The organism is Kitasatospora sp. NPDC101183 (assembly GCF_044767945.1).
Lineage (GTDB): Bacteria > Actinomycetota > Actinomycetes > Streptomycetales > Streptomycetaceae > Kitasatospora.
In genome coordinates this window covers 1-110050 of the sequence record NZ_JBIWOW010000023.1, presented here as the reverse complement: position 1 = coordinate 110050, position 110050 = coordinate 1, and the positions used below count along the sequence as shown (strand labels likewise).

The following is a 110050-nucleotide window of genomic DNA, read 5'->3' as shown; positions in this document are numbered from 1 at the left end:
GAGGAACTCGCGGACGAGCAGCGCCGGTTGAGCCTGCTCAACGTGGAGGACACCAGCCTGGCCGCGACCCTCGGCCTCACCGTCGAGCACCTCGCCGAGCCCGCCCGCCGGATGTTCCACCGCCTGGGCGCCCACACCGGCACCACCCTGGACAGCCGCACCGCCGCGGCGATCGCCGGATGCCGGCTGGACCGCGCCGTCGAGGCCCTGGACCAGCTCGCCGCCGCGCACCTGATCACCGAGACCGGCCAGGACGCGTACACCCTGCACGACCTCGTCCGGCTGTACGCCCGCAGTCTGCCGGCCGAGGGCGACACCGACGCCCTGCCCCGGCTGCTCGACCACCTGCTCGGCACCCTGCTCGCCGCCAGCGCCGCCGCCGAACCGGGCAGCGAGCCCTGCTGCGGGCCGCCCCCGGGCGCCCGACGGCCCGCCGAGGTCCGCCCGTTCCCGGACCGCGCCGCCGCGCTGGCCTGGTACGCCGCCGAGCGCGACACCCTGCGCGGCGCGGTGGAGGCGGCCGTCGCGGTCGGGCTCAACGACCGGGCCTGGCGGCTCGTCCTGCTCCAGTGGCCGCTGATCGTCTGGCAGGTCCGGGACGGCTGGGCGCCGCTGCTCGAACAGGGCCTGGCTGCCGCCGAGGCCGACCACGACCACGGCGCGCAGTCCCGCGCCCGGGCCCTGCTCGGCTGGGTGCTCACCGAGGAGGGCCGGCACGAGGAGGCCCTCGCCCAGCTGGAGCGCGCCCCCGACCTCGCCGCCCGCGCCGGCGACATCACCGGCGAGGCCGTCGCCCTGATCAACCTGGCCGTGGCCCTCGTCCGCGGCGACCGGCTGGCCCGCATCCACGGCCTGCTCACCCGGGCCCTGGCCCTCACCGAGCGCGGCGGGCGGCGCGACCTCACCGCCCTGGCCCGCCAGCACCTCGCCGAGCACTGCCTCACCGTCGGCGCCCACGTCGAGGCCGCGTACCACGCCTCGCGCGGCCTCGCCCTCGCCGAGCCGCCCTTCCCGGCGCTGCGCCACGTCGTGCTGCACACCCTCTACGGGCGCGCCCTGGCCGCCACCGGCCAGCCCGAACAGGCGCAGCACCACCTCGCGGAGGCGCTGCGCACCGCCCGCACGCACGACTACGCCGACGGCGAGTCCGCCGCCCTGGCGGCACTGGCCACCCTGCCGGCGACGGCGCGGGCGTCCTGAGGTTCAGGACGCTAGCCCGCGCGGTGGATCGTGGTCACCCGCTCGGTGGCCTCGAAGCCGAGCACCGGGTCCGGCCGGCCCGACAGCAGGCTCGCGTAGAGCGGCCGGTAGTGGGCCACCTTGCGGTCCGTCCGCCCGTCGTTGCCGAAGGCGGCGAGCAACTCGCCCTCGTGGACGGCGAATCCGGTCATCGCGGTGTGATCGAGGAACAGCTCCACGCCGGAGCGCCCGAGCGCCAGGCTGCTCTCCTTGCTGCTGGCGCCCGTCAGCCAGCTGCTGCGCAGCCGGGCCGTGCCCGTCTCGCCGCGGGAGCGGAAGGCGACGGTGCACCAGGCGCTCATGCCGCCGTCCAGCTGCTGGGCGGAGAGGAGCCCGGTGAGCTCGACGAAGCGGGTGAGCATGCTGAGCTGGTTGACCCCGGAGTCCGTCCAGCTGCTGCCGTACGAGGCGCGGGCCTGCTCGCCGCGCTGGACGTACGGGTCGTGGAAGGCCGAGGTGATGGTGGTGACCGGCCCCCACGCGGGGTGCGAGGCGAGCTGTTCGGCGGCCCAGTCCACCTCGGGGGAGAACGCGAAGTGGTGGGCGGTGAACAGCCGTCCGCGCAGGTCGGTCTGCTCGCCCAGGGCGCGCAGCCGGTCGAGGGAGGCGAGGTCGTGGACGAGGGGCTTCTCGGCCAGGACGGTGGCGGTGGAGCGCAGCAGGGCCAGGGTGACGAGGTCGGCGTGCGTGTCCGTCGGGGTGGCGAGGACGATCAGGTCGGGCCGGTGGGCGTCGAGTGCTTCGGCGAGCCCGGTGTAGTGGGGCGGGGTCCCGCCCCGGAAGTCGACCGGCCCGGCCTTCGGGTCGACGGTGAACTCCAGTGCCACGTCCGCCCGTTCGGCCAGGACGGCGAGGTGGGTCCGGGCGATGATGCCCACCCCGACCAGCCCGACGCGTACCTCGTTGCTCATCTGCTCTCCTCCCTGATCGTCCCCACCCTAGAGCCGGTGCCGGGCACGGCGTCGGCCCCGGCGCCGTGGGGCACGGTGCCGGGGCCGTCGTTCGCGCGGGTGCTCAGCTCTCGCGGGCCGAGGTGTCGTCGATCAGGAAGGCGGTGGTCGGGTTGGCGCCGGTCTCGTGGGAGACGAGCTTGAGGCCGATCGTGGTCCCCCAGCCGACCTGGCCGATCACCGGGGAGAGGTCGACCGACTGGTACTGGTAGCCGCCGGCCGCGTTCTGGCTGCTCCACGTCTTCAGCGTGCCGATCGGCTGCCCCGTGTACTGGTTGATCGCCACCAGGGACAGCGTGTCGGGCGCGGAGGCGGAGGTGTTGGTGGACTCGACGTCCAGCCAGAAGGAGAAGGTGGCCTGCCCGTAGCCCGGGTAGGTGTTCAGGTACGCGGTGATGGAGTCGTCCGTCCCGGTGTTCTGGCCGAGCCAGGCGTACCAGGAGCCGGAGTGCGGCGCGTGCAGGCTGGACGGGGTGATGATGTTGTACCCCGACGGGCCCCAGGCGTCCGTCATCACGGTGTGGTTGACGTCGGCCGAGCCGTTCTCGAATCCGGCGTCGGTGAGCTGCTCGATGGAGCCGCAGCCCGGTCCGCCGGAGGTGCTGACGTTCTCCCAGAAGCCGGTGGACGCCGCCTTGCCCGCGCTGTCCGTGGCCGTCACGGTGACCCGCTGGTAGCCGGTGGTCGCCGAGGCGGTGCCGGAGATCACGCCGCTGGTCGCGTCGACGGCCAGCCCCTGCGGCAGCCCGGTGGCGCTGTAGGTGAGGGCCGAGCCGGTGCTGGACACGCCCACCGCCGGGATCGACAGCGGCTGCCCGGCCTTGTCGTTCCGGTCGCACATGGTGCTCACCGAGACCGGCGGGCTGGTCACGATCGGGTCGGAGTCCGTGCACAGGTGGTCGGAGTTGGACCACAGGGTCTGGAGCGGGAAGCTGCCCGTCGACAGGTTCTCGAAGAACAGTCCGCCGTTGGAGCCCTTCGGGATCCAGGCGCACTTGTCGCCGATCTCCTGGCCGGTGGCGTCGGTCCAGCCGCCCGGGGTGTTCGGGTCGGACACCGTCTCCGCGTACTCGTGGCCGCCGATGATGCCGTAGCCGTCCAGCCGGCCCCGCGGGGTGTTCTCGCCGAACCAGTTGGTGCCGCAGCCGGCGACGTCCGTCAGGTACGGCATGTTGGTGTAGGCGAGTTGACCGTACGGAGAGCGCTGGAAGTCGTGCCAGGCGCAGTAGCCCAGCTCCTTCCACTTGTCCGGGTCGGTGCCCTGCGGCGAGTCGATGATGTACTGGACGTTGCGGTTCTGCGCCTCGGTCAGGTTGCCGAAGTGCTTGGCGGCGGCCAGCGCCTCGGCGCCGATCTGCGGTTCGGTGGCGGACTGCGGCGCGGCGGCGGCGTTGTCCACCCAGACGCCCGCGAGCACGCTCCCCTGCTGCGGGTACGGGATGTGCGCGGACCCGGCCGGGCACTGGACGGAGCCGGCGGCGATGCCCTCGCAGTACTGGGTCAGGACGGCGCTCCAGCCGTCGCCCTTGCTGCCGAGGCCCTTGAAGAAGTCCTGCTGGTACGGGGCGGCCTGGTCCGGGTCGCCGGTCGTCGCGACGTCACCGGCCGGGTTGGTCGACGGGGTGCCCCACTGGGAGCCCCAGAGCACCAGGTAGACCTTGGGCGCGCCGATCACCACACCGGTCGACTCCTGGCCGCCCTTGTAGGTGACCTGGAGGTCGTACTCGTTGGCGACGTTGCCGTCGCCGTTCTTGCCGGAGCCGGGGTCGGCGCCGTCCACCAGCTGGGGAGCCTTCTTGGTCCCGGTGTTCGCAGCGGCGACCGGGCCGGTCCTGGCCGCCTTGGCCCGGCGCGGGCCGGACTTCTGCGGGGCGGCGGCCGTCTTCGGGGTGCCCGGCTGGGCCACCACGGTGACGGCCGGCGCGTGGGAGTCGGCGGTCGCGGACAGCGGGCTGCTCAGCGCGGCTCCGGCCAGCGCGGCCGCGAGGGCCACGGCCGCTGTTCGCGGGCCGCGCCGGGCGCGTTCGGGCAGGCGGGATCGGAATCTGATCACAGGTCGGGTTCCGTCTCTCGTGACGTGGGGGGGGGGGGGGAGGCAACGCTCGATGCGGCGCCCACGCGGAGTCGACTGATCGCCAACGGGGCGCGGTGGGGGACGGGGAACCGGATCTCACCCGGGCGCCGCTGTGCAATGCGCCATATGATATTTCACTGATGGGCGCGCACAAGGGCCCGTACGCGACGCCCGAGGGCTCCGCCCGCCCCTCCGGCACGCCGCCCGACGGCGGCCCGACCGCTCCCTGGGACGGCGCCGCGCCCGCCCCGTCCGGCCCGGTCGCCCACGCACCGAAGCCGCCGACTCCGACGCGCCGACTCCCCGGCCGGGCAAGGATTTTAACCGCCCCTTACCGGAGCCGACCTCGTCTTGGTCATCCGACCCCATCCGACCCCATCCGACCCCATCCGGCCCCCAGGAGCACCGGCCGCCCCGCGCCCGACGCGCGCATGCGGCCACCGGCAGTGCCCCTGGGCCCGGTCGGCTCAGCCCCGGATGGCTCCCGTGGCCAACCCGGCCGCGATCCGCCGCTGGACGAGGAGGAAGGCGACGACCACCGGCAGGGCGGTCAGGGTGGCACCGGCCATCAGGCCGCCGTAGTCCGTGCCGAAGCTGGTCTGGAAGGAGACCAGCCAGATGGGGAGCGTGCGCTTGTCGTTGCTGGAGAGCAGGACGTACGCGAGGACGTACTCGTTCCAGGCCTGCACCAGGCCGAAGATCGAGGTGGCGACGAGACCGGGGGCGAGCAACGGCAGGGTGACGCGCCGGAACGCGCCGAGCCGGCCGCAGCCGTCCACCATCGCGGCCTCCTCCAGCTCCGGGGGGATGGCGACGATGAACCCGCGCAGCATCCAGACCGTGAAGGGCAGGGCGAAGGCGAGGTAGGTGAGGACCACCCCGGCCAGGGTGTCCGTCAGGGCGAGGTCGTTGAGCAGCAGGTAGACGGGGATGACGAGGGCGATCAGCGGAATGGTCTGGACGCACAGCAGCACGAGGACCAGCGCCCGGCGCCCGGCGAAGGCGAACCGGGCCATGGCGAAGGCGGCGAGGGTGCCGACGACGAGCGAGATCAGCACCGTCGCCACGCCGATGACCACGCTGGAGCGGACGTTCTCCCAGAAGGTGTCCGAGCCGATCGCCCGTCGGAAGTTGTCCAGGGTGAAGGGGCCGGGCCAGAACTGCGGGGGCAGGTGGAGGATCTGGCTCGCGGGGCGGAACGCCGTCAGGAGCATCCAGTAGACGGGGAAGGCCATCACGGCGGCCGCGATCAGCCCGGTGGCGTCGGCGAGGCGGCGGTTGCGGCGCCGCCTCCCGTCGGTGGTGCTCATTCGACCTCTCCCGTCCGCAGGATCTGGCGCAGGTAGAACCCGGAGCCGACGAGCAGCAGCAGGACGGTGACGATGGCGATGGCGGCCCCCGCGCTGTAGCGGTTGACGGCGAAGGACTCGATGAAGGAGTAGACGCCCAGCAGGTAGTAGTCGCGCTCGGGCTGGCCGCCGCGCATCAGCCAGATCTGGCTGAACGCGCCGAAGTCCCAGATCGCCGACAGGGCGGCGACCACCACGAACAGCGGCCTGATCATCGGGAAGGTGACGTGGCGGAACAGAGCGAACCCCCGGGCGCCGTCGACCCGCGCGGCCTCCTCCAGCTCGGCCGGCACCTGGACGAGCGCCGCGTGCAGGGTGATCGCCGCGAACGGGATCGCCCCCCAGACCACGACGGCGACGATGACGGCGTAGCCCTCCCAGGGGTTGCTGAACCAGTTGTGGCCCCGGAAGTCCGAGCCGGTCAGCTCGCCGAGCAGCCAGTTGACCACGCCGTAGTCGGCGTCGGAGAGCCAGCGGAACACCGAGGCGGCGACCATGAACGGCATCGCCCACACCGCGACGAGGACGCCGACGATCACGGCCCTGACCCAGGTGGAGACCGACCGCAGCAGCAGCGCGAAGCCCAGCCCGCCGACCATGGTGAGCGCGGCGCAGACGAAGGCGAAGGCCACCGTCCGGACGACGACCACCCAGAAGAAGCCGTCGGACAGGACGGCCTGGTACTGGTCGAGGCCGACCCAGGGCGGGGAGGTGCCCGCGAACAGCTCCTTGCGGGTCATGTCCTTGAAGGAGAGCAGCACCATGTCGAGCAGCGGGTAGCCCAGCACCAGCAGCAGGGTCCCGATCATGGGCGCGATCAGCAGGTACGGGGTGGCCCGCTTCGCCACCCGCCGCCGCCCGCCGGGGGCCCGGCCCGTGCGCACGGGGGTGCGCAGGGCCGGCCCCGCGGCCGGCTCAGTTCTTGTTGATGACGGCATCGATGCGCCCGTCCGCCGTCTTGGTGGCGTCCTCCACCGAGTGCTTGCCCGTGGCGATGTCCTCCAGCATCTCGGGGAGGATGTTGGCCTTCTCCACCGCGACCCAGCCCGGCGCCTGGGGGGTGACCCAGCCGCGGGTGGCGGCCTTGGCGGCGGGCCCGTTGACGCCGCCCGCGTCCACCTCGCCGAGCTGCGCGCTGTTGTTGGGCAGGGTGTTGGCCTTGATCAGGCGTTGCTGGGACGTCCGGTCGGTGAAGAGCTTGATCCACTCCTGGGCGAGGTCCTGGTTCTTGGACTTCACGGGGACGGCCAGTTCGGAGCCGCCGAGGAAGGGCGGCAGCGGACCGCTGCCGGAGGGGCCGGGGAAGGCGAAGGAGGCGAACTTGCCCTTGAGGTCCGGGTTCCCGCCGCCCTGCGGGTCGGCGGCGGAGTCGGCCTCCCAGGTGTTGCCGTAGAAGACGCCGACCTTGCCCTGGCCGACGACGGCCGGCTCGTCGCCGTTGTCCTTGGAGCGGTCGCCCACGTAGTACGCGTCGATCAGCGCCTTCCAGGCCTTGAGCCCCTCGACGGACTTGGGGCTGGACAGGGCGCTCTGCCACTTCCCGTCCTTCTTGACGGCGATCTCGCCCCCGGTGTCCTTGACGAAGGCCATCGCGGCGTACCAGTAGCGGCCGGGCATGTAGAACGCCGAGAAGGCCTTGTCCGCGGCGCCGAACTTCGCCTTGAGCGCGTCGAGGTCGGAGATCAGCTCGGGGTAGGTGTCGGGCGCCTTGGTCAGACCGGCCTGCTGGAAGAGGTCGGTGCGGTAGATGCCGACCCGGGCGCCGACGTAGTAGGGCACGCAGTAGGTCTTGCCGTTGTCCTCGCAGGGCTCGCGCAGGGCGGGGAGCCACTGGGCCGACTGGTCGAACTTCGCCGGGTCGACGGTCGCGAAGGCGCCGTTGACGATGTAGTTGACCGTCTCGCTGTTGCCCATCTCCACGACGTCCGGCACGTCGCGGCCGGCCAGGGCGGCGTCCAGTTTGAGGTTCTTGGTGGTCCACTGCTGGTACTCGACGGCGACGTCCGTGCCCGGATGCGCCTGCTTGAAACGGGTGTTGACGGTCTCCACCAGATCCGGCCAGCTCTCCTGGGCGTCCACCATCAACCAGACGGTGAGCTTGCCCGAGCCCTTGGACGTGCCGGAGCCGCTCGAACAACCGGCCGTGCCCGCGAGCACGGCCACGATGGAGGCCGCGGCGACGACCTCTCGCAATCTGCTTGTCATGTCTGCTCCTCTATCCCGCCGACTGCCGGTCGCAATTACCCAAGAGAGAGTCAACTCACGCTGCTGGTACCGACTTTCGGCCATCACCGGCAACACCAGTCGACTGACGACACATCAGTTCAATGGTCTAGACACGTGGGGTTATACCTCCGGCGGCATAGTTTGCCGCCGACCCCTGTCAACCTCGACAATGACGCAAAGGTCACCACCGGCAATCGAGCCACTCTTGACGGTCACCACCCCTGGCGGCACGGTGGCTTCACCAACCCCTACCGAAGGGTGCGCCACGTGACCGAGCGCAGCGCGCAGACCACGGACGCGACCGAACGGCCCCTCAGGGTCAACTCCTGGAACGGCTGGGACCCCCTACGCCATGTGATCGTCGGCCGCGCCGACGGCACCATGGTCCAGGCCCCCGAACTCGCCGTCCGCCGCGACTACCCGGACGACGGCTTCCCGCTGGGCACCTACGGGCCCATGCCCGAGGACATGACCGCGGCGGCCAACGAAGAGCTGGACAACTTCGCCGAGCTGCTGCGCAAGCGCGGCGTCCGCGTCGACCGGCCCACGCCCATCGATTTCAGCGCCCCCGTCTCCACCCCCGAGTGGACGCAGGACTCCATGTTCGGCTGCATGCCGCCCCGGGACCTCCTGCTCACCGTGGGCAACGAGGTCCTCGAAGCGACCATGTCCTACCGCAGCCGGTGGTTCGAGTACCTCTGCTACCGGCCCGTCCTGCAGAAGCTCTTCGACGCCGACGAGAAGATGCGCTGGGAGGCCGCCCCCAAGCCCCGGCTGACCGACGCCTCCTTCAACCCCGGGTTCTGGGACGTGTTCAACTCCCAGACCACGGAGGAGCAGTTGGCGAGGGTCCGCGACTACGACCTGGTACTCACCGAGGCCGAGCCGCTCTTCGACGCGGCCGACGTCGCCCGCTTCGGCAAGGACCTCTTCGTCCAGCTCTCCTTCGTCACCAACCGCAGCGGCTACGACTGGCTCAAGCGGCACTACCCCGAGCACCGCGTCCACGCGGTGACCTCCACCAACACCCACCCGCTGCACATCGACTCCACCTGGGTGCCGCTGCGCCCGGGCCTGGTGCTGCACTGCGGGGAGCGGCTCGCCGACCCTGAGCTGATGGAGTTCTTCAAGCTCAATGACTGGGAGATCGTGGAGGCGGTGCAGCCCGCGAGCTGGGACCACCCGCCGAAGCTCTCCTTCTGCAGCCCCTGGCTGGCGGCCAACATGCTCAACCTCGACCACAACACCCTGTGCATCGAGGAGAAGGAGGTCCACCTCTCCGAGCAGCTCTCGGGCTACGGCTTCGAGATCGTGCCGGTGCCGTTCCGCGCGGTCGGCCCCTTCGGCGGCGGGCTGCACTGCTCGACCGTCGACATCGAGCGCGAGGGCGGGATGGAGGACTACTTCCCGCGGCGGTACGGGAAGTACTGAGGCCGATGGCGCGCACCCGGGGCGTGATCTTCGACTTCTACGGAACGCTCGTCCGCATGGTCGCCCCCCTGCCGCCCAGCCACGCGTCGGTGTTCGACCGGCGCGGGCTGGGCGCGCAGGGCGCCCTCTGGGGCGACCAGTGGTCCGTCGGCCCGGCCGACGGGGAGGAGCACACGGCCGAGTCGGTCAGCGAACAGGCGTACCACACCTGGGAGTTGAGCCGACTCAGGACCAGGGCCGAGGGCTGCGGCGTACCCGCCGACCAGCTCGACGGCCTCGCGGCCGACCTCGACGCCGCCACCAAGGCCATGCGCCTGGAGGCGTACGGGGACGTCCGCGACACGCTCGCGGACCTTCGCCGGCGCGGGCTGACGGTGGCCCTGTGCTCCAACTGGTTCTGGGACCTGGAGGGAGCCGTCGCCGCCGTCGGGCTCTCCGACCTGGTGGACGTGGCCGTCACCTCGGCGCAGGCCGGGGTGCGCAAGCCCCATCCGCTCATCTTCCGTACGGCGCTGGAGGGTTGCGGCCTGCGCGCCGAGGAGGCGCTGTTCGTCGGCGACGCCTGGGGCCCGGACGTCGAGGGCCCGCTGGCCGTCGGCATGCGGGCCGCCCACCTGTGCCGGCCGGACGCCGCGGTGGACTTCGGACAGGCCCCGCCGCTGCTCGACGGGGCCGTCCGGATCAGCTCCCTGTCGGCGGTGGCGGACCTGCTGTGAGGCCCGTCGTCCCCGAGGTGCGGTGGCGCAGGCGGTCGAGCAGGTTGCGGGTGACCTGCTCGACCGCCGCGTCCTGTCCGCGCCCGACGACGGTGGGCCAGTCGGTGGTCCCGGCCGTGAACACCGTCCCGCCCCGGGTGTACAGGCCCATGGTGGCGGCGCGCGGGCCGGTGGCTCCGGCCTCGCGCTCCGGGCAGTTCCAGTGGCTCCACGCCATGGTGTGGAAGTCCGCGTTCACCGGGCGCAGCACGTGCAGGCCGAGGATGAGGAAGGAGTCGGGGGTGCCGTCCGCGCCGGTGGCCCGGGCCACGCCGTCGGCGTCGTAGGCGAAGGCCGCGCCGTCGCACTCGTACCCGATGAGCGGGGTGCCCGCGCCCAGCGCGTCGGCGGGGCCGCCGTCGGAACCGTCGCGCAGGCCGGTGCCCCGGTAGACCCAGTGGTCGGCGTGCTGGACGGTGTAGCCGTCCAGGGGGCGGTCGCCGGGCCATGCGCCGGGCCACATGCCGCCGTTTCGGAAACTCACGCCGGTGAGGGAATTCTCCGGTTCGCCGATTCCGTCCGGTTTATCGGCCCACCAGAGGTCGGTGGCCGGGAGGTGGGGGTAGACCCCGCCGACGTGGTGATCGGTGTCGGAGACGAATGCCGTGTCGTCGTCGGTGAGGTGAACGCGCCACCAGCAGGTGTTGGCGCTCAGGAACGCCACGTTTCCGCCGCCCCCGACGAAGGATTCCACGCGCTCGCGCATGGCGGCGCTCCAGTATTCGTCGTGGCCGACGCTCAGCAGCAGATCGTAGGAGTCCAGTAGTTCGGGATCCCGGTGCAGATCGAGGTCGGTGCAGTATTCGACCGGGTATCCGTTCCTTTCCAGCCAGGCGATGAACGGGGCGTCCCAGTACGCCAGGTCGATGATGCCGCCGGGCCGGCGCATGCTCAGCTTGTGGCCGCGCGGGCCGCCGTCCTCCCCTGTGCGGTGGACCGGGTTGTCGTAGAGGCTGGCCGCGCGCTCGGCGGCCGGGTGGTCGGCGCGGTTGTAGGCGTGCCGGGTGAAGCTCGACTTCTTGTACAGGATGCGGGAGTGCCGGCCCGGCTCCACGGGCCTGACCACGAAGTACTCCCGTTCCGGGCCCTCCAGGGTGCCGGCGTCCAGGACCGGGTCACCGCCCGCGCCCTCCTCCACGAAGACCGCCACGTAGATCCCGGGCGCCCAGTGCGCGGGGACCTCGTACGCGTACGCGGGCCAGTCCCAGTCCACCGACGGGTCGGCGTGGCCGGCGACGCCGTCCGGGTGCGGCGGCGGGGGCCGGTGGACGCCCGTCAGCCATTCCGTGCGGCCGACGAACTCCACCGCCCGGCCGAGCCGGTAGAAGCAGACCCGGAAGGCCGCCGATCCGGTCGAGACGTGAAATGCGAGCGTTTCCCCCGCGACGACGCTCTCCCTGCCGAAATATCCCTCGATCACACCGTTCCCCCAGCATGGTCCGATTTCCCGAATGAACGGACGGTCACGTTACCGTGCGTCCCGCGAGGTGCGTACCACGGACCTTTCCACGGGCCGGAGTTCGGCCAAGGAACGCGCCGTTCCGGACAAGCCTCCACGGAAACGACTGCCGCCTCCCGAGCGCGGGTAGCGGAAATCGGGCTTCACCACACCACCTCCTGCCGAGGGGAATCGGATGAACGACCGGATCGACAACCGGACGGACAGCAGGCTGCACGTCCGCGAACTGATTCTGGGGATCGAGGGATTGGCGCTCCTGCGCAACGCCGTCGACGGCGACGAGGCCTTCCTCAAGGCCCGCGTCGAGGAGATCCGCAGGTTCGCCACGCAGGACGAGGAGCCGATGCCCGACGCCGAGGCGGCGGTGGACGAGCTCGACCTCGCCGGCGGCTACGCGGAGTGGGCGCAGCGGTACGACACCCTGCCCAGCTCCTTCATCCAGGTCGAGGAGCCGGTCGTCCACGGCATCCTCGACGGCCTGCCCGCCGGGGTCGCGCTGGACGCGGCCTGCGGCACCGGCCGCCAGACCGCCGCCCTGCTCGCCCGGGGCCACCGCACCATCGGGGTGGACCAGTCGCCCGAGATGATCGCCCAGGCGCGCGGGCGCTCCCCGCAGGCCGAGTACCGGATCGGCCGGCTGGAGGCGCTGCCGCTGGAGGACGACTCGGTGGACGTGGCCGTGTGCTCGATGGCCATGACGCACCAGAGTGAACTCACCACAGCCATCGGCGAGTTGGCCCGGGTCGTCCGGCCCGGCGGCCGGATCGTCGTCTCGGACCTGCACCCGATCGTCATCGCCCTCCAGGGCCAGTGCGTCTTCGTGCGCGGCCCGGGCAGCCTCGGGTTCGTCCGCAACAACCTGCACCTGCCGGGGCAGTACCTGGCCGCCTTCGCCGCGGCCGGCCTGGACGTCCGCGCCTGCCACGAGCCGCTGTTCAACGGCAGCCTGGCGCCCGGCGGTTACGAGGAGTTCGTGGCCGACGCCGCCCGCGCCGCCTGGGCGGGCCTGCCGCTGATGGTGGTCTGGGACGCGGAGGTGCCGGCGTGAGCGGGCGGGAGGAGCACTGGATCACCGTGCGCCACAGCGAGCGCCCGGAGCTGTGGGACCGCATCCCGGCGGACTTCGCCGGCGTGGTGCCGGAGTACAACCTGCACGGGGACATCGGGGACCTCTACTGGGACCGGATGTTCGCGGAGTTCCCCGAGTACCAGTTCCTGCTGTACGACGAGAAGGCCGACGCCGTCCTCGGCACCGGCCGCTCCCTCCCCCGCGCCTGGGACGGCACGCCCGCCGGGCTCGGCGACGGGCTGGACGCGTCCATCGCGGCCGCCTTCGAGGAGCGCGCGGCCGGGACGGCGCCGACCGCCCTGTGCGCGCTCGGCGTGGAGGTCTCCCCGGTGCACCAGGGGCGGGGCCTGTCGAAGGTGCTGCTGCGGGAGCTGACGGTCCTCGCCGGCTCGGCCGGCCTGGACACCGTCATCGTCCCCGTCCGGCCGACCCACAAGGAGCTCTACCCGATCACCCCGATCGAGCGCTACGCCGCCTGGGCGCGTGAGGACGGCTCGCCCTTCGACCCCTGGGTGCGCACCCAGGTCAAGGTCGGCGGCATCCTCGGGCACGGCACGGCGCGGTCCTCGCGGATCACCGGGACGGTGGCCGAGTGGGAGTCCTGGACGGGCCTGGAGTTCCCCGAGGACGGCGACTACGTCTTCCCCCACGGCCTCGCGCCCGTCCGGATCGAACGGGCGCGGGACCTGGGGACCTACTGGGAGCCGGGGGTCTGGATCACCCACGACGCGCGGGCTCGGCCCAGCTGAGCAGGTCGCGGCCGCAGTGGATCGCGCTCCAGGCGTACTCGGTGAGCAGCGCCGCCTGGCCGGGGGTCACCCCGGGGCGCTGCTCGGCGGGCAGGCTGGCCAGGCCCAGGGTGGAGACGGCCCGCTCGCGCAGCCGCTCCAGCTCGGGCCCGGCGGCAGCGCCGTCCAGCCGCGCCTCCACCGCCCGGGCCTGGGCGCCGAGGAGCAGGGCGTGCAGCCACAGCTCCTCGGCGTACCGGGCTCCGAAGGCGTCGGCGACCTCCCGTACGGCCCCGGCCGGCCGGTGGGACGCCTCCAGCTCGCGCAGCGCCTCCTCCGTCAGCCCGGTCTGCGCCAGCGCCTCCCGCCAGGGGACGTGGGCGGAGGGCCCGGTGCCCCAGGACAGCTGGAGGAAGCCCTCGCCGTTGCGCATGTACGGCAGCCAGTCCGGCCGCTCCAGCACCGGGCCGTCGGCCAGCAGCGGCCGGGCGGTGGCCTCGTCGACGGGGCAGGCGGCCTTGCGCACGCCCTGGGAGGCGTGCCCGTTGATGCTGCTGGTGCCGGTGTGCTCGGCGACGTTCGGCACCGCCAGCAGGGCCATCCGGCCGCCGGGGCGCAGGAAGGCGGAGAGCACCTCGTCGTCGTGCCGGTCGCTGCTGCGGCCGCCGAACTCCCGGTAGCGCGCGGCCATGTCGACGGGCAGGCAGACGGCCAGGGTGGGCGTGAACTCCTGCGGCACGCCGCGCACCCAGGCCGCGCCGGCCAGGGCCGCGAGGCGGGAGAGGGCGCCGTTGCGGGCGTGCCAGTTGGTGTAGAAGACCAGCGCGTCCTCGGGGAAGCGGGCCGCGGCGCGGGTGACCAGGTCGAGCAGGGCGGCGGGGGCGGCCACGTCGTCCTGGACCATCAGGTGGTGGGTGGCGTCGGGGGCAGCCTGCCCCCAGGCCACCAGTGCCGTGCGCAGCGCGGAGGGGCCGGCGTCGGGCGCCGGGTCCACGGCGAGGTTGCCGACGCCGAGCCAGGCCGCCAGCTCCTCGGCCTGCGGCCGGCGCACCGGGTGGGTCATCACGGAGGCGCTGACGCGCGGTGCGGCGGGTGCGGCGCTCATCTCGGGTGCTCCTTCGTCGTACGGCGGGGGGCGGGGTGAGGTCGTCCGGTGATCGATGGTGGCAGATTTCGAAAGGGCGGCCCGCGTGACGAATGGGAATCGGCCGGAAAAGGGCTCCCGAAATCGGCCAAGAACACAAGGTGTCCGGAACTCGATGCCTAGTCCCGGCCTTTATGGGCAGGGTAGGAGAAGCTATGAGCCCGTACACCGAAGGAGAACCATGGGTGCCGATCGTCTCGACCTGGTCTCCAAGCTTTACCAACCGTCAAGCTGGCCGAGGATATTGGAGGTGGCCGCCGGTTCCCGTTCCAGCGCCCCGCTCGTCGTCGATCTCGACCCCACTACTTTCTGCGACCTGGCCTGCCCGGAGTGCATCAGCGGGAAACTCCTGAACCAGGGCCGTTTCACCGCGGACCGCCTGTCCGAACTCGCCGGGGAACTGGTGGAGATGTCCGTCCGCGCGGTCATCCTCATCGGTGGCGGGGAACCGCTCGCGCACTCCGGGACCAAGCGGGTGCTGCGCGTCCTCGGCGAGGCCGGGATCGCCATCGGCGTGGTCACGAACGGCACGCTGATCAGGCAGAACCTCGATGAACTGGCCGCCTACGCCTCCTGGGTGCGGGTCTCGATGGACGCCGGCACCAGTGCCACGTACGGCGTCTTCCGGCCGGACCGCAAGGGCGCCAGCGTCTTCGACAAGGTGGTCGCGAACATGCGTCTGCTCGCGGAGGCGAAGACCGGGGCGCTCGGGTACTCGTTCCTCGTGATGTCCCGTACGGAGGCCGACGGGAATACTGTCAGCAATCACCACGAGGTGCTCACCGCCGCCGAATTGGCGCACGACATCGGCTGCGATTACTTCGAGGTCAAGGCCATGTTCGACGACGACCACCACATCGTTCCGGTCGCCGATTCCCTGCTCGCCTCCGTCGAAGATCAATTGGCGCGGGCGGCCCGACTGGAGGATGACGCATTCCAGATCGTCAACTCCTCCACGCTGCATTCCCTGCGGGCGAACCGCGGGCCCGTGCAACCGAAGGACTACGAACGCTGCCGGATCGCCGAATTGCGAACCCTGGTGACGCCCTCCGGCGTGTACGCCTGTGCGTACCACCGGGGCAACGAGAAGGCGAAGATCGGTGACGCCGTCACCCAGAGCCTCGTCGAGATCTGGCGGGACTCCGACCGCGGTCTGGTGAACCCGAGCGCGGACTGCCGGTTCCACTGCGCCCGCCACGCGTCCAACCTGGAGTTGGAGAGGATCGGCGAGGGCAACGGCGCCCCCGTCCTGGACTCCGACTACGACCCGTTCATCTGACCGCCTGACCACCTGATCGCGTGCCCCTCTCCCTGCACCGGCACGCGCCCACGACAACGGCGCCGCCGGCCCTCCCGAGGACGGGAGGGCCGGCGGCGCCGGTCTCGGTCAGACCCGGGGACCCGCGGCCCGTACGGGCATCACCCGGACGTCCGGGTGGCCCTCGAAGGCCGTGCGCAGCCGGGCGGCCGTCCGCTCGGCCTCCTCGGCCGGGCAGACGCCCACCAGGGCCCCGCCGCCGCCCGCGCCGCTGAGCTTGAGCGGCTGGCCGACGCGGTCCCGGGCGAGGTCGCGCAGCGTCTCCAGGAACGGCGTGGACATCGCCTGGAAGTCCCGCATCGCCACGTGGGCCCGGCCCATGGCGGCGCCGAGGCCGTCGAGGTCGTGCGCACCGAGGGCCTTCCAGACCTCCTCGGAGGCGGCGTCGGCGGTGGCCAGGTAGTCGGCCAGTTTGGCGTCGCCGTCGGCGAGTTGGGCCCGGACGATCCGGATGTGGTCCCCGGTGGACTTGGCCGTGGCGGAGTCCACCACCAGGACCGTCCAGTCCTCGGGGAAGAGCGCCCGCTCCCGGATCACGGGCAGCCCGGTGGGGCGGCCCTCCAGCAGCAGCGCGCCGCCCCGCAGGACGGCGACCTGGTCCATGCCGCCGCCGTTGAAGACCAGGAACTCGAAGTGGTACGCCCAGTGGGTGACGGTCTCCACGTCGACCTCGCCGGTGCGGCCGAGGGCGGCGAGGTAGGCCTCGAACAGCGCGACGATCAGCGCGGTGGAGGAGGACAGGCCGCTGGCGGCCGGGGCGTCGCTGCCGACCCGGACGGCCGGGGGCCGCTCGGGCAGGCCGTGGAGGCGCTCGCGCAGGTAGTCCCACACCTGCCGCGCCCAGTCGCCGCCGTCGGAGCCGTTGCCGGAACCATTGCCGTTGCCGAAGCCGCCGTCGGAGGTGCCCCCGGGGGCCTGTGGCCCGTCCGGGAGCACCTCCACCGTGGTCGTCAGGTCGAGCGCCACGCTGACGCTGCGGCCGCCCAGCCAGTCCAGGTCCTCGCCGGACAGGCAGGCCCGGCAGGGCACGACCGCGCGCGCCCCCCTCAGGGGTCCGTCGGCGCTCACCGGGCCTGGAACCTTCCCGTGTCGACGAAGCGCCGGTACAGCTCCAGCACCGCCGCCGTCGCCCGGTAGAGCGGCTCCGGCGGGTTCCCCGGGTCGAAGAACTCGGCGCGCAGCACCTCGTCCTCCCCGGGCGCGATGCTCCCCGTCCAGCGGTGGGCGGCGAAGCACAGCGCGAAGCACTGGGCCACGTCGCCGCCCGGGTAGGTGAGCGTGTGGAGGTCGGGGTCGGAGAAGGAGGCGAACGGGACGAGATCGTCCTCCTCGACGCGCAGTCCGGTCTCCTCCTCCAACTCCCGTACGGCGGTGGCCGCGAAGGTGTCTCCCTCCTCACAGGCCCCGGCGGGAAGCTCCCACAGGCCGTTCTCCCGCCGTTTCTGGAGCAGGCAGCGCCCCTGGTCGTCCACGACGAGCACCTGGGCGCCGGGCAGCAGGAGCAGCTGGCTGCCCACCTTCTGCCGCAGCTTCCACACGTACGAGCCGACGTAACTCACGCACTCTCCCTACCTGTTGGGCCCGGTGCCGCTCAGGCGGTCCGGTCGGCCGCCGTGGCGGCGAGCCACTGGGGGACGGCCTGCGGGTTGGCCTGGAGCCAGCGTACGTACCGCTCGACGCCCTCGCGGACGCCGATCCTCGGGGTGTACCCGAGCAGGTCGCGCATCCGCTCGGTGGCGGCGTAGCCGCCGAGGGGGTCGCCCTCCGGGAGCGGGGTGACGATCTGGCGCGAGCCCGGGAAGTGCGGGGAGATCATGTCGGCCACGTCGCGCACCGAAGTCGGCCTGCCCGTACCGACGTTGATGATCTGCCCGGCCGCCCGTTCCGCGACGAGGGCGAGCACGGTCGCGGCCGCGATGTCCTCCACGTGGACGAGGTCGCGGACCTGGACCCCGCCGCCGTTGAGGTGGATCGGCAGGCCGAGGTGGGCGTGCATGGCCATCCAGGCGACCATCCAGGAGTGGCTGCCGGGCTTGGGGATCTGCGGGTCCCCGTAGACCGAGAAGTAGCGCAGCACGGTGAACTCGGCCTTGTCCGGGCCGACCAGCATCAGCCGGGCCTGGTGCTCGGCCCACAGCTTGGTGTTGGCGTACACCGAGACGGGGACGAGCGGCTGGTCCTCGTGGAACACCTGCGGGCCGGTCACGTCCGGGCGGCCGTTGCCGTAGACGGCCGCCGAGGAGATGAACACCAGCCGGCGTACCTGGGCGGCGGCGATCTCCTCCAGCACGGTCTCGGTGCCGCGCACGTTCGCCTCGAAGGCCACGTCGGGGTGGCGGGTGCAGGCGGCGACGTCGGCGTAGGCGGCGGCGTGGATCACGTAGTCCGCGTCCTTGACGACGCGTCGCACCGTGTCCCGGTCGCAGATGTCCCCCGCGACCAGATCGGCTCCGAGGCGGTCGAGTCCGAACAGCTCGCGGACGTCCTCGGGGTACGCGTCGAAGCGGTCCAGCACGGTGACGGAGGCCCCGGCCCGGCGTGCGAGCGCGACGACGCGACTGCCGACCAGACCACCTCCGCCCGTGACCACGACGTGGGCGTCCCGCAAGGCGCCGAGGCGCTGCAGTAACGATTCTTCTGATGCGGCGCCCTGGGATTCGGACCCCAGGGATGCTGCCTGCACGCTGGGCGCGTTCATCGGTTCCCCTCCGGTTCTGCGCGGGAGCGGTGGCCCCGAAAGCATGCGGTTGGTGCGCAGGAGACGACAAGAGTGCCTTTTCAGCCCTCCTGACACGTCATCAAGACGCCCTTGTTTCAAGGTCATCTCCGCCTGGTAGCGTCCCCGTGAGGCCGAACGGAGCGGAACGGGCGCTTCCGTCCCTTCCCCTCCGGCAGGCATGGGGACGATCAGACGCGGAGCGCCGGACATGCCTGGAACCAGCCCGACCCGCCACCGCACGAGCGGCTCGGTGATGACCCACCCCAAGCGGATCGAGGCGGCCCGCAGGATCGCCGCCGACGCCCCGCCCGGAGCGCTCTCCGTGGTCGTCGACCCGGACCCGACGGGCCGCCCCTCCGTGCTGCGCACCGCGCTCGCCGCCTGGTCGGCCATCGAGGAGGGCGCCACCCACCACCTCGTCGTCCAGGACGACATGATCCTCTCCGACGCCTTCTTCGAGCGCGCCCGCCTGGCCGTCGAGGCGATGCCGGACGCCGCGCTCGCCCTCTTCGCCCTCTGGGACTCCCGCAACGGCGCCGCCGTCCGCTTCGGCGCCCTCTCCGGCGCCCGCTGGGTCGGCGCCGTCGGCGAGTACTTCCCGTGCGTGGCCATCATCCTGCCGCGCGAAGTCGCCGCCGGGTACGTCGAGTTCGCGCGCCGGCACCTCTTCGCCTGGCCCGACGACATCCTGATGGACCGCTACCTGCGCGCCGCCGGCGTCCCCCGCTTCGTCGCCGTGCCCAACCTCGCCGAGCACGACGACCAGGGCAGCATCTCCGGCAACGCCTTCCGCGGCCCGCGCCGCTCCGTCTGCTTCCTCCCCGAGGACCGACCCGGCTCCGAGGAACTGCAACTGACTGACCTTCAGGTCATCCCGTACGCCAAGTACGGCGTCGCCCGCTGCGACGTCCGCCTCCCCGGCCCCGGCCGCCCGCGCTGGCTGCACATCGAGAGCGAGCAGTACCTGGAGGGCCTCGGCGTCCCCGTCGACCGCCTCCGCTCCCGACTGCCGCGCCCCACCCCGGGCGTCGACCCGCAGACCGCCTGGAGCACCTGGCTCACCGCCTACACCACCGGCCTCGTCCACCACGACCTGCCCGCCCTGCGCGAGCCCGACCCCGCCGTCCTCGCCGAGTGCCTCTCCACCCTCGGCCCCGGCGGCATCGCCCAGAACGGCACCGCCGAGGAGATCGCCGCCCTGCGCGACGGCCTCGCCGACCTCACCCGCCACGGCCTCCTCGCCGCCCGGGAGGACGGCCCCGTCCGCCCGCGCCCCCGCGCCGTGCTCCCCTCCTTCTCGCTCTCCCGCGCGGACACCCCCCTCGGCGAGCACCTCGCCCGCGGCCTCACCGACCGCGGCCACCGCCTCGCCGACCCCGCCGCCTCACCCGCCGCCCTCATCGAACTCCCCGACGGCACCGGCCCGTTGCTCGTCCACCGCCCCGGCCTGCCCACCCTCACGCTCCACCTCGGCGACCTCTACGGCCCGGGCGCCTCCCGCCACACCCCCCTCGGCCGCATGGTCTGGAGCGCCCTGCGCAGCCACCCCATCCTCGTCGAGGGCGACCCCGAGGCCCCCCGCCACCCCCTCCACGTCAACGACCTCTCCTCCGCCCTCTCCACCCTCCTGCGCACCCCGCCCGCCACCACCACCTTCACCCTCGCCCCCGACAAGCCCCTCACCACCCGCGACCTCGCCGAGACCGTCCACCGCGTCGTCCGCCCCACCCCCGTCGAACTCTCCCCGGCCCCCGCCGCCACGCCCACCACCCCTCTCACCCCGGCCCTCACCACGGCCCTCCCCCCGGGCTGGCACCCCACCGTCGACCTCGACTACGGCCTCCACTCCTTCGCCCAGTGGCTCGCCTACGAGGGCATCCACCTCCCCGACGCCGACTGACCTCACCGGAAACCGCGCCCGCCCCGCCCCGTCCGTGATCCCAAGGTTTCTGCAAGTCCCTTGCAGGGATTCGTCATCCGGCCCGGACACACCAGTCCATGGCCGGGCGGAACACCCGGCTTCGTCACAGAACCGGGGGGAAGGCTGTGAACCATCCCATCAGACTGCCGGGCCTGGGCGCGCAGGGGGACGCGCGCTGGGTGACCTTGGCGGGGTGCAAGCGAGTGCTGGTCGCCGTCCACACACTGGTCTACGCGCAGAGGCTGCGCGACATCTTCGCGCTGCTCGGGTCGGACCTGAGGATCCAGGTCGTCTTCACCGTGGCACCGCACGCCTTCAACGACGGCGTGGCCGGCTTCCTGCTGGCCCTCGGGGGAACAGTGCTTCCGTGGGAGACCGCGGTGACCATCGAGTTCGATCTGGTCCTGGCGGCCGGATCCCAGGGAGTGGACCAGTTGCGGGGGCCCGTGGTCCGGCTCCCCCACGGCGCCGGCCACCAGAAGCTGGCGCCGGTCGGCGCCGACGGCCGGCGGAGCGTCTCCGGCCTGGGGCGGGAGTTCCTCGTCTGGAAGGACCGCCTCAACTGCACCTCCTTCGCCCTCGCCCACCACGAGGACCTCGCCGAGCTGGCGGACTCCTGCCCCGAGGCGCTGGGCATCGCGGAGGTCGTCGGCGACGGGGACCACGACCGGCTGGCCGCCAGCCTCGCGCACCGCTCCGAGTACCGGCGCGCCCTCGGCATCCGGGAGGACGAGCGGCTGGTCCTGGTCTGCTCCACCTGGGGCACCGGCTCGGTGTTCGGCCAGCCGGACAGCCTGTTCCCCCGGCTCGCCACCGAGCTGCCCGCCGAGCGCTACCGCACGGCCCTGCTCGTCCACCCCAACGTCTGGTCGGGCCACGGGAGTTGGCAGGTCCGCTCCTGGGTGGAGGCCACCACCCGCGGCTCCGTCACCCTCGTCACGCCCGAGGCGGACTGGCGCCCGCTGCTGGCCGCCGCCGACTTCGTCATCGGGGACCACGGGTCCCTCACCCTGTACTCCACCGTGACCCGGGCGCCGGTCCTGCTCGCCCGCTTCCCGTCCCAGGACATCAACCACCGCTCCCCCGGGGCCGTGCTCGCCCGGACGGCCCCCGCGCTCTCGCCCGCCCGCCCGCTCGACCAGCAGCTCGCCTACGCCGAGGAGCAGTACCAGCGGTCGGACTACGCGCCCATCGCCGCCCGGATCTCCTCCGAGCCCGGCCGCTTCGGGCGCAACATGCGCAGGCTCCTGTACCGCGTGCTGGAACTGAGCCAGCCCGCTCACGAACCCGAGGGAGGACGGGTTCCGCTGCCGCGACCGCTGACGGGGGGAGAAGGGGGCGGGCGGTGGCGATGACCGTGCTGGTCGAACTCGGCAGGGCCGGGGCGCAGCGGTGGACGGCACGCATCACGCCGTCCACGGGCCCCGCCCACCTCGTACGGTTCGGCGCCCCGACCGCCGGGGAGCACGGCCCGCTGACGGACGAGCACCTCTCCACGGCGCTCTCCGCCCGGGCCGGCGCCGGGCCCCGGCAGTGCGCCGACGTGCTGTTCGAGGACCGGCCGTACGGACCGCTGGCGGACCGGTCGTACGGACCGCTCGCGGCCGAGCGGACGGCCGCCGAGGCGCTGCGCGCCTTCCCCGGATGCGCGGTGGCCGCGATCGGCGCTGGCCGCGAGATCGTCGTGCTCACCCGGACCGGCGAGTGCGTACGGCTTCCGCGCACCACCGCCTCCCACCGGCAGCCGGCCGTTCTCGGCTCCCTGGTGCACGCCTGGCTCGTCGCCGGGGGGAGGGTGACCGACCTCGTCCCGGCGGCCGCCCTCCCCGGCGGTCACGCCTTCGAGATGACGGCGATCCGGCCGGCCAGCCGATCGGCGTCCCCCGCGCCGAGCCCCTGGTAGAGGACGAGGGACTGCCCGTACCGACGCAGTGCGTCGGCCGGGCGGTCCCCCGCCTCGGCGAGCTCCCCGAGCCACTCCAGCACCCGCGCCTCCCAGTGCCGCGAACCGGCGTCGCGGAACCCTGACAGCGCCGCCTCGTAGCACTCCTGGGCGGAGTCGTTGCGGCCGGCGCCCCCGTGGGCCCTGCCGAGCCAGGCCGTCGCGCGCGCCGCCTCGTACGGGTCCGGGAGGTCGGCCAGCTCCCGGTGCGCCTGCGCGAACAGGCGCGCGGCGTCCTCGTGCCGACATCGGGCCAGCTCCGTCTCGCCGAGCGAGAGGCGCGCCAGGGCCGCGCCCCGCCGGTGCCCGGCCTCCTCCCTGATCCGCAGCGCCGCGCCGAAGGACTCGGCCGCGAGGTCGAGGCGCCCGGCGGCCTGGTGGGCGTGCCCGAGGCCGTGCCGGGCGTTGGCCTCGGCGCGGCCGTCCCCCTCCTCCCGGGCCAGCGACAGCGCCTGCGCGAACCAGTCGGCGGCCTCGGCCGGCCTGCCCGCGTTGCGCAGTCCGTGCCCACCCGACGTCAGCATGCGGTTCTCCCCCGCCCGGTCGCCCGCACGGCGGGCCGCCGCCAGCCCGAGTTCGTGCGCCTCGATCCACAGGTCGTGGGGGCGCAGCCGCAGGAACAGGGGCCACATGGCGTCGGCGAGCTGCCACACGGCGTTGTGCTCGCCCGCGGCCGCCGCCGCCCGCAGGACCGCCATCAGGTGGGCCTGCTCCGCCCCGAGCCAGGCCAGGGCCGCCGCGTCGTCCGCGAACTCCGGCAGCCCCGCCGGTGGTTCGGCGTAGTCACGGGCGAGGGTGCGGTGGCTCGGACTGATCAGGCGCTCGGCCTCCGTCGCGGCGGCGAGGTACCAGTCCAGCACCCGGCGGAAGGCGGCCCGGCCGGCCTCGGCGCTCTCGCTCTCCAGGGCCCACGTGCGGGCGTGCAGCCGGACGAGGTCGTGGAACCGGTAGCGGTTGTTGCCCAGGTCCTCCAACAGGTGCACCTCCGCGAGGTCGTCGAGCAGCCTGTCCGCCTCGGCGGGCGGCACGGCGGCGGCCGCTCCGGCGACCGGCGGCGTGATGTCCGGCAGCGGCTGCAGTCCGAGCAGCCGGTACAGCCGGGACAGGTCGTCCGCGAGCGTGCGGCAGGACGCGTCCAGCACTCCCCGCACGGCCGTGTCGCCGTCGACCCGCAGCGCGTCCAGCCGGTCGCCGTCCCGGGACAGCGCGTCGGCGGTGACGGCGAGGGCCTGCCGCGGCCGCGCCGCCATCCGCGCCCCCGCCAGGCAGACCGCCAGCGGCAGCCCCGCGCACCGGGCGATCACCTGCTCGGCCGCGGACTGCTCGGCCGCCATCCGGTCGTCCCCGATCCGGGCCGCGAGGATCGCCGCGGCGGACTCCCGGTCGAGCAGGCCCACCGGGTGGAAGCGGGCGCCGTCGACGCCGAGACCAGTCAGCCGGGCGCGGCTGGTGACCACCGCCAGCGAGCACTCCGCGCCGGAGAGCAGGGGCCGGACCTGGGCGGCGCTGAACGCGTTGTCGATCATCAGCCCGATGCGGCGCCGCGCCGCCGTCGAGCGCCACAGCGCGACGGTCTCCGCGAGCGAGGCCGGCACGGACGCGACGCCCAGCGCACGCAGGAATCCGCCGAGCACCTCGACGACGTCGGCCGGCCCGTCGGGCGCGTGGGCGCGGAGGTCCGCGTAGAGCATGCCGTCGGGAAAACGCCCGGTCAGCCCGCGCAGCCAACTCGCCGCCAGAGCGCTCTTCCCCACCCCCGCCGGGCCTGACAGGACGATCGTCAGACCACCCGACCAGCAGCCGTCGCCGAGGAACGCGACGAGCTCCTCCACGTCCTGGGAGCGCCCGGAGAGGTGCGCGGGGGCGGGTGGAAGCTGTTGGGGCACCGGAAGCTGCGCCGGAGCGGGAATCCGGAAGTGCACGCCCCCGTAGACGTCCCGCGCCTGGACCACGCCGCCCGCGATGTCGTTCGCCCCGACGATGCTGTTGCCGACGTCCCCCGACCGGTCGGAACGACCGCCTCCACCCCGGGCCAGCCACCTGACCAGGTCCGCGGCGAACCCGGGGCTGCGCACCGCCCGGTCGACGAGGAGCGCCGCCAGGTCCGCCAGGACCGGTTCGCGGTCCGGTTCCGTCAGCCCCCGCAACCACGCCTGCCGCAACTCGTCGGACTCGCCCCGCAGATGCTGCAGCCACGAGCCGACGGTGGCCAACGAGGCGGGACCGGCCCTGCGCAGAGTCGCCTCAACCTCATCCGTGTTCAGTGGTTCCATATCGCCCCCAGGCCATTACCACAAAGCACGACGACCCAAGAAGAGCACGCCGAAGCAGGCCGATCAAGGACGCCCGACGTGCTATGGCCCCCACCCGGAGCGCATGCGATGCTCTCGGGCGACGGCTGGAACCGACCGGCGACGGGGGTACCGGATGTTGTTCCATCTCCTGGGAACGGTCGAGCTCTCCGCCCGTGGAACGGTGGTGCGGCTCGAGTCCGACAAGGTGCGCTGCCTGGCCGCGGCACTCGCGATCGACGTCGGCCGGCCGGTGCCGCTGGACACCCTGATCACCCGGCTCTGGGACGACGAGCCGCCGTCCACGGCCCGTGCCACCGCCCACTCGTACATCTCCCGCCTCCGCTCCGCGCTCCGGGCGGCGCAGCAGGCCGACGCGGACGGGCCCTCGGCGGAGATCGTCCGCCAGGCGCACACCTACACGCTCAAGGTGGATCCCCAGCAGGTCGACTGGGTGCGCTACCTCCAGCTCGGGCGCCGCGCGCGGTCACTCGCCGACGCGGGCGAGGACCGTCAGGCGATCGACGTCCTGGGCCGCGCGGAGGACGGCTGGCGCGGCGACCCGCTCGCGGGGCTTCCCGGCGAGTGGGCGCAGGCCACCCGGAACACCATGCTCGATCAACGGCTCGCCACCACCCTCGTCCGCTTCGAGGTCGAGCTCAGGCTCGGACGCTTCGTCGACGTCATCCCCGAACTGCGCGCGCTGGCGCGGCAGCGCCCGACCGACGAACGGGTCGCCGGCCACCTGATCACCGCGCTCTACGGCAGCGGCAGGCAGGCCGAGGCGCTGAGCGTCTTCCAGCGGACCCGGCGGGAACTGCGCGAGTACCTCGGCACCGAACCCGGGGAGCAGCTGAGGCTCCTCCAGCACCGGGTCCTCCACCGCGTACCGCTCCACGAGGTGCTGCCCCGCCCGAGGGGCGCCGTCACCCCGCCGGGCACCGCCGCCGGGCCCCCCGCGCAGCGCAGCCACCTCCCGGCGCTGCACCGGATGGTGGGCCGGGAGGCGGAGCTGCGGCGCATCCTGTCCGCCGCGGACCAGGGCCGACGGGGCCGGTCGAACGGCGTGAACGGCACGACCGGCGCGAACGGCGGGATCGGGCACATCGGAGCGGTCTCCGGGATGGCCGGCGCGGGGAAGACCCGCCTCGTCGTCACCGCCGCGCACCTCCTCCAGGACCGCTTCCCCGAAGGCCAGCACTACGTCGACCTCCGCGCGAACGGCGGAGCTCAACAGCCGCTGGAGACCGAGGCGGTGGCGACCCTGCTGCTGAGACAGTTCGGCGTCCCCGCCACCGAGATGCCGACCGACCCGGACGCGCTCACCTCCCACTGCCGCGACCTCCTCGCGAAGCGGCGGGCCGTGGTCGTGCTCGACGACGCCCGAGGGCCCGCCCAGGTCCGCGCCCTCCTCCCGGGCACCCCGGCCTCCTTCATCCTCATCACCAGCCGCCACCGGCTCGCCGCGCTCCCCTGCATCCCGCTCTTCCTCGACGCCCTGTCGCTGGAGGACGCCGTCGAGCTGTTCACCGTTCTGGTCGGGGAGGAACGCGCCGACGACCCTGAGGGTGTCGAGGCCGTCGTCGACCTGTGCGCCAGACTCCCCCTCGCCCTGGAGCTCATCGCGAGCCGCTTCAAGGCCCACTCCTCCTGGACCCTTCAGCACCTCGCCCGTCGGCTGTCCGGAAAACGCGGGCGGCTGAACGAACTCCACCACGGATTCGAAAGCATGGCGATGGCCTTCGACGTGTCCTACCAGGGGCTTCCCGGTGTGCAGCAGGAGGCGTTCCGTCGCCTCGGGCTCCACCCCGGATCCGATTTCGGCCTCGGTTCCGCCGCCGCGCTGATCGGACGGCCGGCGCGAGAAGCGGATCACATCCTCGAGTGCCTCCACGACCTGCACATGATCCAAGAGATCTCGCCCGAGAGGTACGCGCTGCATGACCTGCTGCGCGAGTTCGCTGTCGATCTTGTGTCGGCCGAGGAACGTGATCAAGCGATTCGACGCCTCGTCAGTTTCGCTCTGCAGATGGCGAATCGAGCCGGTCGCCACCTCAATCCACGAGGCCTCCGGCTGGAGATCCCCGCACTGCCCGGTCTTTCCCCCGCGGATTCCCTGCTCGACGAGCTCGACTGGCAGAGCGACACCTCGATCAGGACGTGGCTGAAGGCCGAGCTGCCCGGCCTCGTCGCCGTGGAGAACCACGCCAGGGCCACCGGCATGCCCGAGGAGGCCGCCTGGCTCGCGCACGCCCTCGCCGACCTCCTCTACGCCGAAGGACTGTGGCGCGAGGCCACCGAGATGCACCGGGCCGCCTCCGAGCACTGGCGCACCCACGGCGTGAGCCTGCCGGAGAGCCACGCCCTCGTGGCACTCTCCGCCATCCGGATCCGCACCGCCCGGTACCCCGCCGCCGAGGAGGCCGCCGAGCGCGCCCTCGACATCGCCCGCTCGGGCGGCGACACGGCGTGCGCGGCGGAGGCGCTGAAGAAGCTCTCCGAAATCCGATGGCACCAGAGCGACCTCACCTCGGCGCTGTCGTTCCAGCGCCAGGCGCTCGATATTCACCGGAAATCGGGCGACACCTGGAACCGCACCCGCAGCCTCAACAACATCGGCGCAATCCTCCTGAACTCCGGAAATCACGAGGCCGCACTCGCGTCCTTCACCGAAGCCCTTCCCCTGGCGACGGAAATGGGCGATTCACGACTCAAGCTCCTGATCCTCGGAAACCTCGGCGGAATTCACCTGAGCACGAGAAATCCGAGCGCCGCCCGCGATGCATTCGAGCAGATCCTGGCAATCGGGGAGGACATCCTCTCCCCGAACGATTTCGCGACCGTCCGCGTGAACCTGGCGAATTCACTGCCACTTCCGGAGGAGGCGGACCGCGCCGCGGAACTGCTCACGCTCGCACTCCACACCTACCGCGAAGCGGGTAATCGCAGGAGCGAGTCCGACGCGCTCAATGGCTTGGGCACCGTACTCCGGGAGACCGGCCGGCTCGACGCCGCCCTCGACCGGCACCGGAGCGCCCTCGACCTCGCCCGATCCATCGGCGCGCAGCGCGAGGAAGCCACCGCCCTGCGCGGACTCGGTCAAACCGAGAACTCACTCGGTCACGCGTCGGCCGCGCTCGACCACCTCCACCGGGCCGTGGCCCTCTCCCGGCAGATCGGAGACATGGAGGAGGAGGCCTATGCCCGCGAGAGCTTGGCCGAACTGCAACTCGGAGCCGATCCCGGTCGCGCGGCCGAATAGGGCCCGCCCGTCATCCTAGCAAAAGCCGGCGCCCCGAACGGGCGGATTACTCGAAACTACGTGCGCCGATGCATACTCGGAGCGATAGCCAGTTCGGAACAATCGCTTGGATATGCATAAGTGAAATTTGTCCTTTTTGCGGCAATCATCCTCGCCGCCGGCCTGTCCCTCGCACCCACCCTTACCTCCGCTATACCCAGCGGTTCGGCAACGAAGCCATCCATTCAGGCCTGGACGCCGTTCTGGGCGCTCTGCAGGACATAGAGCACCGGCCGGAAGGCTTTTCCAGAAATCGTTCACGGGATTTTCACCGCACCCGCCCTCACCTCTCCCGCCCCCGAGCCTTCAGCGGCGCGGCGGGGAGTTCGGGGGCGGGGAGGCGCGGGCCCGCGTAGCCGTGGACGTCGCCGAAGCGGGTGCCGGTGGTCCGGTCCTCAGCCGAGGTGGAGCATGGAGCCGACTGACCGACGCGAAAGGCCCGCCGACCTCCTGGCCCCCAACGAGCCGTCGGATCAAGGGACTTACCGAACCGCGCCGGTTGTTCGTCCACCGCATCCTCACTCGTCGTGCGCACTTCACCCGAATGTCCGTCTGCACACGGCATATTGCGGGCTGTTCATCCGGGGCGGCGCCACGGCCATCGTGCCGTCCCCGGCTCGTGCACGCGGTGGAGGGGCGGACGGACATGCGGGACAAGCGGACTGAGGGCGGTACGGAGCACGGCGGGCTGTCGCGGCGCGGACTGTTCCGGGCGGGCGGTGGCGGGCTCGCGGCGGTGGCCGTCGTGGGGCTGAGCGAGGGCAACGCCTCGGCCACGCCCGGTGCGCCGGGTACGGGCGCGGCTGGTGCGGCGGACAAGGCGCCGATCGGCCCGCTGAAGGCCGCGGGCCCGCACGCCGCCGTCGAGCGCACCGAGGGCTTCGGGGTGCGCGGCGCGAGCGGCGGGCCGATCCGGATCCTCCCCATCGACAACGCCAAGTTCCTCGCGGGCACCCTGTTCGACCTGCGCGTCGAGGCCTCCCAGGTCGACCCAGCCACCGCGAAGATCGAGATATCGGTCGAGGGCGAGCACGGCCCCGAGGCGATCCTGCACAACGACCCGGTGCGCAGCAGCTCCGCCAAGGACAGCCTGGAGGTCACCTACCGGCAGGTGACGTTCCCCAACCCCGGCTCGTACACCGTCCGCGTGAAGGTCACCTCCGGCGGCAAGACCTCCCGGGCCGAGGTGGAGCACGAGGTCGTCTCCGCCCGCCACCACGGCCGCAAGGCCGCGAACGTCATCTTCTTCCTCGGCGACGGCATGGGCGGCGCCGCGATCACCGGCGCCCGGCTGCTCTCCAAGGGCATGACCCAGGGCAAGTACCGGGGCCTGCTGGAGATGGACCAGATGGACGCCCGCGGCATCGTGGGCACCTCCGGCGCCGACTCGATCGCCACCGACTCCGCCAACTCCATGTCCGCCTACATGACCGGCCACAAGACGTCGGTCAACGCGATGGGCGTCTACGAGTCCAACGAGCCCGACCCCAACAAGCACCCGCGCGTCGAGACGATGGCCGAACTCCTCAAGCGCGCCGCCGGCATGGCGATCGGCGTGGTCACCACCGCCGAGATCCAGGACGCCACCCCGGCCGCCGTGTGGGCGCACACCCGCCGCCGCTCCGAGTACCTGGAGATCATGGACCAGGTGCTGGACCCCGCCCGCACCCCGGACGTCCTGATGGGCGGCGGCCTTGCCTCCCTGCTGCCGAAGTCCCAGAAGGGCTCCAAGCGCAAGGACGAGCGCGACCTCGTCAACGAGTTCCGCCAGAAGGGCTTCACCGTCGCCACCACCGCCAAGGAGTTGGCCACGGCCACGGCCGGCAAGGCGCCGGAGAAGCTCCTCGGCCAGTTCCACACCGGCAACCTCAACGTCTACCTGGACCGCCAGCAGATCAGGAAGCCTGAGGTCCTGGGCGACTGGCAGGACCAGCCCACCCTGCCCGCCATGACCGCCGCCGCCCTGAAGGTACTGGAGGACAAGCCCAACGGCTTCTTCCTCATGGTCGAGGGCGCCTCGATCGACAAGCAGGAGCACCCGCTCGACGGCCCCCGCGCCCTCTACGACACCATCGAGTTCGACCAGGCCGTCGGCGTCGCGAAGCGCTGGGCCAAGGGCCGCGGCGACACCCTGATCGTCGTCACCGCCGACCACAACCACTCGATGAGCATCGTCGGCACCCACGACCGCCGCAAGAACCAGGGCCGCCCTGCCAACGGCATCTACGGCGACGCCGGCTTCCCGACCTACACGGACAGGAACGGCGACGGCTTCCCCGACGACCCGAACCCGGAGATCGGCCTCTTCTTCGGCTGGTCCAACCACCCGGACCACACCGACGGGTTCACCCACAACCCCATCCCCGTCCAGCCTTCTCTGATCGACACCGCCTCCGGCAACGCCGTCCCCAACCCCCAGCACCAGGCGGGCGCCGAACTCCAGCAGGGCAACCTCCCGCCCCACGAGACCAACTGCGTCCACACCGTCGACGACGTCTCCATCGTCGCCTCCGGCCCCGGCTCCGACGACTTCAACGGCTTCCTCGACAACACTGAGGTCCACTTCGCCATCCTCAACGCCCTTGGCCTCGAAGTCCCCACCCCCGACGGCGAGTAACCCCACCCCTACCGATCCGCCCGCCGGCGCCACCACCCCGGCGGGCGCGCCAGGGGACTTGTGCGGGGGCGGACGAACCCGTGATCATCTCCAGGAGCGGACGAGACGACGGGTGGGTGGGGTATGGGCGGGCTCCTGGCGAGGCTCCGGGAGAGCGAGGCCGGTGCGCGGTGGGTCCGGGAGCTGGCGGCCGTCGAGGTGCCGGAGGGCGGGCCCGTGCTGCCGTCCGCCGTGGAACTCCCGCAGCTGTTGCTGGATCTGACGGTCCCGCACGCGGAGGTCAACGGACTGCTCCGGCTGTGGGACGAGGTCCTCGGCGACGCCGAGTGGCGGTGGCTGCTCGAACGCTGCGCGGCGGCGGTGTTCACCGATCCGGACGTGGTCGGCGGCGGGATCCGGGTGCCCCGGCTGCCCGAGGGGCTCGGTCCGGCGGGGCGGTGGTGGGCGGCGTTGGTGTTTGTCATGGCGCTGCCGCAGGCCCGCGAGCGGCATCGCGCCCGGGGCATCCCCGAGGAGGTCTCCCGGCGAACGTTCGCCGACCTCGGCCGGCAGGTGGCGATCCACCGGCTGCGCCAGGGCACGGGCGGGGTGAACTCGCCGTCCTGGCTGGGCCTGCACCTTCGCGGGGAGATCTTCCAGCTGGGCCGCCTGCAGTTCCAGCGCTCCCGCCTCCGGGCCCCGTGGCTCCCGGTGGCCGCCGGGGAGGCGAGCCTGGCGCTCCACCTCCCCGACTTCCTCGGCCCGCTCTCCCCTGCCGCCTGCGAGGCCTCCCTCGCACAGGCCCGCGCGTTCTTCCCCCGCCACTTCCCGGAAGAGCCCTGCGCCGTCGCCCACTGCGAATCCTGGCTCCTCGACCCGCAGTTGGGCGACTACCTTCCGACTGGCTCCAACCTCCTCGCCTTCCAGAACCGCTTCCGCCTCCAGCCCCGGCCCGACCGGCCGAACGACGAGGACCCCGTCCGCTACGTCTTCAACGTCGCCGACACCGACCCGGCCGACCTCCCCCGGCGCACCTCACTGGAACGCGCGGTCGGCGACCACCTCCGTGCCGGCCACCACTGGTACGGCGGCCAGGGCTGGTTCCCCCTCCACACCCTCTGACCCGCTCACCTCTCCCGCCCCCGCGCCTTCAGCGGCGCGGCGGGGAGTTCGGGGGCGGGGAGGCGCGGGCCGGCGTAGCCGTGGACGTCGCCGAAGCGGGTGCCGGTGGTCCAGTCCTCCCGGGCCCGGTGGATCTCCTCGCCGGTGCGGCCGATGAAGTTCCACCACATGACGATGCGCTCCTCGAAGGGCTCGCCGCCCAGCAGCAGGACGGAGCCGTCGGTGTGGGCGCGCAGGGGCAGGTCGGGGCGGCCGCAGCCGAGGTAGAGCATGGAGCCGGGCTCGACGGGGACGCCGTCGACGTCGACGCGGCCGGTCATGGCGAGGACGGCGTACTCGAAGTCGCGGACGAGGGGCAGCCGCAGCGAGGTGCCCTCGGTGAGGGCGAGGTCGGCGCCGACGATCGGGGTGTGGGTGGTGCCGGGCGAGGTGGCGTCGTCGAGGGTGCCGAGGATGACGGTGGCGCGCAGGCCGGGGGCGGCGAGCACCGGCAGGTCGGGGTGGTGCTCGAACATCGGGCCGGTGTGCCGGTCCGCGTCCGGCAGGGCCACCCAGAGCTGGGCGCCGTGCAGGTAGCGGGCGTGCGAGTGTGGCGACTCCTCGGAGTGCGCGATGGCCCGTCCGGAGGTCATCAGCCCGAGTTCGTACGGCCGGACGGTCTGCAGGCTGCCGAGGCTGTCGCGGTGCAGCACCTCGCCCTGGTGCAGCCAGCTGACGGTCTGCAGCCCCATGTGCGGGTGGGGCGGGACCTGCATGCCGGGCCCGTCGGCGATGTCGTCGGGGCCGTAGTGGTCGACGAAGCACCAGGCGCCGACCATCCGGCGCCCGAGGTTGGGCAGCAGCCGGCGCACCATCGTGCTCTCGCCGAGCCGCACCTCCCGCCCGGTCAGCAGGTCCCGCACGGGGCCGGTGGCGGCCTCGCCGCCGCAGGTGGTGGGTGCGGGCTTGCGGTCGAGGTTGCTCATGGGATGGTCCACCACCGTACGGACGTCGGGTCGGGTCAGGGCCTGCCGCACCGATCATCCGTCACGCGCTCAGTGCTCGCAGGCCCACCAGGCCTCGGCGGTGGCCTTGTCCGCGAGGTCCCGCAGACGGCGGACGGCCTCGGCCGGGTCTTCGGCGCCGTACACGGCCGAGCCGGCCACGAAGACGTCGGCGCCCGCCTCGGCGCAGCGCTCGATGGTGCTCGCGGAGACGCCGCCGTCCACCTGGAGCCACAGTTCCAGGTCGTGCTTGGCGATCAGCTCCCGGGTGCGGCGGATCTTGGGCAGCATGATGTCGAGGAACGCCTGGCCGCCGAAGCCGGGCTCGACGGTCATGATCAGCAGCATGTCCAGCTCGGGCAGCAGGTCCTCGTACGGCTCGATGGGCGTGCCGGGCTTCAGGGCCATGGAGGCGCGGGCGCCCTTGGCGCGGATCTCGCGGGCGAGGCGCACGGGCGCGGCGGCGGCCTCGACGTGGAAGGTGACGGAGCCGGCGCCGGCCTCGACGTACTGGGGGGCCCAGCGGTCCGGGTCCTCGATCATCAGGTGGCAGTCGAGGGGGGTGGCGGTGGCGCGGGCGAGGGCCTCGACGACCGGCACGCCGAGGGTGAGGTTCGGCACGAAGTGGTTGTCCATGACGTCCACGTGCAGCCAGTCGGAACCCCGGACGGCCTCGGCCTCCTCCGCGAGCCGGGCGAAGTCCGCGGACAGGATGCTGGGGTTGATCTGGGCCATGGCCGACCACCTTCGTGCTTCGTACTGAGAGCGAGGGCTGGGGCGCCCCGGGAGCGGGCGCCTGCGCCCATCATGCCCCGCCGCCGGGGCGGCCACGGACGCCCCGGTGTCCACGTGACGGTCATCACAGCGGGCCGGGGATTACTCCGGGCGCCGCCGGGGTCATCAGGTCATGAGCGGTCCGGGCACCAACGGGTCGGCGCGCCCGCCGCGCCGGCTCCGAAGGGCCGCCTCCTCCAGTCGAGTCCAGCCGAGCCGAGCCGGGAATCCGCCCGGCGGGCTCCCTTCGAGGAAGGCTCCCCGATGGCCGATCTCGTCCACCCCGCCCGCGCGCTGTGGTGGCTCTTCGAGCCGGTGCACGCCGTCACCTACTTCCTGCCGGAGGGCAGGGCCGCCTTCGAGGACGCCGGCCTGCACGGCGTCTGGCGCGGGTACTTCGCCACCCGCTCGGCCCCGCTGGGCGCGGTGGACGCGCCGCCGGTGACGGCCGCCTTCTTCACCTTCGCGCCGTCCATGGTCGAGCGGGCCCTGCCGGAGGTGTGGTCGCACGCCGGCCCGGAGGAGGCGCTGGCCGCCCGGCTCAAGGGCGCGGCGGCCTCGCTGTCCCGGCTGCTGGAACACGTGGACCGGGAGCAGGTCGAGCAGGTCACCGAGACCCTGGAGCAGGCCGCGGCCCGGCTGGACTGCTCCGGCCGGGTGCTGGCGGCGGCCAACGCCGCGCTCCCCCGCCCGAGCGGGCTGTACGAGCGGCTCTGGCAGGCCGCCACCGTGATGCGCGAGCACCGGGGCGACGGCCACATGGCCGCGCTGGTGGCGGCCGGGCTGGACGGCTGCGAGGCGCTGGTGGTGCGCTGCGCGATGGACATGCGGCGCGAGATGATCCAGCCGCTGCGCGGGTGGACGGACGAGGAGTGGGAGGCCGCCGCCGAGCGCCTGGTGGAGCGCGGCTGGCTGACGGAGCGCGGGACGGTGACCGAGCTGGGCCGCGTCCGCCACCAGGGGCTGGAGGCGGCCACCGACCTGGCGGCGGCCCGGGTGTGGGAGGACTACCCTCGGGCCGAACTCGACCGGCTGGCCGGGGCGTTGAAGCCGATCTCGGCGCTCTGTCGCAGCCAGCTGCCCCTCAACCCGGCGGGCCTGCCGGACAACGCGTAACCCTCCCGGAGGCGACGGACCCGGGCTCGGACCCGGGCCCGGCCCCGCTCACGCCCCGCCCGTCGCCTCCTGGAGCAGCGTCACCTTCCGCAGCAGGTCCGACAGCGCGCGGCGCTCCTCGGCGGTGAGCGCGCCGAGCAGCCGCGTCTCCTCCCGGCCCACCACGTCCAGCGCCTCGTGCCAGGCGGAGCGGCCGGCCTCCGTCAGGGCGATGTCGACCTTGCGGCGGTCCTCGGTGGAGGGCGTGCGGGAGATGAAGCCGCGCCGCTCCAGCGCCTCCAGGCGGCCGGTGACGGAGGCCGGGGCGAGCTTGAGGTCGGCGCGCAGGTCGGAGGGGGCGGCGCGGCCGCCGCGGCCGGCGAGGGCGTGCAGGGTGTCGAACTCGTGCCTGTGGAGGTCGTAGTCGACGAGGCCCTGCTCGCGGACGCGGCCGAGGTGCTTGGTGAGCCAGGACATCCGGGTGACGGCGCCCTCGATGTCGGGATCGAGTTCGGGCAGTACCGGGAGCCAGCGGTCGACGTGGGCGTCCGTCGCGTCGCGCGGGGCGGGCGGCTGTTCCTGCGGGTCCTCGGCCATGGCACGAGAGTCTACGGAGTGCCCGAAAGGGCCGGTCTGCCGGGAATCCACCCAATCGAACGACAGCGAAGTATACGGCACAAAAATATTCGTTGCCGAAATTTCGGTACCGAAATACATTGCTGGGCATGCCTAGCCATCCGCTGCGCCTGCGCGACTTCCGCCTGCTCTTCATCGGCCGAACGGTCTCCACGCTCGGCGACGCCGTCGTCCCCGCCGCCCTCGCCATCGCCATCACCCGCGCCACCGGCTCCGCCGGCGCCCTCGCCCTGGTGCTCGGCTGCGCGATGGTGCCCCGGCTGCTCCTGCTGCCCTTCGGCGGCGTGGTCGGAGACCGCCTCGACCCGCGCCTGGTCGCCCTCACCACCGACGCCGTCCGCGCCCTGTCCCAACTGTTCGTCGGCGTCCAACTCCTGGGCGGCACACCGAGCCTGGCGCAGATCGCCGCCGCCGAGGTGGTCGGCGGCCTCGCCTCCGCCTTCGCCATGCCGACCTCCACCCCGCTCGTCCGGGCCACCGTCCCGGACGAGCACCGGCTGCGCGCCAACGCCCTGCTCGGCTCCGCCCTCAGCGCCGCCAGGCTCGGCGGCCCGGCCCTTGCGGGCGTCCTGGTGTACACCGCCGGGCCCGGCTGGGCGTTCGTCCTCGACGGCCTGTCCTTCGTGCTGAGCGCCGCGCTGCTCGCACGGATCGGCCGGATCTCCGTCGAAAGGAAGTCCGCCGAGCGGAGTTCGCTCCGCCGCGACCTCGCCGACGGCTGGAGCGAGGTCCGCTCCCGCGACTGGTACTGGACCAGCCTGATCGCCCACGGCGTCTGGAACGGCGCCGCCTCCGTCGCCCTCACCCTCGGCCCGCTGATCGCGGCCACCCGCCTCGGCGGCGACGGCGCCTGGGTGGCCATCAGCCAGGCCTCGGCGGTGGGCCTGCTGGCGGGCTCGCTGATCGCCGGCCGGGTGCGGCCCCGGCGCCCCGTCCTGGCCGGCAACCTCGCCCTCGCCCTGTACGGGCTGCCGCTGACGGCCCTCGCGATCCCGCTGCCCGCGCCCGTCACGGTGGCCGTGTACGCGGTGGCGCTGGCCGGGCTGGGCTTCCTCAACCCGGTCTGGGAGACGGCCGTCCAGCAGGACTTCCCCGCGCACGTCCTGGCGCGGGTCACCTCGTACGACTGGCTGATCTCCCTGGCGGCGGCGCCGGTCGGCTACGTCCTGGCGCCGCTGGCCGCCAACGCCTGGGGCGACCGCGTCCCGCTGCTGACGGCGGCGGCCCTCGTGGTGCTGGCCTGCGCGGGCACGGCGGCGGTCCCGGGCGTACGGCGCTTCGGCACCCGGGAGGCCGAGGAGCGGACGCCCGTCAAGGTCTAGGACTCCATCCCCGCCGGCGGCCCGAGGACGATCCCCCGCCCGGAGTAGAACGGCCCGAAGGCGCGCCACGGCACGTGCGCGAAGGCCTGCGACTCGCCCGGGAAGCCGGACGGGTTGTGGATGACCACCGCCGTGTCCGTGGCGCCCACCGCCAGCACCAGATGGCCGCCGCGCCGGACAGGCTCGGGCCCGAGCGGCTCGCGGATCGAGGGGTGCACGGACACCATCACCAGGTGCCCGGCGGCCACCTCCTCCGCGATCTCCTCGGGCGTCAACTCGGCTGCCCGCGCGGCCAGTCCCCACCGCTCGCGGGCGTAGTCCGCGAACGGCACGTGGACCAGCCCGCGCAGGCTCTCGCCGTCGCGGACGTACGCCCCGGCGGCCACGCACTCCCCGGCCAGCCCGATCGCGGCCGGGGCGACGCCCCACCAGTGGTCCAGGGCCATCCGCAGGCAGGCCACCCCGCACAGGCGCCAGGACCACCAGCCGTACTCCTCCGGGGTGGCCGCGCCGGACTGGCCCCAGCGCGGGTCGGCCGCCGCGTCCAGCCGTCCGTCGACGATCTCGCGCACCAGCTCCGCCGACTCCCACTGCGCGTGGTACGGCACCTCGTGCACCACCGGTGCCACAGCCCTCTCCGCCATCCCATGACGCTCTCACGCCGGGGCGGCGGTCGGCCCGCGACACTCCCTCGGGAGCCCTGGCTCAGCTCTCCTCGCGGCCCTGCTCGCGGCTCTCCTCGCGGCCCTCCTCGGACCGGAACGCCAGCCGCTGCGCCGCGTGCCGCCCGCGCTCCTCGACCGGCAGCACCCCCGTGGCCCCGGCCAGCCCGAAGGCGGGCATGTCGAAGTAGATCGACTCGTACCCTCCCTCCGGCACGATGTACGTCTCGTGCCACAGCCCGACGTGCCCGCGCAGCCTCCCCTCCCGCACCTTGCGGTTGGCGATGCCCCACACGGTGTGGTGGAAGCCGTCCGGCGCGCTCGCGTAGCGGTACAGCTTCTCCTTGGACTCCCAGTACTGGACGACGTAGTACGTGCGCGGCGAGGCCGTCAGCAGGATGCGCCCGCGCAGGCCGCGCTCGGGGCTGCGGCGCAGCTCGTGCAGCATCCGGAACATCGCGAACATCACCGGGCCCCAGTGGTGCACGGCCCAGAAGCGGTTGATCCGCATGCCGATCAGCAGCACCACCGTGTCCCCGGTGGCGGCGGCGGTGGTGTAGCCGCGCTGCGGCCTGGCGAACAGCGAGCGCGGGCGTGAACCCGGGCGCGGACTCTCGGGGACGAACGTTGTGCCGGGTTCCGTACCGGTGGACATTCCGACCTCCCTCGGGGCGGTTCCCGCGCCCATGTGATCGGTGATTACATCAGCGCCCGGGAGGCCGGTCAAGGCTCCGCGCAGCCACAATTCGGCTACTGGGAGCGGACGTTGGCGATTCCGTCACGGAAGGTGTCCAGCACCCGGACGGCCAGCTCCTCCGCCCGGTCCGCCGGGAGGTAGCCGTCCACGATCATCTGCGCCAGCCCGTACACCAGCGCCTGGCCCGCCAGCTTCACCAGCGCGGGGTCCCCCGGGCCGACCCGCCCGGCCTCCTGGTCCGCCACCACCAGGTCGATGAACTCCCGCTCGATGGAGTCCAGCCGCTCCCGCAGCTCCGGCTCCCGCGACGGCTCGGGCGCGAACACCCGCGAGCGCACCAGCTCGAAGCGGCGCGGGTGGTGCAGCGCGTACCGGACGCACCCGAGGCCCAGCGCCCGCAACGCCGACCCGCCCCCCGCCGCCGAGACCTGCGCCTCCTGCCAGTCCACGAAGTCGGCGAGCACCCGGTCCGCCAGCGCCGTCAACAGTGCCTGGCGGTCGGCGAAGTGACGGAACGGCGCCGCCGCCGACACCCCCGCCCGGCGGGCCACCTCCCGCACGCTGACCTTCTCCTGGCCCTGCTCGTCCAGCACCTCGAACGCCGCCGCCACCAGCGCCTCGGGCAGCGCCCCGTGGTGGTAGGCCGCCCGCTCACCGATCCGTTCCGTCATGTCCGCCTTGCTACCACATCTCGGGGGTGCCCCCGAGACGACCCCGACCTCGCACCCCTCGGATCTCGGGGATGCACCCGATTGTCGTCGTTGGTGCACGAAACTAGCGTTCCCGTCATGACTTTGACGCTCCGTAAGCAGGTCGCGCTCGTCCTCGGCGCCGCCACCTTGATCGCCGCGCAGGCCTCCGCCGCCGTCGCCCGGCCCGCCGCGTCCTCCTCCTCCTCCTCCACCACCACCACCCAGCAGCTGCGCCGCGACACCGCCGCGATCCAGGCCCTCGGCATCAGCGGCGTCCAGGCGCGGGTGATCGGGCCGGACGGCCGGCAGAGCGTCGCCACCGCCGGGACGGCCGACGTGAACACCGGCGGCCCGGTCGACCCCGACGGGTACTTCCGCATGGCCAGCACCTCCAAGACCCTCGTCGCCACCGTGCTCCTCCAACTGGAGGCCGAGGGAAGGCTCTCCCTCGACGACAAGGTCGAGCGCTGGCTGCCGGAGCGGGTGCAGGGCAAGCACCTCGACGGCCGCAGGATCACCCTGCGCGACCTGCTCCAGCACACCAGCCGCATCCGCGACGGCCTGCCCGGGTACAACACGCCGGAGGAGTACGAGGACCAGCGCTACAAGGTCTACAGCAGCGACGAGTTGGTGGACGACTCCCTCAAGGTGCCGGGCCGGAGGGGCTGGGGCTACGCCAACACCAACTACATCCTGGCCGGAATGGTCATCCAGAAGGCCACCGGCCGCCCCGCCCACCAGGAGATCGAGGACCGCGTCCTGCGCCCCCTCGGCCTGGACCGCACCCGCTGGCTCGGCACCTCCCCGACCCTGCCCGAGCCCCACGCGCGGGCGTACCAGTTCTTCGACGCCGAGCACCGGATCGACGTCACCGAGCAGGTGCCGGTGGACCACGAGATCCTCTCCTTCGTCTCCACCACCCGGGACGAGAACCTCCTCTTCCGGGGCCTGCTCTCGGGCCGCCTGCTGCCCGCCGCGCAGCTGGCCGAGATGAAGGCGACGGTCGAGGTGAGCCCGGATCTCACGAGGATGTGGGGCAAGGGCAGCGGGTACGGGCTCGGCCTCGTCGAGCGCCGGCTGACCTGCGGCGGCACCTACTGGGGCCACGAGGGCGGGGACGGCGGCTACATCACCCTCAACGGCGTGACCGCGGACGGCCGGCGCAGCGCCGTGGTGTCCATGTCCGAGGCCCTGGGCGACTCCCCCGCGCACATCGAGCAGCAGGAGCGGGCGGGAAGCGCGCTGATCGACCACGCGCTGTGCGCGGGGGACGCCCGGTAGATCCGACGATGGTCTACCAGGCGTAGTCCTCAGGGGCCGGGCGGTGCCCCGGGAAGATCTCGTCGAGGCGCTCCAGGGTCTTCTGGTCCAGCTCGATGTCCACCGCCGCCACCGCCGCGTCCAGGTGCGCCGCCGTACGCGGCCCGATGATCGGGGCGGTGACGGCGGGTCGGCTGAGCAGCCAGGCGAGGCCGAGGTCGGCCGGGTCGACGCCGAGCTCGTCGGCGAAGTCCTCGTACGCCTGGATCCGGTCGCGGTGCAGGGCGAGGATCTCGCTCGCGTGCGGCATCGCGCCGCGCACCCGGGTCCCCTCGCGCTCCTTGCGCAGGATGCCGCCGAGCAGGCCGCTGCGCAGCGGGGACCAGGGCATCAGGCCGAGGCCGTAGTGCTCCAGGGCCGGGATGACCTCCAGCTCGATCGCGCGGTCGAGCAGGTTGTACAGGGACTGCTCGCTGACCAGCCCGAGGAAGTTGCGGGAGCGGGCGGCCTCCTGGGCCCGGGCGATGTGCCAGCCGGCGAAGTTGGAGGAGCCCACGTAGAGGATCTTCCCCTGGGCGACGAGCACCTCCATCGCCTGCCAGATCTCCTCCCAGGGCGCCTCCCGGTCGACGTGGTGCATCTGGTACAGGTCGATGTGGTCGGTCTGCAGGCGCCGCAGGCTGGCCTCGACGGCCTTGCGGATCGAGAGGGCGGAGAGGCGGCCCTCGTTGGGCCAGTCGCCCATGGCCCCGTAGACCTTGGTGGCGAGGACGGTGCGCTCGCGCCGCCCTCCGCCCTGGGCGAACCAGCGGCCGATGAACTCCTCGGTGCGGCCCTTGAGGCTGCCGTCGGACTCGCGGCCGTAGACGTTGGCGGTGTCGAAGAAGTTGATGCCGTGCTCGTGCGCGGCGTCCATCACGCGGTGGGCGTCGGCCTCTTCGGTGTGGGGGCCGAAGTTCATGGTGCCGAGGCAGAGGCGCGAGACGGTCAGGCCGGTGCGGCCGAGGTGGGTGTACTCCATGGCGCCCACCCAAAACCACACCGACCCCTTGTGTCCATCAACATGACGGAGCCGGGCGCGTCATCCGGTCACCGGCCGTGCGTCGCGAACTTCCGTACGGCCAGCGGCCCGCAGAGCGCGAGCAGCGCGGCGCTCCACAGCAGCGCGGCGAGCAGGGCGTGCTGCATGGGCCAGGCGTCGGAGGGCGCGGCGGGGTTGCCGAACAGCTCGCGGCAGGCGTGGACGACGGCGCTGATCGGGTTCCAGTCGGCGACGGTCCGCAGCCAGCCGGGCATCCCGCCGGTGGGCACGTACGCGTTGGTGACCATCGCCAGCGGGAAGACGACGACGGCGAGTTGGCCGGCCGCCTCCTCCTTGCCGACGATCAGGCCGAGCAGCGTTCCGGCCCAGGTCATCGTGAACCGGAAGAGCAGCAGCAGCCCGAACGCCCCTGCCGCGTCGGCCAGTCCGTGGCGGGCGCGCCAGCCGGCGGCCAGCCCGACGAGGGCGAGCAGGGCGAGGACGAGGACGCTGACCAGCAGGTCGGCGAGGTTCTGCCCGAGCAGCAGGCCGGTGCGCGAGACGGGCATCGAGCGCAGCCGGTCGGTGACGCCGCGCCCGACGTCGCGGGCGGCGCCGACCATGGTGGGCATGATGCCGTTGGTGGCGACCATGGCGAACAGGCCGGGCATCAGGAACTCCCGGTAGTCCCCGCCGCCGGGCACCTGCATGGCGCTGCCGAAGACGTACCCGAAGACCACCACCATGACCACGGGAACGCCGAGGGAGGCGGCCAACAGGCCGGGCGAGTGGCGGTAGTTGAGCAGGACGCGCAGCATCGACGTCCAGGTGTCGGAGGCGAGCCGGCCCCCGGTGGAGGGGCGCGGGGCGGCGTTCAGGGTCACGGTGGCCATCAGGCGGCCCTCCCCAGCTCGTCGGCGGCGGCAGCAGCAGCGCCGGTCTCGGCGGTGTCACGGGTCAGCGCGAGGAACACGTCGTCCAGCGAGGGCGCCCGGACGGCGACGTCCTCGGCCTCGATGCCGACGTTGTCCAACTCCCGGACGAGGAGCGGCATGAGGACGGCGACCCCGGGCGCCGTCAGCGCGGTCACCGTCCGCTCGGCCTCGTCCACCCGGGCCGCCCCGCCCCCGGCGATCGTGGACAGCAGCACGGCGGCGGCGGCGAGTTGGGAAGGATCGGCGAGGGTGACGGACACCTGGCTGCCGATCGCCGCCTTGAGCCTGTCCGGTGGCCCGGTGGCGATGGCGGCGCCGTGGTCGACGACGACGATCTCGTCGGCGAGCCGGTCGGCCTCCTCCAGGTACTGGGTGGTGAGCAGCACGGTGGTGCCGCCCCGCGCCAACTCCCGTACGGTGCCCCAGATCTCCTGCCGGCTGCGCGGGTCGAGCCCGGTGGTGGGCTCGTCGAGGAAGAGCACGGGCGGGCTGGTGACGAGGCTGGCGATGAGGTCGAGGCGCCGGCGCATGCCGCCTGAGTAGGTGCGCACCAGGCGGTCCCCGGCCTCGGCGAGGCCGAAGCGCTCCAGCAGTTCGTCGGCGCGCTCGCGGGCACGGCGGGTGCCGAGGCGGTGGAGCCGTCCGAAGATGCGCAGGTTGTCGCGGCCGGTGATCCCCTCGTCGAGGGCGGCGTACTGCCCGGCGAGGCCGATGGCGCGCCGCACGTCCTCCGGGGCGCGCACCACGTCGTGCCCGGCGACGCGGGCGGTGCCGCGGTCGGGGGCGACGAGGGTGGCGAGGACGCGGACGGCGGTGGTCTTGCCGGCGCCGTTGGGGCCGAGGAGGCCGCAGACGGTGCCGGCGGGAACGGTGAGGTCGAGGCCGGTCAGGGCCTCGGTGGCGCCGAATCGTTTCCCGATTCCGGCCATCTCGATGGCGGGGGACGTGGCGGGGGACATGGTTCTGCCCTTCTCTAGGTACAGCGTACGTAGAAGCGCGCGCGAGCACATCGTACTACGTACGCCGTACGTATCTAAGATGGGAGCGCGAGGTGATCTTCCAGTGCCGTCCAGCAACACCCCCAGCAGCCCCGACGACCCCTTCTCCGCGGAGGCACCGGGCAGGCCGACGCCGCCCGAGGCCCCGGAACTGATCTGGCTGCGCCCCGAGCGCACCGGCCGCGGCCCCCGCCCGGCCCACAGCCGGAGCTCCATCGCCGCGGCCGCCATCGGCATCGCCGACGCGGAGGGCATGGACGCCGTCTCCATGCGCCGGGTCGCCGGCGTGCTCGGCGCGGGCACCATGTCGCTCTACAACTACGTGCCGAAGAAGGAGCACCTGCTCGACCTGATGCTCGACGCCACCGCCGCCGAGTACCGGCTCCCGCCCGGGCCCACCGGCGACGTCCGGGCCGACCTCGCTGCCCTCGCCCACCAGCAGCTCGCCATCTTCCGGCGCCACCCCTGGCTGCCCGCCCTGGTCCTGGCCCGCCCCGGCATCGGGCCCAACGCGCTGCGCTACACCGACCACTTCCTGGCGGTCACCGCCCCCACCGGCCTGTCGGGCGGCGCGCGGATGGAGGCGATGGCCATGTTCAACGGCTTCATCTGCCAGTTCGCCCAGTACGAGCAGACGGCGGCGGCGGGCGCCAAGTGGCAGGCGGAGCTGGTGGGCTACCTCGGCCGGGCGGCCATGAGCGGCGACTACCCGCACCTGGCCCAGGCGTTCGCCACCCAGGGCCCGCCCGCCGCGCCGGACACCACCTTCGAGCGGACCCTGGAGCGCGTCATCCGCGCCGTTCTCACCCCCTGAGGAGCATCAGGGCGCGACCACCCCCGCCACCTTCCCGTCCACCAGCACCAGCACCGCGCGCGCCCCGTCCCGCAGCCGCTCCCGCGCCTCCTCGGGCGAGCAGCCGACCCCGGCCCCGGGCAGCGGCGGCCCGGCCACGGCGCCCACCCGGTCGTCCGGCTTCACCGAGCCGTCCGCGAGCCCCGCCGCCAGCGCCGCCCCGTCCGCCGTGCCGACCACCTCCGCCGGGCTCACCCCGTACGGCCAGTCCGGCCGCTCCAGCACCACCGGCGCCACCCCGTACGGCGCGGCGCCCAGCGCCCGCACCGCCTCGGCCACCGTCGCCCCCGCGGGCACCGACACCAGCGGCCCGGCCGCCTCCAGCAGCGGCCGCAGGCCCTCGGCGCCCTCCTCCTCCAGGAAGCCCCACTGCCGCATCCACGCGTCGCTGTGCACCTTGGAGAGGTACGAGCGCCCGGAGTCCGGCAGCAGCACCACGACCAGGTCGTCCGGCCCGAGCCCCCGCGCCACCCGCAGCGCCGCCGCCACGGCCGTCCCGGAGGACGGGCCCGCGAGGATGCCCTCCTCCCGCGCCAGCCGGCGGGCCGTCAGCAGCGACTCGCGGTCCGGGACGCGCTCGAAGGAGTCCACGACCTCCTGCTGGTACGCCTGCGGCCAGCGGTCCTCGACGGTCTCGGGGTGCAGGAAGTGGCCGATGCTCTCCACGTACCAGGGGCTGCCGTCGCCCCCGCCGTACGTGGAGGACTCCGGGTCGGCGCCGACCACCGTGACCCTGCCGCCGGAGACCTCCTTGAGGTACCCGCCGGTGCCGGTGATCGTCCCGCCGGTGCCGACGCCCGCGACGAAGTGCGTCAGCCGTCCGCCCGTCTGCTCCCACAACTCCGGGCCGGTGGTGCGCACATGGGCGTCCGGATTGGCCAGGTTGTCGTACTGGTTGGCCAGCCAGGCCCCGGGGATCTCCTCCGCCAGCCGCTGGACCACGTTGAACAGGTGCCGCGGGTCCTCCTGCGCCACCCCGGTCGGCGCCAGCACCACCTCGGCGCCGTACGCCCGCAGGATGTCCGCCTTCTCGGGCGCGGACTTGTCCGCCACCCCGGCGATCACCCGGTAGCCGCGCCGGCGCCCGACGATCGCCAGCCCGATCCCGGTGTTGCCGGAGGTCGCCTCGACGATCGTCCCGCCGGGCCGCAGCAGGCCGTCCCGCTCGGCCGCGAGGATCATCGACAGCGCGGCGCGGTCCTTGACGCTCCCGCCGATGTTCAGGAACTCGGCCTTGGCGTACACCGGCGCCGCCAGCCCGGCCCCCAGCCGGGCCAGGCGGATCAGCGGCGTCCCGCCGATCGCGTCGAGGACGGACTCGTGCACTGCGGCCATCAGGGCCTCCCGGATGCGGTGACAGATCGTTGCGCCGACGAGCCTGCCCAGCGCGGCCGCCCGTCAGACACCGCCCGGCGCGCACCGGGGCGCGGGCGGAGGCCGGCCCGCGCCCCTCAGGACCCGGGAGTCAGCGCACGTCCTCGTAGACGGCCGCGGTGACGTTCCCGCCGAAGCCCAGGCCGAGTTGGGCGGTGATCCCGCCCGGGTGGGGCATGTGCCCGCGCGCCAGCTGGGGGTGCGCCTCCGGCTCGGCCGCCGAAGCCGGAAGGAGCCCCTCGCTGTACGCCCGGGCCGTGATGACGGCCTCCAGCAGCGGCGCGGTGCCCATGGTGTGACCCAGCATGGGCTTGAAGCAGTAGGCGACCGACTGCTTGCCCAGGTGCTCGGCCACGGTGATGTCCGCTTCGTCGCACTGCGAGGTGCCCGTGCCGTGCGCGGAGTAGAAGTCGACCTGCTCCCGTGCCACCCCGGCACGGTCGAGCGCGGTGTCCATGGCGCCGAGGAGGTGCGTGAAGGACGGTTCGATGGAGACCGGGTGGTACGCGTCGTTGCCCATCGCGGAGCCCAACAGGCGAACGTGCGCCTCGACGCCCGGCTGCCGCGCCGGCGCCATCACGAGCGCCGCCGCCCCCTCGCCCATGATGAAGCCCCGGGTGTCCCCGTGGAACGGCCGGCACACCTCCTGGGGCGGGGAGTCGTAGACCAGGGCGTTGAGATTGGCAAAGGCTCGTATCTCCTCGCCGTCGAAGCCGACGTCGGCCGACACCACCACCACGTCCGTCGCGTCCCCGGTCGCCATCAGGCGCTGTCCGAGGGCCATCGCGTGCAGCCCGGACGCGCACGCGGCACTGACGACCATGGACGGCCCGTGGAACTGGTAGCGGTTGATCACCCGGGCCGCCGGGGTGGTCCACACCTGCTCGACGAACCAGCGGCGGGGGCTGCCCGGCTCCGGCCCGAGGTACCGCTGCCGCCACAGTTCGCGATCCGCCCCGGTCGTGGCGTACAGCAGGGCGACCCTCTCCCCCGGCCGCCAACCACGGCCGATCGCGTCGGCGATGGCCTCGTCGGCCGCCGCGGTCACCGCGCGCCCGTACCGCGTGCTCCCCGAATCCGGGTCGCCGCCCTCAGGAAGGCGGGAGAGCCAGCACGGATCCGGAAACTGCCCGCCCAAGTCGCTGTACGAGGCGATCGACGTGTTCCCCGACAGCAGGCCGGACCACAACTCGTCCATGGACCAGCCGTATCCGCTGACCGCGCCGATACCGAGAATGTCCGCAGGGGGAATGCGCATGCTGCCGCCTTGGGGTGATTGTCATGGTTGTGACAAGGAAGTATATGATCGGCGATCTTGGTCGGGACCAGCAGATTCCCAGCCAAGCCCAAGGGCCCATTCCTGGCCCGATGCTCGAACTTCCAGATGGAAAACGGGACGTTGGAGCCCGTTGGGCGGTTACTCAGCCCCCCGGCCGTCGAAAACGGCACCTGATGTTCACGTGGGGCCGGTACAGCGTCTGTCGAAATTGCCGCATATGAATTCCCGGATGAAAACGTGGAATACCTTCGACCCCCGATGGACGAGGATGACACGGAGCGTCGGGGCTGTCCACCCCGAACAAGCCATCACACAATCGGTTTTCAGCCGACGGCAAAATCGAACGTATGCCGCCTGACCTGCGGCAACGGGAGATCCTGTTGTTCCATCGTGCTTGATCGGCAAAGCAGTTGTGAATTGAGGGGTTCCAACGGCCCCGCGGAAACGGTCGCCGCTCCGACCGAAACGATCCCGCCACTCGGCCCCCTACCAGGTATCGTCGCCGCCGTACAGCCCGAGAACTGCACCCTCCTCCGGCACCGCACAACCCCCGTGAACGGCAGAGGAGTTCGTTCCCCGCCGCCGTTCGGGTCCGTAGCGTCCCCGGCATGACGACACGGATACGATTTCGGCCAATCTCCCGCCGCAGGCTCGGCCTGCTGGTCTACCTGGCCCTCGCCAACGCCGGGATGTGGGCGGCGATGGCCCCGCTGCTGTCCGACGGGTACCAGCGCTCCTCCGCCCGGGAGGGCACCGGCCTCAGGGAGCAACTGTGCATCGGCGCGGCGATGTTCGCCCCGGCACTGGCCGCGCTTCTGGTGGTCCGCTTCGTCGAGCGCGACGGCAGCGTCCGCGCGGCCCTCGCCCTGCACCTGCCCCGGGCCCGCGCGGTGCGGGCCTGCCTGCTGCCGATCGGCGTCCTCGGCGGGCTGACGGCGGCGGCGCTGGCGCTCGGCACCCTCGCGGGCGGCTACCCCTTCGCCGGGCTCGGCGTGATGACCTCGGGCGCCGCCTCCTCCTGGGTGCTCCAGGGCGTCGTCAACATGGTCGTCTCCCTGCCGCTCTTCTTCGGCGAGGAACTCGGCTGGCAGGGCTTCCTCTTCCCCCGCCTCCTGCGCCCCGGCGGCACGGCCTCCCTCGTCCGCGCCTACCTGCTCACCGGCACCGCCTTCGCCCTCTGGCACCTGCCGCCCCTGCTGATGGGCGGCCAGTACCCGGGCCGGCCCTGGTACGTGGCGGTGCCCGCCTTCGTCCTGAGCTGCGTCCTCGTCCTGCCGGTCTTCACCTGGCTGCGCCTGCGCTCCGGCTCGGTGGTCCCGGCCGTCCTGGCGCACACCTTCGCGAGCACCATGGGCGTCTCGGCCGTCCGCCGGTTCGCCACCCCGGACTCCCCGCTCGACCCGCTCACCATGGGCCTCACCGGCTGGCCCGGCTGGATCGTCCTCGCCGCCTTCGTCACCTGGCTCGCCGCCACCGGCCGCCTCCACCCCTCCCGCTGCACCCGGGCGTAGGTGGTGGTGAGCGCGGGCCGGCCGGCCCGCGCCCGCCGCCCCCGGCACGGCAACCCCCGTGCCGCGCCCGGCAGATGGGGAGCCGGGCGCTCCGGTCCGCGCGGCCGGGGCGCTACTCTGTGAGCGATCTACGGACCGTCATCAGGGAAACGGGGGGCACCATGGTCAGCGATGGCGCCGGGTCGGGGTTCAGCGCGCATCCGGAGAAACTCGGGGACGCGGGTGACCAGTTGATAGCCGCCGGCGGGGACGTGGGCTCCGTCAAGGACGTGCTCGGCAAGCTCGCCATGTCCGGCGAGGACACCTTCGGCGAGTACGGCGCCGGCGACGCCGCGAAGGCCTTCTGGTCCGCCTGGCAGGACGAGCTGGACGTCAACGTCGACGCCCTCAAGGACCTCGGCGGCAAGGTGCACGGCACCGTCGCCAACTACGCGGCCACCGACAACGGCGTCGGCCGCCAGTACCAGGGGGCCTGACGTGCCGGACCATCCCTACCCCGGCCGCCCCGGCGCGGCGGGCAGCCACCGCCAGCAGGTCGAGAAGCTCAAGAGGACCATCGACGAGTCCCACGGCATGTGGGGCGCCGGCGACCTCAAGTACGCGGTGGCCGACGCCCTGCGCCTCTCCCCGCCCAAGGGCGACCCGGGAAGGCTCGACGGCCTCGCCGCCGCCTACAGCACGGCCGCCGACCACCTCGACGAGGTGCGGACCACCGTGACGAAGGTCGGCACCCTGCACCTGCCGGACGCCTGGACCGGCCAGGTCGGCGAGAAGGCCGCCGCCGTGGTCAAGGCCTCCGCCGACGACCTCGGCAACTGCCGCGACTCCTTCAACCGGGGCCGCTACCAGCTCGTCACCCTCGCCGGCGCCCTCCGCGAGGCCCAGACCCTGCACGGCAAGGGCGAGCCGCCGCTGCGCGAGGCGCTGAAACTCCTCCACGACATCACCGTCTCCGACGCGCCGGACCCGTTCCACTGGGACGACGACACCATGCACACCGCCCACGCCAAGGCCAAGGAGGGCATCAAGACCGTCTTCGACGCCGCCGTGAAGGCGGAGAACGCCGGCCGCGCCGCCGCCCGCGAGCTCAACGCGCTCGCCGGCAAGGCCCTGGCCGGCCGCTTCAAGAACAAGGGGCTCGGCGCCGTCGACAAGCTCGTCATCGCCGACACCACCTTCACCTCCAGCGACACCACCCTCCTCACCTCCAACGACGTGACCAGGGCAGGCCAGTTCATGGACAGGATGAGCGAGGCCGAACGCGCCCGCTTCGACGCCCTTCTCGCCGACACCAAGTCCCCCGCCGAACGCGCCTACCTGATGAAGGCCCTCGCCGCCGGACACAACTACGACGAGATCAAGGCCTTCGACGATCAGATCCGCCCCCACGCCGAGGACCCGGACTGGCTCGCCCAGCGGATCTCGCCCGTCCAACTCGACGCGGCCCACGGCGGCAAGCACGACACCGGCTACCAGGGCGTGACCTGGGACCAGGGCAACCGCAACTCCTGCGTGGCCGCCTCCACCGTGACCGGCCGCGCCATGGTCGACCCGCTGTTCGCCTTCCAGCTCACCACCGGCGGCCACCCCGGCGACCCGGCGTACGACAACGGGCAGGCCGCGAAGGACCGGTGGACCAAGGAGTCCGAGCGCGTCTACAGCACCCGCGAGGACACGGACAAGGACGACGGCATGACCAACCCCGAGTCCCGGCTCGCGGCCGACGACGAGATCGGCAAGAACACCGGCGCGAAGTACGACAACCACAACCTCCACACCCGGGACGAGCGGCAGGCCGCCCTGGCCGAGATGGAGAAGCGGGTCGACGAGGGCAAGCCCGTCCCCTTCTCCGCCGAGGGCCCGCACGGCCGCCACCAGATGATCGTCGTCGCCCGCGACGGGGACCGCCTGGAGGTCCACAACCCGTGGGGCTTCACCACCTGGGTCAACGAGAGCGACTTCCTGGACGGGCACCTCCAGGGCGCCTCCGACGACAACTACCCGACCCTCGTCAGCGTCCGGATGCCCCGATGAGTACCGACCGCCCCCGCAGCGACGACCAGTTGGCCGCCCTCGACGTCGAGGTGCTGCTGCGCTTCGGCCTGCCGAACCCCGGCCCCCACCGCGTCCTCCTCTTCGGCGACGGCGCCGTGGCCGCCGCGATCACCGCCGACCGGCTCGGCGTGCTCCCCCGCGCCCTCGCCTTCCTCGCCGAGGTCGTCCGCGCCGGCGGCACTCGCTTCGCGGCCGCCCTGCCCGAGCCCCTGCCGGGCCCCGCCGCCACCACCGCCCGTGCCTGGCTCGATGCGGCCGCCATGGTGGTCGAGGACCCCGACGGGGATCTCCTGGTCGCCCGCTGGCTCGACGCCGTCGCCGCCGTCACGGCCCTGCGGGTCGTCGACCGGGAGAGCACGGAGTGAAGCGTGCGGCCGAGGGGCGCACGGACAGCCGTGCGCCCCTCGGCGTCTCGTACGACTACGTGTCGTACACCGTCATGCAGGAAGCGGTGGCGTCCAGCTCGTCGTTCGGAACGTCGCCCTTCCAGAACTGCATCCGGTAGAAGGTCGACCCGTCCGCCCCCATCTGCGACAGGGTCTGCGACAGCAGGTACGGACCCACCGTCACCAGGTCGATGCTGGGCTGCTCGGCGGTGATGGGAAGCGCCCCGGTCACCAACTCGTCGGCGACGGTCCTGGCGGTCTTCCACACCTTCTCGTCCTCACCGGCCCCCTTCGCGAGGTACTGGAGGGCGTAGGTGTAGGCGATCACCGGCCCGGCGGCCGGCGCATCGGTGTCCACGGGTTCCGGCTTGCTGCGTTTCCGACCGAATCCGAACGGCAACGGCTCCACCCCCTGCGCGAGTCGACGCCATCGGATGCTAACCCATCGGATCGTCAACTGGCTTGACACGCAAGCGGAATGCTCCCGCACGCTCCTGGCGGCGCGAGGCAGGGCGCGCGGCTTCTCGTACGCGCCCCTCAGCCTCGGCGCACTCCAAGGTGCGCAACCGGGCGGCGCCCGCCCGCCCCCCGTTCGGGGCGTGCACGGAGAGTGAGTGCGCGTCAGGATCAGAAGAGCGGGCCGAAGAGGCCGCGCTCCCAGTGCCCGAGCCAGGAGGCCGTGGCGGAGGGCAGGTCCTCGCCCTCGGTGGACTCGTCGAAGGGCAGGAGGACGGTCGGGGCGATCCACCCCTCGCCCGGCTCGACGCGCAGGCGCAGGACGGACACGGGCCTCTTGGCGCCGAGGTAGCTCCAGAGGTCGCGGGTGTGCGGGTGGTGGGTCTCGTAGTGGTCCCGCACGCCCGCGCAGACGGAGAGGATGGTGGTGGTCGCGAGGAGGAGGTAGCGGGCGCCGGGGCCGAAGTTGGCGCAGAGGCGTCGGCGCGCATCGCGGCAGTCGCGGTAGGAGAGGTTCTGGCGGTTGTCGATGTGCAGGCCGGGGCGCAGGCCCGTCTCCGGCAGCCGGTGGGTGACGGGTTCGCGGGCGGGTCGTCGGTCGGGAGGAGCGGGACGGGGAAGGGGTCGCCCAACTCGCCGACCAGGGCGGCGAGGGAGTGCGCGTCGGTGACGGTGTCGGGGAGGCGGAAGAACTCGACGAGGCCGCCGTCCTTGGTGAACAGGTTCGGCGCGTACCGTGCGGGGGCGTCGGTGTGCAGGGGGTGCCACTCGCCGGTGGGGAGAACGGCGCACGACTCGTAGCCGGGCTCGCGGTAGAGGCTGCGGACGCCGCCGATGCGGCAGCGGTCGAGGAGGGCGTCGGGGTCGCGGAAGGCGATCGCGGCGGGGTGGAGGTTGGGCACCGGGGGCTCCAGGGATTGAGCGGTGGGGTCAATCGTCGTCGTCGGTGCGGTCGTTGCACCGGGTGAGGGCGGTCATCAGGGCGGCGGCCAGGGTGGTCCACCACACGACGTCGGCGGTGGCCTGCGGCTGACGGGCGGGGACGAGCTCGGAGGCGAAGCAGGCCAGGGTCAGGCTGGCGACGATGATGGCGAGCTTGATGGCGATCAACTCCCGGGCGGGGGACGGTCGTTGGTGGGCGTGAGGAGGACGCGGGCCCAGACGCGCTTGCCCGCGCCCTGGCGGACGACGACGCCGAAGTCGCAGGACAGTTGACGGACGAGTTCGAGGCCCCTCCCACCTTCAGCGAAGCGGCGCGGGTGGGGGCGGCGGACGCGGAGGCTGCTGTGCGCGTCCCAGACTTCGAGCCGGCAGTCGCCGTCGAACTCCTGGAGGGAGAGCCGGACTTCACCCCGGCCACGACAGGCGTGGACGACGGCGTTGGTGACGAGCTCGGAGGCGATGAGGACGAGGTCGTCGACCGGTTCGCCGGTCCAGCCCCAGGAGTTGAGGCGCTCGCGGATGAGTTGGCGGGCGGTACGGACCGAGGTCGAGTGCTCGGTGAGGACGGTCTCCCAGGTTCGGAGGACCGGGTTACGCAAGGTGGACATGAGTCACCCCACACCTTCAGTGGCGTGTTCAAGCGGTCACGTTGAGTGTGGAGTACTGGAAATCGAATTTGCAACCCGAACGGCGACAAGCAGAAAATAAATTAGTTGATCATGGAGTTGGCTTGAGTCCCCGCAGCCTCAACAGCGAGACTGGGCCCGACTTGGGAGGGATGTTGAGCACGGACCCGTCAGCAATCAGGCAGATCCGGCTCGGAGACGAGCTACGAGCATGGCGAACGGAGAACAACAAGACGCTTGCCGAGGTCACGGCCGGCTTGAAGGGCTGGAACCCGGCCCGCCTCAGCAAGATCGAAAGAGCGCTACTGCCGGTCACCGCAGCCGAGTTGGCCGCCTACCTCGACCACTGCGGCGTCTCCGGGCCTGAGCGCGAGGAGATCGAGTCCCTCGCCACCGACAGCCCCTCGCGGCAGTGGTGGCAGGACCACGAGTTCGCCGACACCATCAGCGCGGCCTTCGCCGAGTACCTGAGCCTCGAATCCGATGCAACTCGGATGCTCGACTACTACCTGTCGGCCTTCCCGGGCCTGTTGCAGACCGAGGACTACGCCCGCGAGATCATTGCCACTGGTCTTGACGGTCTCAGCGAAGACCAGACAGAGGCCGCTGCCGAGATCCGCATCCTGCGCCAGCGTCGCCTCACTGATGCCCCGCTGCTCGAACTCGACGCCTACTTCGGAGAGGTCGCCCTGCTGGTCGGCGGCGACGAGGAAGTTCTCGCTGGTCAGATCCGGCACGTCATCAAGGTGGCTCAGTACCCGAACGTTACTGTTCGCATGGTCCCGTTGAGCGCCGGACGACCCGGGATTCTGGCATCTGGGCTCACGCTTCTTCGCTTCCCAGGAGAGCCCGGAGAGGGCTTCACCTTCGTAGAAGCAGTCGGCGGTATGCTCCCGCGTAAATCGGGACGCGAGGTTCGCCGCGCCGAACGCGCATTCGCCCGGTTGAAGCGGTGTGCGCTTTCGCCTGACGCCACCGTTGCCGCCCTTGAACGCAAGTTGGAAGAGATCACGTGAGCGAGCAGCAGGACCCCTACGACCACGACCCCGCCTCCGCCTCCTGGGCCAAGTCTCCCTTCTCCGGCGAATCCAACGGCAACTGTGTGGTCGTCGCTCGCTTCGACAACGGTGACGTCTGGGTCGGCGACGACAAGAACCCCAGCCGCCCCCACCTCGCCTTCGACCAGGCCGAATGGACGGCCTTCATCCAAGCCATCGAAGCCCGCGACCCCCGCTTCACCGCCTGACCAACCAGGAGGCCCAGATGCGCGATCGCCACAACCCCTACGACCACGAGCCCACCGACGCCGAGTGGGTCAAGTCCCCTTTCTCTGCCGACGACAACGGCAGTTGCGTTGTCATCGCACGCTTCGACAACGGAGACGTCTGGGTCGGCGACGACAAGAACCCCAGCCGCCCCCACCTCGCCTTCGACCAAGCCGAGTGGACCGCCTTCATCCAAGCCATCGAAGCCCGCGACCCCCGCTTCACCGCCTAGCCATCCGGGAGGCCTCGATGCGCGACCGCCACAACCCCTACAACCACGAGCCCGCATCCGCTGCCTGGGTCAAGTCACCCTTCTCCGGCGAAGGAAACGGCGACTGCGTGGTCATCGCACGCTTCGACAACGGAGACGTCTGGGTCGGCGACGACAAGAACCCCAACCACCCCCACCTCGCCTTCGACCAGGCCGAATGGACCGCCTTCATCCAAGCCATCGAAGCCCGCGACCCCCGCTTCACCGCCTGACCCCGCTCCGGCCACGCGGTCCCACCGCGTGGCCGGAGCTCCACACCCGGTTGCGGGGGGGGGGGGGGGGGCCCGCGGGCCGCCCCCCCCCCCCGGGCCCCGCGCCCCAGCCCGGGGCCGGGGGGGGCGCCGGGCGCCCGGCCGCGGGGGCGCCGGGGGCGCCCCCCCCCCCGCCCCCCCCCCGCAACCGTCGGCCTCCTGTACAAAAGAGCCCATGGCGAATGAACCGGAGCCGGCACCGCTCTCCCGCGACATATGCACGTGCTTCGACCAGCACGAGGTGAGCAACCGGCGGCGGGTGCGCTTCCACGCCGAGCGCCAGGACACCTCGTCCCCGGCCTGGCAGCATCTCCTGACCCTGATCGACGAGGCCGCCGCCGACGGCAGGGAAGTCTTCCGGCCGCTCGCGGAGTTGAGCCCCCAGGACCGACGCGAGATCGTCACCCTGCCGCCCACCATCGCGAAGCTCACCGCCGTCAAGCACCTCAACCTCTACGGCAGCAACCTGGTCCGCCTCCCTCCCGAGATCGGCGCCATGACCAGCCTGGAGGAGTTCACCCCGTACACCTCCTACCGGCTGCACTGGTACCCGTACGAGCTGACCAGGTGCCCCAACCTGCGGCGCAGCACCGTGAGCACCCGCGCCCTCTACGGCAACGAGAAGCTCCGCCCGCCGTTCCCGGCGCTCCCGGCCGCCGAACAGGACCTCACCGAACTCCGCACGTGCAGCGTCTGCGACCGCTCCTTGGAAAGCGCCGAGGTCCACCAGGCCTGGATCTCGCTCCGCGTCGCCGCCGACGTCCTGCCCCTCCTGGTCAACGCCTGCTCCCCGGCCTGCCTCCAGGCCCTCCCCACCCCGCCCGAGGACTACGTCCCCACCCCGCACACCGGCGGCCCGGGCCTCGCCCAGCCTCCGGCCGACTACGCCTGACCGCCCGTCACGCCACGCAACGCAGCATCGTCAGCGGCGGGTTGGCGACGTACTCGTCCCAGAACTCCTCGCCGTACTCCCTCAGACCGGCGGCGGAGACCTCCAGCGGCACCCACTCGACCTCGCCGAACCCCGCCGCCCGCAGGCAGCTCTCGTAGACCTCCCTGCTCGGCGGGTTCGCGACGAACGAGATCGGCGGGTCCAGCAGCGCCGTGACCCTCACGCGCGGGCCGATCTCGGTCTCCTCGCCCAACGATTCGCACAGGAACCCGTACTTGGCCAGCGACGGCCCGTCGAACCGGTACTCCGGGTTCTGCCCGAACAGATAGAACCCGGCGCCCTTCCGCAAACTCCGGTGGACGTTGCGCAGCATCCGCTCGATGCCGGCGACGTCCTCCGCGTAGTTGAAGGCCTGGACCGCCACCGCGACCTCGAAGGGCTCCTCGAAGCTCCGCAACTCTGCGGTGTCCCCGACCTCGTACTCCACCCCCAGCGGCTCCCGCTCCTCCAGCGCCCGCGCCGCGTCGACCATCGCCGACGAGATGTCGAACCCGAGCACCCTCGACGCGCCCCGGCGCTTCAACTCCCGGCTGTAGAAGCCCGTTCCGCAGGCGATGTCGAGCACGGACCGCCCCTCCACATCCCCGACGAGCCCGAGGAACCCGGGCACCTCCCCGTACCGGGTGATCGGGAGCGTCTTGAAGCCCTCGAAGGCCTCACCGATCCCGTCGTACTGCTGACTGCTGCTCACCATGCCGTTCCCCCTTCTCCTGGCCGTTGCCGGGAAGTCTCCCTCCCGCCGTCCGGCCCGCCGAAGTGGCGGAACCCACGAATCTGAGCGCCTGTTAGCGTGAGGCGGATGGACCATCTGAGCCACGTCACCTGGCCCCCCGCACCCATCCGCACCGAGCGGCTCGTCCTCCGCGCACCCGAAGCCCGCGACCGCCCTGCCTTCATCGAGCTGGGAGCCTCCCCGGAGGTGCACACCTACCTCGGCGGCCCCCGCTCGCGCGAGGAACTGGAGCGCGAAACACCCGAGATACCCGAGCAGTGGCCCGGCGGCTTCGTGGTCGAGCTCGACGGGGCGATGATCGGCCAGATCTTCCTCCGGAGGGGGACGGCCGACAGCCGCCCGGCCGCCGCCGGAAAGCTCGACCTCGGCTACCTGTTCCTGCCCCGCGCCTGGGGCTCCGGCTACGCCACCGAGGCCTGCGCGGCGGCCCTCGACTGGCTCACCGCCGCCCTGCCCGGCGAGCCGGTGGTGCTCACCACCCAGAGCGCCAACACCGCCTCGATGCGCCTCGCCGCGAAGCTCGGCTTCGCCGAAGTGGAGCGCTTCGTGGCGTGGGACGCCGAACAGTGGCTCGGCCAACGCCCGGCCGCGTAAAGCAAAGGAGCAGGAAGTCGGCCCGGCCGACTTCCTGCTCCCTACAGATCCTCCATGTACACCCCGAAGCGGGACCGGTAGACGCCGTAGACAAGGTCCCCCGGCGACTGGTAGCCCCGGTGCTCCGGGCCGAGGACGGTCTCGTCCCAGACCACGGCGGCCTGTGTCCGGCCGAGGTACGCCTGCGCGGCCTCCCCCAGGCCCACGTCCCCCGTCGCCACCGAGCGCCAGAACGCGCGCCCCTGCCCGACCACCCACCAGCACAACTCCTCGGTGGCGTCCTCGGACCAGACCAGCCCGTCGACGCTCACGCCCTCCGAGTAGTCCGCCAGCTCCCCCGCCGCGTCCTCGAAGACGCGCGCGAACTCCTCCAGCGTCTCCCGGGGTTGCGCGACGAGCCACGCCTCCAGCGCCGTCAGGCGCGGGCGCGCGGCCTCCAGGGCGTCCCAGAACCAGTCGGGCGCGCCGGCTGCGTCGTCCACTACGCGCTCGGGTCCCAGTGCACGAGCCGCTCCAGGACCGTCCGGTCGCCCTCCAGCTCCAGGGCGTCGATCCCGACCCGGCCGTAGTACGACAGCACCAGCTGGCCGGCCGAGGCCCGGCCCGTCAGGTCCGCCGGCTCCGGGCCGACCTCCGAGACCCGCACGCCCTCGCCCGACAGCGTCAGCCGCCACGAACGCCCGTCCTCCACGTGGTAGTCGAGGATCGCGGGCTCGAACGGCCAGGCCACCGAGGTCGAGCAGCAGGTGTGCAGGAACTCGTCCGCCCCGTCGTACGCGATCTCCTCGGGAAGCGGCTGCGGGTCACCCACCGTGAGGTGGGCGTCGTAGGTGTGCATCGCGATCTCCTGCAGCTGGTGCCGCGCGAGCCCCCCGGCGTTCCGCGGCGACTGCGAGCCGGCCCACCACGTCCAGCACTCGCCCTCCGGCCCGGCCTCCCGCAGCGCCGCCACCTGCTGCCGGGCGCCCTCGGCGATCCACGCCACCAGCGCCTCGCGCTCCTGCGGCGCCGCCCCGTTCTTCACCGCGACGGCCTCCGCCGACGGCGCGTCCGCCGCCCCGGCGGCCAGGTTCATCGCCCAGAACCGCCGGCTCTGCCCGATGTGCTGCGCCAGGTCGAACAGCGTCCAGTCGGGACACGTCGGCACCGTCGCGCCGAGATCGGGGGCCGCCGCCACGACCTCGCAGAAGGCCGCCACCCGCTCCTCGATGAGCCGGACCGCGTCTGAGAACTCCAAAGTCTTGTGCACCCGGGAGTTCTACCAGCCCTCCCCACCCACCCGCACCTGCATTTACGTCCCCGTCTTGCCCGCCCCGCGGGGCCCTCCTAGAGTCCCCCGCATGGCCCGTCTCAAGATCGAAACCTCCGTCCCCGAGAGCCACCTCGCCCAGGTCCTCGACGCCCTCCACACCGCCGGCGCCGGCCGCACCGGCGCCTACGAACGCTGCGCGAGCACCTGGCCCATCACCGGCCACTGGCTCCCCACCTCCGCCGCCCGGCCCTACGACGGCACCCCGGGCCAGGCCCACCAGGCCCCCGAGTACCGCATCGACACCTTCTGCGAGGAGGAGCAGGCCCCCGCCGTCCTCCGGGCCGTCCGCGAGGCCCACCCGTACGAGGAGGTCGTGATCAACTTCCTTCCCCTGTACGAGCCCACCGCCGTCTGAGCGCGCCTCACCACCCGCCGGGGTGGCCGGAGAGCCACCCGGCGTGCCGGTCCCGCAGCTCGTCGCGCTCCCGCGTCGAGACGAGGTGGACGTCGGCCCCGCCGTCGTACGGGTGGTAGAGGCGCCTCAGCCCGGTGTCGGTGACGATCACCCCGGCCTCCTCCTCGTCGGCGACCCTCCGCAGCAGCCCGTCCAGGCAGCCGCGCCGCCACGGCCGCCGCTCCACGAACACGTGGCCGTACGTACGGAACTCCGGATCGGGATCGTCCTGTTGCAGCCAGCTGCGCCAGTGCGCGCCGGCCGGCGGCCCGGCGGGCGCCTCGGCCGAGCCCGTCCAGCGCGGCACCATGACGTACACCTCGCCGCCCGCGAACAGCGACTCCAGCACGGTGTTGTGGCGCTCCAGCAGGATCGCGTACTCGCCCTCGTCCTCCGGGTACCGCTTGGACCCGGGCAGGCTGTGGAAGCGCACCCAGCGCTCCCGCCCGCGATCCTCGATCTCGTGCCCGATCGGCGGGCTGCCCGGCCACCGCTGCTCCCAGAGCGCGGTCAGCGCCGCCTTGTCCATCCCGGTTTCCTCTCGCCCCTCTTCTGCTTCGTCCCCATACCGTACGCACAGGAAGTCGGCCCGGCCGACTTCTCGTGCGCCGCTCCGGTCCTCCTTCGTGCACATTCGCCCCACCCGTCCCGTCCCGCCGCAAACCGCTCGTGGGCGCCGTGCCGAGCCCGTACCGTGGTCCGGTCGACGATCTTGAGAGCAGCACGCGGAACGGGGCGGTACACACGATGCAGGACTACCAGGGCTGGGCGGACGAGCGGTTCGGGGCCGTCGCCGACGCCTTCTCGCGCAACTTCGCCGAGTTCCCCGAACTCGGCGCCGCCGTCACGGTGTTCGAGGGCGGCCACAAGGTGGTCGAGCTCTGGGGCGGCACGGCCGACGAGCGGACGGGCAGGGCGTGGACACGGGACACCCTCGTACCGGTCTTCTCCTGCGCCAAGGCCGGAGTGGCCCTCGCCGCGCACCTCCTCGCCCAGCGCGGCCGGCTGGACCTGGACGCGCCCGTCGCCCGCTACTGGCCGGAGTTCGCGCGCCACGGCAAGCAGGAGATCACCACCCGGATGATCCTCGGCCACCGCGCCGGAATCCCCGCCCTGGACGCGGTGCTCTCCTTCGAGGAGATCGCCGCCTGGGAGCCGGTGATCCGCGCGATCGAGGCGCAGCCGCCGCTCTGGGAGCCCGGCAGCACGTACGAGTACCACGGCCATGTGTTCGGCTTCGCCGTCGGCGAGGTGGTCCGCCGGATCACCGGGCTGACGCCGGGCGCCTTCCTGCGCGCCGAACTCCCGGGCCTCCCCTTCCACCTGGGCCTCCCCGCGGAAGAACTCCCCCACCTCGCACGACTGGTGGAGGCCGAGGGCCGCCGCCCGATGCCCGGCCCGGAGCACCTGCTCACCAGGATCGTGACGATGAACGGCGCCCTGGTCTTCCCCGGACTGGACGCGCCGCACGGCTGGAACGACCCGGCCCTGCACGCGATCGAGCTGCCCGGCGCGGGCGCCGTCGCCTCCGCCACCGGCCTGGCGGGCCTGTTCGCCGCCGCCGTCACCGGCTTGAAGGACGACGGCCCCAACGGCGGCGAGGCACTGCTCGACCCCGCCACCGTCACCGACCTGACCCGCGAACTCTCCTCCGGCGCCGGGTACCTGGGCTTCGACCTCGGCGCCCGCTGGGGCTCCGGCGTCCTCCTGGACTCCCCCGCCTTCCGCCCGCTGCTCGGCGCCCGCAGCTTCGGAAACGACGGCGCCGGCGGCCAGTTCGCCTTCGGCGACGACGAGTTCGGCATCGGCTTCGGCTACGTCGCCAACCGGATGATCGGCCACGGCGACGCCCGCGCCAACCGGCTGATCGAGGCGGTGCGCACGTGCCTGAGCTGACGGAGTTCCTCCGCCGGATCACCGCCCTCGCCGCCACCGGCGACTACGCCGGCCTTCGCCTCGGCGCCTCCCTGCCCGAACTCGCCGCCCGCCACGGCGATCCCTGGGACGGCGGGCGCCTCCACAAGGGCGAGCGCTGGCCGCACGCCTTCGGCTGGGGCGACGCCTGGACGGTCTTCTGTGCCTGCCGCCGGCTGCGCTCCTTCTCTCTCCCCGCCTGGCACGGCGAGCTGGAACTCCCGCGCTCCGCCAGCGGGTTGGAGACGCTGGACACCAAGGTGACCGAGGCCGACCTGACCGCCGCCCTCACCGCCGCCGGCTGCCACTGGCGGACGATCACCTACCCGGACATCCCCGGCCAGCGCACCCTGGAACTGGAGCCCGCGCCCGAGACGCGCGTCGGCCTCGTCCTGGTCGACCGCCTCGACTTCGACCAACCGGCCTTCGACGACTGGCTGTTGAACAAGGTCGGCCTCTGGGGCTACGACCACCCCGACTGCCCGGGGCCCGACCGCACCCTGCCGGAGGACGGCTGGGGCGCGACCGGGCCTTAGAGCCCGCCCCCGTGCCGTCCGTCAACGGCACGAGGGCGCCCCGGCCCCGGGCAGCGGGGCCGGGGCGAACCCGTGTGGGCGGCAGGCCCGTTCCGTCCCCTGTTCGGAACGGACCCGCCGCCCGGCGCACCGCTCCCCGCCGCTACCGCAGCAGGAAGTCGTACACCGCCTGGCGCCCGAGCGGGTTGGCCGCCCGGGTCTGCACGGAGTGCGCCGCCCCGGGGACGATCACGATCTCCGGCTTGTGGGTGGACTCGGCCTGCTGGTACAGCCACTCGTACGGCGTCGACAGGTCGTGGGACCCGCCCAGCAGCAGCACCGGCACGTTGGGCAGCTTGCGGTGCTCCGGCGGCGAGGGCGGCACGGCCATCCGCGGCCAGTCCTGGCAGACCAGCAGGCTGCCCAGCCCGGTGGCCGTCGCCGCGTCGTACGGCCAGGTCTGCTCGGGTTCGAGCTCCTGCCGGGTCTCCTCCAGCGCCTCCGCCCGGCCCGCCACCGGCGTGTCCGCGGTGCCCCACGGGTAGTGCCCGTCCGCGCAGAGCGTGGCGGCGTGCAGCCCCTGGCTGAGCGCCTCGGCCGGCGCGGCGTCGTCCTGGTGCACCGTCGCGATGAACGCGTTGAGCTTCTCCGGCTTCCCGTTCGCCGCCTCGTGCAGCGCCTCCGGCACGCCCCCGTAGTTGGCGTCGGCGAACTCGTAGCTGGTGAGCGCGTCGAGGATCTGCGCGCCGTTGTGGTACGTGCGCACGGTGGTCGCCAGGTCCTCGGCCGGGTCGGTGGTGCAGCCCGTCGCGGCGCAGGCGCTGCGCAGGACGCGGGCGGTGGCGGGCAGCGCGATGAGGTCGAGCGGGTCGTAACCCTGCTGCGGCACCACGGAGTCGAGCACCAGCCGGGCGACGTGCGCGGGCTGGGCGAGGGCGTAGCGCTCGGCGACGAAGGTGCCGTACGAGACGCCGTCGATGCTCAGCCGCTTGTCGCCGAGGTCGCGCCGCAGCACGTCGATGTCGGCGACGGTGTCGGCCGTGCTGTAGTAGCGGGCGTTCGGTCCGAGCGTGGCGGCGCAGTCCGCGATCGACTGCTTGCGCGGCACGGCGAGGTCCGAGGAGCCCATGTCCTCCTGGAGGCCGGGGCACCGGATCGCCCGCTCCCCCGTGCCGCGCTGGTCGTACATGACCAGGCGGTAGTCCTTGAGGACGGGCGCCATCTTGCCCGCGATCCGCTTCATCAGCGGCACGCCGGGCTGGCCGGGGCCGCCGGTGAGGAACAGCAGGTCGCCCTTGGGGGCGTTCGCGTTGCCGGTCATGGCGACGTCGAGGGTGAGCGTGCCCGGGGTCCTGCCGCTGTGGTCGAGCGGGACGGTGATGCGGCCGCAGATGAACTCCGGCGCCCCCTGGCAGGGTGCCTGCCCCTCGACGCCCCCGCCGCCGCCCGAGGGGGCCGCCACCGCCGGCGTGGCCAGCGTGGTGCCGGCGACCACCGCGACGGCGCCCAGCAGGGCGGCGATGCGGCCTCGCGTGCTCGTCATGTTCGTCCTTCCGATCGTGCCGCCGCCGGTCCGGCGCGGTCACGGGAAGAAGCCTGCGCCCGGGGCCGCTTCGAAGGCGAGCATTCGTGCCAGGATTCGACCAGCGTCGAATCCTGGGGGCCCGGGACGCGGACGAACCGGGAGAATCCACCCCTCCGGCCGCCGACTCCCGCCCCCACCTGGCACATTCGACGGCACCGGGCCACTGGGCCACCGCACCGATCAACCGGGCTACCGGAACCCGCACCGGACAACCCGACAACCCGACAACCCGCACCGGACCAGGGAAGGACGGGCCGTGATCCGGCTCACCATCGACTCGACCGGGCTCGCCCGCACCCGCTTCGCGGTCTCGCCGCTGCACGAGGCCGTCAACACCCTGATGGCCTCCGGCCCCACCCCCCGAGGCGGCCCGTACGCCTGGGTCGGCCGCACCCGCCGCGTGCTGCGCCGCGAGGGCCTGGAGCTGCTGTCCGGCCTGGCCCTGGACCAACCGGGCGGCTACGTCCCGGACTTCCTCTCCCCGCACCCGGTCGGCCCGGCCCCGACGGTCGCCGAGCAGCTGGAGACGGTGCGCCGCACCCCGGAGGAGCGGGTCCGGGCGGAGATGAGCACCGTCCAACACGGCCTGGCCTCGGCCAATCTGATGGGGCGTCACATTCCGGACGCGGTGCTGCGCGCCCTGGAGCGCGGCCCCCGCTACTTCGCCGAGCGGGCCGCCGACGAGATGGGCCGCTACTGGGAGGCCGCGCTGGCCCCGTACTGGCCGGACGCCCGCGCGGTACTGGACTCCGAGGTCGACCAGCAGGGCCGCTTCATCGCCCGCCACGGCACCGGCGCGCTCTTCAACTCCCTGGCGCCGCAGCTGTCCTGGACGGACGGCGTGATCCGCCTGGAGAGCCGCTTCGAGGTGGACACGCCGGCCCGGATGGTGCTGCTGGTGCCGACGCTGGTCAGCCGGGAGGTGCACGTCATCCTGGACACCGTCGACGGCCGGCACCGCGCGCCGACCCTGATCTACCCGCTCGCCCTGCCCTCCACCGTCCCCCGGACGCCCACCCCCGCTCTGGCCCAACTCCTGGGCCCCACACGGGCGGACCTTCTCTCCACCCTCGTCGCCCCGGCCACCACAGCCTCCCTCGCCGCCCGCCACTTCCTGAGCGCCGGAACGGTCTCCTACCACCTGGGCGTCCTGCACCGCTCCGGCCTGGTCGCCCGGGTCCGCAGCGGCCGCGAGGTGCTCTACCACCGCACCCCGCGCGGCGAGGAGCTGTCCTCAGGAACCTAGGGCCCGGGGCAGCACCACACCCACCCACTCCTCCGGCTGCGACAGGTGCGGCGCGTGCCCGGCGCCCCGGTACAGGTGGCGCTCGGCCTTCGGCAGGGTGAGGTCGATGAGGTCGAGCACCTCCCCGAACATCGGCGCGCTGTCGTCGCTCTGGGTGAGCAGCGCCGGCTCCCCGTACCGCGCGAGGTTCACCAGGTCCAGGTCGAGCGCGTCCGGGTCGCGCAGCTCGTCGAGGTACGTGGCCGCGTTGCGCACGTACGTGTGCCGGACGGGCGCCGGCAGCTGCTCCCAGGCGCCGGGGCCGAAGGCCAGGCTGTCCACGTACAGCTCGGCGGCCGCCGCCGACTCCGCCTGCTCCAGCAGCTCCCGCACGGCGGCGATCCGGTCGGCGAAGGCCGTCCCGATCGGCCGCAGGTCGGCGTCGGCGAGCAGGATGCCGCTGCCGGGCGGCTCGTGGACGGCGACGCCGCGCAGCAGGTCCGGCCGGGCGGCGGCCAGGCGCAGGGTGACGAGGGCGCCGTACGAGTCCCCGTAGACGAAGGCGGGGGCGAGTCCGAGCCCCTCGATCAGCCCGGCGAGGTCGGCCGCGTCCTCGTGCACCGAGCCCTGGGTGAGCAGGTCCTCGCTGCGGCTGTGCCCGCGCCGGTCGTAGGCGACGGCGGTGGTCCGCTCGGCCAGGCCCGGCAGGACCCGGGCCCAGGTCTCGGCGTCGCTCCAGGAGCCGTGCACGAGGACGACCCCGGGGCCGGAGCCCCGGGCCTCGTAGTGCAGCGACACGCCGTTCACCCTGATCGCGGCCATCACGAGCCTCCCGGTCTCGGCACACCGACGCGGCGGTGCTCCACCCACCAGCCTGACACGCGCCGGTCCAGGCAGCCTGACGCGCGCTGGGGCAAGATCCGCCGGACAGGCCCTAGTCCAGGCCGCGTACGGGCGGCTCGTCCCTCGTCCCGTCCTCCGCGACGACGGTGAAGCGCTCGGTGCCCGCCAGCGCGAGGTCGACGGGGTAGAGCGAGGCGGTGCCGTTGACGTCCAGCTCCCTGGTGAGGCGCCCGGTGGCGGCCTCGATCCGGGTGAGCCGGTTCCTGGTCAGCGCCCACACCGAGTCGCCGTCCAGGAGCACCCCGGTGACCTGGTCGTCCAGCCCGGCCGTCCAGCGCCGCCGCCCGTCGACCAGCGAGTAGGCGACGAGCCGCCCGGTGGCGACCCGGGTGGGCCGCTTGCCGCCGCTGATCCGCACGTCGCCGGGCTTGCCGCCGGGGGCGATGTACAGGTCCCCGACGACGACGCCGCCGAAGAGCGGGCGGGCGCTGAACTCGTCGAAGGCGTGGACCCCGCCGAGCATCACGTCGAGGTCGTACTCGTCCCCGGAGACGGGGATCGCGGCCCGCTGCCGCCCGTCCCCGCCGTAGCTGAGCACGGCGTGGGTGCCGCCCTGCGCCTGGTCGTCCACCCAGACGGCCAGCGGCTCGACGGAGACGACGGCGAGGTTCCTGATCCCGCCCTCGGCGGGCAGGTCGATCCGGGCCCGCTCGCGCCCGTCCCGGGCGGCGAGGGAGCGCAGGACGGGCAGGGCCCCTGCGCCGCACTGCGCGACGGTGACGACCCCGTCCGTCCCGCCGGCGACCTGGAAGGGGGTGCAGCCGGTGTCGGCGGCGGCGCGCCAGAGGTCGTGGCCGTCGGAGAGCCGTACGGCCCGCCAGTCGGTCCGGCCCTGGAGCACGGCCTCGTCCCCGGCGACGGCGAGCTGGTCGGGGGAGGCGGAGTCGCCGTCCCGGGCGGGGGCGTCGACGGTGGCCGTCCAGGTCGGCTCGCCGTCGGCGAGGCCGAGGGCGGTGACGCCGGCGCAGGGACGGCCGTTCGGCGAGTGGCCGATCAGCCCGATCCGGCCGGGCCCGACGCCCCGGCTCATCGCGCAGACGGTGTCCAGGCCGGGCGGGGCCCAGCGCCAGGCGACGGTGCCGTTGGAGCCCCGGTAGGCGACGACCTCGTCGGGGCGCACCCGCACCACGAGGTCCCCGCTGGTCCAGCTGCCCACCGCGCGGGCGGTGGCGGGCCGGTCCGGCGGGGCCTTCCAGGCGTCGTTGAGCCCGTCCCCGGCGAAGCAGGTGAACGCGCCCAGGCCCAGCGCCGTGCCCAGGGCGACGGACGGCAGGCCCCGGCGGGGGTGGATCAGCGCCCACACCAGCCCGGCGCCGCAGGGCATCAGCCCCAGGACGCTGACCACCCCCATGACGGCCAGTCCCGCACCGCCGAAGCCGTTCGCGGGCCCGAACAGCACCGCCAGCCCCATGCTGGCGAACATCGCGCCGAGCACCCCGCCGGAGACGACCATCCAGGCCTCCCGGTCCAGCCGGTCCAGCCTGCCCGGCAACGACGCCACGGCGCGCCGGGCGGCCGGCGCCCCGCCCCGCCGCCTCCCCCGGACGACGCTGTCCACGGGCCCCTCGGCCATGCCTGTCCTTCTCCCCGCATGCTCCCGGCAGCCTCCCGGAACGGAGGCGAACGATCACCGGATCGTCGCAGAGCGGGAGGGCAGCGGGGAACAAAGAGCATGGAAAACCCTTCGCCCCGGGACGGAGCCGCAGGCCCGGGCCCCTTACTCGGCCCCCGCCACCCAGTTCCCGTGCAGGCCCAGCGGCACCCGCGCCGGCAGGTGGACGCGGGCCAGCGGCTCCCCGGTGAAGTCCTGGGCGGAGAGGACCACCAGGTCGCTCGCCCCGCGCTCCGGGTCGTGGACGTACGCCATCACGTACCCGTCGTCCTCGGCCCCGGGCGCCTCCGCGGCGACGAACACGCCCTCGCTCACGGCCGCGTCCCGCCCGAACTCGTGCGCCTCGACGGTTCCGCGCTCCAGGTCGTGCTTGAGCAGGGCGTTGCTGAACCCCTCGTCGGGTCGGTCGTCCCCGGGCCCGGTCGGCGGGGCGTACAGCTCGACGACGGCGGCGTAGCCGTACCGGTACGGGCGCCCGGCGTGCCGCCCGTTGACGCGCGGGAACTCCTGCGTGCGGTCGTCGAGCCGCTCCTCCTTCACCGTCCCGGCGGCGAGGTCGATCGTCCACCGGTCGAGGGTGGGCCGGCTCGCGCCGAGCCGCCGCAGGTCCATGCCCTCCGGGTGCCGCACCACGTCGACCACCAGCCGGTGCGGCCCGTGCTCGTACGCGTTGAGGGTGTGCCCGACGAGGTGGGGCGAGAGCTCGAACCAGCGCACGGGCCCGCCCTCGCGCGCCATGACGCCGACGCGCGCCGGGCGTTCGGCGTCCCAGGTGAAGGGGATGCCGGTGGGCAGGTGGGCGGCGCTGAACACCATCGGGGTGTCGTAGAGCAGCACGAACCGCTCGGTGAGCGCGAAGTCGTGCATGTACGGGTTCCCCGGCACGACCACGTCGTGGACGGCCCGCACCGCGCCGCGCGCGTCCATGACGACGTGCTGGGCGAGGTCCGTCCCGTACCGGAAGGCCAGCGAGTGCAGCTCGCCGCTGTGCGGGTCGAACACCGAGTGCGCGTTGGCGCTGTACCCCTGCGGGGTGAGGCCGAGCTCACAGGGCCCCACCGTGTCCAGCTCGTAGGTGAGTTCGTACGGGCGGATACCGCCCTCGGTGAGCGCGTACGTGCGCCCGGCCAGGCCCGCGACCTGCACGTTCGGCGAGATGTCGAGGCGCTCGTCGACGGGCGTGCCCCGGCGCGGCTCGCCGAGGTGGTCGGCGACGGCGCCGTTGCGCACCCAGCGGTTGCGGTACCACTCGGCGCGCCCGTCGCGGATGCGCACGCCGTGGACCATCCCGGCCCCGAGCGTCCACTGGTGCACGGCCGGGTCCTCGACGCCCAGCGGGTTGGGCCCGATGCGCAGGTAGCGGCCGTCGAGGTGGCCGGGTATCCGACCGGTGACGGGCAGGTCGTACGCGGTGGTCTCCTGCGTCACGGGCGCGAAGTTCCCGGACAGGTAGCGGTTGCGGCTCATGGTGTCGTGTCCCCCTCGGACGGGGGCGGCGCCGCGAGCCCGCAGGCCGTCCCCATGGCGGTCATCAGCTTGTCGTAGAGCACGCCCGCGTCGGCCGCCGGGAAGTGCCCGGCGAGTTCGAGGCTGACGGCGCCGTGCGAGGCCGCCCAGAACAGCTTGGACACCTCGTGCGCGTCCCCCGGCCGGAAGACCCCGGCGGCCATGCAGGCGCGCACGGCCCCCACCGAGGCCTCGAAGACGTCGTCGGCCGCCGCCAACGCCTCCTCCCCCGCCCGGAATTCGGGCACCGGCTGCTCGAACATCACGCGGTAGTAGCCGGGTTCGGCGAGCGCGTGCTCGCGGTACGCCCGGCCGAGCGCGGTCAGGTACGCCAACGGGTCCTCCCCGCGCGGGACTTGCTCCTGCGCCCGGCGCAGCCGTGCGAACCCCTCCCGGTACAGCGCGTCGACGAGACCCTCCTTGCCGCCGAACATCGTGTACAGCACCTTCGTCGAGGAGCCGACGTCCCCGGCGATCCGGCGCACGGTCAGCGCGGCGGGGCCCTCGGCGACGAGCAGGGCGGTGGCGCGGTCGAGGATCACGGCGCGCACGGCGGCCTGGCCGGCCCGCTGCGCCTCCTGGTAGGGCGTGCTCATGGGTAACACCGTATCCGACAGGAAACACTGTTACCAGCCTCTGCCCGAGTGAGCCTCGCCGCCGAGCAGTACGTACGCACCTCCACACTCGTTTCCCGTGCATGACCCACGACGCACCGCACACGACCTCTGCGCCCCGATGGCCGTGATCGGCCGGGCGACCGCGACGGTGATCGCCCTCGGCATCCTGCTCGTCCCCGCCGCCGTCACCCCCGAGGCCGCCCGGCCGCCCGAGGTCGGCACCGGCTGGTGGGAGGTCTCCGCCAACGCCGCCAACGTCCGCCGCGACCACTCCGGCACCGACCCCGTCCTCGGCCTCGCCCGCACCGGCGACCGCGTCGAGGTGGTCGACACCTGGACCTCGACCCTCGGCGCCCGCTGGGCCAAGGTCATGGTCGCCCGCACCCGCACGACCGGCTGGGTCCTGTGGTCCCTGCTCACCCACCACGACCCGTGACGCGCAATCGCATTGGCGGCCGGGCGGCCGCACTGCCTATCGTCGGGGGATGACCAACCGAACCTTCCGCGTCATGGTGCGCGGCGTCTTCGACGGCCTCACCGACGAACAGCGCGCCGAACTCCTCGCCGAGGCGCCCCGGCACGACGTGCTGCACGCCGCCTTCACCCGCGAGGGCCACCTCTCGTACGACCTCACCGCCCGCGCCGCCTTCACCTTCCGCTTCCTCGACGAGGGCGAAGAGGAGGAGGACATCCTGCTCGCCACCGAACGCGCCGAGGAGGCGGCCCGGGCCTGGCTGGAGGAGCGCGGCTACGGCTGCAAGAACCTCCGCTCCCAGGCCGAGGACCTCTCCCAGGCCCCGCTCGGCAAGCGGCAGCGCCGCGCCGCCCGCTAGCCACCCCCTCCCCCCGCCACCTCCTTGACGGCTCGGCCTTCGCCTATGCTTGAGCAGTCAAGGAGGTGGCAATGACTTTGCCCGGCACCACCCGGAACGCCGACCCGACGCCCGACCCGCTCGACACCGCCCTGCGGCTCGTCCGCGCCCAGGCCGCCCTCACCAAGCGCTTCGACGCCGGCCTCAGCCGCATGCACGGCGTCAGCCTGTCCGACTTCACCATGCTGCTCCACCTCGGCCAGGCCGCCGGCGGCCGCATGCGCCGCGTCGACCTCGCCGAGGCCCTCGGCCTCACCGCCTCCGGCGTCACCCGCGGCCTCGCCCCGCTCGAACGCATCGGCCTGGTCTCCCGCGAGGCCGCCGCCCGCGACGCCCGCGTCACGTACGCCGCCCTCACCCCGACCGGCCGCGAGCGCCTCGCCGAGATGCTCCGCACCGCCCGGCACGTCGCCGCCGAGCACTTCGACGCCGAGTCCTGGAGCCCCGAGGACCTCGACCGCCTCTCCGCCCTCCTCACCCGCGCCGGCGGCACCGCCCCCGACCAGCGGATCCAGGCGTCGTAGGGTTTCCCGCATGAGCCACACCCCCGAGGAGCCGCCGGTGCTCGCCGACGCCGTCCACCCGGACCTCACCGTCGACGGCACCGGCCTGCTCTGCGTCCAGCTCCTGCTGCGCCTGCGCGACCGGATCTCGCACCTGCCCGCCGGCGCCGTCGTCCACATCCGCACCACCGACCCGGCGGCCCCGCTCGACCTGCCCGCCTGGTGCCACCTCACCGGCCACACCTACCTCGGGCCCGTCCCGGACGCCTCCGCCGACCACCAGGTGTACGGGCTGCGCCTCACCTCCGCCCCCGTCCCCACCCGGGCCGGCCGCCCCTGGCACCCCGTCGCCTCGGACTGACAACGGCCGCAGAACCCCGCGCACCCTGCAAGCCCTCTGGGTACGGTCCAGCTGACCGAGAGCCCGCTGTGCCACCATGAGGTCAGCCGAACACCCCCGTGTCCCAGGGAGGTTGAGCACCATGGACCCGATCCTCAGCTGCCGCTGGTACGACCGCGAGGGCGAATGGGCCCTCACCGTCACCCACCAGGCCACCGGCTGGGAACTGATGGCCACCGCCCCCCGCTGGTCCGAGTCCCTGCCCTTCTCCGACCCCGACGACGTCCGCCGCCTCGCCCAGGCCCTCCTGGACCTGCCCGCCGAACCCGAACCGTACGAGTGCGAGTGGCAGCTATCCCGCACCGACCGCGAGCGCACCCACTTCGCCACCTTCGCCCTCGGCCTCGACCCCACCGACGACCACCGCCCGTACCTCGCCTACCAGTCCTACCACCACACCGGCCAGGCCACCGGCCTCGGCCTGGAGGTCATCTGCGAGAACCCCCCGGTCGACCACCTCCGCGCCCAGGCCCACGCCTTCCTCACCGGCCACCCGTAACCCGCCCCCTCCCCCCACACAGGCCGACAACACCGCCCCCATCCCCGGGCCGAACCACCGCCGCGCGCGCCCGCACATGCCGAAGGCCGGCGCGCAGGCACTGCCCGCACGCCGGCCTTCGCCGGCCTCCGCCGGATCCGCCCCCGCTACGCCGTACGCCGCAGCAGCGCCAGGTACATCGCGTCCGTCCCGTGCAGGTGCGGCCACAGCTGCACGTCCGGGCCGTCCCCCAGGGCCGGGACGCCGGGGAGCAGCGGCCGGGCGTCGATCCACTCGACGCGCCCGCCCTCGGCCCGCAGGACGTCCTCCACCACGGCCCGGGTCTCCGCCAGGTGCGGCGAGCAGGTCGCGTAGCCGACGACGCCGCCGATCCGCGTCGCCTCGATCGCCGAGCGCAGCAGGTCCCGCTGCAGCGGCCCGAAGGCCGCCACGTCCGCCGGGCGCCGCCGCCACCGCGCCTCCGGCCGGCGGCGCAGCGCGCCGAGACCGGAGCAGGGCACGTCCACGAGCACCCGGTCGAACCCGCCCGCGCGCCAGGCCGGCCGCGTCCCGTCCGCCGCGATCACGGTGTACGGCCCGGGGTTGCCCTCCAGCGCCCGCGCCACCAGCCGGGCCCGGTGCGGCTGCTTCTCGCTGGCGACCAGCCCCGCGCCGCGCTCCGCCGCGAGCGCGGCGAGCAGCGCGGCCTTGCCGCCCGGCCCGGCGCAGCCGTCCAGCCAGAGCCGGTCGGGGCCCTCCAGCGGCGCGGCGGCCAGCGCGAGCGCGACCAGCTGGCTGCCCTCGTCCTGCACGCCCGCCCGGTTCTCCCGCACGGCCTCGACCGCGCCCGGGTCCCCGCCCTCGGCGAGCCGCAGCGCGAACGGGGACCAGCGCCCCGGCTCGGCCTCGGGCAGCGCCTCGGCCAGCTCGCCCACGGTGGCCCGCCCGGGCCGGGCGACGAGCGTCACCTCGGGCCGCTCGTTGTCGGCCCGCAGCAGCTCCTCCATCGCCGCGCGCCCGGAGGCGTCGGGCTGCCAGCGCCCGAGCGAGTCCCACAGCGCGGAGACGACCCACCGCGGGTGCGAGTGGACGACGGCGAGGTGGTCCTCGGCGTCCTTCTCGTACGGCGGGGCGACCTTCGCGATCCACTCCTCCAGGTCGTGCGCGCTGATCCGCCGCAGCACGGCGTTGACGAACTTGGCCTTGCCGTCGCCGAGCACGACCCGGGCCAGCTCCACGGTCGCCGAGACGGCCGCGTGGCTGGGGATGCGGGTGGTGAGCAGCTGGTGGGCGCCGAGCGAGAGCACGTCCAGCACCGGCGGGTCGACCTTGCCGAGCGGCCGGTCGATGCAGGCGGCGATGACCGCGTCGTACGTCCCCTGGAGCCGCAGGGTGCCGTAGACCAGCTCGGTGGCGAGGGCCGCGTCGCGGCGGTCCATGCCCTTCTGCTCGGCCTCGCGCAGCAGCGAGGGGAGGATCAGGTTGGCGTACGCGTCGCGCTCGTCCACCGCGCGCAGGGCGCGGAAGGCGACGATCCGCGCCGGGTCCTTCTTGGGACGGCGGTGCGGGCGGGGGGTGCGCTGGGCGCTGGGGGTGCTCACTGGTGCCTCAAGGTGCTACGGAAATCGTACGGAACTCGACGAAAACAGATCTGATCTCATCAACACTAGCCCTACCCCCCGAACCGCTCCCCCGCCTCCAGCCGGGCGCCCCGCGCCCAGTCCGCGGCCCGCATCTCCTTCTTCCCCTGCGGCCGCACCTCCCCGAGCTCCACGTCGTGGCTGCCGGTCCCGACGCGCACGCTGTTCTTGCCGACCATCGCGACCTCGCCCGGCGCCAGCTCCGCGCTCCCGGGCAGCAGCGTGACCGGCCCGGTGACCTTCAGCCGCTCGCCCCGGAACTCCGTCCACGCCCCGGGCGCCGGCGCGCAGCCGCGCACGACCCGGTCGACGCGCAGCGCCGGGTGGCCCCAGTCGATCCGCGCGTCCTCGACGCTGATCTTCGGCGCGAGCGTCACGCCCTCGCCGGGCTGCGGCACGGCGTGCAGCGAGCCGTCCTCGATGCCGTCCATGGTGGCGGCGAGCAGCCGGGCGCCGCTGTGCGACAGCCGGGTGAGCAGTTCCCCGCTGGTGTCCGAGGGCCGGATCTCCTCGGTGATGACGCCGAACACCGGCCCGGAGTCGAGCCCCTGCTCGATGAGGAAGGTGGAGGCCCCGGTGACCTCGTCCCCGGCCAGCACCGCGTGCTGGACGGGCGCGGCGCCGCGCCAGGCGGGCAGCAGCGAGAAGTGCAGGTTGACCCAGCCGTGCTCGGGGATCTCCAGCGCGCCGGGGCGCAGCAGCGCGCCGTAGGCGACCACCGGGCAGCAGTCGGGGGCGAGTTCGGTGAGCCGGGCGACGAAGTCCGGGTCGCTGGGCTTCGCGGGCTTGAGGACCTCGATCCCGGCCTCCTCGGCGCGCTGGGCGACGGGGCTGGCGACGAGCTTGCGCCCGCGCCCGGCGGGGGCGTCGGGGCGGGTGACCACCGCGACGACCTCGTGCCGGTCGGAGGCGATCAGCGCATCGAGCGCGGGAACGGCGACCTCGGGGGTGCCGGCGAAGACGAGACGCATCAAGTGCCTTTCTGCAAACGGAAGTTCAGGAGCCGAACAGACGGCGGGCTCAGCGTGCCGACCCGAAGGTCCCGTGCGGGGAGACCTTGACGACGGGCGCGGGCGCGCCGCCCCACTCCGCCTCCCGGATCGCCTTGAGCGCGGCCTTGCGCTGCTCGCGGTCGAGCCGGTCGATGAAGATGATCCCGTCCAGGTGGTCGGTCTCGTGCTGGATGCACCGGGCGAGCAGCTGGGTACCCTCGACCGTCACCGGTTCCCCGTGCATGCTGAACCCGCGCGCGACCACCCCGTGCGAGCGCCGGGTGTCGTAGCGCAGCCCGGGCAGTGACAGGCAGCCCTCCGGGCCCTCCTGCTCCTCCTCGCTGAGCGAGAGGTCCGGGTTGATCAGGTGCCCGGTCACGCCGTCCACGTGGTAGGTGAACACCCGCAGGGAGATGCCGAGTTGGGGAGCCGCCAGGCCCGCGCCGGGGGCGTCGAGCATGGTGTCGGTGAGGTCCCGGACGAGGGTGCGCAGCTCTTTGTCGAAGACGGTCACCGGCTGCGCGGTGGCCCGCAGGACGGGGTCTCCGAAGAGTCGGATCGGCTGGATCGCCACGGGTCGCGGGCTCCTGTCCGTCGAGGGTGCTCCGGGTTCGAGGCCCCAAGTCTATGCAACGCCGCACGCCCCTTCCCCGGCCCCGCCCGGGCTTCTGGCATATCCCGACTCACCGCCACGGCGTTACCCCGGCCCCCGCTCCGGCGTTGGTCAAGAGAGATTGACCGGGGCCGGGCGCACGGACACCACCCGCGCCCCGGCCGTGCTGAACCGTCTGGACCGTTGAAACCGTCTGAAACCGTCTGAAACCGTCTGAACCGTACGGAAGGTGGCGCGTAAGCCATGGCCGAGCAGATCAACCACGACGCCCGGGCGCGGGCGAGCCTGCACCTGCTGGTGCGGGACATCGAGCGGGTGAGGCGCCAGGTCGACGCGCTGCGGACGCTCACCGCCCAACTGGGCAACGTGTACCGCCCCCGCCGTCCGAGCACCTCGGCCGGCTTCGTCGTGTACGGGCGGGCGCCCGCGCCGACGGTGCGCCTGGCACAGGAGCTGCGGGAGAGCGTGGAGACGCTGGTGGCGGCGGCGGTCGAGTTCGACCGGGCGCTGGGCTTCTCCTGGGACTCGGTGGGCTCCGCCCTCGGCGTCACCAAGCAGGCCGTGCACCGCCGCTACGGCATGCGCCGCCCGACCAGCGAGCTGCTCGCCGCCGGCGCCGCCGTCCCGGGCCCGACCCGCCCGGACCACTCCGAGGAGCTGCCCGCCGTCCCCGATCGCCCCGGCCTCGGTACCGAACGTCTCGGTACCGAACGCCTCGGAGCCGAACGCCCCGGCCTCGGTACGGAGCGCCTCGGCGCCGACCGCCCGTCCCTGGCCCCCGAGCGCCCCGGCCTGGGCGCCACCGTCCCGGCGGCCCGCCAGGGCGGCCTGGACCGCGCCGCCCTGGAGCGCGGCGCACCCCTCGAAAGGGCCGCCCCCGCCGCCCGCACCCCGGAGCGCACCGACCGCCCGGGCATCCCGCTGCGCGGCTGAGGCCGCCCGAGGCCCGCCGCACAACGCCCGTCCGTAGCCCCGGGGCGGGGGGGGGGGGGGGCCCCCCCCCCCCCCCCCCCCCCCCCCCGGCCCCCCCCCCCCCCCCCCCCCCCCCCCCCCCGCCCCCCCCCCCCCCCCCCCCGGCCCCCCCCCCGGCCCCCCCCCCCCCCCGGGGCCCCCCCCGGGGGGGGGGGGGCCCCCGGCGCCCCCCCCCACACCCCCCGGCGGTCCCCCGGGGGGGGGGGGGGCGCCCCCCCCCCCCCCCCCCGCGCCCGCCGGTCGGCCGAACGACAGCCGGGCCCCGCCCGGACGGGCCCTACCCGATCTCCGTCGGATCGATCCGCACCCGCACCGCCTCCGGCGTCCGCAGCGCGATCCGCGCGATCTGCGCCGCCTTGAGCGCCGCCGCCAGCGCCGCCCCCTGCCCCGGAGGCACCCGCAGCAGCGCCCGCTCCTGCTCCTCCCCCCGCAGCGCGGCGACGGGCACCGGCCCGAGCACGTCCGCCCCCTCCGGCAGCCGGATCAGCCCCAGCAGGTCCGCGACGGCCCCCGGGCTCCCGCTGACCGAGGCCATCCGCGACACCGGCGGGAAGTGCAGCGCCGCCCGCTCGTCCCGCTCCAGCCCGGCGTGCCCCAGGGGGTCCCACCGCACCAGCGCCTGCACCGGCCGCGCGGACGGCTCGGCGACGACCACCACCGTCCCGCCCTCCTCGGAGGGCCGCACCAGCGCCGCCGCCGCGAGCCAGAGCCGCAGCGTCTCCTCCCCGGCCCGCAGGTCGGGCCGGCTCAGCAGCGCCCAGCCGTCCAGCAGCAGCGCCGCCCCGTACCCGCCGGACCCCTCGACCACGGGCTCGGCGCCGGGCGTCGAGATGACCAGCGAGGGCTCGTCGGGGACGGTCGCGAGCACCGCGTCCCGCCCCGAGGTCCGCACCGGGATCCTCGGGAAGGCCTTGCCCAGCTCCTCCGCCGTGCGGCGCGCGCCGACGACCTGCGCCCGCAGCCGGAAGGACCCGCACTCGGGGCAGTGCCAGTCGTTCTCCGGCTCCCCGCACCAGGCGCAGCTCAGCGGCGCGTCCGCCGAGGCCGCCTCCAGCGGGCCCTCGCACCGGCGGCAGCGGGCGGGCGTGCGGCAGCGCCCGCAGGCCAGCCGGGGCACGTACCCGCGCCGGGGCACCTGGATGAGCACGGGGTGCCCGGCGGCCAGCGACTCCCGCGCCGCCTCCCAGGCGACGGAGGGCAGCCGGGCGGCCTGCGCGGCGGCGTCCCGGTGCTGGTCCTGGTCGGTGACGGTCCGCACCCGGGGCGCGGTGCGCCGTACGGTCTCCCGCTCGGCCACCAGCGGCCGGGCCCACCCGGTGCTGACGAGCTGCGCCCCCTCGACGGTCACGGCGTGCCCGCCGAGCAGCACGGCGGCGCCCTCCTCGGCGGCCCGCAGCAGCGCCACCTCCCGCACGTGCGGGTGCGGGGCCCTCGGGTCGCTGTGGCTGCCGTCGCCGTCGGACCAGACGACGACCAGCCCCAGGTCCCGTACGGGCGCGAACATGCTGGCCCTGGTCCCGATCGCGGCGTGCACCGAGCCCCGGCTGACGGCCAGCCAGCGCCGGTAGCGCTCGGCCGGGCCGAGTTCGGCCTCCAGCGCCACGTGCCGCCCGGGCCCGAGCAGTTCGGTGAGCGCCTGGTCGACCCTGGTCACCGACCGCTTGTCGGGCAGCACCACCAGCGCGCCCCGCCCCCCGGCCAGCGTGGCCGCCACGGCCCGGGCGATCTCGTACGGCCAGCCGGGCCCGGGCAGCGCCGCCCAGACCGCGCGCGGGGCGCCCCCGCCGGCCAGCGCCGCGAGGAGGTCGGGGCCCGCCGGGTAGCGCTGCCACCCTCCGGGCGCGGGCGCGGACGGTCGCGGCAGGGGCTCGGGCGAGGGCTCCGCCTCGGCCTTGGCGTGCCGGGGCGGGACGGCCAGCTGCAGCACGTCGGCGAGCGTGCCCGCGTACCGGTCGGCGACGGTGCGGCAGAGCCTCAACAGCGGTGGGGAGAGCACGGGTTCGGGCGAGAGCACCTGGGCGAGCGGGGCGAGCGGCCCGGGGAACTCGCTCTTCTCCAGCCGCGCGACGATGAACCCGTCGTGCAGTTCCCCCCCCTCGCGCTGCCCCCGGACGACCCGCGCGCCGAACCGCACCCGCACCCGGACGCCCGGAAGCGCCTCCTCCGCCATCGCGGCGGGCACCTCGTAGTCGAAGAACTTGTCGATGGTGAGCACGCCCTTGTCCACCACGACCCGGGCCACCGGAAGGTGCTCGGCCCGCTTGGCCCCGCGCCACGTCCGGGGCTTGGCCCGCTTGACCGTCTCCCGGATGAAGGCCAGCTGCTCCGGCTCGTCTGTGCTGCTCATCGCCACCAAGTACTACCAGGTCGCACCGACACCGCGGACACGCGACGGCGCCCGCCCCCGGGATCCGGGAGCGGGCGCCGTCACGAGGCGTCGGACGTCAGTCCTGGACGGCCGCCTTCAGCGCGTCCACGCGGTCCGTGCGCTCCCAGGTGAAGTCCGGCAGCTCACGGCCGAAGTGGCCGTACGCGGCGGTCTGGGAGTAGATCGGACGCAGCAGGTCCAGGTCGCGGATGATCGCGGCCGGGCGCAGGTCGAAGACGTCGGTGACGGCCTTCTGGATGGTGAGGACCGGCACGGTCTCCGTCCCGAAGGTCTCCACGAACAGGCCGACGGGCTCGGCCTTGCCGATCGCGTACGCGACCTGCACCTCGGCGCGGCGGGCGAGGCCGGCGGCGACGATGTTCTTCGCCACCCAGCGCATCGCGTACGCGGCCGAACGGTCCACCTTGGACGGGTCCTTGCCCGAGAAGGCGCCGCCGCCGTGGCGGGCCATGCCGCCGTAGGTGTCGATGATGATCTTGCGGCCGGTCAGACCGGCGTCGCCCATCGGGCCGCCGATCTCGAAGCGGCCGGTCGGGTTGACCAGCAGGCGGTAGCCCTCGGTGACGAGCTTGATGCCCTCGTCGGCCAGCGCCTTGAGCTCCGGCTCCACGACGAACTCGCGCACGTCGGGGGTGAGCAGCGACTCCAGGTCGATGTCACTGGCGTGCTGGGTCGAGACGACCACGGTGTCCAGGCGGACGGCCTTGTCGCCGTCGTACTCGATGGTGACCTGGGTCTTGCCGTCGGGGCGCAGGTACGGGATCGTCCCGTTCTTGCGGACCTCGGTCAGACGGCGGGAGAGGCGGTGCGCCAGGGTGATCGGCAGCGGCATGAGCTCGGGCGTCTCGTCGGACGCGTAGCCGAACATCAGGCCCTGGTCCCCGGCGCCCTGCTTGTCCAGGTCGTCCTCATCGCCCTCGACACGGGCCTCGTACGCGGTGTCGACACCCTGCGCGATGTCGGGCGACTGCGCGCCGATGGACACCGACACGCCGCAGGAGGCGCCGTCGAAGCCCTTCTTGGAGCTGTCGTAGCCGATCTCCAGGATCTTGTCCCGGACGAGCTGGGCGATCGGGGCGTACGCCTTGGTGGTCACCTCGCCGGCCACGTGCACCTGGCCGGTGGTGATGAGCGTCTCCACGGCGACCCGGGAGGTCGGGTCCTCCCGGAGGAGAGCGTCAAGGATGGTGTCGCTGATCTGGTCAGCGATCTTGTCGGGGTGTCCCTCGGTCACGGATTCCGAGGTGAACAGGCGGCGAGACACAGCGCTCCCTGGGGTTGCAGCGGCTGCTGACTGAAGGCCCCCGGCGAACCGGGGACATCCGGAAAGACTTGATTCCTGGAGTCTAACGGTCTCGTTCCGTCAAACGTCACCCGCTTCTGGAAATAAAGATCGATCCCCGAGAGAAATAGATCACTTACCAGCCGCGCCGAGACGGTGGACCACGAGGTCCCAGACCACGTCCGCGAGAGCCTCCTTGGGGCCCACCGGAACAGGCGTCTCGGAGCCGTCCGCGCCCAGCACCACGGCCTCGTTGACGTCCTGGCCGAAGGCCTTGCCGTTGCCCACCTCGTTGACGACCAGCAGGTCGCAGCCCTTGCGGGCGAGCTTGGCCCGGCCGTTGGCGAGCACGTCGTCGGTCTCCGCCGCGAAACCCACCACCAGTTGGCCCGAACGGGCGCGGTGCGCCGACACCTCGGCCAGCACGTCCGGATTGCGGACCAGCGCGACCGGCGCCGGCTCCACGCCCTCGACCTTCTTGATCTTGCCGCTGGCGTACTCGGCGGGCCGGAAGTCCGCGACCGCGGCGGCCATGACCACGGCGTCCGCCTCCCCGGCGGCCTTCAGCACGGCCTCCCGCAGCTCCAGCGCGGTGGAGACGTGCACCACGTCCACCCCCGCCGGGTCGGGCAACTCCGCATTGGCCGAGACCAGAGTCACCCGCGCACCACGCGCCGCGGCCGTCACGGCGAGCGCGTAGCCCTGCTTGCCGGAGGAGCGGTTGCCGAGGAAGCGCACCGGGTCGAGCGGCTCCCGGGTGCCCCCGGCCGAGACCACCACGTGCCGGCCCGCGAGGTCCGTCGGCACCGGGCCGCCGCGCCGCAGCACGGCCCTGCACGCCTCGAAGATCGCGGACGGCTCCGGGAGCCGCCCCTTGCCGCTGTCCTTGCCGGTCAGCCGGCCCACGGCGGGCTCCAGCACGATCACGCCCCGGCGGCGCAGCGTCGCCACGTTCTCCTGCGTCGCCGCGTTCTCCCACATCTCGGTGTGCATGGCGGGCGCCAGCACCACCGGGCAGCGGGCGGTCAGCAGGGTGTTGGTGAGCAGGTCGTCGGCCAGCCCGTGGGCCGCCTTGGCGATCAGGTCCGCGGTGGCGGGCGCGACCACGACCAGGTCGGCCTGCTGCCCGATCCGCACGTGCGGGACCTCGTGGACCCGCTCCCAGGTCTCGGTGGCGGCCGGGCGCCCGGACAGCGCCGCCCAGGTCGCCTCCCCGACGAAGTGCAGCGCGGCCTCGGTGGGCACCACGGTGACCTGGTGACCGGACTCGGTGAACCGGCGCAGCAGCTCGCACGCCTTGTAGGCGGCGATCCCGCCGCTGACACCGAGCGCCACGCGGGGGGCGTCCACAGTCGGGTTCATCTACCGGCCTCTCCGTATCGGGAACCCGCCCACCCTACGGCCCGCCGCCCGCACCCCGGCACACGGGGCACGAAACGCCGGAGGGCCCGGCGGAAGTGATCCGCCGGGCCCTCCGGGAAGTGTCGCGAGCCGCCTCAGGCGGCGCCCTCGACCGCCTCGGCGGTCAGCATGCCCGCGTTGATCTCGCGCAGCGCGATCGACAGCGGCTTCTCGTGCACGTGGGTGTCGACCAGCGGGCCGACGTACTCCAGCAGGCCCTCGCCGAGCTGCGAGTAGTACGCGTTGATCTGGCGCGCGCGCTTGGCCGCGTAGATCACCAGGCTGTACTTCGAGTCGGTGGCCTCAAGCAGCTCATCGATCGGCGGGTTGATGATGCCCTCGGGCGCGGTCATGGAAGAGGACACGCGAAAACCTTCCGAAAGGGTGGAAAAGACAGACAGGTCAGGCTACACCGAGCAAGGCTAGCAGTTCGGCCGCTACCTGCTCGACCGAGGTGTTGACAAGAGTCGTGTCGAACTCCGACTCCGCCGCCAGCTCGACCTTCGCCGCCTCCAGTCGCCGCTCGATGACGTCCTGCGGCTCGGTGCCCCGCCCGGTGAGCCGGCGGACCAGCTCGTCCCAGCTCGGCGGAGCCAGGAAGACCAGCTGCGCCTCGGGCATCGACTCGCGCACCTGGCGGGCGCCCTGCAGGTCGATCTCCAGCAGGACGGGCTCGCCGCGCTCCAGCTTCTCCAGCACCGCCGCACGCGGGGTGCCGTAGCGGTTCCCGGCGAACTCGGCCCATTCCAGCAGTTCGCCGTTGGCGACCAGCTTGTCGAACTCGTCGTTGTCGACGAAGTGGTACTGGACCCCGTTCTTCTCGCCCGGCCTCGGACGGCGGGTCGTCGCCGACACCGAGAGCCAGACCTCGGGGTGCATCTTCCTCATATGAGCGACGACCGTGCTCTTGCCGACCCCCGAAGGGCCGGAGAGCACGGTCAGCCGCGGACGCTCACTCATGCCCCGATTATCCCGGATCGCGGACGATCCGGGCACCACGGGGGCACGATCAGGCGGCGCCGCCGCCGAACTCCCGCTCCAGGGAGGCGATCTGGTTCGTGCCGAGACCTCGGACACGTCGGCTCTCACTGATGCCGAGGCGCTCCATGATCTGCTTGGCACGGACCTTCCCGACGCCCGGAAGGGACTCCAGCAGGGCCGATACCTTCATCTTGCCGATGACATCGTTGTCGTTCTTGCCCGCCTTGATGACCTCGTGCAGGGAGGCGCCGGAGTGCTTGAGCCGGTTCTTGACCTCGGCGCGCTCCCGGCGAGCCTCGGCGGCCTTGGCGAGCGCGGCGGTGCGCTGTTCAGGGGTAAGGGGCGGAAGAGCCACGCCGTTCACCTCAGGGTGTGGAAGGTAGGAATTGAGCTATGACCGTGCGATTCCAGGACACCGTCCGCAAGGGGAAGCCGTAAGGCTCTGACCTGCGGGAGCTACGGGTTTTCGCGGCTCACCGATGACCTATCGCCGGACACTACCCGCATTGCGGCGCCGCGTCAGGAAAAGAACACGAAAAGTCCTGGTCAGCCAAGGCCGACCAGGACTTTCCCGGGCAAAATGACCGCGATTGCGAGGCTTGGGCACCGCCGATGTGACGGCGCTCACGTCAACTCCGGTGCCCCGCCGCCGTCCTGCGCACACTGCGCAGGGTCACCGACCGGATACCGCGCGGGCCACCGTCGGCCCGTACAGGGCTACTTGACGGCCTCCGCGAACCCGTCCACGAACCGTGCCGCCGACTCCCGCAGCGCCGCCACCGACGGTCCGTGCTTGAGCACGTCCCGGCTCACGCTCGGCACCACGTTGAGCACCGAGGCGCCGAACACGCGCGGCAGGTCCGCCATCGTCGCGCCCTGGGCGCCGATCCCGGGGGCCAGCAGCGGGCCGTTGATCGCCAGGTCCACGCCCGCGTCCCCCAGCGTCGCGCCGACCACCGCGCCGAAGGAGCCCAGCGGCTCGGCGCCGGCGTTCTCCGCCGCCAGCTGCCGCAGCACCGAGGCCGCCACCGACTCGCCGTCCGCGCCCACCGCGCGCTGCACCTCGCCGCCCTCCGGGTTGGAGGTCAGCGCCAGCGCGAACGCGCCGCAGCCGTTCTCCCGGGCCAGGTCCAGCGCCGGGCGCAGCGAGCCGAAGCCCAGGTACGGGCTGACGGTCACGGCGTCCGAGAACAGCGGGCTGCCCGGCGAGAGGAAGGCCTCGGCGTACGCGGCCATGGTGGAGCCGATGTCGCCGCGCTTGGCGTCCATCAGGACGAGCGCGCCGGCCGCACGGGCCTCCTCCACGCTCTTCTCCAGCACCGCGACGCCCCTGCTGCCGAAGCGCTCGAAGAAGGCGGCCTGCGGCTTGAGCACGGCCACGCGGTCGGCCAGCGCCTCGACCACGGTACGGCTGAAGGTCTCCAGCCCGGCGAGGTCGTCGCCGAGGCCCCAGGCGGCCAGCAGGGAGGCGTGGGGGTCGATGCCGACGCAGAGCTGGCCGCGGGTGTCGAGGGCCTCGCGCAGGCGGGCACCGAAGGGGGCGAGGGTCATGTCGTCTCCGTAGGTCGTGAAGCCGTAGGTCGTGAAGGGGTCAGGAGCCGGTGCGCACGGCGCTGCCGACGGCCTCGTCGAGGCTGCGGAAGCCCGAGGCCCGGAGGCGGGCCGAGAGGCCCTTGTGGAGGCGGCGGCACCAGAACGGGCCCTCGTAGATGAAGGCGCTGAAGCCCTGGATCAGGTCGGCGCCGTGGACGATCCGCTGCCAGGCGTCCTCGGCGGTCTCGATGCCGCCGACCGAGACCAGCGTCAGCCGGCCGCCGGTGCGGGCGCGCAGCCGCTGGAGGACCTCCAGGGAGCGGGCCTTGAGCGGGGCGCCGGACAGGCCGCCCATGCCGATCTCCTCGACGCGCGCGGCGTCGGCGAGCAGACCCTCGCGGCCGATGGTGGTGTTGGTGGCGATGATGCCGTCCAGGCCCAGCTCCAGGGCGAGGTCGGCGACGGCGTCCACGTCCTCGTCCGCCAGGTCGGGGGCGATCTTGACCAGCAGCGGCACCCGGTGCGCGGTGGTGCGGTCGGCGGCCTCGCGGACGGCGGCCAGCAGCGGGCGCAGGTGGTCGACGGCCTGGAGGTTGCGCAGCCCGGGCGTGTTCGGCGAGCTGACGTTGACCACCAGGTAGTCGGCGTACTTCGCCAGCCGCTCGGTGGACTTCACGTAGTCGGAGACGGCGTCGGCCTCCTCGACCACCTTGGTCTTGCCGATGTTGACGCCGATCACCGGGGTGGAGGTGGTGTGCGGGCGGGCCGCCAGCCGGGCCGCGACGCGCGCCGAGCCCTGGTTGTTGAAGCCCATCCGGTTGATCAGCGCGCGGTCCTCGACCAGGCGGAACATCCGCGGCGCCGGGTTGCCCGGCTGGGGCTCGCCGGTGATCGTGCCGATCTCGACGTAGTCGAAGCCGAGCATCGACAGGCCGTCGATGCCGATGCCGTTCTTGTCGAAGCCGGCCCCGAGCCCGAACGGGCCGGGCAGGTCCAGCCCGAGGGCCTCGGTGCGCAGCGCCGGGTCCCTCGGGGCGAGCACCAGCCGCACCAGGGTGCGCAGTCCGGGCACCGAGTCGGCGAGGCGGATCCAGAAGAAGGCCATGTGGTGCGCCTTCTCCGGGTCCATCCTCTTGAACACCAGGTTGAACAGAAGCTTGTACAAGGGGGTCAACTCCCGCGGCGAGAAGTGAACGTGGGCATGGAAGTGGGGGGCACCCAAAAGCTCCGGTGCCCCCCACCACGGTGGAGCTACTTGCGACCGGCGTTGATCATCTCGGCGTGCTCCTGGAGCGACATGACCCCGACCTCGTCGCGCAGCTGCGCGTCCATGCCCTGGACGGCCGCGCCCATCGCCTGGACGGTGGTCAGGCAGGGCACCCCGCGCGAGACGGCCGCGGTGCGGATCTCGTAGCCGTCGAGGCGGCCGCCCGTGCCGTACGGGGTGTTGATGATGAGGTCGACCTCACCGTCGTGGATCAGCTGGACGATGGTCTTCTCGCCGTTCGGGCCCTCGCCCTCGCTGTGCTTGCGCACCAGCGTGGACGGGATGCCGCCGCGCTGGAGCACCTCGGCGGTGCCGGCGGTGGCGAGCACCTCGAAGCCGAGGCCGACGAGCGCGCGGGCCGGGAAGACCAGGTTGCGCTTGTCGCGGTTGGCGACGGAGACGAACACCTTGCCCTTGGTCGGCAGAGCGCCGTACGCGCCGGACTGCGCCTTGGCGTAGGCGGTGCCGAAGACCTTGTCGATGCCCATGACCTCACCGGTCGAGCGCATCTCCGGGCCGAGCACCGTGTCCACGCCGCGCCCGTGGATGTCGCGGAAGCGGCTCCACGGCATCACGGCCTCCTTGACGGCGATCGGGCAGTCGGCGGGCAGGGTGCCGCCGTCGCCCTCGGCCGGGAGCAGGCCCTCGGCGCGCAGCTCGGCGATGGTGGCGCCGAGCGAGATCCGGGCGGCGGCCTTGGCCAGCGGCACGGCGGTCGCCTTGGAGGTGAAGGGGACGGTCCGGGAGGCGCGCGGGTTGGCCTCCAGGACGTAGAGGATGTCCCCGGCCAGGGCGAACTGGATGTTGATCAGGCCGCGGACGCCGACGCCGCGCGCGATGGCCTCGGTGGAGGTCCGCAGGCGCTTGATGTCGTGGCCGCCGAGGGTGATCGGGGGCAGGGCGCAGGCGGAGTCGCCGGAGTGGATGCCGGCCTCCTCGATGTGCTCCATGACGCCGCCGAGGTAGAGCTCGGTGCCGTCGTAGAGCGCGTCGACGTCGATCTCCACCGCGTCGTCGAGGAAGCGGTCGATGAGCACCGGGTGCTCGGAGATCAGGCCGGCGTGGCGCTCCAGGTACGAGGCCAGCGACGCCTCGTCGTAGACGATCTCCATGCCGCGGCCGCCGAGGACGTACGACGGGCGGGCGAGCACCGGGTAGCCGATCTCGTCCGCGATGGCCTTGGCCTCGGCGAAGGAGAAGGCGGTGCCGTGCTTGGGGGCCGGCAGGCCCGCGTCGCGCAGCACGCGGCCGAAGGCGCCGCGCTCCTCGGCCAGGTCGATGGCCTCGGGCTGGGTGCCGACCACCGGCACGCCGTTGTCCTTGAGCGCCTGGGCCAGGCCCAGCGGGGTCTGGCCGCCGAGCTGGACGATGACGCCCGCCAGCGGGCCGGCCTGCTGCTCGGCGTGGACGATCTCCAGGACGTCCTCCAGGGTGAGCGGCTCGAAGTAGAGCCGGTCGGAGGTGTCGTAGTCGGTGGAGACGGTCTCCGGGTTGCAGTTGACCATCACGGTCTCGTACCCGGCCTCGGCCAGCGCGAAGGAGGCGTGGACGCAGGAGTAGTCGAACTCGATGCCCTGGCCGATGCGGTTGGGGCCCGAGCCGAGGATGATCACGGCGGGCTTGGTGCGCGGGGCGACCTCGTTCTCCTCGTCGTAGGACGAGTAGAAGTACGGGGTCTTGGCGGCGAACTCGGCGGCGCAGGTGTCGACGGTCTTGAACACCGGGCGGATGCCGAGGGCGTGGCGCACCTCGCGGACGACGTCCGGCTTGAGGCCGCGGATCTCGCCGACCTGCTGGTCCGAGAAGCCGTGCCGCTTGGCGTGGCGCAGCAGCTCGGGGCGGAGCTCCTCGGCCTCGGCCAGCTCGCGGGCGATCTCGTCGATCAGGAAGAGCTGGTCGACGAACCACGGGTCGATCTTCGTGTACGCGAAGACCTCCTCGGCCGTGGCGCCGGCCCGGATCGCGTCCATGACGGTGTTGATCCGGCCGTCGGTCGGCACGACCGCCTTGGCCAGCAGCTCCGCCTTGTCGCCCACCGGGCCGGTCCAGGTGAACTGCGAGCCCTTCTTCTCCAGCGAGCGCAGCGCCTTCTGGAGCGCCTCGGGGAAGTTGCGGCCCATGGCCATGGCCTCGCCGACGGACTTCATGGTGGTGGTCAGCGAGGCGTCGGCGCTCGGGAACTTCTCGAACGCGAAGCGGGGCACCTTGACCACGACGTAGTCGAGGGTCGGCTCGAACGACGCCGGCGTCTGCTCGGTGATGTCGTTGGGGACCTCGTCCAGCGTGTAGCCGATGGCCAGCTTGGCGGCGATCTTGGCGATCGGGAAGCCGGTGGCCTTGGAGGCGAGCGCCGAGGAGCGGGAGACGCGCGGGTTCATCTCGATGACGATGACCCGGCCGTCCTCGGGGTTGACCGCGAACTGGATGTTGCAGCCGCCGGTGTCGACGCCGACCTCGCGGATCACGGCGATGCCGATGTCGCGCAGGATCTGGTACTCGCGGTCGGTGAGGGTCATCGCCGGGGCGACGGTGATCGAGTCACCGGTGTGGACGCCCATCGGGTCGAAGTTCTCGATGGAGCAGACGACCACGACGTTGTCGTTCCTGTCGCGCATCAGCTCCAGCTCGTACTCCTTCCAGCCGAGGATGGACTCCTCCAGGAGCACCTCGGTGGTCGGCGAGAGGGCCAGGCCCTGGCCGGCGATGCGGCGCAGGTCCTCCTCATGGTGGGCGAAGCCGGAGCCGGCGCCGCCCATGGTGAAGGAGGGGCGCACGACGACGGGGTAGCCGCCGAGGGTGTCCACGCCCGCCAGGACCTCGTCCATGGTGTGGCAGATGACGGAGCGGGCGGACTCGCCGTAGCCGATCTTGGCGTTGACGGCCTCGACGACGCCCTTGAACAGCTCGCGGTCCTCGCCCTTGTTGATCGCCACGACGTCGGCGCCGATCAGCTCGACGCCGTACTTCTCCAGCGTGCCGGCGGCGTGCAGCGAGATCGCGGTGTTGAGCGCGGTCTGGCCGCCCAGGGTCGGCAGCAGCGCGTCGGGGCGCTCCTTGGCGATGATCTTCTCGACGAACTCGGGGGTGATCGGCTCGACGTACGTGGCGTCGGCGATCTCCGGGTCGGTCATGATCGTCGCCGGGTTGGAGTTCACCAGGATGACGCGCAGGCCCTCGGCCTTGAGGACGCGGCAGGCCTGCGTACCCGAGTAGTCGAACTCGGCGGCCTGGCCGATCACGATCGGGCCGGACCCGATCACCAGGACGGACTTGATGTCAGTGCGCTTAGGCACGCTGGCCCTCCATGAGCTTCACGAAGCGGTCGAACAGGTAGGCGGCGTCGTGCGGGCCGGCCGCCGCTTCGGGGTGGTACTGCACGCTGAACGCGGGGACGTCGAGCGCCTGCAGGCCCTCGACCACGTCGTCGTTGAGACAGACGTGGGAGACCTCGACGCGCCCGTACGGGGTGTCGCTCACCTTGTCCAGCGGGGCGTTCACGGCGAAGCCGTGGTTGTGGGCGGTCACCTCGACCTTGCCGGTGGTGCGGTCCTGCACCGGCTGGTTGATGCCGCGGTGGCCGTACTTGAGCTTGTACGTGCCGAAGCCCAGCGCGCGGCCGAGGATCTGGTTGCCGAAGCAGATCCCGAAGAACGGGGTCTTCCGCTCCAGCACGCCCTGCGCGAGGGCGACCTGGTGGTCGGCGGTGGCGGGGTCGCCCGGGCCGTTGGAGAAGAAGACGCCGTCTGGGTTGACGGCGTAGACCTCCTCCAGGCTGGAGTTGGCGGGGAGCACGTGCACCTCGATGCCGCGCTCGGCCATCCGCTGCGGGGTCATCGCCTTGATGCCGAGGTCCAGGGCGGCGACGGTGAACTTCTTCTCACCGACGGCCGGGACGACGTACGCCTCGGTGGTGGCCACCTCGGCGCACAGGTCGGCGCCCTTCATCTCGGGCGCCTGCTGCACCCGGGCGAGCAGCTCGGCCGGCTCGGCCAGCGACTCGCCGGAGAAGATGCCGCAGCGCATCGCGCCGCGCTCGCGCAGGTGGCGGGTCAGGGCGCGGGTGTCGATGCCGCTGATGCCGACGACGCCCTGGCGGACGAGCTCCTCGTCCAGCGAGCGGCGCGAGCGCCAGTTGGAGGCGACCCGGGAGGGGTCGCGCACGATGAACCCGGCGACCCAGATCTGCTTGGACTCGTCGTCCTCGTCGTTCCAGCCGGTGTTGCCGATCTGCGGGGCCGTCATCGCGACCACCTGGCGGTGGTACGAGGGGTCGGTGAGGGTCTCCTGGTAGCCGGACATGCCGGTGTTGAAGACCGCCTCGCCGAAGGTCTCGCCGATCGCGCCGTAGGCCTCGCCGCGGAAGGTCCGGCCGTCCTCCAGGACGAGCACAGCGCTGGGACGATTCACAGGCGTGCGCTCCCGCCCTTGGTGCTGCGTGGTGGGGGCAGGTGCGGTCATCGAGTGGCCTCTTCCGTCTTCGTCTTCGTACGTGTTGCGAGTTGCGCGATCGCCTCGACCCAGGCGGCGTGCTCGTCGGGGTGGTCGGCCCGGAAGCCGGAGTCCAGCGCCGTGCCCTCGTGCGTCCAGGTCACGACGAGCAGTCCGGACGGGACGACCTTGCCGGCGATCCCCGAGTCGGTGCGGGCACCGGTCAGGTTCTCCGCCGGGATCCACAGGTCGACGTCACCGGGGCGGCGCACCAGCAGGCCGTCCTCCCCGAGGGTGAGGTCGGCCCGGCTGCGGGTGCCGAGGCCGTGCGCGACGACCCGGTCCAGCCAGTCCCCGGCGGTGGTGGTGCCGTGGTAGCGGCCGCTGGTCTCCAGGATGGTGCGCCCGGCGCGCTCCGGCACGGCGGGCAGCGGCGGCATCCCGGACTGCAGGGTGCGCCGCCAGTTCCAGCCCTGGCGCATCAGCCAGTAGACCAGGCCGATGATGATCAGCAGGCCCACGGTCCAGCCGATGTACCCGGGCCAGTCGGTGACCTTCGCCTGCTCCTTGGCCAGGTGCTGCACCATCACGCCTGACCGCCCTGCTCGGCGAGCTCGCCCGCGAGGACGGTGGCGCGCCCGCGCAGGAAGGTGGCGTGCACCCGTCCGGGCAGGTCGAGGCCCTTGTAGGGGGTGTTGCGGCTACGGGTGGCGAAGGTGTCCGGGTTCACGGCCCCACGGTACGCGGGATCGAACAGCACCAGGTTGGCGGGCTCACCGACCGAGATGGGGCGGCCCTGCCCGGTGAGACGGCCGATCCGCGCGGGGCGGTGCGACATGCGGTCCGCGACGCCCTCCCAGTTCAGCAGGCCGGTGTCCACCATGGTCTGCTGCACGACCGACAGCGCGGTCTCCAGGCCGACCATGCCCATCGCGGCCACGGCCCACTCGCAGTCCTTGTCCTCGTCCGGGTGCGGCGCGTGGTCGGTGGCGACGGCGTCGATGGTGCCGTCCGCCAGCGCCTTGCGCAGCGCCTGGACGTCCTCGGCGGTGCGCAGCGGCGGGTTCACCTTGTAGACCGGGTCGTAGCTGCGGACCATCTCGTCGGTCAGCAGCAGGTGGTGCGGGGTGACCTCGGCGGTGACGTCCCAGCCCTTGGACTTGGCCCAGCGGACGATCTCGACGGAGCCGGCCGTGGAGAGGTGGCAGACGTGCAGCCGGGAGCCGACGTGCGAGGCGAGCAGCACGTCGCGGGCGATGATCGACTCCTCGGCGACGGCCGGCCAGCCGCCGAGCCCGAGCTCGCCGGAGACCTGGCCCTCGTTCATCTGGGCGCCCTCGGTCAGCCGCGGCTCCTGGGCGTGCTGGGCCACGACGCCGTCGAAGGCCTTGACGTACTCCAGGGCGCGGCGCATCAGCACCGCGTCGTCCACGCACTTGCCGTCGTCGGAGAAGACCCGGACGCCCGCGGCGGACTCGTGCATCGCGCCCAGCTCGGCGAGCTTCTTGCCCTCCAGGCCCACGGTGACGGCGCCGACGGGCTGCACGTCGCAGTAGCCGGCCTCCTGGCCGAGGCGCCAGACCTGCTCGACGACGCCGGCGCTGTCGGCGACCGGGGTGGTGTTGGCCATGGCGTGGACGGCGGTGAAGCCGCCCATCGCGGCGGCCTGGGTGCCGGTGAGGACGGTCTCGGCGTCCTCGCGGCCGGGCTCGCGCAGGTGGGTGTGCAGGTCGACGAGGCCGGGCAGGGCGATCAGGCCGGTGGCGTCGATCTCGACGTCCGCATCGACGGCCAGGCCGGTGCCGATCGCCGCGATGACGCCGTCGACGAGGTGGAGGTCCTGCGGGGCGCCGCCCAGGATCTTGGCGTTGCGGATCAGGTAGCTGGTCACTGGGCGGTCTCCACGGAGTCGGTGCGGGGGGCGGCGGGCGCGTCGGCGAGGGTGGCTCCGCCGAGCAGCAGGTAGAGGACGGCCATCCGGACGGAGACGCCGTTGGCGACCTGCTCGACCGCGGTGCAGCGCGGCGAGTCGGCGACCTCGGCGGTGATCTCCATGCCGCGGACCATCGGGCCGGGGTGCATCACGATGGCGTGCTCGGGCAGCTGCGCCATCCGGATGCCGTTCATCCCGTAGCGGCGGCTGTACTCGCGCTCGGTCGGGAAGAACGCGGCGTTCATCCGCTCGCGCTGGACCCGCAGCATCATCAGCGCGTCGGTCTTCGGGAGGACGGCGTCGAGGTCGTAGCTGACCTCGCAGGGCCAGTTCGCGATGCCGATGGGCAGCAGGGTCGGCGGGGCGACGAAGGTGACCTGCGCGCCGAGGGTGGTCAGCAGGTGCACGTTCGAGCGGGCGACGCGGCTGTGCAGCACGTCGCCGACGATCGTCACCCGCCGCCCGGCCAGGTCGTTGCCCAGGCCCGCGTTGAGGTGGCGGCGCATGGTGAAGGCGTCGAGCAGCGCCTGGGTGGGGTGCTCGTGGGTGCCGTCACCGGCGTTGATCACACTGCCGTGCAGCCAGTCGGACTGCGCCAGCCGGGCCGGCGCGCCCGAGGCGTGGTGCCGGATGACGACGGCGTCGGCGCCCATCGCCTGGAGGGTCAGGGCGGTGTCCTTGAGGCTCTCGCCCTTGGACACGGAGGAGCCCTTGGCCGAGAAGTTGATGACGTCGGCGGAGAGCCGCTTCTCGGCGACCTCGAAGGAGGTCTTGGTGCGGGTGGAGTCCTCGAAGAAGAGGTTGACGACGGTGCGGCCGCGCAGCGTGGGCAGCTTCTTGACGGCCCGACCGGAGAGCTGGGCCAGCTCCTCGGCGGTGTCCAGGATCAGCAGCGCGTCGTCACGGGAGAGGTCTGCGGTGGAGACGAGGTGGCGCTTCACGCGGGTTTACTCCGGAAGGTGCGGTTCGGTGGCCAGGGCCTGGGAGCTGCGGGAGGCGAAGTCGCGGTCCCCGACGAGCACGGCGTCGACGCCGTCGGCGTCCTCGAGGCGCACCTGCACGGCCTCGCGCAGCGAGGTGGGGAGGTTCTTGCCCACGTAGTCGGCCCGGATCGGGAGTTCGCGGTGGCCCCGGTCGACGAGGACGGCCAGCTGGACGGCGCGCGGGCGGCCGATGTCGCCGAGCGCGTCGAGGGCGGCGCGGATGGTGCGGCCGGAGAAGAGCACGTCGTCGACGAGGATGACGAGCCTGCCGTCGATGCCGCCGGGCGGGATCTCGGTGTGCTCCAGGGCGCGGGCGGGCTTGAGCCGCAGGTCGTCCCGGTACATGGTGATGTCCAGGGTCCCGAGCGGGATCTCGCGGCCGGTGATCTGCGCCAGCCTGTCGTGCAGGCGGCGGGCCAGGTGGACGCCCCTGGTGTGGATGCCGAGCAGCACGACGTCCTCCGCGCCCTTGGCGCGCTCGACGATCTCGTGCGCTATCCGGGTGATGACCCGGGCGATGTCCGAACCGTCCAGCACCTGGTGCGGCGGCCTCGGAGTCGAATCCTGGTGTGCGGTCATGCCGAAGCGGACCTCCTTCCCCGCCTCACTGGACGGGCCTTAAAGGATGTCTGGGATGGCCCCGCCGAACCGGCGTGGGCTTCGGGTCATCCTATCAGCGCCCCGAACGGCAAACGGACCTCCATCATTCCGCTTCACCGGGTTAACGCCGTCGATGCACCGACGATGCGGGCCATTCGCACGACTGCCCCATTCGGCTTGACGCAACTACCTTACTCTACGTAACCTCACAGTGAGTTACGAGACGGACGTCGAACCCACCGGTAACGCGTCGGCAATCGCCCGTGACCCACCACTGAACGCGAAGCAATCTCGTCCGGGGAGATCAATGTCCAGCGACTACGCGAAGCAGCTCGGAGGCAAGCTCCGAGCGATCCGCACTCAGCAGGGGCTCTCCCTGCACGGTGTCGAGGAGAAGTCCCAAGGGCGCTGGAAGGCAGTCGTCGTCGGCTCGTACGAGCGCGGCGACCGTGCGGTCACCGTACAGCGGCTGGCCGAACTGGCGGAGTTCTACGGCGTCCCGGTGCAGGAGCTGCTGCCCGGCGGCACCCCCGGCGGCGCGGCCGAGCCGCCGCCGCGCCTCGTCCTCGACCTGGAGAGACTGACCCAGGTGCCGTCCGAGAAGGCCGGTCCGCTGCAGCGCTACGCTGCGACCATCCAGAGCCAGCGCGGCGACTACAACGGCAAGGTGCTCTCGATCCGCCAGGACGACCTGCGCACCCTGGCCGTGATCTACGACCAGTCGCCGTCGATCCTCACCGAGCAGCTGATCTCCTGGGGCGTGCTGAACCCCGACGCGCGCCGCGCGGTGCGCGAGGAGGAGGCGAGCTGACGCTCGCCTCACCGGCTACCGTCGCGAGGACCACAGCGACGGCAAGCAGAAACGTCACAGCGCGGCCCCCGGGACCGGGGCGCCGCGCCGTGGCGTTCGCGCGCCACCTCGCGGGCGTTCAGCAGACCGTCCCCAGGCTGTAGCCGGGCTTGGCGGCCACGCCGTCCAGCCGCACCGGACGGTCCGCGGGCGCCCAGTCGGGCCCGCCGCTGGACCAGGCCCAGGCCGCCGGCAGGTACTCGCCGCAGGTCGCCGCCGAACCCTGGGAGCCGTGCAGCACGGCGACGCCCGGCAGCTCCAGCGCCAGCCCGGCGCAGAGCACCGCGCAGACCAGCTCCATGTCCTCGTCGTTGATCCGCACCACGCCGTCCTCCCACTGGAGGACCCGGGCCGAGGCCGTCAGGCCGCCGCCCGGAGCGTCCACCCGCAGGCGCAGCTCGTACACCCCGGCGCCCGCGCCGACGAGCATCCGGCGGAACACCTCGCCGCCGCGCTGGTAGGCGGCCCGCACCCAGCGGGCGTGGTCCTCGTCGGGCTCGGCCGCGCCGCCGTACAGGGCGCCGTCCAGCAGCAGGTCCGCGTGGCAGAGCGTCAGCCCGTTGTCCCGGGCGCGGACGAGGCGGGGCAGGAAGTCCCCGGCCAGCTCCTCGCCCTGGTAGGCGAGCAGTTGGGTGCGCAGCGGCGGGTTGACGAGGTAGCGGTCGCGGGCGGTCGGCTCGGCCGGGTCCAGCCCGTGCAGCAGGCAGAACTCGGCGAAGTCCTGCGGGTGGAACATCCGGGCGCGGACGGTGTCGAAGCGCTCCAGCGCGTCGCCGAGCAGCTCGGCGGTCTCGGCCAGGTAGCGGTCGAAGTCGGGGGCGTCGGTGACGCCCCACTCCCGGGCCCGCGCGAAGTCGGCGGCGTTGGTGAGCACCCCGATGACGAACGCCTGGTCCGCCCCCTCCGTACGCGGCCGCCGGTGCGGCGCCCGGGCGACGGGTCGGGGGCCGCCACCGGCGCGGTCGGGGTTACGGCGGGCGCGGCCCTGGTGGCTGCTCATCGGTGGCTCCTGGCGTCGGCGGGTGACGGTCCGCGGCTGGCTCGCCGCTGACCGCCTTCCTGCCCCGCCCCCGCGCGCCGCACACGTACGGCGTGTCACAGGAATGTAACCGAACGTGAGTCGGATTTTCCCGGGCCCGTAAGCCTCAGGAGGCCCGCGGCACCCGGGCCAGCTGACGGGACTGCGCGACCAGGCGGCCCGCCTCGTCCCAGACCTCGGCGTCCTCCTCGAAGTACCCGCCGGCCAGGTTCCGGGTGGCGTGGACGACCCGCAGCCAGCCCGGCACGGGCCTGGCCCGCAGGTGGACGGTCAGCTCGACGGTCGGGGCCCAGCCGGGCATGCCGAGGTCGAAGGTGACCGGCGGCAGGGCGTCGGCGACCAGCAGGAGCAGCAGCGGGTCCGGCTCGCGGCCGTCGGCCAGGCGGAACCAGCCCTGGATGCGCCCCTCGCCCGAGGGCTGCCCGAGCGCCCAGCCGACGGTGGCCGGGTCCAGCCGCAGATCGAAGCGCTCCAGCAGGGCGGCCTGCTCGACCAGCTGCCGGGGCGCGTGCTCGATGCCGATGCACTTGTCCGGCGGCGGCAGCTGCGGCGGGGTGGCGGTGGTGCGCACCTCGCCCTGGAGGGAGCCGAGGTCCCCGTGGCTGGCGATCACGCGCAGGCGTTCGACGCCGTCCTGGCTGAGCGAGGCGGTGCCGGTGGAGAGCCCGCGGCCGCTGCGCAGCACCTCGGTGCGGACGGTGGCCGGGCCGGGGGTGGAGGCGGACAGGTAGTAGCCGCTGATCGAGACCGGGTCCGGGTGCTCCCCGTGTTCCAGCGAGAGGGCGTGCCCGGCCACGGCGAGCAGCAGCCCCCCGTTGACGCCGCCGCCGATCTGCCAGCCCTCGCCCAGCTCGCCGTCGTAGCGGCCGGGCTCCTCGGGGTGTCTGGTCAGGGCGATGCCCTGGTCGAACTCGCTGCGGGTCGCGGTGGTCATGGGAGGTGGCCTGCCCTTCGCACGGGTCGTTCCGGTCGCCAAGTTACCGGCGAGTAGGGCTCCACCATACGCCGCCCGGGTGAAACGCGGAACGGCCGCCGGGCCGGAGGAATCCGGACCGGCGGCCGTGACCGTTCGCGCTGCTTTACCGGCGGATGCTCGGCTTGAGCTCCAGGAAGCGGGCGAGCATGCCGTTGACGAACGCCGGGGAGTCGTCCGTGGAGAACTCCTTCGCGATCTCGACGGACTCGTCCAGGACGACCGCGTCCGGGACGCCGTCCTCCCAGATCAGCTCGTAGGCACCGAGGCGCAGCACGTTCCGGTCGACGATCGGCATGCGGTCGAGCTCCCAGCCCACCGCGTACTGCTCGATCAGGTCGTCGATCCGGCGGGCGTGCTGGACGTACCCCTCGATGAGCTCCATCGTGTACTCGGCGACCTGCGGGGTGCCCTCGTCGGGCTTGGGCTCGCGCGCGCGGGCCACCCAGTCGGCGAGGACCTGCTGCGGGTCGACCCCGCGGTGGTCGGCCTCGAAGAGGATCTGGAAGGCCCGAGTGCGGGCCTTGCTACGTGCGGCCGACACGGACTTACTTCACCCGGCCGAGGTAGCTGCCGTCGCGGGTGTCGACCTTGACCTTCTCGCCGGTGACGACGAAGAGCGGCACGGCGATCTCGGCACCGGTCTCCAGGGTGGCCGGCTTGGTGCCACCGGTGGAGCGGTCGCCCTGGACGCCCGGCTCGGTGTGGGAGATCACGAGCTCGACCGAGGTCGGGAGCTCGATGTAGAGGACGGCGCCGTCGTTCGTGGCGACCAGGGCCTCGAAGCCCTCGAGCAGGTAGTTGGCGGCGTCGCCGACCACGGACGGCTCGACCGTGATCTGGTCGTAGGTGTCCATGTCCATGAACACGAAGTTCTCGCCGTCCTTGTACGAGAACTGCATGCCGCGCTTGTCGACGTTGGCGGTCTCGACCTTGGTGCCGGCGTTGAAGGTCTTGTCGACGACCTTGCCCGTCAGGACCTCCTTGAGCTTCGTCCGCACGAAGGCCGGGCCCTTGCCGGGCTTGACGTGCTGGAACTCGACGACGGACCAGAGCTTGCCGCCCTCCAGCTTGAGGACCATGCCGTTCTTGAGATCGTTCGTGGAAGCCACGGGCGCACTAACTCCTGGATATAGCTGTCAAGGAACCAAGGCTTGCGTCCTGCCTTCACAGGGCGAGGAGCTCCTTGGTGGTGATGGTGAGCAGCTCGGGCCCGCCCTCTTCGAGGGGGCGTACGACGAGCGTGTCCTCGATCCGGACCCCGCCCCTGCCCGGGAGGTGGACTCCCGGACCGACGGTGACCGGCACGCGGCTGTCCAGTTTACCCATGTCCGCCGGGCCCAGGCGCGGGGCCTCCCGGATCTCCAGCCCGATGCCGTGCCCGATCGGGTGCGGGGACGCCTCCGGGTACCCGGCCGCCTCCAGCACCTGACGCGCGGCCCGGTCGGGCACGCACTGCTCCACGCCCGGCTCCAGGGCCTCCCGCCCGGCCCGCTGGGCGCGGAAGACCAGGCGGTGCAGCTCGACCTGCCAGGGCGCGGGGGTGGCGCCGATCACGAAGGTCCGGGCGGTGGAGACCCCGTAGCCGCGGTACCGGGCGCCGAGCACCACGGTGAGGAAGTCGCCCTCCTCCACCCGGCGGTCGGTCGGCTGGTGGGCGCTCTGGCCGGAGTGGCTGCCGGTGCCGACCGACACCGGGAAGGCGGCGCGGTCGGCGCCGTGGTCGATCATCCGGCGCTCCAGCTCCATCGCCAGGTGCCGTTCGGTGCGGCCGACCAGGATCGACTCCAGCAGCTCACCGAGGGCCTGGTCGGCGATCTCGGCGGCGATGCGCAGATCGGCGATCTCGTGCTCGTCCTTGACCACCCGCAGCCGCTCGACGGCCTGCCCGAGGTCGGCCAGCCGGATGCCCTCGGCCAGCGCGGACACCGCGCGGTGGCGGCTGACGGTCAGGTCGTGCTCCTCCACCGCCAGGCCCGCCACGCCCAGCCGGGCGGCCTCCGTCGCGGCGACCAGCGCCGTGTCCGCCCCGGCCGACACGGGCACCTGCGTGACGTCGGGGGCGATCAGGTGCTCCCCCGCGTCGTCCGGAGGCAGGTCGTCGGGCAGGGTCAGCAGCACCTGCTCCCTGGTCAGCAGCAGCGTCGCCCCGCACGGCGCGCAGCCCGTCAGGTACCGCACGTTCGCCGCCCGCGTCACCAGCGCCGCCTCGACCCCCGACGCACCGCAGTGCTCCCTCACCCGCTCCCGCCGAGCCGCGTACGCATCCACCATGCCCCGAGCCTACGGACCCCCGCCCCACCCCGCCCGCCGAGCGCCGCCCCCACGGCGGCACCCGGCGAACACGAGGTCGCCTGCCGCCCTGCGGGCCCCAGCGGCACGGCCCGAGCCCCACGCCCGGCCCGCCCCGTCGGACGCCGCCCCCACGACGGCACCCGGCCCCGCCCGGCTGCGTCTACTCCTCCAGCAGCCCCCGCCGGTAGGCGGGCACCAGGTTCTGCGGGACGAGCATCTCGCGGCCGTTCAGCGTGATCGGCACGAGCTTCGGGGCGGTCGCCTTCCACTGGGCGCGGCGGTGGCGGGTGTTGCTGCGGGAGGTCCTGCGCTTGGGGACTGCCATCGGGGGCTCCTAGCGGGTGGCGGTGGAGGCGTACGGGAGGAGGGCCATCTCGCGGGCGTTCTTGATCGCCCGGGCCACGGCCCGCTGCTGCTGGACGGTGAGGCGGGTGACGCGGCGGCTGCGTATCTTGCCCCGGTCGGAGACGAAACGCCGCAGCAGGTCGGTGTCCTTGTAGTCGACGTACTCGATCCCGGCCGCGATCAGCGGGTTGGGACGGGTCTTGGCCGGCGCGGTTCGCTGGCGCATCGGTCACTCCTTCAGGCGATGGGTTCGAGGAGGTCCTCGAAGGCGTCGGGCAGTGCCTTCCAGCCGGGTTCGCCGGCGGCGAGTTCGGCGTCGGTGAGGAGGCAGGAGTCGAGCAGGTCGGTGATCCCGTCCACGTCCAGCCCCTCCGCCGTGAAGCTGAGCTGCTGCACCCGGTCGCCGTGCACCGGGTGCCAGTCGAGGGCGGCCGCCGCTCGCCGCGCGGGCGGGTAGAACTCCCAGGCGGCGTCGGGCAGGGCGGTGAGCCAGGGCCCGCACTCCTCGACGGCGAGGTTCGCCCCCGCCGCGTCCCAGGCGAGCATCAGTTCCGGTCGGTTGGCGAGCCAGAACCGCCCCCGGCTGCGCTGCGCGGCGGGAACGAGCAGGTCGAGCGCCCGGTGCAGCCGCTCCGGATGCAGCGGCCGGCGCCGCTCCCACACGAGCGTGGCCACCCCGCACTCGTCCCCCTCCTGGGGGAGCAGCGCCAGCGCCGGGTTGACTCGGTCGCGCGCGGCGGGGACGTCGAAGCCCCCGAGCGCGGCCCGGGTGAGCGCGCCCGTGCCGAGTCGCACGGCGCGCGCGGTGGCGTGGAGCTGCCGCAGCAGCGCGAGCCCCGGCGCGTGCGCCGCGGCGCGCGGCACGGCCAGGGTGGTGGCGTACTCGATCTGGTGGGCGAGCGCCTCCGCACGGGTGCGCTCGTCCCGCCGCGCGGTGTGCTCGCCGTGCTCCACCAGGTCGTCGGGGACGGAGAGTTCGCCGATCAGCCGGTCCGGGTCGACGGCCGCGACCACGCCCGCGATCTCCAGCGCCCCCGCCGCGCAGCGCCCGTCGACCTCTCCCCCGGCGATCACCTCGACGGCGGGGTGCGGGTCGCTGCCGCCCCAGAGTTCGACGATCGCGAGCCCGTACCGGCCCTCGTCGGCGATCTCCAGCAGCCGGGGCAGCAGGTCCTCGCGCAGGGCGCAGCAGGGGCAGTCGTTGAGCAGCGGCACCTCCGCCCGGTCGAACGCGCCCCGGGCGTCGCGCAGTTCGCGGTGGACGAGGCCGCGCGAGGCCTCCCGCAAGTCGTGCCGCAGGACCACCGCGTCCACCGCGGTCTCCGCCAACTCCCGGACGGCGGCGCGCCGTTCGTCCGCGTGCAGGCCGGTCACGACGACCACGGGCAGCTTGACGACCTCCACCGCGCTCACCAGCTCGCCTTGCGCACGCCGGGCAGGTGGCCGGCGTGGGCGTGCCCGCGCAGGTTGATGCGGGAGAGGCCGAAGGCGCGCAGGTAGCCGCGCGGGCGCCCGTCGACGGCGTCGCGGTTGCGGACCCGGGTGGCGCTGGCGTCGCGCGGCTGGCGGGCCAGTTCGGCCTGGGCGGCGGTGCGTTCGTCGGGCGCCGTGCCGGGGTGGGTGATGATCCGCTTGAGCTCGGCGCGGCGCTCGGCGTAGCGGGCGACGACGGCGCGCCGCTGCTCGTTCTTCGCGATCTTGCTGCGCTTGGCCATCAGACCGTCCCCCCTCGGGCCCGGATGCGGGCGACGGCGGCCTCGACGCCGATCGCGTCGACGGTGCGGATGCCCTTGGTGCTGAGCACCAGCCGGACGTACCGGCCCTCGCTGGGCAGCCAGTAGCGCTTGCGCTGGATGTTCGGGTCGAAGCGGCGCGGGGTGCGGCGGTGCGAGTGCGAGATCGCGTTGCCGAAACCGGGCTGACGGCCGGTGAGTTGGCAGTGGGCGGACATGGGTGCTCCCTGGCGTCCGGGAATGGGCGGAACGGTGGTCACGTTACACCAGATGAAAATGACTTCCATTTCGGTGTACGGTTCCACCCCATCACCCCGAAGGCCCCAGGAGGCACCCCGTGGCCCGCAGTGAACTGCGCCCCGTCATCAAGCTCCGCTCCACCGCCGGCACCGGGTACACGTACGTGACCCGCAAGAACCGCCGCAACGACCCGGACCGCATGGTCCTGCGCAAGTACGACCCGGCGCTGGGCCGCCACGTCGACTTCCGCGAGGAGCGCTGACCCGACGGAGCGCCGACCCGACAAGCCGAACGGCGCCTCCCCCGGGCAGGGGGAGGCGCCGTTCGGCCCGCGTCGGAACTCAGCGCGGCGGCGGCACCGAGACCACCATCGTGAACCGCAGCACCGACTCCCCCGCGTTGCGGTAGGCGTGCTCGTACGCGGCGTCGAAGGAGGCCGCGCTCCCGGCGGGCACCCGGTGCTCCTGGCCGTCGTGCAGCAGCGTCAGCTCACCCTCGTCGATCCGGACGATCTCCACCGTCCCGGCCGGGTGCGGCTCCGAGGAGTACTCCTCGCCCGGCTCCATCCGCCAGTCCCACAGCTCCAGCGGCCCGGGCGCCTCGATCCCGTGCAGCAGGGTGCCGGTGCCGCCGGAGGGCCCCGTCCACAGCGGGACGGCCTGCTCGCCGGGCACGATCCGCACGTCCGGGCCCTCCTCGTAGTCGAGCAGGGTGGCGATCGAGGCGCCGAGCGCGTCGCCGAGGCGGACGACGGTGGCGACGCTGGGGTTGGTCCGCCCCTGCTCGATCTGGACGATCATGCCGCGGCTGACCCCGGAGCGGGCGGCCAGCGCGTCCAGGGTGTGGCCGCGCTCGGCGCGCAGCCGCTTGAGGTTGCGGGCGAGGGCCCGGGAGACGAGGTCGGGGTCCGGCACGCGAGGGGTTCTCCCAATCTTCCGACTGGATCAGTAGATCAGTGGATCACTTAGATCACAATATTGTTCGATGAAGTTCAGTTCAGTGCACTACGCTGCCGTTCCGGCCGCAAGTCCATCCGACTGTACTTCGGAGTGCATCATGCTGTCCTCAGATCCCGGGGCCCTCCGGTGACCGCCCTGCTCGCCCTCACCGCCAGCCTGCTCACCGGCCTCGCCGACTTCGGCGGCGGCCTCCTCACCCGCAGGCTGCCCGCCCTCGCCGTCGTGGTCGCCTCCCAGGCCGCGGCCACCGTCGTCCTCCTCCTCGCCCTGGTCGCCACCGGCGGCTGGGCCGACGCCTCCCCCGCGCTCTGGTACGCCGTCGCCGCGGGCGTCATCGGCCCGTTCGCGATGCTCGCCTTCTACCGGGCCCTCGCCCTCGGCCCGATGGGCGTGGTCTCCCCGCTGGCCACCGTCGGCGTCGCCGTGCCCGTCGCCCTCGGGCTGGCGCTCGGCGAGCGGCCCGGCCTCGCCCAGGTGGCCGGGATCGCCGTGGCCGTGGCGGGCGTCGTCCTGGCCGGCGGCCCCCGACGCGGCGGACCGCCCGCCGCCCGTACCGCCCTGCTGCTCGGCCTGGCCGCCGCCTTCGGGTTCGGCGCCACCATGGCCCTGCTCGCCCAGGCCTCGGCCGGGGGCGGGCTGCTGCTGGTGCTCTGCGTCCAGCGGCTGGTCAACCTCCTCGTCGGCGGCGCCGCCCTGACCGTCGGCCTGCGCCGCGGCGACACCCCCGCGGGCCTGCTGCCCGCGCTGCGCTCCCGGCTGCCGCTGCTCACCGCCGTCGGCCTGGCCGACGTCGCCGGGAACGCCACCTACGCGCTGGCCTCCCACCTCGGCTCCGCCTCGGAGGCCGCCGTCCTCGCCTCGCTCTACCCCGTGGTCACCGCCCTGCTGGCGCGGGCGGTGTTCAAGGAGCGGCTGCGCCCCGTCCAGGTGCTCGGCGCGGGCCTGGCCGTCGCGGGCACGCTGCTGCTGGCCGCCGGGTAGCCGTCAGGGCCTCAGCCCCTCAGTCGCTCAGGCCTTCTGGCAGGACGGGCACCAGAACAGGTTCCGCGCCGCGTGCTCCTCCGTCCGCACCTCCGTGCCGCAGACCAGGCAGGGCATCGCCGCGCGCCGGTACACGTACACCTCGCCGCCGTGGTCGTCGACGCGGGGCGGGCGGCCCATCGCCTCCGGGGTGTGCTCGGGCCGGACGGTGTCGATCCGCCCCGCGCCCACGCCCTCGCGCATCAGGGCGACGAGCTCCGCCCAGATCGCGTCCCACTCCCGGCGCTCCAGCTCGCGCCCGGCCCGGTGCGGGTCGATGCCGAGCCGGAACAGCACCTCCGCCCGGTAGACGTTGCCCACCCCGGCCAGCACCTTCTGGTCCATCAGCAGCGCGGCGACGGTCGTACGGCTGGCGGACATCCGGCGCCAGGCGTCCTCCGGGTCGGCGTCCGCGCGCAGCGGGTCCGGCCCGAGCCGGGCGGCCACGGCCTCCTTCTGCGCCTCGGTGACCAGCGCGCAGGTGTTGGGGCCGCGCAGCTCCGCGTACCCCTCGTCGTTCTCCATCCGCAGCCGGATCATCCCCACCGGCTCGGGCGCCGGGCCCTCGCCGAAGGTGAACCCGCCGTACAGTCCGAGGTGGACGTGCACCCACTCGCCCTCCTCGAAGCCGAGGAACAGGTGCTTGCCGAACGCCTGGGCGTCGGTGAACAGTTGGCCGTCGATCGCCTTCGCCTCGTCGGCGAAGCGGCCCTGCGGGCTGGTGGCGCGGACGGGGCGGCCGCCGAAGGCCCGGAGGTTCTCGGCGGCGAGACGGTGGATGATGTGGCCTTCGGGCACGGGCACGACCTCCCACGGCGGGTTCGACCGGACTGCGTCCATCATCCCAGCCGCCACCGACAACCCGGGCCGCCTCAGGACGGGAGGGTCAGCGGACGGGCGGGTCAGCGGACCGGCATGCCCATCAGCCGGGCCAGGATCACCCGGTCCAGCTCGGCCGCCGTCCCGGCCACGTCCAGGTAGGAGTTGTCGATGATCGGCAGCCCCGAGTTGTACCAGCCCGCCATCCGCCCGTGGATGCGCGCCACCTCCTCGTCCCCGAGGCGCCGGGTGCCGCTGCGCCGGGCGTTGCGGCGCAGCACCGAGTCCAGGCTCGGCAGCAGCACCACCGGGAGCATGCCCGGGCCGATGTGCCGCTTCCAGCCGCCGAGGCCGATCGCCGGGCGGTCCGGGAAGACGGCGTCGTCGATGATGCAGGAGATGCCGTTGGCCAGGTAGTTGCGGCAGGCGAAGCCGCAGGTGCGGCGGGCCAGCCGGTACTGCGCCTCGGAGGCGTTGTTCCAGCCGGCCTGCGGGTTGGCGAAGCCGGACTGCACCCACTCGCGGACGTCGTCCAGGCTGATGTGCGCCGTCGGGGTCGGCCGGCGCTCCGCCCAGTAGCGGGCGACGGTGGTCTTGCCGGCCCCGGCGGGCCCGATCAGCAGCACGGCGATCGGCCCGGCCGGCCCGTGCGGGCGCGACGGATGGGCGGGCAGCTGCACGGGCGTGCCGGCCGGGAGCACGAAGTGCCCGGTCCCGCCGGGCGGTACGGACACGGCCTGCAACTGGACGGTCCCCTGCGCCGGGGAAGGGGCCCGGGCGGCAGCGGGAGCCGGGGAGGGAGCCGGAGCGGAGCCGGGCCCCTGCGGACGGGCCGGCGGTGGCGGAGGAGGAGGAGGAGGAGGGGGCGGTACGGCTGCCCCCACGCCCCCGCCCGTCCGAACCGGCGGAGCGGCGGGACGCGGCGGGACCTGCCCACCTCCGGCGTACTGCGTCACGGCACCCTCCCGACACCTCTCAGCGGGGACATTACACGGCGGCCCGGCGGCGGGCACAGTCCGCCACCGGGCCGCCGATCAGGCCCTGTCCCCCGTCAACGCGTGGTCAGTTGCTCCGCCAGCGCCCGCAGCGCCAGTTCGTACGAGCCGAGCCCGAACCCGGCGATCGTCCCGGAGGCGACTGCGGCGATCACCGAGGTGTGCCGGAACACCTCCCGGGCGTACGGGTTGGAGATGTGCACCTCGATCAGCGGCGCGGTGCGCTGCGAGGCGGCGTCCCGCATGGCGTACGAATAGTGCGTGAACGCGCCCGGGTTGATCACCACGGGCACCTTGCCGTCCGCCGCCTCGTGCAGCCACTCCACCATCTGCTGCTCGGAGTTGGTCTCGTGGACCTCGACCTCGAAGCCGAACTCCCTGCCCAGGGCGGTGCAGCGCTCGACCAGCCCGGCGTAGGAGGTGGCGCCGTAGACGTCCGGCTCGCGGCTGCCGAGGCGGCCGAGGTTGGGGCCGTTGAGCACCATGACCCTCGTCACGCCGACACCTCCGCGTACGCGGCGACCAGCAGGGACGGATCGGGGCCCTCCAGCACGGAGGTCTTGGCGAGGCCGTCCAGGACGATGAAGCGGATGAGGTCCCCGCGCGACTTCTTGTCGATCTTCATCGCGTCCAGCAGCTTCGGCCAGGCGTCCGCCCGGTACGTCAGCGGCAGGCCGACGGAGGCCAGCACACTGCGGTGCCGGTCGGCCGTCGCGTCGTCCAACCGCCCGGCCAGACGGCCGAGTTCGGCGGCGAAGACCATGCCGATGGAGATCGCGGCGCCGTGCCGCCACTTGTAGCGCTCGTTGCGCTCGATGGCGTGGCCCAGCGTGTGGCCGTAGTTGAGGATCTCGCGGCGGCCGGACTCCTTGAGGTCCCCGGAGACGACGTCGGCCTTGACCTGGATCGCGCGGCGGATCAGCTCGACGGTGTGCGGCCCGGCCGGCGTCCTGGCGCCCTCCGGGTCGGACTCGATCAGGTCGAGGATGACCGGGTCGGCGATGAAGCCGCACTTGATCACCTCGGCGAGGCCCGAGACGTAGTCGTGCGTCGGCACGGTCTCCAGGGTCCCGAGGTCGGCCAGCACGCCCACCGGCGGGTGGAAGGCGCCGACCATGTTCTTGCCCTCGGCGATGTTGATGCCGGTCTTGCCGCCCACGGCCGCGTCGACCATGCCCAGCAGCGTGGTGGGCATGGAGATCCAGCGCACCCCGCGCAGCCAGGTCGCGGCGACGAAGCCCGCCAGGTCGGTGGTGGCGCCGCCGCCGAGGCCCACGATCACGTCGCTGCGGGTGAACCCGGTCTGCCCGAGCACCGACCAGCAGTACGCGGCCACCTCGGCGCTCTTGGCCTCCTCGGCGTTGGGCACCTGCAGCCCGATCGCCTCGTAGCCCTCGCCCGCCAGGTCCTCGCGGATCGCGTCGGCCGTGGCGGCCAGCGCCTCGGGGTGGATGATCGCGACCCGCTTGGCCCGGCCGCCGATCAGCGGCGCCAGCTCACCGAGCAGCTGGTGCCCGATCAGGACGTCGTACGGGTCGTGTCCGGCGCTGCCGCCGACGTGGATCCTGACGATGGGGTCAGTCATGGGGGGTCTTCAACTCCAGTGCTTCCAGTACGGCGTCCGCGACCTGCTCGGGCGTGCGGCCCTCGGTGTCGACGACGGCGGTGGCCACCTCCAGGTAGAGGGGGCGGCGGGCCTCCATCAGCTCGCGCCAGCGGGCGCGGGGGTTGACGGCCAGCAGCGGGCGCGGGGCGTCCAGGCCGACCCGCTTGACCGCGTCGGCCAGCGGCACCTCCAGGAACACCACCGGCAGCTCGTGCAGCAGCGCCCGGGTGGCCTCGGCCATCACCGCGCCGCCGCCCAGCGCCAGCACGCCGTCGTGCCCGGCGGCGGCGGCCCGTACAGCCTCGGCCTCCAGCGCGCGGAAGTGCGGCTCGCCCTCGTCGATGAAGATCTCGGGGATCGGCTTGCCCGCCACGGCCTCGATGTCGGCGTCGGTGTCGCGGAACCCGACGCCCAGGCGCTCGGCCAGGGCCCGCCCGACGGTGGTCTTGCCACAGCCGGGCGGGCCGACCAGCACCACAACCGGCGAGGTCATCGGATGATCAGGTGGTCGAGGTAGCCCTGCACGTTGCGACGGGTCTCGGAGACGTTGTCGCCTCCGAACTTCTCGCTCACCGCGTCGGCCAGCACCAGCGCGACCATCGCCTCGGCGACGATGCCGGCGGCCGGGACGGCACAGACGTCCGAGCGCTGGTGGTGCGCCTTGGCCGGCTCGCCGGTGCGCACGTCCAGGGTCTGCAGCGCGCGCGGCACGGTCGCGATCGGCTTCATCGCGGCGCGCACCCGCAGCACCTCGCCGGTGGTCAGGCCGCCCTCGGTGCCGCCGGAGCGGCCGGTGGCGCGCTTGACGCCCTCGGGGGTCGGGAGGATCTCGTCGTGCGCCTGCGAGCCCGGCACCCGGGCCAGCTCGAAGCCGTCGCCGACCTCGACGCCCTTGATCGCCTGGATGCCCATCAGCGCGGCGGCCAGCCGCGCGTCGAGGCGGCGGTCCCAGTGCACGTGCGAGCCGAGGCCCACCGGCACGCCGTACGCCAGCACCTCGACCACACCGCCGAGGGTGTCGCCGTCCTTGTGGGCCTGGTCGATCTCGGCGACCATCGCCTTCGAGGCGTCCGCGTCCAGGCAGCGCACCGGGTCGGCGTCCAGCTTCGCCTCGTCCGAGGGCAGCGGAACCACGCCGGCCGGGGCCTTGGCGGCGGCCAGCTCGACCACGTGGCTGACGATCTCGATCCCGGCCACCTCGCGCAGGTACGCACGGGCGACGGCGCCCAGCGCGACCCGGGCGGCCGTCTCCCGGGCGCTGGCGCGCTCCAGGATCGGCCGGGCCTCGTCGATCGAGTACTTCTGCATGCCGGCCAGGTCGGCGTGGCCGGGCCGAGGGCGGGTCAGCGCCTCGTTGCGGGCCAGGCCGGCCAGCACCTCGGGGTCGACCGGGTCGGCCGACATGACCTGATCCCACTTGGGCCACTCGGTGTTGCCGACCATGATCGCCACCGGGCTGCCCATGGTCAGGCCGTGCCGGACGCCGCCGAGGAAGGTCACCTCGTCCTGTTCGAACTTCATCCGCGCGCCGCGACCGTAGCCGAGCCGGCGGCGCGCCAGCGCGTCGGCCACCACGGCGGTGGTGACCGGTACACCGGCGGGCAGGCCTTCCAGCGTCGCGACGAGTGCGGGGCCGTGCGACTCCCCCGCCGTCAGCCAGCGCAACGTACCCAACGGAGCTCCTTCATCAGCGGGCCGGCCCGCGGCGCCGCCGCGGAGCCCGCCCGGGCTTGCCTTCCGCATGAATCCTTTCATGCCACGGCAGCCCCGGGGAGCGCGGTCCGTGTGACGGACAGCAACCGGTCAGCATCCGGCCAAAAGCTGCCGTCAGCCCCGGTCAGCCCGACGCCAGCGCCTTCTCGCCGGCCTCGCGCATCGCGGCCAGCGGGCCCGGGGTCCGCCCGGTGAAGGCCTCGGACTGCAGCACCGCCTGGTGGACGAGCAGGTCGAGCCCGCCGAGGACGGTCGCCCCGCGCTCGGCGCAGGCGGCGGCCAGCGCCGTCGGCCACGGGTGGTAGAGCACGTCGAACAGCGCGCCCGGCCGGGCCGTCAGCGCGTCGGCGAACACGTCGGTGGCGCCCACCGGCGTGGTGGAGACGGTCAGCGGCCGCTCCAGCGCCTCGGCCCCGCGCTCCCAGTCGGCCGTACGGACGGCCAGGCCCAGCCGCTCGCCCAACTCGGCCATCTCCCGGGCCCGTTCGGGGCTACGGACGTAGACGACCACCTCGCCCGCGCATATCTGGGCCAGCGCCGCCAGCGCCGAGGAGGCGGTGGCCCCCGCGCCCAGCACGGCCGCGCCCGGCACCTCGGCGATGCCGCGCTCGCGCAGCGCGTTGACCAGCCCGGGCACGTCGGTGTTGTCCCCGGTGCGCCGCCCGTCCGCCGTGAACACCACGGTGTTGACGGCCTCCACCGCGCGGGCCGTGGCGCTGACCTCGTCCAGCAGCGGGATGACCGCCCGCTTCAGCGGCATGGTCAGCGACAGCCCGGCCCACTCGGCCTCGTCCAGCCCGGCGAGGAAGCCGGGCAGCGCGGCCTCGTCCACCTCGAACCGGTCGTAGCGCCAGCCGTCCAGCCCGAGCGCGGCGAAGGCCGCCCGGTGCAGGTCCGGGGAGAGCGAGTGGGCGATCGGCGAACCGAGCACGGCGGCGCGGTGCTTGCTGGTCAACGCAGTTCCTCCGCGAATCCGGGTACGGGTCGGATCAGGGCTTCTTGCCGGTGCAGTGGCCGCGGTCCTTGTCGAAGCCCTCGCCGGCGTTCTTGCAGTACTCCTCGACGTTGGCGTAGTGCTCCTTGGACGTCTCGGCGAACCGCGTGGTGGTCGGGTCCATCGCGATGAAGTAGAGCCACTTGCCGTCCGCCGGGTGCAGCACCGCCTGGAGGGCGTCGTCGCCGGGGTTGGAGATCGGCGTCGGCGGCAGGCCCGGGTTGATGTAGGTGTTGTACTTGTTGGACGCGTCGTCCATGTCCTTGCGGTCGAGGTTCTTGCGACCGAGCGAGTACTGGAGCGTGGTGTCCATGCCGAGGCGGTGGTTGATCTCGCCGCCCGCGGCCAGGCGGTTCTGGATGGTCTTGGCCATCTTGGCGAAGTCCGTCGGGTTGTTGCCCTCGCGCTGGAGGATGCTCGCCTCGATGACGACCTCGTAGCCGTTCTTGAGGTTCACCGAGGCGGCCTGGCCGTCCAGGGCGGAGTACTTCTCGGTGGCGTTCTTCACCATCTGCTTGAGCAGGTCCTCGGGCTTCATGCCGTCGGCGATGTTGTACTTCGTCGGCCAGAGGAAGCCCTCGATGTTGCCGTTCGCGTACGCCGGCAGCCCGAGGTCGTTGACCTGTGCCTTGGCGACGTTCGCCGTGGTGCCCTTCTGGAGCTTCAGCTTGTCGTCGATCTTGGCGTAGATCTCGGTGGAGTTGAGGCCCTCGGGCAGCACGATGGAGGCGCCGCCCATCTGGTCGATGAGCGACTTGACCGCGGAGGTGGCCGACATCTCCTTCTTCATGGCGTAGAAGCCCGGCTGGATGGTCGCGCACTTGGGCTCGGCCTTGCAGGCCGCGGTGAAGGCGTCGACGCTCTTCACCACGCCGGCCTTCTTCAGGCCGGCGCCGATCTGGCCGCCCACCGCGCCCTTGGCGACCTCGAACTGCACGCTGCCGCTGCCGTCGCCGTCGAAGTCCGGCGGCGGGCCGAAGTTGTCCTGGTAGAAGCCGTAGCCCCACCAGCCCGCGCCGCCCACGGCGCCGAGCAGCACCAGGGCGACCAGCAGGCAGGCGCCGCCGTTGCGGCGGCCGGCCTTCTTGCCGCTCTCCTTGCGCTTCTTCTTGGCCTCGCGGGAGTCGTCCTCCTCGCCGAGGAAGCCGACCTGGTGCTCCGGCTCCTCCTCGAGGTAGGCGCCGTCCTCGTGGTGGCCGTCCCACTCCTCGGGCTCGGCCTGCGGCTCGTGCGCGCCGGCCGCCGGGGCGGCCCCGGCCTCCAGCGCGGCGGCCTCCGCCTCCCAGTCGATGCCGTCCGGGCCCGGCCCGGCGGCCACCGGCTCGGGCGCCGGGGGCTGCTGCTGGACCTGCTGCGGCGGCTGGACCTGCTGCTGGTACTGGCCCTGCTGCGGATACTGCCCGTGCTGGGGCATCTGCTGCTGCTGTTGCGGATAGCCCTGCTGGTACTGGCCCTGCTGCGGATACTGCCCCTGGGGCACCGGCTGCTGCGGGTAGCCCTGCTGCGGCATCTGCTGCTGGCCGTACTGGCCCTGCTGCCCCTGCTGCCCGCCGTAGGTCTGCCCCTGCTGCGGGTACTGCCCCTGGGGCACCGGCTGCTGCGGCATCTGCTGCTGGGGGTACTGGCCCTGCTGCGGATACTGCTGCTGCCACTGGCCGTCCTGCTGGCCGGGGACCGGCTGCTGGCCGCCGTACCCGGCATCACCCGGGTGCCACGGCTCGCCCTGAGGGCCGTAGCCCCGACCCACCTCGGTCATCGATCCCCTTAACCGACAGTGACGACCGACGGATCAAAGCGGTCGTCCGGGACGCCGTCCCGGCTGAATCTCGAACCGGCGTGCTAGCGCAACGCCTGGGAGGAGACGTTACCGTACCGCAGCCGGGCCCCCGGTGGCCGGACGTACCGTCAGTGCCCGACCTCCCCGTTCTCCGCACCCACCGTCACGGCGTGGACGCGGAGGAGGGGCTCGCCGAGGCCGTCGCGGAGGCCGGGGCACCGGGCTTCGCCGCCCGGTTGGCATTGAACTCGGCCACATTGCGCTGCTGCACGTCGAAGCTGTCGGTGAAGCGGGTGTCCCCCGGCTTCACGGTCACGAAGTACAGCCAGTCCCCCGGCGTCGGGTCCAGCGCCGCCATGATCGCCTGCCGCCCGGGGTTGGAGATCGGGGTCGGCGGCAGCCCGGCGTGCAGGTAGGTGTTGTACGGGGAGTCGAGCCTGGTCTCGGTGACGCTGGTGTTCAGGGTCGAGCGGCCCAGCGCGTAGTTGATGGTGGAGTCCAGCTGCAGCGGCATGCCCTTGGCCAGGCGGTTGTAGATCACCCGGGCCACCTTGCCCATGTCCTCGGTGTTGTCCGCCTCGCCCTGCACCATGCTGGCGACGGTCACCAGCCCGTACACGTTCTGCCCGAGGTTCTGGGCGACGACCTCGGCGTCGTCCCGGCTGAACTCCTTGCCGGCCCGCTCCACCATCTGCTTCAGCAGGTCGAGGGCGGTGGTGCCGTCCGTCACGCTGTACGTCGCCGGGAAGAGGTAGCCCTCGGGGGCGCCGCCCGCGAACTCCGGCAGGCCCAGGTCGGCGGTCTGCTCCTTGGCGATGCGCTGGGCGGTGCCGTCGGGCAGGTTCAGCTTCTTGTCGATGGCCGCGTAGACCTGGTAGCCGCGCCAACCCTCGGGAATCGTCAGGCCGTTGGCGTTCGCCGGGTCGATCAGGACGGCGAGCGCCGCCGCGGCCGACATCTTCTGCTTGAGGGTGTACGTCCCCGGCTGGATGCGTCCGGCCGCCGCCGCGCTGCCCTTCGCGGCCCGGGTGAAGGCCAGGGAGCTGGCCACCACGTTGTTGCGGACCAGCGCGGAGGCGATCTGCGCGAGGCCCGCGCCCTCGGGCACCGAGACCTGGACGCTGCCGCTGCCCGGCCCCCGGAAGTCGGCGGCGACCGAGGGCCGGCGCTGCCCCTGGAACCAGGTGTAGCCGGTGAGCCCGATGCCGCCGAAGACGGCGATCAGGGCGAGCGCGGTGAGCCCGCAGGCCAGTCCGTTACGCCGTCGGTGCGGATCGGGTGCATCGGGGCGCGGACGGGGCGCGCCCGGCGGCCGCCCCTCCGGCTCCAGCACCGGCGCGCCCAGGTGACCGGGCGTGAGCCCCGGGTAGAAGTCCTGGTCGGTCATGGCTCGCGCCCCCTCGGCGGTCCCGCATCGATCTGAATCGGCCCGAATCGATCCGCCGCCGATCACGATGGGACCGAAGGCGAACAGAAGAGGGGCCCGGGGGGGGGCGGCCCCCCCCGCCCCCCCGCCGGGGGGGGGCGCCCCGCGGGGCCCCCCCCCCCCCCCCCCCCCCCCCCCCGGCGGCCCCCCCCCCCCCCC

Annotated in this window: 110 protein-coding genes and 2 pseudogenes (1 of these 112 cut by a window edge); 39 read left to right on the top strand and 73 right to left on the bottom strand. The window is 73.1% G+C overall.

The window, feature by feature from the left end; translation table 11 throughout:
- A protein-coding gene (locus ACIRRS_RS28890) for a BTAD domain-containing putative transcriptional regulator (RefSeq protein ID WP_402976551.1) crosses the window boundary here: on the top strand, positions 1 to 1200 show its final stretch. Its footprint begins 1488 nt before the window's first position; the window shows 1200 of its 2688 coding nt (coding positions 1489-2688); the start codon falls outside the window, past its left edge; the stop codon is at positions 1198 to 1200.
- Between the two features lie 11 nt (positions 1201 to 1211).
- Here the strand turns inward: ACIRRS_RS28890 and ACIRRS_RS28885 are convergent, their stop codons facing one another.
- The 5 genes from ACIRRS_RS28885 to ACIRRS_RS28865 all read right to left on the bottom strand — a co-directional run bounded on the left by ACIRRS_RS28885 (position 1212) and on the right by ACIRRS_RS28865 (position 7817).
- Positions 1212 to 2150, bottom strand: coding sequence for a Gfo/Idh/MocA family protein (locus ACIRRS_RS28885; protein WP_402976548.1), 939 nt, complete (start codon positions 2148 to 2150; stop codon positions 1212 to 1214).
- 103 nt (positions 2151 to 2253) lie between these two features.
- Entirely contained in the window at positions 2254 to 4242 is a 1989-nt protein-coding gene (locus ACIRRS_RS28880) for an Ig domain-containing protein (RefSeq protein ID WP_402976545.1), read from the bottom strand.
- Between the two features lie 488 nt (positions 4243 to 4730).
- A complete protein-coding gene (locus ACIRRS_RS28875; protein WP_402976542.1) occupies positions 4731 to 5573 on the bottom strand; it encodes a carbohydrate ABC transporter permease in 843 nt (280 codons plus the stop codon).
- On the bottom strand, positions 5570 to 6550 hold the full coding sequence (locus tag ACIRRS_RS28870) for a carbohydrate ABC transporter permease (protein WP_402976539.1): 981 nt from the start codon (positions 6548 to 6550) through the stop codon (positions 5570 to 5572). Before ACIRRS_RS28870 ends, ACIRRS_RS28875 begins: the two co-directional genes overlap by 4 nt.
- Entirely contained in the window at positions 6528 to 7817 is a 1290-nt protein-coding gene (locus ACIRRS_RS28865; protein ID WP_402976536.1) for an extracellular solute-binding protein, read from the bottom strand. Before ACIRRS_RS28865 ends, ACIRRS_RS28870 begins: the two co-directional genes overlap by 23 nt.
- 288 nt (positions 7818 to 8105) lie before the next feature.
- On the opposite strand from ACIRRS_RS28865, the gene ACIRRS_RS28860 reads away from it, so the two are divergent.
- Together ACIRRS_RS28860 and ACIRRS_RS28855 are read left to right on the top strand one after the other, a co-directional pair.
- Complete coding sequence (locus ACIRRS_RS28860) at positions 8106 to 9269, top strand: serine/threonine protein kinase (RefSeq protein WP_402976533.1); 1164 nt, start codon at positions 8106 to 8108, stop codon at positions 9267 to 9269.
- A gap of 5 nt (positions 9270 to 9274) precedes the next feature.
- Positions 9275 to 9985, top strand: coding sequence for an HAD family hydrolase (locus tag ACIRRS_RS28855; protein ID WP_402976530.1), 711 nt, complete (start codon positions 9275 to 9277; stop codon positions 9983 to 9985).
- Here ACIRRS_RS28855 and ACIRRS_RS28850 read toward each other — a convergent pair.
- On the bottom strand, positions 9951 to 11444 hold the full coding sequence (locus ACIRRS_RS28850; protein WP_402976527.1) for a N,N-dimethylformamidase beta subunit family domain-containing protein: 1494 nt from the start codon (positions 11442 to 11444) through the stop codon (positions 9951 to 9953). The genes ACIRRS_RS28855 and ACIRRS_RS28850 overlap by 35 nt on opposite strands.
- Positions 11445 to 11658: 214 nt before the next feature.
- Between ACIRRS_RS28850 and ACIRRS_RS28845 the strand changes: the two genes are divergently transcribed.
- Together ACIRRS_RS28845 and ACIRRS_RS28840 are read left to right on the top strand one after the other, a co-directional pair.
- Positions 11659 to 12531: a class I SAM-dependent methyltransferase gene (locus ACIRRS_RS28845; protein ID WP_402976524.1), complete on the top strand. Its 873-nt coding sequence runs from the start codon at positions 11659 to 11661 to the stop codon at positions 12529 to 12531.
- Positions 12528 to 13301: an N-acetyltransferase gene (locus ACIRRS_RS28840; RefSeq protein WP_402976521.1), complete on the top strand. Its 774-nt coding sequence runs from the start codon at positions 12528 to 12530 to the stop codon at positions 13299 to 13301. The genes ACIRRS_RS28845 and ACIRRS_RS28840 overlap by 4 nt, the downstream gene beginning before the upstream one ends.
- Here ACIRRS_RS28840 and ACIRRS_RS28835 read toward each other — a convergent pair.
- Positions 13270 to 14385: a hypothetical protein gene (locus ACIRRS_RS28835; protein ID WP_402976519.1), complete on the bottom strand. Its 1116-nt coding sequence runs from the start codon at positions 14383 to 14385 to the stop codon at positions 13270 to 13272. The genes ACIRRS_RS28840 and ACIRRS_RS28835 overlap by 32 nt on opposite strands.
- A 220-nt stretch (positions 14386 to 14605) precedes the next feature.
- Between ACIRRS_RS28835 and ACIRRS_RS28830 the strand changes: the two genes are divergently transcribed.
- Positions 14606 to 15703 (top strand): radical SAM/SPASM domain-containing protein, encoded by a 1098-nt coding sequence (locus ACIRRS_RS28830; RefSeq protein ID WP_402976516.1) that lies wholly within the window; start codon positions 14606 to 14608, stop codon positions 15701 to 15703.
- Between the two features lie 108 nt (positions 15704 to 15811).
- On the opposite strand, the gene ACIRRS_RS28825 is transcribed toward ACIRRS_RS28830, so the two are convergent.
- Genes ACIRRS_RS28825 through ACIRRS_RS28815 form a run of 3 tightly spaced genes read right to left on the bottom strand, consistent with a single transcriptional unit; the run spans position 15812 to position 18350 of the window.
- Complete coding sequence (locus ACIRRS_RS28825) at positions 15812 to 16810, bottom strand: mevalonate kinase (RefSeq protein ID WP_402976514.1); 999 nt, start codon at positions 16808 to 16810, stop codon at positions 15812 to 15814.
- The gene (locus ACIRRS_RS28820; RefSeq protein ID WP_402976512.1) at positions 16807 to 17301 is read right to left on the bottom strand and encodes an NUDIX domain-containing protein; all 495 of its coding nucleotides are present in this window, start codon (positions 17299 to 17301) and stop codon (positions 16807 to 16809) included. The genes ACIRRS_RS28825 and ACIRRS_RS28820 overlap by 4 nt, the downstream gene beginning before the upstream one ends.
- A 32-nt stretch (positions 17302 to 17333) precedes the next feature.
- Positions 17334 to 18350, bottom strand: coding sequence for an NAD-dependent epimerase/dehydratase family protein (locus ACIRRS_RS28815; RefSeq protein ID WP_402976509.1), 1017 nt, complete (start codon positions 18348 to 18350; stop codon positions 17334 to 17336).
- 319 nt (positions 18351 to 18669) lie between these two features.
- Here ACIRRS_RS28815 and ACIRRS_RS28810 point away from each other — a divergent pair, with 319 nt between their 5' ends.
- From ACIRRS_RS28810 to ACIRRS_RS28800, 3 genes are all read left to right on the top strand, one after another.
- Positions 18670 to 20361 carry an NAD-dependent epimerase/dehydratase family protein gene (locus ACIRRS_RS28810; RefSeq protein ID WP_402976506.1) on the top strand — a complete coding sequence of 564 codons (1692 nt, stop codon included), beginning with the start codon at positions 18670 to 18672 and terminating at the stop codon, positions 20359 to 20361.
- A gap of 146 nt (positions 20362 to 20507) precedes the next feature.
- Positions 20508 to 21737 carry a hypothetical protein gene (locus ACIRRS_RS28805; protein ID WP_402976503.1) on the top strand — a complete coding sequence of 410 codons (1230 nt, stop codon included), beginning with the start codon at positions 20508 to 20510 and terminating at the stop codon, positions 21735 to 21737.
- On the top strand, positions 21728 to 22285 hold the full coding sequence (locus tag ACIRRS_RS28800; protein ID WP_402976501.1) for a hypothetical protein: 558 nt from the start codon (positions 21728 to 21730) through the stop codon (positions 22283 to 22285). Before ACIRRS_RS28805 ends, ACIRRS_RS28800 begins: the two co-directional genes overlap by 10 nt.
- Here ACIRRS_RS28800 and ACIRRS_RS28795 read toward each other — a convergent pair.
- Positions 22216 to 24597 (bottom strand): ATP-binding protein, encoded by a 2382-nt coding sequence (locus tag ACIRRS_RS28795; RefSeq protein WP_402976499.1) that lies wholly within the window; start codon positions 24595 to 24597, stop codon positions 22216 to 22218. The genes ACIRRS_RS28800 and ACIRRS_RS28795 overlap by 70 nt on opposite strands.
- A 154-nt stretch (positions 24598 to 24751) precedes the next feature.
- On the opposite strand from ACIRRS_RS28795, the gene ACIRRS_RS28790 reads away from it, so the two are divergent.
- On the top strand, positions 24752 to 27877 hold the full coding sequence (locus ACIRRS_RS28790; RefSeq protein ID WP_402976496.1) for an AfsR/SARP family transcriptional regulator: 3126 nt from the start codon (positions 24752 to 24754) through the stop codon (positions 27875 to 27877).
- Between the two features lie 322 nt (positions 27878 to 28199).
- On the opposite strand, the pseudogene ACIRRS_RS28785 reads toward ACIRRS_RS28790, so the two are convergent.
- Positions 28200 to 28310 (bottom strand): annotated as a pseudogene (locus ACIRRS_RS28785) (pirin family protein); the annotation flags it as partial.
- A gap of 252 nt (positions 28311 to 28562) precedes the next feature.
- On the opposite strand from ACIRRS_RS28785, the gene ACIRRS_RS28780 reads away from it, so the two are divergent.
- Both ACIRRS_RS28780 and ACIRRS_RS28775 read left to right on the top strand, forming a co-directional pair.
- Positions 28563 to 30533, top strand: coding sequence for an alkaline phosphatase (locus tag ACIRRS_RS28780; RefSeq protein WP_402976493.1), 1971 nt, complete (start codon positions 28563 to 28565; stop codon positions 30531 to 30533).
- 123 nt (positions 30534 to 30656) lie between these two features.
- Positions 30657 to 31634, top strand: a complete 978-nt coding sequence (locus ACIRRS_RS28775; RefSeq protein WP_402976490.1) for an acyltransferase domain-containing protein — start codon at positions 30657 to 30659, stop codon at positions 31632 to 31634.
- A gap of 5 nt (positions 31635 to 31639) precedes the next feature.
- Here the strand turns inward: ACIRRS_RS28775 and ACIRRS_RS28770 are convergent, their stop codons facing one another.
- Together ACIRRS_RS28770 and rpe are read right to left on the bottom strand one after the other, a co-directional pair.
- Positions 31640 to 32599 carry a pirin family protein gene (locus tag ACIRRS_RS28770; RefSeq protein ID WP_402976487.1) on the bottom strand — a complete coding sequence of 320 codons (960 nt, stop codon included), beginning with the start codon at positions 32597 to 32599 and terminating at the stop codon, positions 31640 to 31642.
- A 69-nt stretch (positions 32600 to 32668) separates the two neighbouring features.
- The gene (gene rpe / locus ACIRRS_RS28765) at positions 32669 to 33352 is read right to left on the bottom strand and encodes a ribulose-phosphate 3-epimerase (RefSeq protein ID WP_402976484.1); all 684 of its coding nucleotides are present in this window, start codon (positions 33350 to 33352) and stop codon (positions 32669 to 32671) included.
- Positions 33353 to 33655: 303 nt separating this feature from the next.
- Here rpe and ACIRRS_RS28760 point away from each other — a divergent pair, with 303 nt between their 5' ends.
- The gene (locus ACIRRS_RS28760; protein WP_402976481.1) at positions 33656 to 34507 is read left to right on the top strand and encodes a hypothetical protein; all 852 of its coding nucleotides are present in this window, start codon (positions 33656 to 33658) and stop codon (positions 34505 to 34507) included.
- Between the two features lie 48 nt (positions 34508 to 34555).
- On the opposite strand, the gene ACIRRS_RS28755 is transcribed toward ACIRRS_RS28760, so the two are convergent.
- Complete coding sequence (locus ACIRRS_RS28755; RefSeq protein ID WP_402976478.1) at positions 34556 to 35083, bottom strand: MarR family winged helix-turn-helix transcriptional regulator; 528 nt, start codon at positions 35081 to 35083, stop codon at positions 34556 to 34558.
- A 128-nt stretch (positions 35084 to 35211) separates the two neighbouring features.
- On the opposite strand from ACIRRS_RS28755, the gene ACIRRS_RS28750 reads away from it, so the two are divergent.
- Positions 35212 to 36444: an MFS transporter gene (locus ACIRRS_RS28750; protein ID WP_402976475.1), complete on the top strand. Its 1233-nt coding sequence runs from the start codon at positions 35212 to 35214 to the stop codon at positions 36442 to 36444.
- Here ACIRRS_RS28750 and ACIRRS_RS28745 read toward each other — a convergent pair.
- The 3 genes from ACIRRS_RS28745 to ACIRRS_RS28735 all read right to left on the bottom strand — a co-directional run bounded on the left by ACIRRS_RS28745 (position 36441) and on the right by ACIRRS_RS28735 (position 38474).
- Complete coding sequence (locus ACIRRS_RS28745; RefSeq protein ID WP_402976472.1) at positions 36441 to 37088, bottom strand: C39 family peptidase; 648 nt, start codon at positions 37086 to 37088, stop codon at positions 36441 to 36443. The two genes, ACIRRS_RS28750 and ACIRRS_RS28745, sit on opposite strands and share 4 nt — an antisense overlap.
- Before the next feature lie 61 nt (positions 37089 to 37149).
- Positions 37150 to 37689, bottom strand: coding sequence for a DUF4188 domain-containing protein (locus ACIRRS_RS28740; RefSeq protein ID WP_402976596.1), 540 nt, complete (start codon positions 37687 to 37689; stop codon positions 37150 to 37152).
- 167 nt (positions 37690 to 37856) lie between these two features.
- Positions 37857 to 38474 (bottom strand): TetR/AcrR family transcriptional regulator, encoded by a 618-nt coding sequence (locus ACIRRS_RS28735; protein ID WP_402976469.1) that lies wholly within the window; start codon positions 38472 to 38474, stop codon positions 37857 to 37859.
- A gap of 117 nt (positions 38475 to 38591) precedes the next feature.
- Here ACIRRS_RS28735 and ACIRRS_RS28730 point away from each other — a divergent pair, with 117 nt between their 5' ends.
- Complete coding sequence (locus ACIRRS_RS28730; RefSeq protein WP_402976466.1) at positions 38592 to 39776, top strand: serine hydrolase domain-containing protein; 1185 nt, start codon at positions 38592 to 38594, stop codon at positions 39774 to 39776.
- Between the two features lie 13 nt (positions 39777 to 39789).
- Here ACIRRS_RS28730 and ACIRRS_RS28725 read toward each other — a convergent pair whose 3' ends face one another.
- The 3 genes from ACIRRS_RS28725 to ACIRRS_RS28715 form a co-directional block, all read right to left on the bottom strand.
- Positions 39790 to 40776 (bottom strand): aldo/keto reductase, encoded by a 987-nt coding sequence (locus ACIRRS_RS28725; RefSeq protein WP_402976463.1) that lies wholly within the window; start codon positions 40774 to 40776, stop codon positions 39790 to 39792.
- Between the two features lie 68 nt (positions 40777 to 40844).
- Positions 40845 to 41669: an ABC transporter permease gene (locus ACIRRS_RS28720; RefSeq protein ID WP_402976460.1), complete on the bottom strand. Its 825-nt coding sequence runs from the start codon at positions 41667 to 41669 to the stop codon at positions 40845 to 40847.
- On the bottom strand, positions 41669 to 42670 hold the full coding sequence (locus tag ACIRRS_RS28715; protein WP_402976457.1) for an ATP-binding cassette domain-containing protein: 1002 nt from the start codon (positions 42668 to 42670) through the stop codon (positions 41669 to 41671). Before ACIRRS_RS28715 ends, ACIRRS_RS28720 begins: the two co-directional genes overlap by 1 nt.
- Positions 42671 to 42773: 103 nt before the next feature.
- Between ACIRRS_RS28715 and ACIRRS_RS28710 the strand changes: the two genes are divergently transcribed.
- Complete coding sequence (locus ACIRRS_RS28710) at positions 42774 to 43523, top strand: TetR/AcrR family transcriptional regulator (protein ID WP_402976454.1); 750 nt, start codon at positions 42774 to 42776, stop codon at positions 43521 to 43523.
- 6 nt (positions 43524 to 43529) lie between these two features.
- Here the strand turns inward: ACIRRS_RS28710 and ACIRRS_RS28705 are convergent, their stop codons facing one another.
- Together ACIRRS_RS28705 and ACIRRS_RS28700 are read right to left on the bottom strand one after the other, a co-directional pair.
- Positions 43530 to 44897, bottom strand: a complete 1368-nt coding sequence (locus ACIRRS_RS28705; RefSeq protein WP_402976451.1) for a pyridoxal-phosphate dependent enzyme — start codon at positions 44895 to 44897, stop codon at positions 43530 to 43532.
- A 130-nt stretch (positions 44898 to 45027) separates the two neighbouring features.
- A complete protein-coding gene (locus ACIRRS_RS28700) occupies positions 45028 to 46194 on the bottom strand; it encodes a beta-ketoacyl synthase N-terminal-like domain-containing protein (protein WP_402976448.1) in 1167 nt (388 codons plus the stop codon).
- Positions 46195 to 46823: 629 nt separating this feature from the next.
- Here ACIRRS_RS28700 and ACIRRS_RS28695 point away from each other — a divergent pair.
- The 4 genes from ACIRRS_RS28695 (at position 46824) to ACIRRS_RS28680 (ending at position 50146) form a co-directional block, all read left to right on the top strand.
- Positions 46824 to 47726: a CPBP family intramembrane glutamic endopeptidase gene (locus ACIRRS_RS28695; RefSeq protein ID WP_402976445.1), complete on the top strand. Its 903-nt coding sequence runs from the start codon at positions 46824 to 46826 to the stop codon at positions 47724 to 47726.
- Positions 47727 to 47887: 161 nt separating this feature from the next.
- Positions 47888 to 48202, top strand: a complete 315-nt coding sequence (locus ACIRRS_RS28690; protein ID WP_402976442.1) for a hypothetical protein — start codon at positions 47888 to 47890, stop codon at positions 48200 to 48202.
- A gap of 1 nt (position 48203) precedes the next feature.
- On the top strand, positions 48204 to 49760 hold the full coding sequence (locus ACIRRS_RS28685) for a hypothetical protein (protein ID WP_402976439.1): 1557 nt from the start codon (positions 48204 to 48206) through the stop codon (positions 49758 to 49760).
- The gene (locus ACIRRS_RS28680) at positions 49757 to 50146 is read left to right on the top strand and encodes a hypothetical protein (RefSeq protein ID WP_402976436.1); all 390 of its coding nucleotides are present in this window, start codon (positions 49757 to 49759) and stop codon (positions 50144 to 50146) included. Before ACIRRS_RS28685 ends, ACIRRS_RS28680 begins: the two co-directional genes overlap by 4 nt.
- A gap of 55 nt (positions 50147 to 50201) precedes the next feature.
- Here ACIRRS_RS28680 and ACIRRS_RS28675 read toward each other — a convergent pair whose 3' ends face one another.
- The 4 genes from ACIRRS_RS28675 to ACIRRS_RS28660 all read right to left on the bottom strand — a co-directional run bounded on the left by ACIRRS_RS28675 (position 50202) and on the right by ACIRRS_RS28660 (position 52173).
- Entirely contained in the window at positions 50202 to 50525 is a 324-nt protein-coding gene (locus ACIRRS_RS28675; protein WP_402976433.1) for a hypothetical protein, read from the bottom strand.
- Between the two features lie 269 nt (positions 50526 to 50794).
- On the bottom strand, positions 50795 to 51025 hold the full coding sequence (locus tag ACIRRS_RS28670; protein WP_402976430.1) for a hypothetical protein: 231 nt from the start codon (positions 51023 to 51025) through the stop codon (positions 50795 to 50797).
- Positions 51026 to 51553: 528 nt separating this feature from the next.
- On the bottom strand, positions 51554 to 51733 hold the full coding sequence (locus ACIRRS_RS28665) for a hypothetical protein (protein ID WP_402976427.1): 180 nt from the start codon (positions 51731 to 51733) through the stop codon (positions 51554 to 51556).
- Positions 51730 to 52173 (bottom strand): ATP-binding protein, encoded by a 444-nt coding sequence (locus tag ACIRRS_RS28660; RefSeq protein WP_402976424.1) that lies wholly within the window; start codon positions 52171 to 52173, stop codon positions 51730 to 51732. Before ACIRRS_RS28660 ends, ACIRRS_RS28665 begins: the two co-directional genes overlap by 4 nt.
- A 170-nt stretch (positions 52174 to 52343) precedes the next feature.
- Between ACIRRS_RS28660 and ACIRRS_RS28655 the strand changes: the two genes are divergently transcribed.
- From ACIRRS_RS28655 to ACIRRS_RS28635, 5 genes are all read left to right on the top strand, one after another.
- Positions 52344 to 53207 carry a helix-turn-helix domain-containing protein gene (locus tag ACIRRS_RS28655; protein ID WP_402976421.1) on the top strand — a complete coding sequence of 288 codons (864 nt, stop codon included), beginning with the start codon at positions 52344 to 52346 and terminating at the stop codon, positions 53205 to 53207.
- Complete coding sequence (locus ACIRRS_RS28650) at positions 53204 to 53437, top strand: DUF397 domain-containing protein (RefSeq protein ID WP_402976418.1); 234 nt, start codon at positions 53204 to 53206, stop codon at positions 53435 to 53437. Before ACIRRS_RS28655 ends, ACIRRS_RS28650 begins: the two co-directional genes overlap by 4 nt.
- Positions 53438 to 53454: 17 nt before the next feature.
- Positions 53455 to 53688: a DUF397 domain-containing protein gene (locus ACIRRS_RS28645; RefSeq protein WP_402976415.1), complete on the top strand. Its 234-nt coding sequence runs from the start codon at positions 53455 to 53457 to the stop codon at positions 53686 to 53688.
- Positions 53689 to 53705: 17 nt separating this feature from the next.
- The gene (locus tag ACIRRS_RS28640; protein ID WP_402976412.1) at positions 53706 to 53939 is read left to right on the top strand and encodes a DUF397 domain-containing protein; all 234 of its coding nucleotides are present in this window, start codon (positions 53706 to 53708) and stop codon (positions 53937 to 53939) included.
- A gap of 214 nt (positions 53940 to 54153) precedes the next feature.
- Positions 54154 to 54870 (top strand): leucine-rich repeat domain-containing protein, encoded by a 717-nt coding sequence (locus ACIRRS_RS28635; RefSeq protein ID WP_402976409.1) that lies wholly within the window; start codon positions 54154 to 54156, stop codon positions 54868 to 54870.
- Positions 54871 to 54877: 7 nt separating this feature from the next.
- Here ACIRRS_RS28635 and ACIRRS_RS28630 read toward each other — a convergent pair whose 3' ends face one another.
- On the bottom strand, positions 54878 to 55624 hold the full coding sequence (locus tag ACIRRS_RS28630; protein ID WP_402976407.1) for a class I SAM-dependent methyltransferase: 747 nt from the start codon (positions 55622 to 55624) through the stop codon (positions 54878 to 54880).
- Between the two features lie 105 nt (positions 55625 to 55729).
- Between ACIRRS_RS28630 and ACIRRS_RS28625 the strand changes: the two genes are divergently transcribed.
- Positions 55730 to 56257, top strand: a complete 528-nt coding sequence (locus tag ACIRRS_RS28625) for a GNAT family N-acetyltransferase (protein ID WP_402976405.1) — start codon at positions 55730 to 55732, stop codon at positions 56255 to 56257.
- 41 nt (positions 56258 to 56298) lie between these two features.
- On the opposite strand, the gene ACIRRS_RS28620 is transcribed toward ACIRRS_RS28625, so the two are convergent.
- Together ACIRRS_RS28620 and ACIRRS_RS28615 are read right to left on the bottom strand one after the other, a co-directional pair.
- Positions 56299 to 56739 carry a hypothetical protein gene (locus ACIRRS_RS28620; RefSeq protein WP_402976403.1) on the bottom strand — a complete coding sequence of 147 codons (441 nt, stop codon included), beginning with the start codon at positions 56737 to 56739 and terminating at the stop codon, positions 56299 to 56301.
- A complete protein-coding gene (locus ACIRRS_RS28615; protein WP_402976400.1) occupies positions 56739 to 57506 on the bottom strand; it encodes a maleylpyruvate isomerase family mycothiol-dependent enzyme in 768 nt (255 codons plus the stop codon). Before ACIRRS_RS28615 ends, ACIRRS_RS28620 begins: the two co-directional genes overlap by 1 nt.
- A 91-nt stretch (positions 57507 to 57597) precedes the next feature.
- On the opposite strand from ACIRRS_RS28615, the gene ACIRRS_RS28610 reads away from it, so the two are divergent.
- Positions 57598 to 57924 carry a hypothetical protein gene (locus tag ACIRRS_RS28610; protein WP_402976397.1) on the top strand — a complete coding sequence of 109 codons (327 nt, stop codon included), beginning with the start codon at positions 57598 to 57600 and terminating at the stop codon, positions 57922 to 57924.
- 7 nt (positions 57925 to 57931) lie between these two features.
- On the opposite strand, the gene ACIRRS_RS28605 is transcribed toward ACIRRS_RS28610, so the two are convergent.
- On the bottom strand, positions 57932 to 58492 hold the full coding sequence (locus ACIRRS_RS28605; RefSeq protein WP_402976394.1) for a hypothetical protein: 561 nt from the start codon (positions 58490 to 58492) through the stop codon (positions 57932 to 57934).
- A 218-nt stretch (positions 58493 to 58710) separates the two neighbouring features.
- Here ACIRRS_RS28605 and ACIRRS_RS28600 point away from each other — a divergent pair, with 218 nt between their 5' ends.
- Together ACIRRS_RS28600 and ACIRRS_RS28595 are read left to right on the top strand one after the other, a co-directional pair.
- On the top strand, positions 58711 to 59859 hold the full coding sequence (locus tag ACIRRS_RS28600) for a serine hydrolase domain-containing protein (RefSeq protein WP_402976391.1): 1149 nt from the start codon (positions 58711 to 58713) through the stop codon (positions 59857 to 59859).
- The gene (locus ACIRRS_RS28595; protein WP_402976388.1) at positions 59847 to 60413 is read left to right on the top strand and encodes a hypothetical protein; all 567 of its coding nucleotides are present in this window, start codon (positions 59847 to 59849) and stop codon (positions 60411 to 60413) included. The genes ACIRRS_RS28600 and ACIRRS_RS28595 overlap by 13 nt, the downstream gene beginning before the upstream one ends.
- A 142-nt stretch (positions 60414 to 60555) precedes the next feature.
- Here the strand turns inward: ACIRRS_RS28595 and ACIRRS_RS28590 are convergent, their stop codons facing one another.
- The gene (locus ACIRRS_RS28590) at positions 60556 to 61677 is read right to left on the bottom strand and encodes an alpha/beta fold hydrolase (RefSeq protein WP_402976593.1); all 1122 of its coding nucleotides are present in this window, start codon (positions 61675 to 61677) and stop codon (positions 60556 to 60558) included.
- Between the two features lie 556 nt (positions 61678 to 62233).
- On the opposite strand from ACIRRS_RS28590, the gene ACIRRS_RS28585 reads away from it, so the two are divergent.
- A complete protein-coding gene (locus tag ACIRRS_RS28585) occupies positions 62234 to 63223 on the top strand; it encodes a helix-turn-helix domain-containing protein (RefSeq protein WP_402976385.1) in 990 nt (329 codons plus the stop codon).
- Here the strand turns inward: ACIRRS_RS28585 and ACIRRS_RS28580 are convergent.
- The 4 genes from ACIRRS_RS28580 to ACIRRS_RS28565 all read right to left on the bottom strand — a co-directional run bounded on the left by ACIRRS_RS28580 (position 63212) and on the right by ACIRRS_RS28565 (position 67819).
- Positions 63212 to 64024, bottom strand: a complete 813-nt coding sequence (locus ACIRRS_RS28580; protein ID WP_402976382.1) for an alpha/beta fold hydrolase — start codon at positions 64022 to 64024, stop codon at positions 63212 to 63214. The genes ACIRRS_RS28585 and ACIRRS_RS28580 overlap by 12 nt on opposite strands.
- A gap of 112 nt (positions 64025 to 64136) precedes the next feature.
- Complete coding sequence (locus tag ACIRRS_RS28575; RefSeq protein WP_402976379.1) at positions 64137 to 65678, bottom strand: PQQ-binding-like beta-propeller repeat protein; 1542 nt, start codon at positions 65676 to 65678, stop codon at positions 64137 to 64139.
- A 144-nt stretch (positions 65679 to 65822) separates the two neighbouring features.
- On the bottom strand, positions 65823 to 67184 hold the full coding sequence (locus ACIRRS_RS28570; RefSeq protein WP_402976376.1) for a carotenoid oxygenase family protein: 1362 nt from the start codon (positions 67182 to 67184) through the stop codon (positions 65823 to 65825).
- Positions 67181 to 67819 (bottom strand): TetR/AcrR family transcriptional regulator, encoded by a 639-nt coding sequence (locus tag ACIRRS_RS28565; protein WP_402976373.1) that lies wholly within the window; start codon positions 67817 to 67819, stop codon positions 67181 to 67183. Before ACIRRS_RS28565 ends, ACIRRS_RS28570 begins: the two co-directional genes overlap by 4 nt.
- Positions 67820 to 67916: 97 nt before the next feature.
- Here ACIRRS_RS28565 and ACIRRS_RS28560 point away from each other — a divergent pair, with 97 nt between their 5' ends.
- From ACIRRS_RS28560 to ACIRRS_RS28540, 5 genes are all read left to right on the top strand, one after another.
- On the top strand, positions 67917 to 68276 hold the full coding sequence (locus ACIRRS_RS28560) for an SH3 domain-containing protein (protein WP_402976370.1): 360 nt from the start codon (positions 67917 to 67919) through the stop codon (positions 68274 to 68276).
- Positions 68277 to 68325: 49 nt separating this feature from the next.
- Positions 68326 to 68673 carry a DUF6204 family protein gene (locus tag ACIRRS_RS28555; protein ID WP_402976367.1) on the top strand — a complete coding sequence of 116 codons (348 nt, stop codon included), beginning with the start codon at positions 68326 to 68328 and terminating at the stop codon, positions 68671 to 68673.
- A 71-nt stretch (positions 68674 to 68744) separates the two neighbouring features.
- Positions 68745 to 69236, top strand: coding sequence for a MarR family winged helix-turn-helix transcriptional regulator (locus tag ACIRRS_RS28550; RefSeq protein WP_402976364.1), 492 nt, complete (start codon positions 68745 to 68747; stop codon positions 69234 to 69236).
- A gap of 10 nt (positions 69237 to 69246) precedes the next feature.
- Entirely contained in the window at positions 69247 to 69576 is a 330-nt protein-coding gene (locus tag ACIRRS_RS28545) for a sulfurtransferase TusA family protein (RefSeq protein WP_402976361.1), read from the top strand.
- Between the two features lie 121 nt (positions 69577 to 69697).
- Entirely contained in the window at positions 69698 to 70114 is a 417-nt protein-coding gene (locus tag ACIRRS_RS28540) for a hypothetical protein (protein ID WP_402976358.1), read from the top strand.
- A 146-nt stretch (positions 70115 to 70260) separates the two neighbouring features.
- Here ACIRRS_RS28540 and ACIRRS_RS28535 read toward each other — a convergent pair whose 3' ends face one another.
- The 3 genes from ACIRRS_RS28535 to def all read right to left on the bottom strand — a co-directional run bounded on the left by ACIRRS_RS28535 (position 70261) and on the right by def (position 73299).
- Complete coding sequence (locus ACIRRS_RS28535; RefSeq protein WP_402976355.1) at positions 70261 to 71694, bottom strand: RsmB/NOP family class I SAM-dependent RNA methyltransferase; 1434 nt, start codon at positions 71692 to 71694, stop codon at positions 70261 to 70263.
- Between the two features lie 71 nt (positions 71695 to 71765).
- Positions 71766 to 72704 (bottom strand): methionyl-tRNA formyltransferase, encoded by a 939-nt coding sequence (gene fmt, locus ACIRRS_RS28530; RefSeq protein WP_402976352.1) that lies wholly within the window; start codon positions 72702 to 72704, stop codon positions 71766 to 71768.
- 49 nt (positions 72705 to 72753) lie between these two features.
- Positions 72754 to 73299, bottom strand: coding sequence for a peptide deformylase (gene def, locus ACIRRS_RS28525; protein WP_402976349.1), 546 nt, complete (start codon positions 73297 to 73299; stop codon positions 72754 to 72756).
- Positions 73300 to 73581: 282 nt separating this feature from the next.
- Here def and ACIRRS_RS28520 point away from each other — a divergent pair.
- Positions 73582 to 73933, top strand: a pseudogene (locus ACIRRS_RS28520) (hypothetical protein); the annotation flags it as partial.
- Positions 73934 to 74587: 654 nt separating this feature from the next.
- Here ACIRRS_RS28520 and ACIRRS_RS28515 read toward each other — a convergent pair.
- From ACIRRS_RS28515 to pyrR, 14 genes are all read right to left on the bottom strand, one after another.
- On the bottom strand, positions 74588 to 76657 hold the full coding sequence (locus ACIRRS_RS28515) for a primosomal protein N' (RefSeq protein ID WP_402976346.1): 2070 nt from the start codon (positions 76655 to 76657) through the stop codon (positions 74588 to 74590).
- Between the two features lie 97 nt (positions 76658 to 76754).
- Positions 76755 to 77963 carry a methionine adenosyltransferase gene (gene metK, locus ACIRRS_RS28510; RefSeq protein ID WP_402976343.1) on the bottom strand — a complete coding sequence of 403 codons (1209 nt, stop codon included), beginning with the start codon at positions 77961 to 77963 and terminating at the stop codon, positions 76755 to 76757.
- 150 nt (positions 77964 to 78113) lie between these two features.
- Positions 78114 to 79343: a bifunctional phosphopantothenoylcysteine decarboxylase/phosphopantothenate--cysteine ligase CoaBC gene (gene coaBC, locus ACIRRS_RS28505; protein ID WP_402976340.1), complete on the bottom strand. Its 1230-nt coding sequence runs from the start codon at positions 79341 to 79343 to the stop codon at positions 78114 to 78116.
- A 134-nt stretch (positions 79344 to 79477) separates the two neighbouring features.
- Positions 79478 to 79747 carry a DNA-directed RNA polymerase subunit omega gene (rpoZ, locus tag ACIRRS_RS28500; RefSeq protein WP_188297240.1) on the bottom strand — a complete coding sequence of 90 codons (270 nt, stop codon included), beginning with the start codon at positions 79745 to 79747 and terminating at the stop codon, positions 79478 to 79480.
- A 37-nt stretch (positions 79748 to 79784) separates the two neighbouring features.
- Positions 79785 to 80342 (bottom strand): guanylate kinase, encoded by a 558-nt coding sequence (gene gmk, locus ACIRRS_RS28495; RefSeq protein WP_402976336.1) that lies wholly within the window; start codon positions 80340 to 80342, stop codon positions 79785 to 79787.
- A gap of 49 nt (positions 80343 to 80391) precedes the next feature.
- A complete protein-coding gene (gene mihF / locus ACIRRS_RS28490; RefSeq protein ID WP_030290269.1) occupies positions 80392 to 80718 on the bottom strand; it encodes an integration host factor, actinobacterial type in 327 nt (108 codons plus the stop codon).
- A gap of 362 nt (positions 80719 to 81080) precedes the next feature.
- Positions 81081 to 81914: an orotidine-5'-phosphate decarboxylase gene (pyrF, locus tag ACIRRS_RS28485; protein ID WP_402976333.1), complete on the bottom strand. Its 834-nt coding sequence runs from the start codon at positions 81912 to 81914 to the stop codon at positions 81081 to 81083.
- A gap of 40 nt (positions 81915 to 81954) precedes the next feature.
- Positions 81955 to 83061 carry a quinone-dependent dihydroorotate dehydrogenase gene (locus ACIRRS_RS28480; RefSeq protein ID WP_402976330.1) on the bottom strand — a complete coding sequence of 369 codons (1107 nt, stop codon included), beginning with the start codon at positions 83059 to 83061 and terminating at the stop codon, positions 81955 to 81957.
- An 86-nt stretch (positions 83062 to 83147) separates the two neighbouring features.
- Positions 83148 to 86456 carry a carbamoyl-phosphate synthase large subunit gene (gene carB / locus ACIRRS_RS28475; RefSeq protein ID WP_402976328.1) on the bottom strand — a complete coding sequence of 1103 codons (3309 nt, stop codon included), beginning with the start codon at positions 86454 to 86456 and terminating at the stop codon, positions 83148 to 83150.
- Positions 86449 to 87621, bottom strand: coding sequence for a glutamine-hydrolyzing carbamoyl-phosphate synthase small subunit (gene carA / locus ACIRRS_RS28470; RefSeq protein ID WP_402976326.1), 1173 nt, complete (start codon positions 87619 to 87621; stop codon positions 86449 to 86451). Before carA ends, carB begins: the two co-directional genes overlap by 8 nt.
- Positions 87618 to 88178 (bottom strand): hypothetical protein, encoded by a 561-nt coding sequence (locus ACIRRS_RS28465; protein ID WP_402976590.1) that lies wholly within the window; start codon positions 88176 to 88178, stop codon positions 87618 to 87620. The genes carA and ACIRRS_RS28465 overlap by 4 nt, the downstream gene beginning before the upstream one ends.
- Complete coding sequence (locus ACIRRS_RS28460) at positions 88178 to 89482, bottom strand: dihydroorotase (protein WP_402976324.1); 1305 nt, start codon at positions 89480 to 89482, stop codon at positions 88178 to 88180. Before ACIRRS_RS28460 ends, ACIRRS_RS28465 begins: the two co-directional genes overlap by 1 nt.
- Positions 89479 to 90465 carry an aspartate carbamoyltransferase catalytic subunit gene (locus tag ACIRRS_RS28455; RefSeq protein ID WP_402976322.1) on the bottom strand — a complete coding sequence of 329 codons (987 nt, stop codon included), beginning with the start codon at positions 90463 to 90465 and terminating at the stop codon, positions 89479 to 89481. Before ACIRRS_RS28455 ends, ACIRRS_RS28460 begins: the two co-directional genes overlap by 4 nt.
- A 6-nt stretch (positions 90466 to 90471) precedes the next feature.
- Complete coding sequence (gene pyrR / locus ACIRRS_RS28450) at positions 90472 to 91086, bottom strand: bifunctional pyr operon transcriptional regulator/uracil phosphoribosyltransferase PyrR (protein WP_402976320.1); 615 nt, start codon at positions 91084 to 91086, stop codon at positions 90472 to 90474.
- A 328-nt stretch (positions 91087 to 91414) separates the two neighbouring features.
- On the opposite strand from pyrR, the gene ACIRRS_RS28445 reads away from it, so the two are divergent.
- Entirely contained in the window at positions 91415 to 91918 is a 504-nt protein-coding gene (locus ACIRRS_RS28445) for a transcriptional regulator (protein ID WP_031072501.1), read from the top strand.
- Between the two features lie 118 nt (positions 91919 to 92036).
- On the opposite strand, the gene ACIRRS_RS28440 is transcribed toward ACIRRS_RS28445, so the two are convergent.
- From ACIRRS_RS28440 to rpmB, 10 genes are all read right to left on the bottom strand, one after another.
- Entirely contained in the window at positions 92037 to 92957 is a 921-nt protein-coding gene (locus ACIRRS_RS28440) for a hypothetical protein (protein ID WP_402976318.1), read from the bottom strand.
- Positions 92958 to 93102: 145 nt separating this feature from the next.
- Positions 93103 to 93930 (bottom strand): thioesterase family protein, encoded by an 828-nt coding sequence (locus ACIRRS_RS28435; protein ID WP_402976316.1) that lies wholly within the window; start codon positions 93928 to 93930, stop codon positions 93103 to 93105.
- 145 nt (positions 93931 to 94075) lie between these two features.
- Positions 94076 to 94513: a transcription antitermination factor NusB gene (gene nusB / locus ACIRRS_RS28430; protein WP_402976314.1), complete on the bottom strand. Its 438-nt coding sequence runs from the start codon at positions 94511 to 94513 to the stop codon at positions 94076 to 94078.
- A 4-nt stretch (positions 94514 to 94517) separates the two neighbouring features.
- The gene (gene efp, locus ACIRRS_RS28425) at positions 94518 to 95081 is read right to left on the bottom strand and encodes an elongation factor P (protein ID WP_402976312.1); all 564 of its coding nucleotides are present in this window, start codon (positions 95079 to 95081) and stop codon (positions 94518 to 94520) included.
- Between the two features lie 55 nt (positions 95082 to 95136).
- Complete coding sequence (locus ACIRRS_RS28420; RefSeq protein WP_402976310.1) at positions 95137 to 96243, bottom strand: aminopeptidase P family protein; 1107 nt, start codon at positions 96241 to 96243, stop codon at positions 95137 to 95139.
- A gap of 181 nt (positions 96244 to 96424) precedes the next feature.
- Entirely contained in the window at positions 96425 to 96589 is a 165-nt protein-coding gene (rpmF, locus tag ACIRRS_RS28415; protein ID WP_402976308.1) for a 50S ribosomal protein L32, read from the bottom strand.
- Between the two features lie 9 nt (positions 96590 to 96598).
- Complete coding sequence (gene rpsR, locus ACIRRS_RS28410) at positions 96599 to 96835, bottom strand: 30S ribosomal protein S18 (protein WP_402976307.1); 237 nt, start codon at positions 96833 to 96835, stop codon at positions 96599 to 96601.
- An 11-nt stretch (positions 96836 to 96846) separates the two neighbouring features.
- Positions 96847 to 98022 (bottom strand): CobW family GTP-binding protein, encoded by a 1176-nt coding sequence (locus tag ACIRRS_RS28405; RefSeq protein WP_402976306.1) that lies wholly within the window; start codon positions 98020 to 98022, stop codon positions 96847 to 96849.
- Complete coding sequence (gene rpsN, locus ACIRRS_RS28400; RefSeq protein ID WP_402976304.1) at positions 98019 to 98324, bottom strand: 30S ribosomal protein S14; 306 nt, start codon at positions 98322 to 98324, stop codon at positions 98019 to 98021. The genes ACIRRS_RS28405 and rpsN overlap by 4 nt, the downstream gene beginning before the upstream one ends.
- Entirely contained in the window at positions 98324 to 98560 is a 237-nt protein-coding gene (gene rpmB, locus ACIRRS_RS28395; RefSeq protein ID WP_402976303.1) for a 50S ribosomal protein L28, read from the bottom strand. The genes rpsN and rpmB overlap by 1 nt, the downstream gene beginning before the upstream one ends.
- Before the next feature lie 119 nt (positions 98561 to 98679).
- Here rpmB and rpmG point away from each other — a divergent pair, with 119 nt between their 5' ends.
- Positions 98680 to 98844: a 50S ribosomal protein L33 gene (gene rpmG, locus ACIRRS_RS28390; RefSeq protein WP_402976302.1), complete on the top strand. Its 165-nt coding sequence runs from the start codon at positions 98680 to 98682 to the stop codon at positions 98842 to 98844.
- 79 nt (positions 98845 to 98923) lie between these two features.
- Here rpmG and ACIRRS_RS28385 read toward each other — a convergent pair whose 3' ends face one another.
- Positions 98924 to 99496, bottom strand: a complete 573-nt coding sequence (locus ACIRRS_RS28385; RefSeq protein ID WP_402976300.1) for a helix-turn-helix domain-containing protein — start codon at positions 99494 to 99496, stop codon at positions 98924 to 98926.
- Positions 99497 to 99667: 171 nt separating this feature from the next.
- On the opposite strand from ACIRRS_RS28385, the gene ACIRRS_RS28380 reads away from it, so the two are divergent.
- The gene (locus ACIRRS_RS28380; protein ID WP_402976298.1) at positions 99668 to 100522 is read left to right on the top strand and encodes an EamA family transporter; all 855 of its coding nucleotides are present in this window, start codon (positions 99668 to 99670) and stop codon (positions 100520 to 100522) included.
- A 27-nt stretch (positions 100523 to 100549) separates the two neighbouring features.
- Here ACIRRS_RS28380 and ACIRRS_RS28375 read toward each other — a convergent pair whose 3' ends face one another.
- The 9 genes from ACIRRS_RS28375 to mltG (ACIRRS_RS28335) form a co-directional block, all read right to left on the bottom strand.
- A complete protein-coding gene (locus ACIRRS_RS28375) occupies positions 100550 to 101359 on the bottom strand; it encodes an Fpg/Nei family DNA glycosylase (RefSeq protein ID WP_402976296.1) in 810 nt (269 codons plus the stop codon).
- A 104-nt stretch (positions 101360 to 101463) separates the two neighbouring features.
- Positions 101464 to 102336 (bottom strand): AAA family ATPase, encoded by an 873-nt coding sequence (locus ACIRRS_RS28370; RefSeq protein ID WP_402976294.1) that lies wholly within the window; start codon positions 102334 to 102336, stop codon positions 101464 to 101466.
- 95 nt (positions 102337 to 102431) lie between these two features.
- Positions 102432 to 102860 (bottom strand): type II 3-dehydroquinate dehydratase, encoded by a 429-nt coding sequence (gene aroQ, locus ACIRRS_RS28365; protein ID WP_402976587.1) that lies wholly within the window; start codon positions 102858 to 102860, stop codon positions 102432 to 102434.
- A gap of 8 nt (positions 102861 to 102868) precedes the next feature.
- A complete protein-coding gene (gene aroB / locus ACIRRS_RS28360) occupies positions 102869 to 103960 on the bottom strand; it encodes a 3-dehydroquinate synthase (RefSeq protein WP_402976292.1) in 1092 nt (363 codons plus the stop codon).
- Positions 103953 to 104474: a shikimate kinase gene (locus ACIRRS_RS28355; protein WP_402976290.1), complete on the bottom strand. Its 522-nt coding sequence runs from the start codon at positions 104472 to 104474 to the stop codon at positions 103953 to 103955. The genes aroB and ACIRRS_RS28355 overlap by 8 nt, the downstream gene beginning before the upstream one ends.
- Entirely contained in the window at positions 104471 to 105655 is a 1185-nt protein-coding gene (gene aroC, locus ACIRRS_RS28350) for a chorismate synthase (protein WP_402976288.1), read from the bottom strand. The genes ACIRRS_RS28355 and aroC overlap by 4 nt, the downstream gene beginning before the upstream one ends.
- Positions 105656 to 105818: 163 nt before the next feature.
- The gene (locus tag ACIRRS_RS28345; RefSeq protein WP_402976287.1) at positions 105819 to 106649 is read right to left on the bottom strand and encodes a shikimate dehydrogenase; all 831 of its coding nucleotides are present in this window, start codon (positions 106647 to 106649) and stop codon (positions 105819 to 105821) included.
- A 34-nt stretch (positions 106650 to 106683) separates the two neighbouring features.
- On the bottom strand, positions 106684 to 108444 hold the full coding sequence (mltG, locus tag ACIRRS_RS28340; RefSeq protein WP_402976285.1) for an endolytic transglycosylase MltG: 1761 nt from the start codon (positions 108442 to 108444) through the stop codon (positions 106684 to 106686).
- A gap of 184 nt (positions 108445 to 108628) precedes the next feature.
- Positions 108629 to 109852, bottom strand: a complete 1224-nt coding sequence (mltG, locus tag ACIRRS_RS28335) for an endolytic transglycosylase MltG (protein WP_402976283.1) — start codon at positions 109850 to 109852, stop codon at positions 108629 to 108631.
- Positions 109853 to 110050: the final 198 nt, after the last annotated feature.

What these genes read in the sequence shown, in the direction of transcription:
- ACIRRS_RS28645 (WP_402976415.1), top strand. Translation starts at nt 53,455, where the DNA reads ATGCGCGATCGCCACAACCCCTACGACCACGAGCCCACCGACGCCGAG.
- ACIRRS_RS28580 (WP_402976382.1), bottom strand. Translation starts at nt 64,024, where the DNA reads ATGGCCGCGATCAGGGTGAACGGCGTGTCGCTGCACTACGAGGCCCGG.
- ACIRRS_RS28600 (WP_402976391.1), top strand. Translation starts at nt 58,711, where the DNA reads ATGCAGGACTACCAGGGCTGGGCGGACGAGCGGTTCGGGGCCGTCGCC.
- rpsR (WP_402976307.1), bottom strand. Translation starts at nt 96,835, where the DNA reads ATGCGCCAGCGAACCGCGCCGGCCAAGACCCGTCCCAACCCGCTGATC.
- ACIRRS_RS28440 (WP_402976318.1), bottom strand. Translation starts at nt 92,957, where the DNA reads ATGAGCAGCCACCAGGGCCGCGCCCGCCGTAACCCCGACCGCGCCGGT.
- ACIRRS_RS28835 (WP_402976519.1), bottom strand. Translation starts at nt 14,385, where the DNA reads ATGAGCGCCGCACCCGCCGCACCGCGCGTCAGCGCCTCCGTGATGACC.
- ACIRRS_RS28655 (WP_402976421.1), top strand. Translation starts at nt 52,344, where the DNA reads ATGTTGAGCACGGACCCGTCAGCAATCAGGCAGATCCGGCTCGGAGAC.
- carA (WP_402976326.1), bottom strand. Translation starts at nt 87,621, where the DNA reads ATGACCGCACCTGCCCCCACCACGCAGCACCAAGGGCGGGAGCGCACG.
- fmt (WP_402976352.1), bottom strand. Translation starts at nt 72,704, where the DNA reads ATGCGTCTCGTCTTCGCCGGCACCCCCGAGGTCGCCGTTCCCGCGCTC.
- ACIRRS_RS28540 (WP_402976358.1), top strand. Translation starts at nt 69,698, where the DNA reads ATGGACCCGATCCTCAGCTGCCGCTGGTACGACCGCGAGGGCGAATGG.
- ACIRRS_RS28570 (WP_402976376.1), bottom strand. Translation starts at nt 67,184, where the DNA reads ATGAGCCGCAACCGCTACCTGTCCGGGAACTTCGCGCCCGTGACGCAG.
- ACIRRS_RS28790 (WP_402976496.1), top strand. Translation starts at nt 24,752, where the DNA reads ATGTTGTTCCATCTCCTGGGAACGGTCGAGCTCTCCGCCCGTGGAACG.
- ACIRRS_RS28625 (WP_402976405.1), top strand. Translation starts at nt 55,730, where the DNA reads ATGGACCATCTGAGCCACGTCACCTGGCCCCCCGCACCCATCCGCACC.
- ACIRRS_RS28745 (WP_402976472.1), bottom strand. Translation starts at nt 37,088, where the DNA reads ATGGCGGAGAGGGCTGTGGCACCGGTGGTGCACGAGGTGCCGTACCAC.
- ACIRRS_RS28640 (WP_402976412.1), top strand. Translation starts at nt 53,706, where the DNA reads ATGCGCGACCGCCACAACCCCTACAACCACGAGCCCGCATCCGCTGCC.
- ACIRRS_RS28715 (WP_402976457.1), bottom strand. Translation starts at nt 42,670, where the DNA reads ATGTCCCCCGCCACGTCCCCCGCCATCGAGATGGCCGGAATCGGGAAA.
- ACIRRS_RS28795 (WP_402976499.1), bottom strand. Translation starts at nt 24,597, where the DNA reads ATGGAACCACTGAACACGGATGAGGTTGAGGCGACTCTGCGCAGGGCC.
- ACIRRS_RS28565 (WP_402976373.1), bottom strand. Translation starts at nt 67,819, where the DNA reads ATGAGCACGCCCTACCAGGAGGCGCAGCGGGCCGGCCAGGCCGCCGTG.
- ACIRRS_RS28760 (WP_402976481.1), top strand. Translation starts at nt 33,656, where the DNA reads ATGGCCGATCTCGTCCACCCCGCCCGCGCGCTGTGGTGGCTCTTCGAG.
- ACIRRS_RS28575 (WP_402976379.1), bottom strand. Translation starts at nt 65,678, where the DNA reads ATGGCCGAGGGGCCCGTGGACAGCGTCGTCCGGGGGAGGCGGCGGGGC.
- ACIRRS_RS28770 (WP_402976487.1), bottom strand. Translation starts at nt 32,599, where the DNA reads ATGAGCAACCTCGACCGCAAGCCCGCACCCACCACCTGCGGCGGCGAG.
- ACIRRS_RS28780 (WP_402976493.1), top strand. Translation starts at nt 28,563, where the DNA reads ATGCGGGACAAGCGGACTGAGGGCGGTACGGAGCACGGCGGGCTGTCG.
- ACIRRS_RS28875 (WP_402976542.1), bottom strand. Translation starts at nt 5,573, where the DNA reads ATGAGCACCACCGACGGGAGGCGGCGCCGCAACCGCCGCCTCGCCGAC.
- ACIRRS_RS28515 (WP_402976346.1), bottom strand. Translation starts at nt 76,657, where the DNA reads ATGAGCAGCACAGACGAGCCGGAGCAGCTGGCCTTCATCCGGGAGACG.
- ACIRRS_RS28445 (WP_031072501.1), top strand. Translation starts at nt 91,415, where the DNA reads ATGTCCAGCGACTACGCGAAGCAGCTCGGAGGCAAGCTCCGAGCGATC.
- ACIRRS_RS28725 (WP_402976463.1), bottom strand. Translation starts at nt 40,776, where the DNA reads ATGGAGTACACCCACCTCGGCCGCACCGGCCTGACCGTCTCGCGCCTC.
- ACIRRS_RS28830 (WP_402976516.1), top strand. Translation starts at nt 14,606, where the DNA reads ATGGGTGCCGATCGTCTCGACCTGGTCTCCAAGCTTTACCAACCGTCA.
- rpsN (WP_402976304.1), bottom strand. Translation starts at nt 98,324, where the DNA reads ATGGCCAAGCGCAGCAAGATCGCGAAGAACGAGCAGCGGCGCGCCGTC.
- mltG (WP_402976285.1), bottom strand. Translation starts at nt 108,444, where the DNA reads ATGACCGAGGTGGGTCGGGGCTACGGCCCTCAGGGCGAGCCGTGGCAC.
- ACIRRS_RS28750 (WP_402976475.1), top strand. Translation starts at nt 35,212, where the DNA reads ATGCCTAGCCATCCGCTGCGCCTGCGCGACTTCCGCCTGCTCTTCATC.
- ACIRRS_RS28855 (WP_402976530.1), top strand. Translation starts at nt 9,275, where the DNA reads ATGGCGCGCACCCGGGGCGTGATCTTCGACTTCTACGGAACGCTCGTC.
- ACIRRS_RS28885 (WP_402976548.1), bottom strand. Translation starts at nt 2,150, where the DNA reads ATGAGCAACGAGGTACGCGTCGGGCTGGTCGGGGTGGGCATCATCGCC.
- aroB (WP_402976292.1), bottom strand. Translation starts at nt 103,960, where the DNA reads ATGACTGACCCCATCGTCAGGATCCACGTCGGCGGCAGCGCCGGACAC.
- ACIRRS_RS28700 (WP_402976448.1), bottom strand. Translation starts at nt 46,194, where the DNA reads ATGCGCATTCCCCCTGCGGACATTCTCGGTATCGGCGCGGTCAGCGGA.
- rpmF (WP_402976308.1), bottom strand. Translation starts at nt 96,589, where the DNA reads ATGGCAGTCCCCAAGCGCAGGACCTCCCGCAGCAACACCCGCCACCGC.
- ACIRRS_RS28705 (WP_402976451.1), bottom strand. Translation starts at nt 44,897, where the DNA reads ATGGCCGCAGTGCACGAGTCCGTCCTCGACGCGATCGGCGGGACGCCG.
- ACIRRS_RS28355 (WP_402976290.1), bottom strand. Translation starts at nt 104,474, where the DNA reads ATGACCTCGCCGGTTGTGGTGCTGGTCGGCCCGCCCGGCTGTGGCAAG.
- ACIRRS_RS28545 (WP_402976361.1), top strand. Translation starts at nt 69,247, where the DNA reads ATGAGCCACACCCCCGAGGAGCCGCCGGTGCTCGCCGACGCCGTCCAC.
- aroQ (WP_402976587.1), bottom strand. Translation starts at nt 102,860, where the DNA reads ATGGTGCTCAACGGCCCCAACCTCGGCCGCCTCGGCAGCCGCGAGCCG.
- rpmB (WP_402976303.1), bottom strand. Translation starts at nt 98,560, where the DNA reads ATGTCCGCCCACTGCCAACTCACCGGCCGTCAGCCCGGTTTCGGCAAC.
- pyrR (WP_402976320.1), bottom strand. Translation starts at nt 91,086, where the DNA reads ATGACCGCACACCAGGATTCGACTCCGAGGCCGCCGCACCAGGTGCTG.
- ACIRRS_RS28870 (WP_402976539.1), bottom strand. Translation starts at nt 6,550, where the DNA reads ATGCCGTCATCAACAAGAACTGAGCCGGCCGCGGGGCCGGCCCTGCGC.
- ACIRRS_RS28635 (WP_402976409.1), top strand. Translation starts at nt 54,154, where the DNA reads ATGGCGAATGAACCGGAGCCGGCACCGCTCTCCCGCGACATATGCACG.
- ACIRRS_RS28845 (WP_402976524.1), top strand. Translation starts at nt 11,659, where the DNA reads ATGAACGACCGGATCGACAACCGGACGGACAGCAGGCTGCACGTCCGC.
- coaBC (WP_402976340.1), bottom strand. Translation starts at nt 79,343, where the DNA reads ATGAACCCGACTGTGGACGCCCCCCGCGTGGCGCTCGGTGTCAGCGGC.
- ACIRRS_RS28555 (WP_402976367.1), top strand. Translation starts at nt 68,326, where the DNA reads ATGACCAACCGAACCTTCCGCGTCATGGTGCGCGGCGTCTTCGACGGC.
- ACIRRS_RS28605 (WP_402976394.1), bottom strand. Translation starts at nt 58,492, where the DNA reads ATGGACAAGGCGGCGCTGACCGCGCTCTGGGAGCAGCGGTGGCCGGGC.
- ACIRRS_RS28865 (WP_402976536.1), bottom strand. Translation starts at nt 7,817, where the DNA reads ATGACAAGCAGATTGCGAGAGGTCGTCGCCGCGGCCTCCATCGTGGCC.
- ACIRRS_RS28735 (WP_402976469.1), bottom strand. Translation starts at nt 38,474, where the DNA reads ATGACGGAACGGATCGGTGAGCGGGCGGCCTACCACCACGGGGCGCTG.
- ACIRRS_RS28660 (WP_402976424.1), bottom strand. Translation starts at nt 52,173, where the DNA reads ATGTCCACCTTGCGTAACCCGGTCCTCCGAACCTGGGAGACCGTCCTC.
- ACIRRS_RS28720 (WP_402976460.1), bottom strand. Translation starts at nt 41,669, where the DNA reads ATGGCCACCGTGACCCTGAACGCCGCCCCGCGCCCCTCCACCGGGGGC.
- ACIRRS_RS28465 (WP_402976590.1), bottom strand. Translation starts at nt 88,178, where the DNA reads ATGGTGCAGCACCTGGCCAAGGAGCAGGCGAAGGTCACCGACTGGCCC.
- mltG (WP_402976283.1), bottom strand. Translation starts at nt 109,852, where the DNA reads ATGACCGACCAGGACTTCTACCCGGGGCTCACGCCCGGTCACCTGGGC.
- ACIRRS_RS28775 (WP_402976490.1), top strand. Translation starts at nt 30,657, where the DNA reads ATGGGCGGGCTCCTGGCGAGGCTCCGGGAGAGCGAGGCCGGTGCGCGG.
- ACIRRS_RS28610 (WP_402976397.1), top strand. Translation starts at nt 57,598, where the DNA reads ATGGCCCGTCTCAAGATCGAAACCTCCGTCCCCGAGAGCCACCTCGCC.
- ACIRRS_RS28435 (WP_402976316.1), bottom strand. Translation starts at nt 93,930, where the DNA reads ATGACCACCGCGACCCGCAGCGAGTTCGACCAGGGCATCGCCCTGACC.
- ACIRRS_RS28630 (WP_402976407.1), bottom strand. Translation starts at nt 55,624, where the DNA reads ATGGTGAGCAGCAGTCAGCAGTACGACGGGATCGGTGAGGCCTTCGAG.
- ACIRRS_RS28420 (WP_402976310.1), bottom strand. Translation starts at nt 96,243, where the DNA reads ATGGTGGATGCGTACGCGGCTCGGCGGGAGCGGGTGAGGGAGCACTGC.
- pyrF (WP_402976333.1), bottom strand. Translation starts at nt 81,914, where the DNA reads ATGACCCTCGCCCCCTTCGGTGCCCGCCTGCGCGAGGCCCTCGACACC.
- ACIRRS_RS28755 (WP_402976478.1), bottom strand. Translation starts at nt 35,083, where the DNA reads ATGGCCGAGGACCCGCAGGAACAGCCGCCCGCCCCGCGCGACGCGACG.
- ACIRRS_RS28690 (WP_402976442.1), top strand. Translation starts at nt 47,888, where the DNA reads ATGGTCAGCGATGGCGCCGGGTCGGGGTTCAGCGCGCATCCGGAGAAA.
- ACIRRS_RS28695 (WP_402976445.1), top strand. Translation starts at nt 46,824, where the DNA reads ATGACGACACGGATACGATTTCGGCCAATCTCCCGCCGCAGGCTCGGC.
- ACIRRS_RS28810 (WP_402976506.1), top strand. Translation starts at nt 18,670, where the DNA reads ATGCCTGGAACCAGCCCGACCCGCCACCGCACGAGCGGCTCGGTGATG.
- gmk (WP_402976336.1), bottom strand. Translation starts at nt 80,342, where the DNA reads ATGAGTGAGCGTCCGCGGCTGACCGTGCTCTCCGGCCCTTCGGGGGTC.
- rpe (WP_402976484.1), bottom strand. Translation starts at nt 33,352, where the DNA reads ATGGCCCAGATCAACCCCAGCATCCTGTCCGCGGACTTCGCCCGGCTC.
- ACIRRS_RS28550 (WP_402976364.1), top strand. Translation starts at nt 68,745, where the DNA reads ATGACTTTGCCCGGCACCACCCGGAACGCCGACCCGACGCCCGACCCG.
- ACIRRS_RS28730 (WP_402976466.1), top strand. Translation starts at nt 38,592, where the DNA reads ATGACTTTGACGCTCCGTAAGCAGGTCGCGCTCGTCCTCGGCGCCGCC.
- ACIRRS_RS28680 (WP_402976436.1), top strand. Translation starts at nt 49,757, where the DNA reads ATGAGTACCGACCGCCCCCGCAGCGACGACCAGTTGGCCGCCCTCGAC.